The sequence below is a fragment of the Halorubrum sp. AS12 genome (genome assembly GCF_051122765.1).
GTDB lineage: Archaea > Halobacteriota > Halobacteria > Halobacteriales > Haloferacaceae > Halorubrum > Halorubrum trapanicum.
Genome location: NZ_CP185385.1, coordinates 731,239 through 846,581, shown reverse-complemented (window position 1 = coordinate 846,581; position 115,343 = coordinate 731,239). Strand labels below are relative to the sequence as shown.

At 67.9% G+C, this 115,343-nt stretch carries 89 protein-coding genes, 2 tRNA genes, 1 other RNA gene and 13 pseudogenes (2 of these 105 only partly in view); 55 read left to right on the top strand and 50 right to left on the bottom strand.

The window, feature by feature from the left end:
- From ACODNG_RS04260 to ACODNG_RS04235, 6 genes and pseudogenes are all read left to right on the top strand, one after another.
- Nucleotides 1-52, top strand: the final stretch of a protein-coding gene (locus ACODNG_RS04260) for a hypothetical protein (protein ID WP_434522561.1). Its footprint begins 296 nt before the window's first position; the window shows 52 of its 348 coding nt (coding positions 297-348); its start codon lies beyond the left edge, outside the window; the stop codon is at nt 50-52.
- The gene (gene nuoK, locus ACODNG_RS04255) at nt 49-369 is read left to right on the top strand and encodes an NADH-quinone oxidoreductase subunit NuoK (RefSeq protein WP_210113244.1); all 321 of its coding nucleotides are present in this window, start codon (nt 49-51) and stop codon (nt 367-369) included. The genes ACODNG_RS04260 and nuoK overlap by 4 nt, the downstream gene beginning before the upstream one ends.
- A gap of 1 nt (nt 370) precedes the next feature.
- Nucleotides 371-2,417: pseudogene (gene nuoL, locus ACODNG_RS04250) on the top strand (NADH-quinone oxidoreductase subunit L).
- Nucleotides 2,417-3,950 (top strand): annotated as a pseudogene (locus tag ACODNG_RS04245) (complex I subunit 4 family protein). Before nuoL ends, ACODNG_RS04245 begins: the two co-directional pseudogenes overlap by 1 nt.
- Nucleotides 3,943-5,445: an NADH-quinone oxidoreductase subunit N gene (locus ACODNG_RS04240; protein ID WP_434522560.1), complete on the top strand. Its 1,503-nt coding sequence runs from the start codon at nt 3,943-3,945 to the stop codon at nt 5,443-5,445. The pseudogene ACODNG_RS04245 and the gene ACODNG_RS04240 overlap by 8 nt, the downstream one beginning before the upstream one ends.
- A 136-nt stretch (nt 5,446-5,581) precedes the next feature.
- Nucleotides 5,582-5,899 (top strand): hypothetical protein, encoded by a 318-nt coding sequence (locus ACODNG_RS04235; protein WP_434522559.1) that lies wholly within the window; start codon nt 5,582-5,584, stop codon nt 5,897-5,899.
- A 12-nt stretch (nt 5,900-5,911) separates the two neighbouring features.
- Here the strand turns inward: ACODNG_RS04235 and ACODNG_RS04230 are convergent, their stop codons facing one another.
- The 3 genes from ACODNG_RS04230 to ACODNG_RS04220 are packed head-to-tail and all read right to left on the bottom strand — an operon-like array spanning nt 5,912 to nt 8,362.
- The gene (locus tag ACODNG_RS04230) at nt 5,912-6,142 is read right to left on the bottom strand and encodes an H/ACA ribonucleoprotein complex subunit GAR1 (protein ID WP_434522558.1); all 231 of its coding nucleotides are present in this window, start codon (nt 6,140-6,142) and stop codon (nt 5,912-5,914) included.
- 2 nt (nt 6,143-6,144) lie between these two features.
- Entirely contained in the window at nt 6,145-6,423 is a 279-nt protein-coding gene (srp19, locus tag ACODNG_RS04225) for a signal recognition particle subunit SRP19 (protein ID WP_434522557.1), read from the bottom strand.
- Between the two features lie 58 nt (nt 6,424-6,481).
- Nucleotides 6,482-8,362 (bottom strand): ATP-binding protein, encoded by a 1,881-nt coding sequence (locus tag ACODNG_RS04220; RefSeq protein WP_434522556.1) that lies wholly within the window; start codon nt 8,360-8,362, stop codon nt 6,482-6,484.
- Nucleotides 8,363-8,584: 222 nt separating this feature from the next.
- On the opposite strand from ACODNG_RS04220, the gene alaS reads away from it, so the two are divergent.
- The 5 genes from alaS to citZ all read left to right on the top strand — a co-directional run bounded on the left by alaS (nt 8,585) and on the right by citZ (nt 16,312).
- The gene (gene alaS, locus ACODNG_RS04215) at nt 8,585-11,365 is read left to right on the top strand and encodes an alanine--tRNA ligase (protein ID WP_434522555.1); all 2,781 of its coding nucleotides are present in this window, start codon (nt 8,585-8,587) and stop codon (nt 11,363-11,365) included.
- 21 nt (nt 11,366-11,386) lie between these two features.
- A complete protein-coding gene (locus ACODNG_RS04210) occupies nt 11,387-12,190 on the top strand; it encodes an alpha/beta fold hydrolase (protein ID WP_434522554.1) in 804 nt (267 codons plus the stop codon).
- A gap of 96 nt (nt 12,191-12,286) precedes the next feature.
- Nucleotides 12,287-13,003, top strand: coding sequence for a type 1 glutamine amidotransferase (locus ACODNG_RS04205; RefSeq protein ID WP_434522553.1), 717 nt, complete (start codon nt 12,287-12,289; stop codon nt 13,001-13,003).
- Between the two features lie 125 nt (nt 13,004-13,128).
- The gene (locus tag ACODNG_RS04200) at nt 13,129-15,018 is read left to right on the top strand and encodes a PINc/VapC family ATPase (protein ID WP_434522552.1); all 1,890 of its coding nucleotides are present in this window, start codon (nt 13,129-13,131) and stop codon (nt 15,016-15,018) included.
- Between the two features lie 145 nt (nt 15,019-15,163).
- Nucleotides 15,164-16,312 (top strand): citrate synthase, encoded by a 1,149-nt coding sequence (citZ, locus tag ACODNG_RS04195; RefSeq protein ID WP_434522551.1) that lies wholly within the window; start codon nt 15,164-15,166, stop codon nt 16,310-16,312.
- 60 nt (nt 16,313-16,372) lie between these two features.
- Here citZ and ACODNG_RS04190 read toward each other — a convergent pair whose 3' ends face one another.
- The 4 genes and pseudogenes from ACODNG_RS04190 to ACODNG_RS04175 all read right to left on the bottom strand — a co-directional run bounded on the left by ACODNG_RS04190 (nt 16,373) and on the right by ACODNG_RS04175 (nt 21,637).
- Nucleotides 16,373-17,581 (bottom strand): acyl-CoA dehydrogenase family protein, encoded by a 1,209-nt coding sequence (locus tag ACODNG_RS04190; RefSeq protein ID WP_434522550.1) that lies wholly within the window; start codon nt 17,579-17,581, stop codon nt 16,373-16,375.
- Nucleotides 17,582-17,647: 66 nt separating this feature from the next.
- Nucleotides 17,648-18,884 (bottom strand): annotated as a pseudogene (locus ACODNG_RS04185) (digeranylgeranylglycerophospholipid reductase).
- A gap of 128 nt (nt 18,885-19,012) precedes the next feature.
- Nucleotides 19,013-19,877, bottom strand: a pseudogene (locus tag ACODNG_RS04180) (2-oxoacid:ferredoxin oxidoreductase subunit beta).
- Nucleotides 19,878-19,880: 3 nt separating this feature from the next.
- A pseudogene (locus tag ACODNG_RS04175) lies at nt 19,881-21,637 on the bottom strand (2-oxoacid:acceptor oxidoreductase subunit alpha).
- Nucleotides 21,638-22,005: 368 nt separating this feature from the next.
- Here ACODNG_RS04175 and ACODNG_RS04170 point away from each other — a divergent pair.
- Nucleotides 22,006-22,650, top strand: coding sequence for a ferredoxin--NADP reductase (locus tag ACODNG_RS04170; protein ID WP_434522549.1), 645 nt, complete (start codon nt 22,006-22,008; stop codon nt 22,648-22,650).
- A gap of 105 nt (nt 22,651-22,755) precedes the next feature.
- Nucleotides 22,756-23,781 carry an aldo/keto reductase gene (locus ACODNG_RS04165; protein ID WP_434522548.1) on the top strand — a complete coding sequence of 342 codons (1,026 nt, stop codon included), beginning with the start codon at nt 22,756-22,758 and terminating at the stop codon, nt 23,779-23,781.
- Between the two features lie 59 nt (nt 23,782-23,840).
- Here the strand turns inward: ACODNG_RS04165 and ACODNG_RS04160 are convergent.
- Nucleotides 23,841-24,298: pseudogene (locus tag ACODNG_RS04160) on the bottom strand (hypothetical protein).
- A gap of 114 nt (nt 24,299-24,412) precedes the next feature.
- On the opposite strand from ACODNG_RS04160, the gene ACODNG_RS04155 reads away from it, so the two are divergent.
- Nucleotides 24,413-24,826, top strand: coding sequence for a DUF7548 family protein (locus ACODNG_RS04155; protein WP_434522547.1), 414 nt, complete (start codon nt 24,413-24,415; stop codon nt 24,824-24,826).
- A gap of 71 nt (nt 24,827-24,897) precedes the next feature.
- Nucleotides 24,898-25,209: signal recognition particle sRNA (ffs, locus tag ACODNG_RS04150), an RNA gene on the top strand.
- 493 nt (nt 25,210-25,702) lie between these two features.
- Here the strand turns inward: ffs and ACODNG_RS04145 are convergent.
- Nucleotides 25,703-26,287: a GNAT family N-acetyltransferase gene (locus tag ACODNG_RS04145; RefSeq protein ID WP_434522546.1), complete on the bottom strand. Its 585-nt coding sequence runs from the start codon at nt 26,285-26,287 to the stop codon at nt 25,703-25,705.
- Nucleotides 26,288-26,427: 140 nt separating this feature from the next.
- Here ACODNG_RS04145 and ACODNG_RS04140 point away from each other — a divergent pair, with 140 nt between their 5' ends.
- Both ACODNG_RS04140 and ACODNG_RS04135 read left to right on the top strand, forming a co-directional pair.
- A complete protein-coding gene (locus ACODNG_RS04140; protein WP_434522545.1) occupies nt 26,428-28,338 on the top strand; it encodes an ATP-dependent DNA ligase in 1,911 nt (636 codons plus the stop codon).
- Nucleotides 28,339-28,397: 59 nt separating this feature from the next.
- Nucleotides 28,398-28,829, top strand: a pseudogene (locus ACODNG_RS04135) (hypothetical protein); the annotation flags it as partial.
- A gap of 68 nt (nt 28,830-28,897) precedes the next feature.
- Here ACODNG_RS04135 and ACODNG_RS04130 read toward each other — a convergent pair.
- Nucleotides 28,898-30,538 (bottom strand): cellulase family glycosylhydrolase, encoded by a 1,641-nt coding sequence (locus ACODNG_RS04130; RefSeq protein WP_434522544.1) that lies wholly within the window; start codon nt 30,536-30,538, stop codon nt 28,898-28,900.
- A 93-nt stretch (nt 30,539-30,631) separates the two neighbouring features.
- On the opposite strand from ACODNG_RS04130, the gene ACODNG_RS04125 reads away from it, so the two are divergent.
- From ACODNG_RS04125 to cdd, 3 genes are all read left to right on the top strand, one after another.
- A complete protein-coding gene (locus ACODNG_RS04125; RefSeq protein WP_434523054.1) occupies nt 30,632-31,366 on the top strand; it encodes an MBL fold metallo-hydrolase in 735 nt (244 codons plus the stop codon).
- 102 nt (nt 31,367-31,468) lie between these two features.
- Nucleotides 31,469-33,043 carry a hypothetical protein gene (locus ACODNG_RS04120; protein WP_434522543.1) on the top strand — a complete coding sequence of 525 codons (1,575 nt, stop codon included), beginning with the start codon at nt 31,469-31,471 and terminating at the stop codon, nt 33,041-33,043.
- Nucleotides 33,044-33,110: 67 nt separating this feature from the next.
- Nucleotides 33,111-33,548 (top strand): cytidine deaminase, encoded by a 438-nt coding sequence (gene cdd, locus ACODNG_RS04115; protein ID WP_434522542.1) that lies wholly within the window; start codon nt 33,111-33,113, stop codon nt 33,546-33,548.
- 17 nt (nt 33,549-33,565) lie between these two features.
- Here the strand turns inward: cdd and ACODNG_RS04110 are convergent, their stop codons facing one another.
- The 4 genes from ACODNG_RS04110 to ACODNG_RS04095 are packed head-to-tail and all read right to left on the bottom strand — an operon-like array spanning nt 33,566 to nt 37,674.
- Nucleotides 33,566-34,705 (bottom strand): P-loop NTPase, encoded by a 1,140-nt coding sequence (locus tag ACODNG_RS04110; RefSeq protein WP_434522541.1) that lies wholly within the window; start codon nt 34,703-34,705, stop codon nt 33,566-33,568.
- A 58-nt stretch (nt 34,706-34,763) separates the two neighbouring features.
- Nucleotides 34,764-35,087: a hypothetical protein gene (locus ACODNG_RS04105; protein WP_434522540.1), complete on the bottom strand. Its 324-nt coding sequence runs from the start codon at nt 35,085-35,087 to the stop codon at nt 34,764-34,766.
- Nucleotides 35,084-36,406: an NrfD/PsrC family molybdoenzyme membrane anchor subunit gene (gene nrfD, locus ACODNG_RS04100; protein WP_434522539.1), complete on the bottom strand. Its 1,323-nt coding sequence runs from the start codon at nt 36,404-36,406 to the stop codon at nt 35,084-35,086. The genes ACODNG_RS04105 and nrfD overlap by 4 nt, the downstream gene beginning before the upstream one ends.
- Nucleotides 36,403-37,674 (bottom strand): 4Fe-4S ferredoxin N-terminal domain-containing protein, encoded by a 1,272-nt coding sequence (locus tag ACODNG_RS04095; RefSeq protein ID WP_434522538.1) that lies wholly within the window; start codon nt 37,672-37,674, stop codon nt 36,403-36,405. The genes nrfD and ACODNG_RS04095 overlap by 4 nt, the downstream gene beginning before the upstream one ends.
- 321 nt (nt 37,675-37,995) lie before the next feature.
- On the opposite strand from ACODNG_RS04095, the gene ACODNG_RS04090 reads away from it, so the two are divergent.
- Together ACODNG_RS04090 and ACODNG_RS04085 are read left to right on the top strand one after the other, a co-directional pair.
- The gene (locus ACODNG_RS04090) at nt 37,996-38,862 is read left to right on the top strand and encodes a nucleoside phosphorylase (protein WP_434522537.1); all 867 of its coding nucleotides are present in this window, start codon (nt 37,996-37,998) and stop codon (nt 38,860-38,862) included.
- 83 nt (nt 38,863-38,945) lie between these two features.
- Nucleotides 38,946-40,127 (top strand): NAD(P)/FAD-dependent oxidoreductase, encoded by a 1,182-nt coding sequence (locus ACODNG_RS04085; protein ID WP_434522536.1) that lies wholly within the window; start codon nt 38,946-38,948, stop codon nt 40,125-40,127.
- A gap of 124 nt (nt 40,128-40,251) precedes the next feature.
- Here ACODNG_RS04085 and ACODNG_RS04080 read toward each other — a convergent pair.
- Nucleotides 40,252-40,786 (bottom strand): annotated as a pseudogene (locus ACODNG_RS04080) (HTH domain-containing protein).
- 106 nt (nt 40,787-40,892) lie between these two features.
- Nucleotides 40,893-41,111 carry a hypothetical protein gene (locus ACODNG_RS04075; RefSeq protein WP_434522535.1) on the bottom strand — a complete coding sequence of 73 codons (219 nt, stop codon included), beginning with the start codon at nt 41,109-41,111 and terminating at the stop codon, nt 40,893-40,895.
- Nucleotides 41,112-41,245: 134 nt separating this feature from the next.
- Here ACODNG_RS04075 and rocF point away from each other — a divergent pair, with 134 nt between their 5' ends.
- Complete coding sequence (rocF, locus tag ACODNG_RS04070; RefSeq protein ID WP_434522534.1) at nt 41,246-42,151, top strand: arginase; 906 nt, start codon at nt 41,246-41,248, stop codon at nt 42,149-42,151.
- Nucleotides 42,152-42,177: 26 nt separating this feature from the next.
- Here the strand turns inward: rocF and ACODNG_RS04065 are convergent, their stop codons facing one another.
- Nucleotides 42,178-42,477 (bottom strand): DUF7565 family protein, encoded by a 300-nt coding sequence (locus tag ACODNG_RS04065; protein WP_210113278.1) that lies wholly within the window; start codon nt 42,475-42,477, stop codon nt 42,178-42,180.
- 131 nt (nt 42,478-42,608) lie between these two features.
- On the opposite strand from ACODNG_RS04065, the gene ACODNG_RS04060 reads away from it, so the two are divergent.
- Nucleotides 42,609-43,400: a PHP-associated domain-containing protein gene (locus tag ACODNG_RS04060; RefSeq protein ID WP_434522533.1), complete on the top strand. Its 792-nt coding sequence runs from the start codon at nt 42,609-42,611 to the stop codon at nt 43,398-43,400.
- Nucleotides 43,401-43,683: 283 nt separating this feature from the next.
- Here ACODNG_RS04060 and ACODNG_RS04055 read toward each other — a convergent pair whose 3' ends face one another.
- Complete coding sequence (locus tag ACODNG_RS04055; RefSeq protein WP_434522532.1) at nt 43,684-44,184, bottom strand: metal-dependent hydrolase; 501 nt, start codon at nt 44,182-44,184, stop codon at nt 43,684-43,686.
- Nucleotides 44,185-44,315: 131 nt separating this feature from the next.
- Between ACODNG_RS04055 and ACODNG_RS04050 the strand changes: the two genes are divergently transcribed.
- Nucleotides 44,316-45,437, top strand: coding sequence for a pyridoxal phosphate-dependent aminotransferase (locus tag ACODNG_RS04050; protein WP_434522531.1), 1,122 nt, complete (start codon nt 44,316-44,318; stop codon nt 45,435-45,437).
- Nucleotides 45,438-45,456: 19 nt separating this feature from the next.
- Here the strand turns inward: ACODNG_RS04050 and ACODNG_RS04045 are convergent, their stop codons facing one another.
- The gene (locus ACODNG_RS04045; RefSeq protein WP_434522530.1) at nt 45,457-45,750 is read right to left on the bottom strand and encodes a hypothetical protein; all 294 of its coding nucleotides are present in this window, start codon (nt 45,748-45,750) and stop codon (nt 45,457-45,459) included.
- A 107-nt stretch (nt 45,751-45,857) separates the two neighbouring features.
- Between ACODNG_RS04045 and ileS the strand changes: the two genes are divergently transcribed.
- Nucleotides 45,858-49,010 carry an isoleucine--tRNA ligase gene (ileS, locus tag ACODNG_RS04040; RefSeq protein ID WP_434522529.1) on the top strand — a complete coding sequence of 1,051 codons (3,153 nt, stop codon included), beginning with the start codon at nt 45,858-45,860 and terminating at the stop codon, nt 49,008-49,010.
- A gap of 124 nt (nt 49,011-49,134) precedes the next feature.
- A pseudogene (locus ACODNG_RS04035) lies at nt 49,135-49,607 on the top strand (GNAT family N-acetyltransferase).
- Nucleotides 49,608-49,644: 37 nt separating this feature from the next.
- On the opposite strand, the gene lrpA1 reads toward ACODNG_RS04035, so the two are convergent.
- From lrpA1 to ACODNG_RS04020, 3 genes are all read right to left on the bottom strand, one after another.
- Nucleotides 49,645-50,073, bottom strand: a complete 429-nt coding sequence (lrpA1, locus tag ACODNG_RS04030; RefSeq protein WP_434522528.1) for an HTH-type transcriptional regulator LrpA1 — start codon at nt 50,071-50,073, stop codon at nt 49,645-49,647.
- An 83-nt stretch (nt 50,074-50,156) separates the two neighbouring features.
- Complete coding sequence (locus ACODNG_RS04025; RefSeq protein ID WP_434522527.1) at nt 50,157-51,095, bottom strand: thiamine pyrophosphate-dependent enzyme; 939 nt, start codon at nt 51,093-51,095, stop codon at nt 50,157-50,159.
- Between the two features lie 3 nt (nt 51,096-51,098).
- A complete protein-coding gene (locus ACODNG_RS04020; RefSeq protein ID WP_434522526.1) occupies nt 51,099-52,994 on the bottom strand; it encodes a 2-oxoacid:acceptor oxidoreductase subunit alpha in 1,896 nt (631 codons plus the stop codon).
- A gap of 174 nt (nt 52,995-53,168) precedes the next feature.
- Here ACODNG_RS04020 and dph5 point away from each other — a divergent pair, with 174 nt between their 5' ends.
- From dph5 to ACODNG_RS04005, 3 genes are all read left to right on the top strand, one after another.
- A complete protein-coding gene (dph5, locus tag ACODNG_RS04015) occupies nt 53,169-53,966 on the top strand; it encodes a diphthine synthase (protein ID WP_434522525.1) in 798 nt (265 codons plus the stop codon).
- Nucleotides 53,967-54,087: 121 nt separating this feature from the next.
- On the top strand, nt 54,088-54,474 hold the full coding sequence (locus tag ACODNG_RS04010; RefSeq protein ID WP_434522524.1) for a CBS domain-containing protein: 387 nt from the start codon (nt 54,088-54,090) through the stop codon (nt 54,472-54,474).
- 89 nt (nt 54,475-54,563) lie between these two features.
- On the top strand, nt 54,564-54,938 hold the full coding sequence (locus ACODNG_RS04005) for a CBS domain-containing protein (RefSeq protein WP_434522523.1): 375 nt from the start codon (nt 54,564-54,566) through the stop codon (nt 54,936-54,938).
- 44 nt (nt 54,939-54,982) lie between these two features.
- Here the strand turns inward: ACODNG_RS04005 and ACODNG_RS04000 are convergent, their stop codons facing one another.
- The 10 genes from ACODNG_RS04000 to ACODNG_RS03955 form a co-directional block, all read right to left on the bottom strand.
- The gene (locus ACODNG_RS04000) at nt 54,983-56,230 is read right to left on the bottom strand and encodes an MgtC/SapB family protein (RefSeq protein WP_434522522.1); all 1,248 of its coding nucleotides are present in this window, start codon (nt 56,228-56,230) and stop codon (nt 54,983-54,985) included.
- Nucleotides 56,231-56,386: 156 nt separating this feature from the next.
- Nucleotides 56,387-57,349, bottom strand: coding sequence for an archaeosortase A (gene artA, locus ACODNG_RS03995; RefSeq protein WP_434522521.1), 963 nt, complete (start codon nt 57,347-57,349; stop codon nt 56,387-56,389).
- A gap of 179 nt (nt 57,350-57,528) precedes the next feature.
- Nucleotides 57,529-57,981, bottom strand: a complete 453-nt coding sequence (locus ACODNG_RS03990; RefSeq protein WP_210113291.1) for a transcription elongation factor Spt5 — start codon at nt 57,979-57,981, stop codon at nt 57,529-57,531.
- Nucleotides 57,981-58,157, bottom strand: a complete 177-nt coding sequence (locus ACODNG_RS03985; RefSeq protein ID WP_017342689.1) for a protein translocase SEC61 complex subunit gamma — start codon at nt 58,155-58,157, stop codon at nt 57,981-57,983. Before ACODNG_RS03985 ends, ACODNG_RS03990 begins: the two co-directional genes overlap by 1 nt.
- Nucleotides 58,158-58,218: 61 nt before the next feature.
- Nucleotides 58,219-59,376, bottom strand: a complete 1,158-nt coding sequence (gene ftsZ / locus ACODNG_RS03980) for a cell division protein FtsZ (RefSeq protein WP_434522520.1) — start codon at nt 59,374-59,376, stop codon at nt 58,219-58,221.
- Nucleotides 59,377-59,524: 148 nt separating this feature from the next.
- The gene (locus ACODNG_RS03975; protein ID WP_434523053.1) at nt 59,525-60,994 is read right to left on the bottom strand and encodes a D-aminoacyl-tRNA deacylase; all 1,470 of its coding nucleotides are present in this window, start codon (nt 60,992-60,994) and stop codon (nt 59,525-59,527) included.
- 96 nt (nt 60,995-61,090) lie between these two features.
- A complete protein-coding gene (locus ACODNG_RS03970; protein ID WP_434522519.1) occupies nt 61,091-62,041 on the bottom strand; it encodes a calcium/sodium antiporter in 951 nt (316 codons plus the stop codon).
- A 78-nt stretch (nt 62,042-62,119) separates the two neighbouring features.
- Nucleotides 62,120-62,314: a DUF7333 family protein gene (locus ACODNG_RS03965; protein ID WP_434522518.1), complete on the bottom strand. Its 195-nt coding sequence runs from the start codon at nt 62,312-62,314 to the stop codon at nt 62,120-62,122.
- Nucleotides 62,315-62,371: 57 nt separating this feature from the next.
- Nucleotides 62,372-63,280, bottom strand: a complete 909-nt coding sequence (locus tag ACODNG_RS03960; protein WP_434522517.1) for a PhzF family phenazine biosynthesis protein — start codon at nt 63,278-63,280, stop codon at nt 62,372-62,374.
- Nucleotides 63,281-63,364: 84 nt separating this feature from the next.
- A complete protein-coding gene (locus tag ACODNG_RS03955) occupies nt 63,365-65,467 on the bottom strand; it encodes an ATP-binding protein (RefSeq protein WP_434522516.1) in 2,103 nt (700 codons plus the stop codon).
- A gap of 152 nt (nt 65,468-65,619) precedes the next feature.
- Here ACODNG_RS03955 and ACODNG_RS03950 point away from each other — a divergent pair, with 152 nt between their 5' ends.
- Complete coding sequence (locus ACODNG_RS03950) at nt 65,620-66,966, top strand: alkaline phosphatase family protein (protein WP_434522515.1); 1,347 nt, start codon at nt 65,620-65,622, stop codon at nt 66,964-66,966.
- 89 nt (nt 66,967-67,055) lie between these two features.
- A complete protein-coding gene (locus tag ACODNG_RS03945; protein ID WP_434522514.1) occupies nt 67,056-67,568 on the top strand; it encodes a DUF7097 family protein in 513 nt (170 codons plus the stop codon).
- 34 nt (nt 67,569-67,602) lie between these two features.
- Here the strand turns inward: ACODNG_RS03945 and ACODNG_RS03940 are convergent, their stop codons facing one another.
- Nucleotides 67,603-68,343, bottom strand: a complete 741-nt coding sequence (locus ACODNG_RS03940) for a hypothetical protein (RefSeq protein WP_434523052.1) — start codon at nt 68,341-68,343, stop codon at nt 67,603-67,605.
- Between the two features lie 140 nt (nt 68,344-68,483).
- On the opposite strand from ACODNG_RS03940, the gene ACODNG_RS03935 reads away from it, so the two are divergent.
- On the top strand, nt 68,484-69,149 hold the full coding sequence (locus tag ACODNG_RS03935) for a DUF6517 family protein (RefSeq protein ID WP_434522513.1): 666 nt from the start codon (nt 68,484-68,486) through the stop codon (nt 69,147-69,149).
- A 282-nt stretch (nt 69,150-69,431) separates the two neighbouring features.
- Complete coding sequence (locus tag ACODNG_RS03930) at nt 69,432-70,688, top strand: hypothetical protein (RefSeq protein ID WP_434522512.1); 1,257 nt, start codon at nt 69,432-69,434, stop codon at nt 70,686-70,688.
- 417 nt (nt 70,689-71,105) lie between these two features.
- Here ACODNG_RS03930 and ACODNG_RS03925 read toward each other — a convergent pair whose 3' ends face one another.
- Together ACODNG_RS03925 and ACODNG_RS03920 are read right to left on the bottom strand one after the other, a co-directional pair.
- Nucleotides 71,106-71,522 carry a hypothetical protein gene (locus ACODNG_RS03925; protein WP_434522511.1) on the bottom strand — a complete coding sequence of 139 codons (417 nt, stop codon included), beginning with the start codon at nt 71,520-71,522 and terminating at the stop codon, nt 71,106-71,108.
- A gap of 6 nt (nt 71,523-71,528) precedes the next feature.
- On the bottom strand, nt 71,529-72,122 hold the full coding sequence (locus ACODNG_RS03920; protein ID WP_434522510.1) for a hypothetical protein: 594 nt from the start codon (nt 72,120-72,122) through the stop codon (nt 71,529-71,531).
- Between the two features lie 620 nt (nt 72,123-72,742).
- Here ACODNG_RS03920 and ACODNG_RS03915 point away from each other — a divergent pair.
- The gene (locus ACODNG_RS03915; RefSeq protein ID WP_434522509.1) at nt 72,743-72,910 is read left to right on the top strand and encodes an HEWD family protein; all 168 of its coding nucleotides are present in this window, start codon (nt 72,743-72,745) and stop codon (nt 72,908-72,910) included.
- A gap of 231 nt (nt 72,911-73,141) precedes the next feature.
- Nucleotides 73,142-77,875, top strand: coding sequence for a glutamate synthase large subunit (gltB, locus tag ACODNG_RS03910; RefSeq protein ID WP_434522508.1), 4,734 nt, complete (start codon nt 73,142-73,144; stop codon nt 77,873-77,875).
- Nucleotides 77,876-77,905: 30 nt separating this feature from the next.
- On the opposite strand, the pseudogene ACODNG_RS03905 reads toward gltB, so the two are convergent.
- Nucleotides 77,906-80,042: pseudogene (locus ACODNG_RS03905) on the bottom strand (ABC transporter ATP-binding protein).
- 545 nt (nt 80,043-80,587) lie between these two features.
- Here ACODNG_RS03905 and ACODNG_RS03900 point away from each other — a divergent pair.
- Nucleotides 80,588-81,136: an SRPBCC family protein gene (locus ACODNG_RS03900; protein WP_434522507.1), complete on the top strand. Its 549-nt coding sequence runs from the start codon at nt 80,588-80,590 to the stop codon at nt 81,134-81,136.
- A gap of 80 nt (nt 81,137-81,216) precedes the next feature.
- Nucleotides 81,217-81,288, top strand: a tRNA-Ala gene (locus ACODNG_RS03895).
- 1,042 nt (nt 81,289-82,330) lie between these two features.
- On the opposite strand, the gene ACODNG_RS03890 is transcribed toward ACODNG_RS03895, so the two are convergent.
- On the bottom strand, nt 82,331-83,707 hold the full coding sequence (locus tag ACODNG_RS03890) for a hypothetical protein (RefSeq protein WP_434522506.1): 1,377 nt from the start codon (nt 83,705-83,707) through the stop codon (nt 82,331-82,333).
- Nucleotides 83,708-83,911: 204 nt separating this feature from the next.
- On the opposite strand from ACODNG_RS03890, the pseudogene ACODNG_RS03885 reads away from it, so the two are divergent.
- Nucleotides 83,912-84,040, top strand: a pseudogene (locus ACODNG_RS03885) (Cdc6/Cdc18 family protein); the annotation flags it as partial.
- Nucleotides 84,041-84,111: 71 nt separating this feature from the next.
- Here the strand turns inward: ACODNG_RS03885 and ACODNG_RS03880 are convergent.
- The 7 genes and pseudogenes from ACODNG_RS03880 to purB all read right to left on the bottom strand — a co-directional run bounded on the left by ACODNG_RS03880 (nt 84,112) and on the right by purB (nt 91,122).
- A complete protein-coding gene (locus ACODNG_RS03880) occupies nt 84,112-85,665 on the bottom strand; it encodes an Ig-like domain repeat protein (RefSeq protein ID WP_434522505.1) in 1,554 nt (517 codons plus the stop codon).
- 129 nt (nt 85,666-85,794) lie between these two features.
- Nucleotides 85,795-86,589 (bottom strand): annotated as a pseudogene (locus ACODNG_RS03875) (L-lactate permease); the annotation flags it as partial.
- A 40-nt stretch (nt 86,590-86,629) separates the two neighbouring features.
- Nucleotides 86,630-87,307, bottom strand: a complete 678-nt coding sequence (locus tag ACODNG_RS03870) for a metal-dependent hydrolase (protein ID WP_434522504.1) — start codon at nt 87,305-87,307, stop codon at nt 86,630-86,632.
- The gene (locus ACODNG_RS03865) at nt 87,308-87,970 is read right to left on the bottom strand and encodes a hypothetical protein (RefSeq protein ID WP_434522503.1); all 663 of its coding nucleotides are present in this window, start codon (nt 87,968-87,970) and stop codon (nt 87,308-87,310) included. It abuts the gene before it with no gap.
- A 42-nt stretch (nt 87,971-88,012) separates the two neighbouring features.
- Nucleotides 88,013-89,083 (bottom strand): sensor domain-containing protein, encoded by a 1,071-nt coding sequence (locus tag ACODNG_RS03860; RefSeq protein ID WP_434522502.1) that lies wholly within the window; start codon nt 89,081-89,083, stop codon nt 88,013-88,015.
- 97 nt (nt 89,084-89,180) lie between these two features.
- Nucleotides 89,181-89,540: a zinc ribbon domain-containing protein gene (locus ACODNG_RS03855; RefSeq protein WP_434522501.1), complete on the bottom strand. Its 360-nt coding sequence runs from the start codon at nt 89,538-89,540 to the stop codon at nt 89,181-89,183.
- Between the two features lie 82 nt (nt 89,541-89,622).
- Nucleotides 89,623-91,122, bottom strand: coding sequence for an adenylosuccinate lyase (purB, locus tag ACODNG_RS03850; RefSeq protein WP_434522500.1), 1,500 nt, complete (start codon nt 91,120-91,122; stop codon nt 89,623-89,625).
- A gap of 167 nt (nt 91,123-91,289) precedes the next feature.
- Here purB and purN point away from each other — a divergent pair, with 167 nt between their 5' ends.
- Complete coding sequence (purN, locus tag ACODNG_RS03845) at nt 91,290-92,894, top strand: phosphoribosylglycinamide formyltransferase (protein ID WP_434522499.1); 1,605 nt, start codon at nt 91,290-91,292, stop codon at nt 92,892-92,894.
- A 57-nt stretch (nt 92,895-92,951) separates the two neighbouring features.
- Here the strand turns inward: purN and ACODNG_RS03840 are convergent, their stop codons facing one another.
- Nucleotides 92,952-93,290, bottom strand: a complete 339-nt coding sequence (locus tag ACODNG_RS03840; protein WP_434522498.1) for a hypothetical protein — start codon at nt 93,288-93,290, stop codon at nt 92,952-92,954.
- 93 nt (nt 93,291-93,383) lie between these two features.
- Between ACODNG_RS03840 and ACODNG_RS03835 the strand changes: the two genes are divergently transcribed.
- Both ACODNG_RS03835 and ACODNG_RS03830 read left to right on the top strand, forming a co-directional pair.
- Nucleotides 93,384-93,698 (top strand): hypothetical protein, encoded by a 315-nt coding sequence (locus tag ACODNG_RS03835; RefSeq protein ID WP_434522497.1) that lies wholly within the window; start codon nt 93,384-93,386, stop codon nt 93,696-93,698.
- Between the two features lie 116 nt (nt 93,699-93,814).
- A complete protein-coding gene (locus tag ACODNG_RS03830; protein ID WP_434522496.1) occupies nt 93,815-95,116 on the top strand; it encodes an MFS transporter in 1,302 nt (433 codons plus the stop codon).
- Between the two features lie 30 nt (nt 95,117-95,146).
- Here ACODNG_RS03830 and ACODNG_RS03825 read toward each other — a convergent pair whose 3' ends face one another.
- Both ACODNG_RS03825 and ACODNG_RS03820 read right to left on the bottom strand, forming a co-directional pair.
- Nucleotides 95,147-96,205, bottom strand: a complete 1,059-nt coding sequence (locus ACODNG_RS03825) for a M42 family metallopeptidase (protein ID WP_434522495.1) — start codon at nt 96,203-96,205, stop codon at nt 95,147-95,149.
- 637 nt (nt 96,206-96,842) lie between these two features.
- Nucleotides 96,843-97,550, bottom strand: a complete 708-nt coding sequence (locus ACODNG_RS03820; protein ID WP_434522494.1) for a hypothetical protein — start codon at nt 97,548-97,550, stop codon at nt 96,843-96,845.
- A gap of 1,051 nt (nt 97,551-98,601) precedes the next feature.
- Here ACODNG_RS03820 and ACODNG_RS03815 point away from each other — a divergent pair.
- The 6 genes and pseudogenes from ACODNG_RS03815 to ACODNG_RS03790 form a co-directional block, all read left to right on the top strand.
- Nucleotides 98,602-98,856, top strand: a pseudogene (locus tag ACODNG_RS03815) (MTH865 family protein); the annotation flags it as partial.
- A 140-nt stretch (nt 98,857-98,996) separates the two neighbouring features.
- Nucleotides 98,997-99,755, top strand: coding sequence for a J domain-containing protein (locus ACODNG_RS03810; RefSeq protein ID WP_434522493.1), 759 nt, complete (start codon nt 98,997-98,999; stop codon nt 99,753-99,755).
- A complete protein-coding gene (locus ACODNG_RS03805) occupies nt 99,752-100,528 on the top strand; it encodes a metallophosphoesterase (protein ID WP_434522492.1) in 777 nt (258 codons plus the stop codon). Before ACODNG_RS03810 ends, ACODNG_RS03805 begins: the two co-directional genes overlap by 4 nt.
- Before the next feature lie 129 nt (nt 100,529-100,657).
- Nucleotides 100,658-101,698, top strand: a complete 1,041-nt coding sequence (locus ACODNG_RS03800) for an NAD(P)-dependent alcohol dehydrogenase (RefSeq protein ID WP_434522491.1) — start codon at nt 100,658-100,660, stop codon at nt 101,696-101,698.
- Nucleotides 101,699-101,831: 133 nt separating this feature from the next.
- Nucleotides 101,832-103,247 carry a hypothetical protein gene (locus tag ACODNG_RS03795; protein WP_434522490.1) on the top strand — a complete coding sequence of 472 codons (1,416 nt, stop codon included), beginning with the start codon at nt 101,832-101,834 and terminating at the stop codon, nt 103,245-103,247.
- A gap of 149 nt (nt 103,248-103,396) precedes the next feature.
- Nucleotides 103,397-103,849 carry a hypothetical protein gene (locus ACODNG_RS03790; RefSeq protein ID WP_434522489.1) on the top strand — a complete coding sequence of 151 codons (453 nt, stop codon included), beginning with the start codon at nt 103,397-103,399 and terminating at the stop codon, nt 103,847-103,849.
- 47 nt (nt 103,850-103,896) lie between these two features.
- Here ACODNG_RS03790 and ACODNG_RS03785 read toward each other — a convergent pair whose 3' ends face one another.
- Complete coding sequence (locus ACODNG_RS03785; RefSeq protein ID WP_434522488.1) at nt 103,897-105,219, bottom strand: NAD(P)/FAD-dependent oxidoreductase; 1,323 nt, start codon at nt 105,217-105,219, stop codon at nt 103,897-103,899.
- Nucleotides 105,220-106,267: 1,048 nt separating this feature from the next.
- Between ACODNG_RS03785 and ACODNG_RS03780 the strand changes: the two genes are divergently transcribed.
- Nucleotides 106,268-106,828 carry a hypothetical protein gene (locus ACODNG_RS03780; RefSeq protein WP_434522487.1) on the top strand — a complete coding sequence of 187 codons (561 nt, stop codon included), beginning with the start codon at nt 106,268-106,270 and terminating at the stop codon, nt 106,826-106,828.
- 537 nt (nt 106,829-107,365) lie between these two features.
- Nucleotides 107,366-108,613 (top strand): pyridoxal-phosphate dependent enzyme, encoded by a 1,248-nt coding sequence (locus ACODNG_RS03775; protein ID WP_434522486.1) that lies wholly within the window; start codon nt 107,366-107,368, stop codon nt 108,611-108,613.
- A gap of 54 nt (nt 108,614-108,667) precedes the next feature.
- On the opposite strand, the gene ACODNG_RS03770 is transcribed toward ACODNG_RS03775, so the two are convergent.
- Nucleotides 108,668-109,900: a PGF-CTERM-anchored ABC transporter substrate-binding protein gene (locus tag ACODNG_RS03770; protein WP_434522485.1), complete on the bottom strand. Its 1,233-nt coding sequence runs from the start codon at nt 109,898-109,900 to the stop codon at nt 108,668-108,670.
- A gap of 62 nt (nt 109,901-109,962) precedes the next feature.
- Here ACODNG_RS03770 and btuC point away from each other — a divergent pair, with 62 nt between their 5' ends.
- The 5 genes from btuC to ACODNG_RS03745 all read left to right on the top strand — a co-directional run bounded on the left by btuC (nt 109,963) and on the right by ACODNG_RS03745 (nt 114,370).
- The gene (btuC, locus tag ACODNG_RS03765; protein ID WP_434522484.1) at nt 109,963-111,129 is read left to right on the top strand and encodes a vitamin B12 ABC transporter permease BtuC; all 1,167 of its coding nucleotides are present in this window, start codon (nt 109,963-109,965) and stop codon (nt 111,127-111,129) included.
- Nucleotides 111,126-112,406 (top strand): ATP-binding cassette domain-containing protein, encoded by a 1,281-nt coding sequence (locus tag ACODNG_RS03760; protein ID WP_434522483.1) that lies wholly within the window; start codon nt 111,126-111,128, stop codon nt 112,404-112,406. Before btuC ends, ACODNG_RS03760 begins: the two co-directional genes overlap by 4 nt.
- A gap of 67 nt (nt 112,407-112,473) precedes the next feature.
- Nucleotides 112,474-113,469 carry a class I SAM-dependent methyltransferase gene (locus ACODNG_RS03755; RefSeq protein ID WP_434522482.1) on the top strand — a complete coding sequence of 332 codons (996 nt, stop codon included), beginning with the start codon at nt 112,474-112,476 and terminating at the stop codon, nt 113,467-113,469.
- A 552-nt stretch (nt 113,470-114,021) separates the two neighbouring features.
- Nucleotides 114,022-114,094, top strand: a tRNA-Thr gene (locus tag ACODNG_RS03750).
- A 144-nt stretch (nt 114,095-114,238) separates the two neighbouring features.
- Nucleotides 114,239-114,370: a rubrerythrin-like domain-containing protein gene (locus ACODNG_RS03745; RefSeq protein WP_209546401.1), complete on the top strand. Its 132-nt coding sequence runs from the start codon at nt 114,239-114,241 to the stop codon at nt 114,368-114,370.
- A gap of 42 nt (nt 114,371-114,412) precedes the next feature.
- Here the strand turns inward: ACODNG_RS03745 and ACODNG_RS03740 are convergent, their stop codons facing one another.
- Nucleotides 114,413-115,343, bottom strand: partial view of a helix-turn-helix transcriptional regulator gene (locus ACODNG_RS03740; protein ID WP_434522481.1) — the 3' portion only. The gene runs 389 nt beyond the window's last position; 931 of the gene's 1,320 nt are visible here — the last part of the coding sequence; the start codon falls outside the window, past its right edge — the gene reads right to left on this strand; the stop codon is at nt 114,413-114,415.

Here is a 115,343-nt window from a genome sequence, read left to right as displayed (position 1 = left end):
CATCGTCTCCGCGCTCGGGCAGGCGTTCACCGACGGAGGTGACCGCCGGTGACCGCCATCGCCTCGTCGATCCCGCCGTCGTGGTACCTGCTGTTGGCGTCGGCCGTGTTCTGTATCGGACTGTTCGGCGTCCTGACGCGACGGAATGCGCTGTACTTCCTCATGAGCGTCGAGCTCATGATGAACGCAGCCAACATCAACTTCGTCGCGTTCGCGCTGTACTACGGCGACCTCACGGGGCAGGTGTTCGCGCTGTTCGTCATCGCGCTCGCCGCCGCCGAGGTCGCCATCGGTATCGGCATCATACTCGTGTTATACCGTAACTTCGGCACGACAGACGTGACCGTTCCCGCGGAGATGAGGTGGTAAGATGGTGGACGCATTCGCATACGTTCCGGCGATCGTGCTCCTCCCGTTCTTCTCGTTCCTGGTCGCGCTCGGCGCGGGCAGGTACCTCCCGAAGGGCGGCGCCTTCGGCGGCATCGCGGCGACGGCGGGATCGTTCCTGCTGTCGATCTGGGTCGCGGCGACCGTCGCGAGCGGCCGCGCGTACAACGAGACGCTGTACCACTGGGCGAGCGAGGGCGGTGCGGGGATCGGGCCGACGGAGATCGAACTCACGTTCGGCGTCCTGATCGACCCGCTGTCGGCGCTCATGCTCGTCATCGTGACGCTCGTCGCGCTGCTCGTGCACGTGTTCTCGCTCGGGTACATGAACGACGAGGGCGAGACGGGGCTGCCACGGTACTACGCCGGACTCGGTCTGTTCACGGCGTCGATGCTCGGCTTCGTCGTCGCCGACAACCTGCTGATGGCGTTCATGTTCTTCGAGCTGGTCGGGCTCTGCTCGTACCTGCTCATCGGCTTCCACTTCCGGGAGCCGGGTCCGCCGTCGGCCGCGAAGAAGGCGTTCCTCGTCACCCGCTTCGGTGACTACTTCTTCCTCGTCGGCGTCGTCGCGGTGTTCGCAACCTTCGGCACGGCGCAGTTCGCCGGTCCGGAGTCGTTCCCGGCGCTCGCGGACGCGGCGCTCAACGGCTCCGGGTCGGTCGCATGGACGCCCGGCGGTCTCGAACTACAGACGTGGCTGACCGTCGTCGGCCTGCTCGTCTTGGGCGGCGTCGTCGGCAAGTCCGCGCAGTTCCCGCTTCACACGTGGCTCCCCGACGCGATGGAGGGTCCGACGCCGGTCTCCGCGCTCATCCACGCCGCGACGATGGTCGCGGCCGGCGTCTACCTCGTCGCGCGGATGTACGGCTTCTACGTGCTGACGCCGACGACGATGGCGGTCATCGCCTTCGTCGGCGGCTTCACGGCGCTGTTCGCGGCGACGATGGGGCTGGTGAAAGACGAGCTGAAGCAGGTGCTCGCGTACTCCACCATCTCGCAGTACGGCTACATGATGCTCGCGCTCGGCGCGGGCGGCTACGTGGCCGCGGTCTTCCACCTCACCACCCACGCGTTCTTCAAGGCGCTGCTGTTCCTCGGCGCCGGTGCGGTCATCATCGCGATCGCACCACAACGAGGATATGTGGGACATGGGCGGGCTGAAATCGAAGATGCCGGTCACCTACTACACCTTCCTCGCCGGGTCGCTGGCGCTCGCGGGCATCTTCCCGTTCGCCGGCTTCTGGTCGAAAGACGAGATCCTCTACGAGGCGCTCGTCCACGGACTCAACGACCCGCTGCTGCTCGGCGGCTACCTGATGGGGCTGCTCGCGGTGCCCGTCACCGCCTTCTACACCTTCCGGATGGTGTTCCTGACCTTCCACGGTGAGCCGCGGAGCGACACCGCGCGCGACCCCGAACCCGTTCGCTGGAACGTGAAGGGACCGCTGACGGTGCTCGGGTCGCTCGCGGTCGTCACCGGTCTCATCAACATGGTGCCGGTCCAGAAGGTCCTCGGACTGGAGGGGATCGACCTGCTCCACCGCTGGCTCGACAACGAGTGGGGCGGCATCGAGGGGCTTTCCTCGCACCACTACGCCGACCTGAGTCCGTACAGTAGCGGCACCCTCGTCGGCGGTGAGGTCGGAACCGTCCTCGTCGGCGCGGCCGTCTCGCTCGGCCTCGCGCTGCTCGGACTCGGACTCGCCTGGCGGCTCTACAACGTGGCGTCGCCGACGGAACACACCGCCAAGCTCGGCGGGGTCAAAGACGTGCTGTACAACAACTACTACCTCGACGAACTACAGGTCTGGCTCGCGTATCGAACGGAAGACGTCGCGGGCGGCGCGAACGTCTTCGATCAGGGAATCATCGACGGCGTCGTGAACGGCGTCTCCTCGGTGAGCCTGACCGGCGGCGACCGGGTCCGGAAGCTCCAGTCCGGCGTCGTCTCGCAGTACGCCGCGCTGCTCACCTTCGGACTCGTCGCGCTGTTGCTCGTGCTCGGCGCGACCGGGGGGTGGTTCTGATGCTACTCGAAGCGCTCATGGCGGCCGCCTTCGTCGGCGCGCTGACGGTGTTCCTCGCACCCGACGAGTGGGCGGGGCGACTGGCGTTCGCGATCAGCCTGATCCCGTTCGTCGGGAGCCTCTACCTCTGGTCCGGCTTCGAGGCCGGCGGCAACGCGCTGCTCGGCGGCGAGATCGCGTACGCGACGCAGATCGAGTGGCTCGAAGTCGGGGGTCGCAGCGTCTCGTGGTTCGTCGGACTCGACGGGATCAGCCTCCCGTTGTTCGTGCTCACGACGTTCCTCGTACCGCTGGCGATCCTCAGCGCGTGGACGCCCGTGGACACGCGGCAGAGTCAGTTTTACGGCCTAATGCTGTTCATGGAGGCGAACCTGCTCGGCGTGTTCGCCGCGCTCGACTTCTTCCTGTGGTTCGTCTTCTGGGAGGCGGTGCTGGTCCCGATGTACTTCCTCATCGGGATCTGGGGCGGCCCGCGCCGCAAGTACGCCGCGATCAAGTTCTTCGTGTACACGAACGCGGCGTCGCTGCTGATGTTCCTCGGCTTCATGAGCCTCGTGTTCGCGCTCGGCGACTCGGTGTCGTCGTTCGCGCTGCCCGAGATCGCGCAGGCGATCGCCGCGGGCGACCTTGGCAAGTGGTTCGGCATCCCGCCGGACCGGATCGCGATGGTGGCGTTCCTCGCGATGTTCCTCGGGTTCGCGGTGAAGGTCCCGATCGTGCCGTTCCACACGTGGCTTCCGGACGCTCACGTTCAGGCACCGACGCCCGCGTCGGTGCTTCTGGCGGGCGTCCTCCTGAAGATGGGGACGTACGCGCTGCTCCGGTTCAACTTCACGATGCTTCCCGAGCAGGCGTCGATGCTCGCGGTTCCGATCGCGGCGATCGCGGTCATCAGCGTCATCTACGGCGCGATGCTGGCGCTGGCCCAGAAGGACCTCAAGCGCATCGTCGCCTACTCCTCCGTCTCGTCGATGGGCTACGTCATCCTCGGACTCATCGTCTTCACCGAGTACGGGGTCGGCGGCGCGACGTTCCAGATGGTCGCGCACGGTCTCATCTCGGGGCTGATGTTCATGGCGGTCGGCGTCATCTACAACACGACTCACACCCGGATGGTCGGCGACATGGCCGGGATGGCCGACCGGATGCCGGTCACCGTCGGCATCCTCGTCGCCGGCGCCTTCGGCTACATGGGGCTGCCGCTGATGGCCGGCTTCGCGGGCGAGTTCTTCATCTTCGTCGGCTCGCTGTCCGCTCCGGCGCTCCCGTACGCGCCGGTGTTCACGGCGCTCGCCATGTTCGGTATCGTCATCGTCGCCGGCTACCTGTTGTCGGCGATGCGAGAGTACGCTGTTCGGGCCGTTCGAGCTCGAAACCGACTACGAGGTCGGGCCCGCGGCGTTCCACGACGTCGCCCCGCTCGCGGTGCTTCTGGTGGCGATCATCGTGCTCGGCGTCGCGCCCGACATCTTCTTCGAGATGATCCGTGACGCTGCCGTACCCGTCGTCGAGGGGGTGACGATCGATGGTTAACGGTCTCCCCGGCGTGACGGCACTGTTGCCGGTGCTGCTCTTGGCCGTCACCGGACTCGCGCTACTGCTCGTCGACACGATCCGGCCGGACGCGCGGTCGAACACGTCGATGGCGATCGTCGGCGCGATCGGTTCGCTCGCCGCGCTCGCGGCCACCGTCTGGCTCACCGCGAGCGGCGGGGTCAGCCCGGACGGCGGCGCGGTCTACCTGTTCGCGGACGCGATCAAGGTTGACACATTGGCGTTGTTCTTCACCGCCATCTTCGCGTCGGTGACCGCGCTGGTGCTGGTCGCCGGACACGACTACTTCCACGACCACGCCAACCCGGCGGCGTTCTACTCGCTCGTAACGTTCGCCGCGACCGGGATGGCGCTGCTCGCGGTCGCGAACTCGCTCGCGGTCGTGTTCGTCGCCCTGGAAATGGTGTCGCTGCCGTCGTACGTGCTCGTCGCGTACCTCAAGCACAACCGCGGGAGCGTTGAGGCGGGGCTGAAGTACTTCCTCGTCGGCGCGCTCTCGTCTGCCATCTTCCTGTTCGGCATCTCGCTCGTGTACGCGGCCACCGGGTCGCTCATCCTCGCCGACATCGCGTCGGCGTCCATCGAGGGTCTCACGGGTGTCCTCGGCGTCGGCGTCGTGATGATGATCGGCGGCGTCGCGTTCAAGACCGCCTCCGTCCCGTTCCACTTCTGGGCGCCGGAGGCGTACGAGGGCGCGCCCGCACCGGTGAGCGCGTTCCTCTCGTCGGCCTCGAAGGCCGCCGGATTCGTCGTCGCGTTCCGCGTGTTCACCGAGGCGTTCCCGCTTGAGATGGCGGTCTCGGCGAACATCGACTGGATGCTCGCGTTCGCGATCCTCGCGGCCGTCACGATGACGGTCGGCAACTTCGCGGCCGCGGTCCAAGAGGAGGTCAAGCGGATGCTCGCGTACTCCTCCATCGGGCACGCCGGGTACGCGCTCATCGGCGTCGCCGCGCTCACCGTCGACGGACCCGCGAACGGCACGGTCATGGGCGCCGCGATGGCGCACCTGCTCGTCTACGGGTTCATGAACACCGGCGCGTTCCTCTTCGTCGCGATGGCGGAGCGGTGGGGCGTCGGCCGCACCTTCGAGGACTACGCGGGGCTCTGGCGGCGCGCGCCGGTCGCCTCCGTCGCGATGGCTGTGTTCATGTTCTCGCTGGCCGGGCTGCCGCCGTTCGCCGGGTTCTTCTCGAAGTACTTCCTGTTCCAGGCGGCCATCGACAACGGCTTCCTGTGGCTCGCCGGACTCGGCGCGATAAACAGCGTCGTGTCGCTGTACTACTACAGCCGGGTCGTGAAGGCGCTGTTCCTCGACGACCCCGAGTCGCCGAGCGCGCTCGACGCGATCGACGTGCGGCCGACGGCGCTGTACGCCGCAGTCGTCTTCGCGGCGGTCGCGACGGTGCTACTCCTTCCCGGCTTCGGTCCCGTCATCGAGACGGCCGAGGCGGCGGCGTCCGCGCTGTTCTGACCGGCGCTTCCGTCGGTCGACCTTCGTTTCTGTTCTGCCGTTGTTTACGGCGCCCGCGCCGAGTTCGACGATTTTGATCGGCGAGTCGAACGCCGGCGACCACAGATACTCCTTCCTTCGGTCCCTCAGTAGTTTCGTGTCTCGGACTCACACCTACCGGTGTCTGAACTGTCTCGACGAGGTCCTCACGCGGTCGTTCGACGTGTCGCACCTGTCGCGGACCTGCCCGAACTGCGACTCCTTCGAGCGGTTCGCCAACGAGACCGTGATCGACCGGTTCGAGTCGTTGGAGGCGTCGCCGCCGGCGGAACTCGACTGGGAGCGGCTACAACGCCGGGAGAAGCTGCTCGTCGCGGAACGGCTCGCGCGTACGGAGAAGACGCTCGCGGACTTCGACTTGGGCGGAAACGAGAGCGAGGACGTGGGCGACGGCGTCAGCGCGACCGAGGCGTAGCGCCGCCCCGACTCACCGAGCGTACAGTTTCCCGCCGACGAGGTCGGGGAGTCCGACGCGGTCGTCGGGCGTGACGGCCACGTAGGGGCGGCCGACCGGGCCGAACACGTCGACGACGCGGCCGACCGTCGAGAGCGACTCGTCGACGACGCTCGCGCCGATCCGCGGCGGGTCTTCGCCGGGGTCGCCGCGGGCGATCGCCAGCCCCCCGGCGGTCCGGACGACGGTGCCGACGCGCCGCACGGTTACTTCCGGAGAACGCCGAGATACGCGGCGATCGCCTGAACGAGGTCGTTTTTCGCGGTGTCCTCGGTACCCTTGACCGCCACGGAGCCGCGGGCGTCGAACTCGCGCGGATAGGTGGCGTCGCGCTCGACGACGGCGTCGTAGCCGACCTGCTGGACGGCCTTCGCGATCTCGTCGACGGTCGGCGCTTCGACCGCCAGATCCATCGGGACGCGGCGTCCCTCCGAGCGCGACAGCTCGGCGTCGAAGTAGGCGGGGTAGACGACGTTCTCGACCATATCGGAGAGCCGAGCGCGCGGCGTAAGGTCGTTTCGGACCGGCGCGGCCCGGATTCACTCAGGCCGTCCGGAACTCGAAGCGGGCCCCGCCGTCCTCGGCGGCGCGCGCGGCGACCGTCCACCCGTGCGCCTCGGCGATGCGCTTGCTGATCGCGAGCCCGAGTCCCGTCCCCGACTCGTCGGTCGTGAACCCGCTCTCGAACACCCGATCGATGTCGTCCTCCGGGAGACCGTGGCCGTCGTCTTCGACGTAGAATCCGTCTACGGCGGTATCGTCGTCCTCACGGCGAGTTGTAACCCCCACCCGGACCGAGAGCGGGTCGTCCGGGGAGCTGCGGCCGTGTTCGGCGCTGTTCCGGAAGACGTTCTCGAACAGCTCGCGCAGTCGCGTGCGGTTCGCCTCCAGGGTCGCGTCCGACTCGACGCTCAGGGTCGCGCCGTCGGTGTCGACGCTCTCCCACGCCTCGCGCGCGATATCGGACAGCGAGACCGACTCCGTCTCTCCCACCGACCGCCCCTGCCTGGCCAGCGACAGGAGGTCCGCGACGAGTTCGTCCATCCGGGAAATCGCGTCCGCGGCCCTGTCGAGGTGGTCCATGTCGCCGGTCTCGCGGGCGAGATCGACGTACCCCTCCGCGACCGACAGCGGGTTTCGGAGGTCGTGTGAGACGATGGACGCGAACTCGTCGAGCCGTTCGTTCTGCCGTCTGAGCGTCTCCTCGCGCTCGCGTCGGTCGGTGACGTCGGTGTAGATGGCGTAACCGGCCGCGTTCGCCGCGTCGAGGTGGATCGGGATGACGTGGAGGATGAAGTGGCGCGGCCCGTCCGCGGTGGTCCGCGTCACCTCTCGGCGGACGTTCTCGCCGCGCTGTAACCGTTCGTTGAGGTCGTCGGCCTCCGATTCGGCGTCGGGCGGAACGATGTACTCGTCGATGGACTCGCCGAGCACCGTGTCCGCGTCGTATCCGAACGTGTCTTCGAACGCGTCGTTCACCTGCCGGACGACCGGGTTGCCGTCGGCGTAGTCGTAGGCGATGGCGGGGTCCGGGACGTTCGTGAACAGCGCGAGGAGCCTGTCGCGTTCGGCCCGGAGCGTCTCGTTGACGGCGATCCGGTCGAGCGTCTCCTCGAGGTGGGAGCCGAGCAACTCCGCCAGCCGGCGGTCGGCGTCGTCGAACTCGTCCGTCCCGTCGACTGCGGCGGCGAGCTGAAAGACGACGTCGTCGCCGACCGGGACGGTGAGCAGTGGGTCGAACCGGCTCTCGGGGTTCGGATTCGGCGCGATCGACGTGTCGCCGGTCCGAATGGCTCGTCCGATCACTCCGCTGTCGACGCGGACCCGGTTACAGTCCTCGACCGGCGTCCCGCTGGAAGCGACCACCGGCTCGACCCATTTTCCGTCGCGGACGGCCACCACGCACTGGTACTCCGGGAACACCTGCTCGGCCACCGCGATGGCGGCCCGGTACGCCTCGTCGACCGACCTGACGGCGGCCAGTTCCGTCATTCCGGCGTTGAGCTGTTCGATCCGCGAGGGCGTCCGCGTCGGCTCCGACCGGGTGACGGACCGCCGATCGCGTGTGAGCAGCCACGACACGGTCTCCGAGAGCGCCTCGGGCGTTCCGGCGACGGCGTCCACGACCGAGTCGGTTGCGATCTCGCCCGTCGGATCGTCGACGTACGCGACCACGGAACCGGTGCGGTCGGCGGATCGGACGCGTTCCAGCCCCGCCTCGTCGACGACGACGGCCACGTCGACGTCGGCGATCCGCTCTTCGGTGACTGCGTCGGGCGTAACGGCGTGCGCCTCGACTGTGAACGTTCCGTCGCCGTCGGAGCCGTTCCCGTCGGACTCGACACGTGACCCGATATCTCCGGTGAGTTCGGGGTCGTCGCCGAGCACGAGAACCGACGCGTACTCGCCCAACGCAGAAGTCACGATGGTAAATGGTAGCTCGCGCCGAGAGTATAAGTCTTCTTACCGGTCACGGGACTCGGTCGTCCCGTTCCCACCGGTCGGTCTCTCCCCCGTTGCGGCCGGGGTCGCGTTCCCGTCGTGGACGTGTTCGCGTTCTCGCCGTGGCCGGGGTCGCGTTCCCGCGACGACCGGCGACGAGCGACCCCGGAACCCTTTTGGAGCAACACGGGCCACGTTCGTGTAATGAGCGATCTCGAAGCGGAGTACCGTCTCGACTACTTCGAGGAGGAAGGGTTCGAGCGGAAGGAGTGTTCCTCCTGTGGCGCGCACTTCTGGACCCGCGACGCCGACCGCGAACTGTGCGGTGAGCCGCCGTGTGCGGACTACAGCTTCATCGACAATCCGGGCTTTCCGGAGGCCCACTCGCTGTCGGAAATGCGCGAGGCGTTCCTCTCCTTCTTCGAAGACCACGGCCACGAGCGGATCGACCCGTACCCGGTCGCCGCGAACCGCTGGCGCGACGACGTCCTCCTGACGCAGGCGTCCATCTACGACTTCCAGCCGCTCGTCACCTCCGGGCAGACGCCGCCGCCGGCGAACCCGCTGACGGTCTCCCAGCCCTGTATTCGGATGCAGGACATCGACAATGTCGGCAAGACGGGCCGCCACACGATGGCGTTCGAGATGATGGCCCACCACGCGTTCAACACGCGCGAGGAGGTCGACGAAGACGAGTACGCCTACCACGGCGAGGTGTACTGGAAAGACGAGACGGTCCAGTACTGCGACGAACTGTTCGAGAGCCTCGGGGCAGATTTGGAGGAGATAACCTACATTGAGGACCCGTGGGTCGGCGGCGGAAACGCCGGTCCCGCCATCGAGGTCATCTACAAGGGCGCCGAGCTGGCGACGCTCGTCTTCATGTGCATGGAGCGGGACCCCGACGGCGACTACGAGATGAAAGACGGGCACACGTACTCGTTCATGGACACGTACATCGTCGACACCGGGTACGGGTTAGAGCGGTGGACGTGGATGAGCCAGGGGACCGCGACGGTGTACGAGGCGATCTACCCCGACGCGATCGACTTCCTGAAGGAGAACGCGGGGATCGAACACACGGAGGCGGAACGCGAGATCGTCCACCGCGCCGCGAAGCTCTCCGGCCGACTCGACATCGACGACGTCGACGACGTGGAGGCCGCGCGCGGCGAGATAGCCGACCGGCTCGACGTCGATGTCGACCGGCTCCGAGAGCTGGTGGAGCCGCTCGAATCGATCTACGCGATCGCCGACCACTCGCGGACGCTCGCGTACATGTTCGGCGACGAGATCGTCCCCTCGAACGTCGGGACGGGCTACCTCGCCCGGATGGTGTTGCGCCGGATGAAACGGCTCGTCGACGAGGTGGGCGTCGACGCGCCCCTCGACGAGCTGGTCGACATCCAGGCCGAGCGGCTCGGCTACGAGAACCGCGACACGGTCCGCGAGATCGTCCGCAGTGAGGAGCGGAAGTACGAGGAGACGCTGGAGCGCGGCGCCCGGAAGGTCGAGCAGCTCGCCGACGAGTACGCCGGCACCGGCGAGCCGATCCCGACCGCGGAGCTGCTCGAGCTGTACGACTCCCACGGGATCCAGCCCGACATGGTCGCCGACATCGCCGACGAGCGTGGCGCGACCGTCGACGTGCCCGACGACTTCTACGCGCTCGTCGCCGACAGACACGAGGAGGGCGACGCCGCGGCGGCGGGCGACGAGCGCGACGAGCGGCTCGCCGACCTCCCCGAGACCGAGAAGCTGTTCTACGACGACCAGGGACGCACGGAGTTCGAGGCGGTCGTGCTCGACGTGCTGGACGCCGAGGAGGGGTACGACGTCGTCTTGGACCAGACGATGTTCTACCCCGAGGGCGGCGGACAGCCGGCCGACAGGGGGCAGCTCACGGTGGGCGAGACGACCGTCGATGTCACTGACGTCCAGGAGCGCGACGGCGTCGTGCTCCACCGCACCGACGCGGACCCCGGGAAAGGCGAGTTCGTCAAGGGGCAGGTCGACGGTGACCGACGCGAGCGACTCCGGACGCACCACACCGCGACCCACCTCATCGGCCACGCCGCGCGCGAGGTGCTCGGCGACCACGTCCGGCAGGCGGGCGCACAGAAGAGGACCGACTCCGCCCGGCTCGACGTACGCCACTTCGAGCGTATCACCCGGGAGGACGTCAAGGCGATCGAGCGCGTCGCCAACGAGCTGGTCCGCGACGACGTCCCCGTGCGCCAGGAGTGGCCCGACCGCAACGAGGCGGAGGCGGAACACGGCTTCGACCTGTACCAGGGCGGCGTCCCGCCGGGAACGAACGTCCGGCTGATCCACGTCGGCGACGCCGACGTGCAGGCCTGTGCGGGCACCCACGTCGACCGGACCGGCGAGATCGGCGCCGTGAAGGTGCTGAAGACGGAGCCTGTCCAAGACGGCGTCGAGCGGATCGCCTTCGCGGCGGGCGCCGCGGCGGTCGAGGCGACCCATCGCACGGAGGACGCGCTGTACGACGCCGCTGACGTGCTCGATGTCGACCCGCTCGACGTGCCCGACACCGCCGAGCGCTTCTTCGAGGAATGGAAGGCGCGAGGGAAGGAGATCGAGTCGCTCAAAGAGGAGCTGGCGGCCGCGCGCGCCTCCGGCGGCGCCGACGTCGAGGAGGTCGAGGTCGACGGGACGACCGCGGTGATCCAGCGGCTCGACGGCGACGCCGACGAGCTGCGCGCGACCGCCAACGCCCACGTCGACGACGGGAAGGTCGCGGTGATTGGCAGCGGCGCCGACGGCTCTGCCAGCTTCGTCGTGGGCGTTCCCGACGGCGTCGACGTGAACGCCGGGCAGGTCGTCTCGGAGCTCGCCGGTCGCGTCGGCGGCGGCGGCGGCGGCCCGCCGGACTTCGCGCAGGGCGGCGGTCCGGACGCAGACGCGCTCGACGACGCGCTCGATTCGGCGCCGGATGTCCTTCGCAGCCTCCAGGAGGCCTAGTCCCTTCCCCGCGAGTCCACCATGCCACGCGCGACCAACGCCGGCGTCGAGATCCGGTACGAGGTGGACGCTCCCGACGCCGGCGACCCCGACGAGGCGGTCGTCTTCTGCGGCGACGTGGGGCTGGGCGCGTGGCAGTTCGGCTGGCAACACGCCGCGCTGGCGGGCCCCCACACGGTGATCACGCCGGAGACCCGCGGCGTCGGCCGGTCGGACGCGCCGCCGGGTCCCTACCGGGTCGAGTCGCTCGCGGCCGACGTCGAGGCGGTCTGTGCGGCCGAGGGGGTCCGGAACGCCCACCTCGTCGGCTACGGACTCGGCGGCATGGTCGCCCTGACGGCCGCGACGACCTCCTCGCGGCCGGCGAGCCTCGCGCTGATCGGGACCCCGCCCGCGGGCGACGCGTACAACTCCGACGGCGTCTGGGCCGACCCGAACGACCCGGCCGGGGTGGAGGGGTCGTTGAACGGGCTGCTCTCGGTCGACTTCCGCGAGGCGCACCCGGACGCGCTCTCGCGGATCGCGGAGTGGCGCGTCGCGGAGGACGCCGACCGCGAGGCGTACGAGGCGCACCGCGCCGCGGTCGAGGGGTTCGATCTGGCCGACGCGCTCTTCGAGGTCACGACGCCCGCGCTCGTCGTCCACGGAACCGACGACACGGTCTGTCCGATCACGGCCGGCGAGACGCTCGCGGAGGGGCTTCCTCGCGGCGAGATCACGACCGTCGACGGCGCTCGACACCTCGTCGGCGTCGAGGCGTCGGCCGCGGTCAACGACCTGCTCGTCGGCTGGCTCGCGGAACGCGCGAGCGGGACGTTCGAGTAGGCCCGGCTCTCCGCCGGACGAACGTCGCGTCCGCGTCGTCGGCCGGCTCCTCCGGCGCCGCAACCGTTTTGTGACTATCGTGTCTCCGTTCGGTCGATGACTCGCCTTCGGTTCGCCCTGTTGAACGCCGCCCACGACGGCGCGAACACCCGTCGGAACTTCCGCCGAGAGATCGACGCCGACCTCGTCGAGTTCGACGCCGTCGGGGGAGATCTCCCCGACCACACCGAGTTCGACGGCGTCGTGGTGACGGGGTCGCGCTCCTCGGTCTACTGGGACGAGGCGTGGATCCCGCCGCTCGTCGACTACGTTGCCGAGGCCGCCGAGGCCGGCGTCCCGGTGCTCGGCGTCTGTTACGGCCATCAGGTGCTCGCGGAGGCGCTCGGCGGCCGCGTCGCCGGGATGGACGGCTTCGAGATCGGCTACAACGAGATTCGCCGGCTGCGCGACGACCCGCTGTTCGACGGGATCGACGAGTCGTTCACCGCCTTCACGACCCACGGCGACGCGGTGGTCGAACTCCCGCCGTCCGCGACGCTGCTCGCCGAGAACGACCGCGGCGTCCACGCGTTCCGCGACGGCCACTGCTGGGGCGTCCAGTTCCACCCCGAGTACGACGTCGAGACCGCCCGCGAGGTGACCGACGGCAAGCGCGACCAGATCGGCGACGCCCGCGTCGATACGGTCCTCAACTCGATCACGCCCGACGCCTACGACGCCGCCTGCGAGGCGAAGGCGCTGTTCGAGAACTTTACCGCCTACGCCGAGCGCCTCGCCGCCGCCGAGGCGGAGGCGGCCGCGGCGGACGACTGAGCGGGTCCTGTCGCCCTGACGACCGAGCGGAGCCCGTCTCCGCAGCCGACGCGGTGGCGGCCGCCCCGGACGACCGAGCGCCCCCGGTCGAACACCCTTATACCCCTCCCGGACCGATCTGCGGTATGAACGTAGTACCGGACACGAGCGCGGTCGTCGACGGCCGCGTGTCCGAACGCGTCGCGGACGGGACCTACGAGTCGGTCACCGTGTTCGTCCCCGAGGCGGTCGTGGGCGAACTGGAGTCGCAGGCGAACGACGGTCTCGAATCCGGCTGGGACGGCCTGAGCGAGCTCAAGCGGCTCGCCGACCACGCCGACGACGGGGCGATCGAACTGCGGTACGTCGGCGAGCGAGCGAGCGGCGACGCCCGCTCGAACGCCCACGAGGGCGACGTGGACGCGCTGATCCGCGACCTGGCCGCAGACCACGACGCGACGCTCCTGTCGAGCGACGTGGTCCAGGCCGAGGTCGCCCGCGCGAAGGGACTCGACGTCGAGTACGTCGAACCCGTCGCCCGCGGCGTCGTCGACGACCTCCCGATCCGCGACTTCTTTACCGACGAGACGATGTCGGTCCACCTCAAGACCGACACCGTCCCAAAGGCGAAACGCGGGACGCTCGGCGAGATGCGGTACGTCGAGATCGACGAGGAGCCGACCGACGAGGCGCAGATGCGCGAGTGGGCCAACTCGATCGTCGACCTCGCCCGCCAGTCGAGTGAGGGCTTCATCGAGCTGTCGGACGACGGGATGGACATCGTCCAGTTCCGCGACTACCGGATCGCCGTGGCGCGACCTCCCTTCGCGGACGGGATCGAGATCACCGCGGTCAGACCGATAGCGAAGACGACCCTCGACGACTACGAGTTCGCCGACGAGCTGCGCGACCGGTTCACGGAGCGGAAGCGCGGCGTGCTCATCTCGGGGTCGCCCGGCGCCGGGAAGTCGACGTTCGCGCAGGCGGTCGCGGAGTTCTTGAACGACAGCGACTACGCGGTGAAGACGATGGAGAAGCCGCGGGACCTCCAGGTCGGCCCGGAGATCACCCAGTACGGCGCGCTCGGCGGCGAGATGGAGAACACCGCCGACTCGCTGCTCCTCGTCCGGCCCGACTACACCATCTACGACGAGGTGCGGAAGACGAACGACTTCGAGGTGTTCTCGGACATGCGGATGGCCGGGGTCGGCATGGTCGGCGTCGTCCACGCCTCCCGCGCCATCGATGCGCTCCAGCGGCTCGTCGGCCGCGTCGAGCTCGGGATGATCCCCCAGATTGTCGACACCGTCGTCTACATCGAGGCCGGCGAGGTCCACACGGTGTATGACGTGACCACCGAGGTGAAGGTGCCCGCCGGACTCACCGCCGAGGACCTCGCACGCCCGGTCATTCAGGTGTCGAACTTCGAGACCGGCCGGCCGGAGTACGAGATCTACACGTTCAACCGGCAGGTCGTCACGGTCCCGCTCGACGAGGACGGCGGCGAGGCGGAAACCGAGAGCGGCGTCGGCCGCATCGCCAAAAAGGAGATCGAACGCGAGATCAAGTCGGTCGCGCACGGCCGCGTCGACGTGGAACTCAACGGCGACGACGAGGCGGTCGTCTACGTCACCGAGGGCGACATCGGGACGGTGATCGGGAAGGGCGGCGGCCGCATCGCCGACATCGAGAACCGCCTCGGGATCGACATCGACGTGCGCACCCACGACGAGAAGCCCGGCGGGTCGGGATCGGGTCCGTCGGGCGGCGCCGCCGAGAACGGCCGCGGCGACGGACAGGTCGGCGCTGAGCGCGGGACGGCGGTCGCGCCGGAGATCACCTCGCGGCACGTCGTCATCGACGTCGACGACGGGGTCGGCGAGACGGTCGAGGTGCGCGCCGACGGCGAGTACCTCTTCACCGCCACCGTCGGCCGCGGCGGCGAGGTCCAGGTTTCCCGCGGCTCCGCCATCGCCGAGGAGTTGGAGGACGCGATCGACCGAAACCGGACGGTGACGGTCGTTCCGGCCCGCTGAGGCGACGCGACTCCGGGACGCGCCCGCCCGCAGACGTTTCCGAACCCTGTCACGTCGTCGTTCGACGCGGCGGCGTACCACGATCGACGTATCGTATTCCTCCTGAAAGATAACGCTTTTTTGCCGTTGGTCGGAACGACGTGGTATGGCCGATGAGTTAAAACGCGGGCTTGAAGGCGTCCTCGTCGCGGAGTCGGATCTGAGCTACGTCGACGGCGAGGTCGGGAAGCTCGTGTATCGCGGGTACGACATCGAGGACCTCGCGCGCGGCGCGAGCTACGAGGAGGTGCTGTATCTGCTGTGGCACGGCTCTCTTCCCACCGAAGCCGAGCTCGACGCGTTCGCCGCCGACCTCGCGGCGGAGCGCGAGGTGGACGACGACGTCGTCGAGACGGTCCACGCGCTCGCCGACGCCGGCGAGCGACCGATGGCCGCGCTCCGGACCGCGACGTCGATGCTGTCCGCGTACGACCCGGACGACGACGAGAGCGGCGACGACGGCGAGAGCGCCCTCCGTCAGGGCCGCCGGATCACGGCGAAGATCCCGACGATCCTCGCTGCGTTCGAGCGCGTTCGGCAGGGCGAGGAGCCGGTCGCGCCCGATCCGGACCTCTCGCACGCCGGGAACTTCCTCTACATGCTCACCGGGACCGAGCCGGACGCCGTGAGCGAGGAGACGTTCGACATGGCGCTCACGCTGCACGCCGACCACGGACTCAACGCCTCCACGTTCACCGCGATGGTGATCGGGTCGACGATGGCGGACGTCTACTCCGGCGTCACCGGCGGTATCGGTGCGCTCTCCGGGCCGCTCCACGGCGGCGCTAACCAGGACGTCATGGAGGTGCTTCACGAGGTGGACGCCTCCTCGAAGGACCCGGTCCAGTGGGTAAAAGACGCCCGCGACGAGGGGCGGCGCATCCCCGGGTTCGGCCACCGCGTCTACAAGGTGAAAGATCCGCGCGCGAAGATCCTCGAAGAGAAGCTCCGCGACCTCTCGGAGTCGTCCGGCGACACCAAGTGGCTCGACTACACCACCGCCATCGAGAAGTACCTCACGGATCAGGGGCTCATCGAGAAGGGGATCGCCCCGAACGTCGACTTCTACTCCGGCTCCGTCTACGACTCGCTCGGCATCCCCGTCGACATGTACACGCCCATCTTCGCGATGAGCCGCGTCGGCGGCTGGATCGCCCACGTCGCGGAGTACCAAGAGGACAACCGCCTCATCCGCCCGCGCGCCCGGTACACCGGTCCCGAGGACGCCGAGTTCGTCCCCCTCGACGAGCGATAGGCTCCGCGTTCGACCCGCTTCGCCTCCCTTCGATTCTCGCCCCGCCGTCGGCCGCCCTCCCTACTCGAACGCCGCGATACCGGTCAGATCCTCGCCGAGCACCAGCGTGTGGATGTCGTGGGTCCCCTCGTAGGTGTAGACGGTCTCGAAGTTCGCCATGTGTCGCATCGGCGAGTAGTCGGTCGTGATCCCGTTGCCGCCGAGCATCTCGCGGGCGATCCGCGACTGGTCGCGCGCCATCCGGACGTTGTTCCGCTTCGCCATCGAGACGTGTTGCGGGGTGAGTTCGCCGCGCTCTTTCAGCTCCGCGAGCCGGTGGGCGAGCAGCTGGCTCGTCGTGATCTGGGTGGCCATCTCCGCGAGCTTCTCCTGTTGGAGCTGGAACCCCGCGATCGGGCCGCCGAACTGGTCGCGGTCAAGCGCGTATTCGCGGGCCTGCTCGAAGCAGTCGCGCGCCGCGCCCACCGCGCCCCACGCGATCCCGTAGCGCGCCTGCGTGAGACACGACAGCGGTCCCTTCATTCCGCTCACGCCCGGCAGGACGTTCTCCTCGGGGACGTAGACGTTCCGGAGGCTTATCTCACCGGTGATCGACGCCCGCAACGAGAGCTTGTCGTCGATCTCGTTCGTGGTGACGCCGTCGCGGTCGGTCTCGACGAGGAACCCGCGGACCGGCGTCCCCTCGGCCGAAGCGTCGCGCGCCCAGACGACCGCCACGTCCGCGATGGGAGCGTTCGTGATCCACGTCTTCGAGCCGTTGAGCACGTAGCCGTCGCCGTCGCGCTCTGCGGCCGTGCCGCTCCGGTCCGAGTCGGTCCCCGACTCGCGGTCCGCCCGCGTCTCCATCGCCGAGGGGTCGGAGCCGTGTTCGGGTTCCGTCAGCCCGAAACAGCCGACCGCCTCGCCGGTCCCGAGCGTGGGGAGCCACCGCTCCTTCTGTTCGTCGCTCCCGTACGCGTGGATGGGGTACATCACGAGCGCCCCCTGGACGCTGGCCATCGACCGAATCCCGGAGTCGCCCGCCTCCAGCTCCTGCATCAACAGCCCGTAGGCGGTCTCGGAGACGTTCGGCAGCCCGTAGCCGTCGAGGTTCGAGCCGTAGAAGCCCAGTTCGCCCATCTCGGGGATCAGGTCCGTCGGAAACGTTCCCTCCTGAAAGTGGTCGCCGATCTCCGGGCGGACCTGTTCGTCGACGAATCGGCGGGCGGTGTCGCAGATTAGCCGTGCCTCCTCGTCGAGGTCGTCCTCCAGTCCGACGTAATCGAGCATGATCGTTCGTGCGCGTCGAATCGGCAAAAGCGGTTCGCCCGACGTCGCCGTTCTCTCCCGGCCGCCTCAGACGTCGAACCGCTCGCGAGCGAACTTCGCCAGAAGCGGGAGATCGGAGAGGTGGAGCAGCTTCGCCATCGACGCCTTCTTGCCGCGGTTCGCCTCCTCCAGCGTGTTCTCGTCCGCCTGACGGAGGTCGCGCATGAACCGGTCGTACCGCTCGTTGGGCGCGAGGTACAGCAGCCGCGTGAGCATCAGCCGCGCCTTCATCCGCGGGGCCACGTCGCGGTGCCAGAGCCGCTCGTAGACCGCGAGGCTCTCCGCGTCGAGGCGGCGCTCCGAGTCGGTGAGACAGCGGTCGACGGTGGCCGCCGCGGCGCGGGCCGACTTCATCGCCTTGTGGATCCCCTCGCCCCACAGCGGGTCGATGGAGGGGACCGTGTCGCCGATCGCGAGGAAGCGGTCGGTGTGCGATCTGTCCCGGACGCTGGATGTGTGCGGAGCCGCGGTGGACCTTCCCGTCGATCTGTTCGGCGTCGGCGAATCGGGGGTCGCGGCTCACCCACTCGTCGAGATAGCCGTCGACCGTCTTGCCTGCCTCGGCGAACTCGCGGTGGCGGTCGTTCTGGATGTAACAGAGTCCCACCTTCGCGGTGTCCTCGCCGGTCGCGAAGATCCACGAGTAGCCGCCGGGCGCGATGTTGTGGTCCAGGCGGAGCATCATCGCGCGCCGGAGGTCCGCGTACTCGGGGTGGTTCATCTCGACGCCCTCCATCTCGTACTCGATCCCGATCGCCTGGTTCTCGCGTTCGAGGTCGACGACGTCGAGCGCGCTCGCGAGGGGCGCGGCCGGGCCGGTGGCGTCGATCACGACGTCGGCGTACACCTCATCGTCGCCGTTGTACCGGACGCCCTCGATGACGCCGTCGTCGTCGAGGATCGGCCGCGAAACCCGCGCGTCGAAGCGGTACTCCGCGCCGTTCTCACGGCCGTCGGCGACGAGGAACCGCTTGAACTCCGCGAACTCCAACACCGCCCCCGGCTGGTAGCTCTCGTAGTACTCGTTGGGCGACTCCAACACGACGTCGTCGGTGAACGACATCACGACGTCGTCGGGGATCCCGAAGGAGGACATCATCGACGGGAACGTGCCGGCGGTCGACTTGTTGCTCTGTCGCGGGAACTCGTCTTCCGACTCCGTCTCGAGGACGACGACGTCGTAGTCGCGCGTCGCCAGGTCGCGAGCGCACTGCGCGCCCGCCGGACCCGCGCCGGCGATCGCGACGTCGTAGCGGTCAACCATACACGGGAAATACGGACCCACCTAATTAGGCTTGCTGAAACCCGCCGCAAAATCCGCACGAACACCCTCGTTCGGCCGGTTTTGGCCGTCGCGAGAGGACGGAATCCGCCCGGGACCGTCCGGCGGTCTCAGTAGAACTCGCGGACGAGGTCGGTCGCGCTCTCGGGGGCGCCGTCCGGGAGAACGGACATGTCCTCGTCGACCCCGTGCTGTTCGTGGTACGGCACCGACGACTCGTCTTTGTAGATGACGCCCTGGTGTTCCTTCTCGTTGTCGAGGATCACGTCCTTCGCGTCCTCGCGGGAGGTGGGGTCGTGGTCCTCCTCCTTTAAGTCGACCAGCGAGTCGCGGAAGTAGTCGTACGTGTCGACGTCGTTGAAGGTGACGCACGGCGAGTAGACGTTCACGAAGCCGAAGCCGTCGTGTTCGATGGCTTCCTGGATGATCTCCTGGTGGCGGAGCGCGTCCGAGGAGAACGACTGCGCGATGAACGTCGCGCCCGACGCGAGCGCCAGCGCGTGCGGGTTGACCGGGGGCTGTTTCGGGCCTTCGGGGCTCGTCGAGGTCTCGAAGTCCTCGCGGGAGGTCGGCGAGGCCTGCCCCTTCGTCAGCCCGTAGATTCGGTTGTCCATCACGACGTACGTCATGTCGACGTTTCGCCGGACGGCGTGGACGAAGTGGCCCGCGCCGATGGAGTAGCCGTCGCCGTCGCCGCCGGCGACCATCACTTCGATGTCGGGCCGGGCCATCTTGACGCCGGTTCCGACGGGGAGCGCGCGCCCGTGAACGCCGTGGAGCGCGTAGCTGTCCGATGTACGTGCCGATCTTGCCGGAACAGCCGATGCCGGCGACGACGAAGGTGTTGTCGGGGTCGTTGCCCGTCTCCGCGAGACCCTTCATCATCCCGTTCATCGTGCCGAAGTCGCCGCATCCCGGGCACCAGGTCGGCTGCTTGTCGGACTTGAAGTCGGTGAATCGAATGTCTGAGCTCATTGGTTACGCCTCCACCCCCGCTTCGAGGGTCGATTTGATCTCCGCTGCGAGTTCGTCGGCCTTGAACCGCACGCCGTTGTACTTGTTCACGCGGTCGACTCGTTCGAGCACGTCGTGCTCGACGAGGTCTGCGAACTGTCCCTGCTCGTTACACTCGACGACGACCGTCGTCTCTGCCGCTTCGACGTCCGCCGAGAGGTCCGGCCGCGGGAAGATGTACGGGACCGAGAGCACACGCACGTCCTGTCCCTTGTCGTCGAGCATCTCGACCGCCTCGGCGAGCGCGCCCTCGTTCGACCCCCACGTGATCACGAGGGTGTCGGCGTCCGCGTCGCCGAACTCGCGGGGACTCCAGTCCTCGCGCTCGCGGGCCGTCTCGACCTTCCGGTTGCGCTTGTCGACCTGCTCGACGCGCATCTCCGTGTCCTCGGTCCGGCGGCCCTGCTCGTCGTGTTCGAGACCGGTAGACATGTGCGCGCCGTCGGCCGTGCCGGGGAACGCCCGGGGAGAGACCCCGTCGTCGGTGATCTCGTGGGGCTGGAAGCCGCCGGAGTCGCTCATGTGGTCGTCGATCGTCGTCTCGTCGACGACCTTGCCGCGGTCGATCTCGACCTCGTCCATATCGAACGTCTCGGGGGAGAACGTCTGCTCGGTGACCGCCATCGAGAGGTCGGCGGTGAGGTAGACGGGGAGCTGGTACTTCTCGGCGAGGTTGAACGCCTCGACGGTCTTCCAGAAGCACTCCGCGATGGTGGTCGGCGCGAGCACGAACCGGGGCACCTCGCCGTGGCCGCCGTACAGCATCTGGTTTAAGTCGCCCTGCTCCTGTTTCGTCGGCATCCCGGTCGACGGTCCGGAGCGCATCACGTTACAGATGACGAGCGGCGTCTCCGAGGTGGCGATGAGACCGAACGTCTCGGTCATCAGGTCGATCCCCGGCCCGGAGGTCGCCGTCATCGCGCGGGCGCCGCCGCGGGCCGCGCCCAGCGCCATGTTGATCGCGGACAGTTCGTCTTCCGCCTGAACGACGTGGCCGCCGTACCGCTCGATGCGGCCGGTGAGGTACGTCATCACGTCCGTTGCGGGCGTGATCGGGTAGCCGGCGTAGAAGCGGCAGCCGGCCGCGATGGCGCCCATCCCGATCGCCTCGTCGCCGTTGAGGAGGACGTAGTCCTCGTCGGTGGTCTCGAGGTCGTAGTCGAACTCGTGGTCGTACTCCTCGGCGACGTACGACCGGCCCGCGCGGGCGGCCTCCTTGTTGTTGTCGACCAGCTTCTGTCCCTTGTCCTTGAACCGCTTTTCGAGCGCCGAGTCGAGGTTCTCGATCGGGAACTCGGCCACCTCGCAGGCGGCGCCGAGCGCGACGACGTTCCGCATGATCGCCCCGCCCGCCTCCTCGGCCAGGCTCTTGAGCGGCACGTCGAGACCGATCATCCCTCGGGGATCTCGACGTCTTGCATCGTCGTCCGCTCGCCGTCGTAGATGATCACCGACCCCTCGTGGAGCTCGTCGAGGTTCTCCTCGATGGTCCGGGGCGTCAACGCGATGAGCACGTCGAGTCGGTCAACGACGCTCTGTACCTTGTCGACGGAGGTCCGCACCTTGTAGGCGGTGTACCCGCCTCGGATCCGCGATGCGAAGTCCTTCGACGTGAACACGTGTCGACCCGCGCGGGAAAGCGCCTGTGCGAAGATCTTCCCCGTCGAGTCGATGCCGTCGCCGGCCTCTCCGCCGACAGCCCAGTTGAAATCCGCGGCCATGTGCTATGGGCAAGGTTCCAGCGGACTCATCAAAAGGCTTCTGGAAGGAGACACCGAGGCGTTTCTGAACGAACGTGTTTGTATTCGCGAATATTGTCACTTTCGGCCGCCGTAGCTGCCCTAAATACGAATATAATTAGACATATGTCCACCAAATTCCTCACGATCGACCCCTCGCGTCGGACCGGTTTTCGACGTTCGTCGAATACGTTCGCCCGGAGATCGGCCCGGGAGGTGCGCGCCGGGGACCGGCACACAGGCGGGGCGCGGGTATCGGCCGTGACGGGCGCCCCGACCGAACCGGTTTCGACACGGGCAGGACCGACGCCGACGGGAAGGCGTTTGTGTCTCCCTCGCCGAACCGTGGTATGGACACGACAGCGACGGTCGAGTCGGTCGAGTCGGTCGGTCCCGACACGTACGCCCTTCGGTTCCGCGCGCCCGACGGGTTCGCGGCCGAACCCGGACAGTTCGTGAAGCTCGGCACCGAGATAGACGGCGAGTCGGTCATGCGGTTCTACACCCTCTCCTCGCCCCGCGTCGGCGAGACGTTCGAGGTCACGGTCGGCATCGACCCCGACGAGGGCGGCGACTTCTCGGCGTTCCTCGCCAACGCCGAGGCGGGCACCGAGATGACGCTCGCCGGTCCCTTCGGCGACCAGCACTACGACGGCGAGCCGCGCGCGGTCGTGATCGCTGGCGGTCCCGGGATCGGTCCCGCGGTCGCCATCGCGGAGCGCGCGCTCGACGAGGGCGCCGAGGCCGCGGTCGTCTACCGCGACGACGACGTCTCCCACGCCGACCGGATCGACGCCCTCCGCGAACGGGGCGCCGCGATCCGCCTCGTCGACGCGGACGACCCCCTGACCGACGCCGTCGCCGACGTCCTCACGGGCGCGGACGGAGAGACGGTCTTCGTCTACGGGTTCGCGGACCTCGTCGCCGACGCGGAGGTCGCGGTCGACGCGGCCGGCGGCGACGCGGACGCCGCGAAGGTCGAGAACTTCGGATAGTATCGGTAACTTCGGGTAATCGCGGTCGATGGGAGTACTGCTCCGCTGCCGGTCTCGCCCGCCGGTGCCGCCACGCTTTACGTACCGCGCCCGAGACGTGCCGGTATGGACTACCGACGACTCGGAGACACGGGACTCAGCGTCTCGGAGCTCTGCTTCGGGACGTGGCGCTTCGGCCGCGAGACGAACGGCGTCGTGGAGACGGGCCGCGAGGAGTCGCACGAGCTGCTCGACGCGGCCGCGGACCGCGGGATCAACTTCATCGACACGGCCAACGTGTACGGGACGCCGAACGGCAAAAGCGAGGAGTACATCGGCGAGTGGCTCGCGGACCGCGACCGCGAGGACTACGTGATCGCCTCGAAGGTGTACTTCCCGTTCGACGGGCGCGGCGAGCCGGGACCCAACGACTCCGGGCTGGGCCGCAAACACATCCGCGCACAGATCGAGGGCACCCTCGACCGCCTCGACACCGACTACCTCGACATTTACTACATCCACCGCTGGGACGAGGAGACACCGATCGAGGAGACGATGCGCGCGCTCGACGAGCTGGTCTCGGAGGGGAAAGTCCACCACCTCGGCGCGTCGACGATGGCGGCGTGGCAGCTGACGAAGGCGCAGTGGACCGCCGACGTCAACGACTACGCGGGCTTCGACGTGGTCCAGCCGCTCCACCACGCGGGCTACTACGAGGACGTGAGCGAGTACCTCGACGTCTGTATCGACCAGGACCTGGCGGTCTGTCCGTACTCCCCGCTCGCGGGCGGGTTCCTCACCGGGAAGTACGAGCGCGCCGACCCCGACGACCCGGAACAGGTGATCGCGCCCGACGGCTCGCGCGCGAGCTTCGACGACCGGTTCGAGCGCTTCTACCTCTCCGAGCGCGGCTGGAAGGTGCTCGACGCGGTGCGCGAAGTGGCCGACGAACTCGACGCGACGCCCGCGCAGGTCGCGCTCGCGTGGCTCACCGAGTGGGACGAGTTCACCTGCGTCCCCATCGTGGGCGCGCGGACGGTCGACCAGCTCGACGAGAACGTCGCCGCGGCCGACCTCGCCCTCTCCGACGACCAGTGGGACCGGATCATGGACGCGCGCTACGACCCGGACGGGAACCTCTGGGGCCACTGAGCCGCCGGGGACCGCGGTCCGTACCGGCCCCGCCGGTCGCTGCCTCTTGACGCCCGGAACTACGTCTCGAAGTCGGGCAGGTCGTCCGGCGCGTCGAAGTCGGCCTCCCAGTCGATGTACTCCTCCTTGAGCGTCTCGCAGACGATCTGCCCCAGCTCCGTGAGACCGGCGTTGATCGCGGAGACGGTGCCCCACGAGTCGAGGTCGGGATGGAGGTCGCGCTCCTTCCAGTCCTCGGGGAGTCCCGGCGCGTGGTAGCCGACGCGGTCGGCGAAGTCGTCCCAGAAGAAGTCGAACCGGGAGACCAGACCGAGGTCGAGCGCGATCTCCCAGTCGTCCTCGTCCATGTCGCTGCCGGCGGTCCACTCCGCGAACGCCTCCTCCCACGCGCCCTCACGGAGGAAGGCCTCCAGCTCGTCGCGGCGATACTCCCCGCCGGACACCTCGGCGTCCTCGTACTCGTTCGGGTCGACGGCGGCGAGTTCGGGGGATCCGGCGGGTCGACGTCGAGTGACATGTGCCGAGTTGGGCGCCGGCGGGGCAAAACCCTACGGGAACGGATCGGCCGTGAGGGCGCCGCCGGCGCCGTCCGATCCGGTCCTTTTACCGCGGCGCCGTCCCGAGGGCGGGTATGGACCTCCGCGCCCTCTCGCGTCGGGTGGGAATCGCCGCCGCCGTCGTCACCGTGATCGCGCTCGTCGCACCGTACGCGATCATCTCTGGACCGGCGTACGCGTCGCAGCTGGCGACCTACTACGCCTCCGGGGTCGTCGACTGGAGCGGTATCGCGCTGTTCGCGCTGCTCTCCGCGGTCGTCATCGCCTCCGTCGAGCAGGGGAACGTCGACCCCGGAACGCTCGCGGGCGTCGCGGTCGCCCTCGGGCTGGCGACGACCGCGAGCGCGGCCAGTTGGGCGCTGGCGGTGGAGCCGAGTCCGGTGTTCCGCGACCACCTTTGGCTGGTGTGGCACGCGCGCGCCGTCGTCGCGCTGTCGGTCCCCGTCCCGCTCGCCGCCGCGGCGTACGCCTGGGACCTGCTGTCGTAGGTCGCCGGGGCGGCGCCGCGGCGACAACGGTCGCCGAACGAAAGGCCCTTATGGGACACCCGAGTATCGCCGGACGGACTAGGTCGGGCGGTTAGGCCCCGCTCGTCACCCGTGAGGCAGTCTTTAGCGGGGACCGAACAGCGGGCACGTCCGGTCAGACCGGCACGGGCCCCGAGAGCCAACGTGGAAGCCTCGTCCGCCGGGGACAGCGGTCCGCGACGCCCGCTCGCAGGAGCGGTCCGTCGCGGTTCGTCGGCGACACCGGGTCAGGCGCGGAAGCGAGCAGCCCACCGCCGGACGCCCGTCGCTCGTCGGGTCGCGGGGTGGAGGAGGCAATCGGGATACCCCGTGACGGAACGCCGGGCTACCCCGCCTGTCCGCCATTCATACCGATTCTCGTTCGCTGAGTGGTGACGCTGTGGTGGTGCGGTCGCCGGCGTGAGCGTCGACATCGCGAGTGTTTCTTTATAAATCGACCCCGTCCGCTCGGCGGTCTATTTATAAGTAATCAGGATCGTTACCGCGAACCACACCGAATCTCCAGTCGTTTGCCTATAAGTGACTGCTGGCGGATCGGCGACGAACACCGCCGAAGCCCCAGCCGCGAGGCCGTCGTACGCTCGCTGCGCTCCTCGGTCGCTCACGTCGTTCGCTCCCTGCGGTGCTTGCGTCGCCTACGGCGGCCTCGCGGCTGCCCCTTCGAGTCCCGCCCCGCACCGCTCCGCACAGCACCTCACGCCTCCCCAGCCTCGTCGGTGGTCCTCCGCTTCGCTCCGGACCACCGACTCCCTCGCGCGTGCTCCTCGCGGCCGCCGAGGGCGGCCGCTCGCAGGCACGCGCCGACCGCAACCGCGGAAAGCAGGCGGTTATCGTGGCTCAGCGACCGGTGTCGTACTTGTACGTCGCCGAGTCGGGGTCGATCCCGAAGTCCTCGGCGGATTCCTCCGGCTCGTCGCCGCCGGTCGGCTCGGCGTCTTTGAACGCCTGCCGGAAACGGCTCGGCATCTCGAACTCGTCGACCGCGAGTTGAAGGCCGACGACGCCCCCGCCGAGGAACTCCCGCTTTTCGGTGAGGCGGTCCGAGAGCGCGGGCGGGAGGTCGTCGGTGTCGACGCGCTCGAAGCCGAACTGCGTCAGGTACTCCGGCTGGTCGGTGAGCACGTACACCGTCTCGAACCCGTCCGCGGCCGCGGTGTCGACGAGGCGCTCGACGACGTGCGCCCCGACCCCGCGGTCGCGCCACTCGGGGAGGACGCCGATCCCGGTGAGTTCGATCCGGTTTGCCTCGTCCTCGTCGCCGCGGTGGAGGCGGAGTCGGCCGAAGCCGGCCCGGTCGCCGGACTCCTCGTCGACCGCGATCACGTAGTCCCGCGACCGGAAGGCGACGTCGTCGAGCCCCAGCTGCTCGATCGCGTCCAACAACCACGCCTCGTCACGGTTTTTGGCGTCGCGGACGTACATGAAGAGCCGTATGAGGGCGGGGGTGAAAAGCGGTTCCCCGGCGGATCCCTCACTCCCCCCGCCCGCGAAACCGGCACCAAACGCGGCGAACTCCGTCCGCATCGGGCCGCTTTTGCCCGCCGGTCGCCGACCCGACGCGTATGGACTTCGCCGCGCTGGCGGAACGGGCGGAAGGGGTGGCCGCGAACGACGGCGACATCGAGACGACGCTCGCGGTCGCCGACCTGCTCGCGGACGCCGGGATCGCCCAAGGCACCGAGAACGGCGGTTCGGACGACGACCTCCCCGTCCTCGTCCGCTTTCTTCTCGGACGCGTCTTCCCCGCCCACGACACCCGCACCCTCGACGTCGGACCCGCGCTCTGTCGCGAGGCGATCGCCCGCGCCGCCGGCCCGAACGTCTCCGCGGCCGACGTCGAGGACCGCCTCGCCGAACGCGGCGAGATCGGCGCCGTCGCGGCCGCGTACGACTTCGGCGGACAGCGCGGACTCGCCGCGTTCGGAAGCGACCGCGACGCCCTCACGGTCGCCGGGGTCGACGGGGAACTGCGCGACCTCGCGGCCGAGAGCGGCGACGGGAGCGAGTCGCGAAAGCGCGACGCGCTGTTCGGGCTGTTCACCCGATGCTCGCCGAACGAGGCGGCGTTCCTCGCCCGACTGGTCCTCGGCGAGATGCGGCTCGGCGTCGGCGAGGGGACTGTCCGGGACGCGGTCGGGGAGGCGTTCCTCGTGTCAGAATCGAGTCCCGGATCCGGCGACGCGGACGAGGATGCGGACGGCGACGCTCCCGAACTCCGCGCGCCCGAGGAGGCGGTCGCGGCCGTCGAACGCGCCCTTCAGGTGACCAACGACTACGGTCGGGTCGCGGTCCGCGCCCGCGACCAGGGGATTGACGGACTCCGGGAGGAGTCGCTGCGCGTCGGCCGACCGGTCCAGGCGATGCTCGCGCAGGCGGGCACCGCGACCGACGCGGTCGACTCGTTCGGCGAGGTCGCCGTCGAGACGAAGTTCGACGGCGCACGCGTCCAGGTTCACTACGCGCCGGCCGGGGACGCGGCAGATACTAGCTCGCCGGCCGGGGATGCGGCGGACGCCGGCACGGCAGCCGGGAACGCGGCGGACGGGAACGCCGCAGACGCCGGCACGGCGGACGGAGAGGTGGCGCTCGGCCCGCGGCTCTACTCGCGGAACATGGACGACGTGACCGAGGCGCTCCCAGAGATCGTCGAGTACGTCGCCGAACGTGTCGACGTTCCGGTAATCCTCGACGGCGAGGTCGTCGCGGTCGACGACGACGGTGACCCCCTGCCGTTCCAGGAGGTGCTCCGCCGGTTCCGCCGGAAACACGACGTCGACCGCATGCGCGAGACCGTCTCGCTGCGGCTCCACGCCTTCGACTGCCTCCACGCCGACGGCGACGACCTGCTCGACGAACCGCTCCGCGCCCGCCACGAGCGGCTTCAGGAAGTGCTCCCGGACGCGGCCGCCGAACTCGCGCTCACGGACGACCCGGAGGCGATCGCGGCCGAGGAGCGGGCCGCCCTCGATGCCGGCCACGAGGGCGTCATGCTGAAGAACCCCGAGGCGGCGTACACGCCCGGCAATCGTGGACGCGACTGGCTGAAACGCAAGCCGGACGTGGAGACTCTCGACGCCGTCGTCGTCGGCGCCGAGTGGGGCGAGGGGCGCCGCGCGGAGCTGTTCGGCACGTTCCTGCTCGCGGTTCGCGCTGAGGACACCGACCGCGACGGCGACGACCCCGCGCCGGCGGGCTACGCCACGGTCGGCAAGGTCGCCACGGGGCTCACCGACGAGGCGCTCGCGGACCTCACGGAGCGGCTGGAGCCGCACGTCGTCGACGAGACTGGGACGACGGTCGCGTTCGACCCCGAACTGGTGGTCGAGGTCGGCTACGAGGAGATACAGGGCTCGCCGACGTACTCGGCCGGCTACGCCCTCCGGTTCCCGCGGTTCGTCGGCGTCCGCGAGGACAAGGGCGTCGGCGACGCCGACTCGCTCGCTCGCGTCCGTCGGCTCGCCGGCGACGACTGAGCCGGCGCGGGGAGACGGCCCACGGTGCGGTCGCCGACACACGACGCGGCCGTCGCTCGACGTTCCGCAGGCGCGAGACGGACATGCTCGTCGGCCCGGTGACGGCCCGCTCGGACGTCGACGCCGCCGCGGTCGACGACGAGGGGCGGCCGGTCGTCCCGCGGCTCGTCTGCGAGGTCGACGGGGCGCCCGTCGCGGTCCTTGCGGGCGTTGAGAGCCTCCAGACCCCGCCGGACGCGGCGTTCCCGTTCGCGTACCGCCGCGACCCGACGGACAAGCGGTTCCGGATCCGCCGGGGAGACGACGGGACTGTCGTCGAGACCGTCGGCGGGTTCGCCGCGCTGCGCAAGGCCGGGGACGTCCCGGTCCCGATGCCTTTGGTCCCGGAACACGGACTCGGGTCGGCGTTATCGCAGGATCGAGACGAGCGCGGCGAGAACGGGCGCGGAAAAGCCGACGACGGCGTCGAACTCGCACTCGATGACGCGTGAGACCTGATCCGCATCGACGATGAGGAGCGTTCCTGAGCGACCGTTGGTGTCGGCGTCAGGCGTTCGGGTCACGTGCTCGACTTCTCTCGGACGGTCTCCGAGTACGATCGCATGGTCGACACCGTCGCCTCGTCCCACGGATACACCACGTGGTAGCCGTTGTACTGCTCGCTCAGCGGTTCGTCTCGGTCGGTGAGGACGACGTTCTCCTCGTTGTCGTACGGGTCGAAGAAGGTCCAGTGGATGGCGCCATCGACATTTGTGGCGTCCATGGCGTCGTACCAGTTGTTCAGGATCGTCGCTCGTTCGCCGTCCTTCTGTTCGGCATCCGCGGAGAACCGGTCGATGTCCGTGTGGGGACGGAACTCGCCGAAGTACACGGGTTTCTCGACGACCTCGTGGGCGTCCTCCGTGTGTACCCGGATCGATTCGCGCCCCTTCTCGCTCGCGTTTTGAACCCGATCCTCCTCGCCCTCGTACCAGTGTTTCGGGTACATATGAACGGAACAACAGTCGATGTGTTCGACTCGGTTGTTCGCGATGAAGTCCTCGCCTTTGTCTTGGTGGTACAGCTTGTCCGGGTAGAACCCCTGTCCCCCGGTCCCCAAGAGGTGATTCGAGTCGATCCCTTTGACGAACGCGCTCATCTCCTCGATCCACGACTGTAGTTTCTCAGGGGCCGGGTCCCCTCCGTCCCCGTCCTCGGTGATACCGTGGGCCATCGGCTCGTTCGCGAGCTCCCACATCAGTATCGTCGGATCGTCGCGGTACTCGACGCCCGTGTAGCTGTTCGTCCGGGTGAGAAACCCCTCGACGAACTCCTTGTACATCCGTCGACACTCCGGGTCGGTGTAGAAGTCGTCGTGGCGGCTCGCGTCGTCGCTCCACTCGACGAACTGCGCCATCCCGCTCGGCGCGTAGTTGTCCACGAACGGCAGGACCAGCCTGATACCGTACTGTTTCGCTTTGTATATCACGCGATCCATCTGACGGAATGTCGCGTCGTCGAACTCTCCCGGTTCGGGCATGAACGAATACCGATCCTGCTGACATCGGTTGAAATCGCAGTCCGGCGCGTCCGGTCCGACGCCGATGGTCACCATTCGAATAGCGCTCAGTCCGATGTTCTGCGCCTCCGCGAGCACCTCGTTCAGATACCAGTCCGGCGACCGGTAGAGCAGGTCGTTGCTGGTCCCGTGGAAGAAGTACCGCTCGCCGTCGACCAGGAACTTCGGTCCGTCCTGCGTGACGAACTCCGCCGGATATTGGCTGACCTCGAACGTCGCCGTCCGCTCGCCCAGCTTGACCTCCCGCTCGCCGACCACGCCGGGCCGATACGCGTGCGTCACTTCGGCCGTCTCCCCCGGGTCAAGCGACACGTCGACCGTCGTGAGTTCCGCGTCGTCGACCAGCAGCGACAGCGACTCCGATCCCGCGGCGTTACCCTCGTTGCTGACGGTCACCGTAATCTCGACCTGCCGGGCTTGCTCGACCCGACCCGGGTCGATCTCGATATCGTCGACGAGGAGACGCGCTTCCTCCTCTTCCGCCGAGGAATCCGTCGGGGTCGAGTTCTCCGTGGGCGTCTCCTCGGTCGGCTCGGACGAGTCGTGCTGTGGTCCCCCTTCCCTGTCCGGTGGTTGGGCCGGACACCCGGCGAGACCGGCCATTCCGGCCGCGCTGAACCCGATGAATCGCCGTCGTCTCATTGGCCCCCGATCGGTCGGGTCGGTAATAAAATCCGAGGCCGGTCGGCGTCCGCTATGGCCACCCTCAAGGCGCGCGCGGTCGGAGGCGGTGACATGACTGTCCGCTACGAGGAGCTCGCGGTGGAGTGGCTCGGCTACGCGACGGCGCGGCTGGAGACGGACGAGGGACCGGTCGTCTACACCGATCCCGGGCGGTACGGCGTCCTCGACGACTACTGGGAGCGCGACGGCGACCTCGTCGTCGTCACCCACGACCACCACTACGACACCGACGGGATCCGATCGGTCGCGGGCGAGGACGCGACGCTCGTGATCTACGACGCGGTCGACCCCGCCGGTATAGACCGCGACGTGGAGTCCGTCGACGCGCTCGCGGCCGACTACGACGTGATCCGAGTCGGCGAGGAGGACCGCGTCGACGTCGAGACCCCGGCGGGCGAGGTCCGGGTGTGGTCCGTCCCCGCCCACAACGACCCCGAGGGACCGAACGCCGGTCCCGACGGCTCGGTCGCTCATCCGCCGGGCTTCGGCTGCGGCTTCCTGCTGTCGCTCGGCGGGCGCACCGTCTTCTGGCCCGGCGACTCCGACGCGCTCGACGGGTTCGCCGAGCTGGACGTCTCCGTCTTCCTCGCGAACATCGGCGGAGGCGGCATCGTCGCGGACCGGCACGAGTCGGCCGACCTGGCCGAGACGATGGCCCCCGACCTCGTCGTCCCGATCCACTACGACACCTTCGAACAGCTGGAAGCCGACGGCGAGGCGTTCGCCGGCGACGTGGCGAGCCGGTCGATCCCCGTCGCGCTCGACGCGCGCTCGGCGAATCAGTAGCGGCGTCGGGGCGGTGTCGGGGCGGTGGACGGCTCGGGCCGGACGACGGACCGATATCGCGGTCGGTGGCCTTTTCACTTCGCCGAGTCCTTCCTCGGTCGCATGACCACCGAGTCCGCGCTCGCCGACGGGGTCCGGGAGGCGCTTTCGGTCGACGCCGAGGCGTTCGCCGAGCGCGCGGCCGAGGAGGCCGAGATCGTCAAACAGGAGCTTCGCGACGGCTCCTTCGACAACCACCAGTCGATCGTCGGCTTCGAGTACGAGTTCTACGCGGTCGGCGACGGCCGGTGGAGCGAGGAGTCGCGGGCGGGCGAGTACGCGCTGATGCGCGTGCCGCGCCGCATGCTGGAGCTGATGGGCTTCGAGAAGGAGCTGGGACTCCACAACGCCGAGATGTCGACGAGTCCGCAGCCGCTCTCCGACCACGGCCTCCGCGCGCAGCTCGCCGAGGTCCGCGCGCGGCTGGAGGCCGCGGAGAACACCGCCGGCGTCGAGGGGATGCGGCTCGTCTCCGACGGGCTCTGGACCATCCCGCCGGCGGGCGAGACCGCCCGCGAGTACCTCACCGACAGCGTCGCGGTCGACGGCGTGGTCGTCGCGGTCAACATGAGCGACTCGGTCCGGTACCACGCGATGGCCAACGCGGACCCCGACGGGGCGGACGGGTCGGCGGATGATCGGGTCGAGCTCTCCGCTCCGGGCGTGTCGCTGGCGGCGGACACGGTGATGCCCGAGAGCCTCATCACGTCGATCCAGCCGCACTACCAGGTGGCGCACGCCGAGACGCTGCCGCGGCACTTCCGGTACGCGCTCCGGATCGCCGGGCCGCTGCTGGCGCTCGGCGTCAACTCCCCCTTCTTCCCGCCGGACCTGTACGACGACGACTGGGACGGCGAGCGGGTCCTCGCCGAGGGGGCGACCGAGAACCGCGTCCACGTGTTCGAGTCCGTCCTCAACGCCCGGACCGACGCGGACAAGGTTCGGTTCCCACGCGACTTCCGCGACGTCGAGACCGCGGTCGACCGAATCGCGGGCGACGAGACGCTGATCCCGATGCCCGAGTCGGACGGCAGCGACCGCTTCGACGACGACTTCGCGACGTTCCGGACGAAACACGGCAGCTACTGGCGGTGGGTCCGCCCCGTCTTCGAGGGGGCGAGCCGCTCGGCCGCCAACGCCCGGATCGAGTTCCGCCCGATCCCCGGCCAGCCCACGGTCCGCGACTCCATCGCGTTCCAGGCGGCGTTCGCGGGGCTGATGCAGGCGCTCGCCCAGCGGGAACACCCCGTCATCGGGCTCGACTGGGAGACCGCCCGCGACAACTTCTACGCCGCCGTCGCGGACGGCCTCGACGCCGACATGGAGTGGATCGGCCGAGACGGGGAGCGCACGACCGACGCGGACGCGATGTACGCGGACCTCCTCGACCACGCGGAAGCTGGACTCCGTACCGCCGGCTGCGCCGACGACGAGGCCGCCGAGTGGATCGCGCCGCTCCGCTGGCGCGTCGCGAACCGCACGACGCCGGCGAGCTGGAAGCGGGACCGCGTCCGTGCCCGCCTCGACGACGGCGACGACTTCGCGACCGCCGTCACTGACACCCAGCGCGAGTACATCCGCCAGCAGGCCGAGACCCTCATCGACGGCGGCTTCTCGGCGTGGGTCGACCGCTCCTGACCGGCCGACAGGCCCCCTCGCGACCGCGACACAGTACAGTTATCGGCCCGCCGCGTCACCCGCTTGTATGGATGAGCTGATCGCCGCGGCGCGCGACGCCCTCGACGCTGCCCACGTCCCGTACTCCGAGTACCGCGTCGGCGCCGCGCTCCGGACCGCCGACGGCACCGTCTACACGGGCTGTAACATCGAGAACGCGAACTACTCCAACAGCCTCCACGCCGAGGAGGTCGCGCTCGCCGAGGCGGTGAAGAACGGCCACCGCGAGTTCGACCGGATCGCGGTCTCCTCCGGCGTCCGCGACGGGGTCACCCCCTGCGGGATGTGCCGGCAGTCGCTCGCGGAGTTCGCGGCCGACGACCTCGTCGTCGCCTGCGACGAGGGCGGCGACGCGGTCACGGAGTACACGCTCGGCGAACTGCTTCCGAACACGATCAGCGAGGGAACGCTCGACGAGGCGGAAGCGACCGCCAACGCGGCGGACGCCGAAGAGAGCGGAAACTGACGCGACAGACGGCCCAGTTACTCCGAGGCGGACACCGGGTCGGGGTCCGCCGGCTCGTCGGCGGATTCCCCGCCTTCACCGCTCTCGTCGGCCTCTGCGTCCCACTCGCCGACGCGCTCGGCGACCCGCTTCCGGTTCGCCTCGCCGACGCGGTCCGCGACGGAGTCGACCATCTCGAAGAGGTCCTCGCGGACGGGGCTGTCGGGGTCTCGCACCGAGGGCCCGTCCGAGCCCGCCGAGTCGAAGTCGGGGTGGACCGGGAGCCGCGAGAGGACGGGGACGCCGTAGTCGTCGCGGATCTCGTCGCCGCCGCCCTCGCCGAAGACGGCGTGGGTGTCGCCGCACTCCGGGCAGCGGAACGCGCTCATGTTCTCGACGACGCCGAGGACCGGCGCGTCGTGCTCGTCGAACAGGCGGAGCCCCTTGCGGGCGTCGGCGACCGCCATCTCTTGGGGCGTCGTGACGATGACGACGCCCGCGACGGGCAGCGACTGGAGCAGGTTCAGCGACGCGTCGCCGGTGCCCGGCGGGAGGTCGACGACGAGGTAGTCGAGCTGCCCCCACTCCACCTCGTTGACGAACTTCATCATCACGTTGTTCACCATCGGTCCGCGCAACACCGCCGGCTGGTCGCCGTCGGGCATCAGGTGGTCGGTGCTCATCACGCGGACGCCGTCGGAGGCCGGTGGGACGATCTCCTCGTTCGGCGTGACGCCCGGCTCGTTCTCGGTCGGCAGCAGCCGGGGGACGTTCGGCCCGTGGACGTCGGCGTCGAGGATGCCGACGCGGGCGCCGCGCTCGCGGAGGCCGGCGGCGAGGTTCGCGGCCACGGTCGTCTTGCCGACGCCGCCCTTCCCGGATGCGACGGCGATCACGTTGCGGACGCCGGGGAGGGCGTCGGTCTCGTGGCCGTGTTCCTCGCGGAACTCGGCGCGGAGCTCCGGGTCGAGTCCGGCCGCCTCGATCACCTCGCGGACCGCGTCGCCGATCTCCATCTCCGCCGGCGCGTGCGGGGCGTTGAACGCGAGCGACACCTCGGCGGTGCCGTCGCTGATCGTTACGTCGTCGACGAGACCCATCGCGACGATGTCGTCGTCGTTGAGCGGGTCCTCGACGGCGGCGAGTCGGTCGGTCAGTTCGGCTTCGGTGAGTGTCATTGGTCTGGGTCGGTCGGCGGGTCGTTTTGCGAGCTGTACGAGAGCCACCGGAGCCGAGTCAGAAGAACACGGCTCCGATGATCAGCGTCGCCACGAACAGGCTCCCCCACAGGACGGTGGTGAGTCCGGCGAGGTACCCGACGCCGAGCAGCCCGGCGAACCGGTCGCTCGGGTCGCCGATGAACCACGCCGCGACCATCGCGTACACCGGCGCGAGGACGATCCCGAAAATGAGGTACGTCCCCGGGCCGACGAACGGGAGCGTGTACTCCGCGGACAGCGGGACCGCCGCGGGCGACGCGGCGAGCGCCGCCGGTACGAGGCCCGAGATCGAGGCCGCGAGCGCGGCGAGAAGACCTGTCAGGGGGGCGAGCGCGGTCATGCGTCCACCTCCTCGTGCTCTTCGATCGCGTGAAGCTCCACGACCGGGATCACCTTCGAGACGACGAGGAAGAACAGCACGACGATGCCGACCGTTCCCAGCACCGCCGAGATCTCGACCGGCGAGGGGACGTACTGTCCGGGCACCCCGTCGTACAGGGCGAAGTGCGCGTGCTGGAGTCCCTCGACGACGAACAGCACCTTCTCGGTGAGCGTCCCGATCAGGACCCCGACGGAGATCCCGACCAGCGCGCGGATGTCGAACAGGTCGGGCCGCAGCGCCGTCGCGAACGCGTATAACATCGCGAGGACGACGAGACCGATCGCGACCCAGTATAAGGGGGTCGAGATCTTCACCTCGGTCGCGTGCTGGAGCGTGGTCGGCGCCGCGAAGATCCCCGTGATCACCTGCTGGAGCTGGAGCCACAGGAAGATGAGGCTGAAGAAGCCCAGCCACTTGGCCAGCCCTTGGAAGACGGCGCGGGGGATGAGCTCCTCCCAGCCGTACGCGTGGCGGAACGCGGCCGCGATGATGATGATCCCGCTCACCGCGGAGGTCAGCGCGATGGAGAGGAACGACGGTCCCTGAACGCCTCCGTGCCAGCCCGCCATCGACGGCAGCAGCGAGAACAGCCACGGGATCACCCCCCCGTGAAGCAACAGCGGCGCCATGATGATGATCGCGAACGCGATCCACCAGACCATGCGCTCGACGACCTCATCCTCCGTCTCGGTGTAGCCCACGGTGATCGCGGCGTACAGGGGTTCGAGCCGGTTCGGAAGCCGGTCGCGGAGCCGGTTCACGTCGTAGCGGATCGTCAAGGCGAGGTACGTCGCCGTCAACACGAAGTAGGCCGTGATGACGGTCACGTCCCACATCAGCGGTGACCACTGGACGCGGGTGGGCCACGCCGGCAGCACGCTCGTCACCAGCCGGTCGGGTCGCCCGACGTGGATGAGGATGAAGATGCCCGCGCAGGTCAGCGCGGCGATGGTCAGCAGCTCCGCCAAGCGCGCGACGGGCTGGTAGGTGTCCATCCCGAGCAGCCGCACCGCCGCCGACAGGATGATCCCGCCGTGGGCGATTCCCACCCACCAGATGAACGCGCCGATGTAGAGCCCCCACGGCACGCCGCCGCCGGAGCCCCAGTCGGCGAGGTTGGTGACTATCAGGCCGTTCCGGAGCTGCTGGCTGTAGAAGAACAGCCAGACGCCGATCAGCCCGAGCGCGACCGCGAGCGCCGCGACGTACCGGTTCGAGAACGTCTTGATCGGGCGGACGAGCGTGTCGCGGTCGACGCCGGTCACGTCGACGCTCACGCCTCTTCACCCCCGTTCGCGGCCGCGCCCTGGTCGAGGACTTCCTTGCGGTTGTCGACGAGACCCACGTCCTCGTAGGCGACCGGTCCCTCGACCTGTTCGGCGTGCGGCGACGGCTCGTTGCCGATGAACCGGACGTTCGGCTCGGTGCCGCGCTCCTCCATCAGCTTGAACGTCGACACCGTGTGCCCCTTGCGGTTCTGGTAGGTCGAGGTGTCGTTCTCCTGTCCGTCCCGGTACTCCGCCAGGTGCTGGTTCGGCGGGCTCTCCGGGTCGTTCAGGTCGCCGAAGTGAATCGCGTCCATCGCACACGCCTCCTCGCAGGCGGTGGTGCCGATCAGGTCCTCGCCCATCTGGCCGTCCTGCCGGTCGACGCAGAACGTACACTTGCCCATCACGCCCTCCGGGGGGCGGGAGCCGACCCAGCGCCCGCGGTCGTCGATCTGGTGGTCGTCGTCGACCTCGGACTCGGGCACGTCCGGCTCGCCCCACTGGAAGTAGTTGACCCCGTACGGGCACGACACCTCGCAGTAGCGGCAGCCGATACAGATGTCGTAGTCCGTGAGCACGAGACCGTCCTCCTCGCGGGTGTGGCGGGCGCCGACCGGACACACCTTCGTACACGGCGAGTCCGTGCAGTGCTGGCAGGTCCGGGGGAGGAAGTTCGTCTCGTCGCCCTGTCCCTCGTCCTCGAACGAGAAGACGTACATCCAGTTGGCGCCCCGCGAGAGGTTGTGCTCCTGGTTACACGCGACCATACAGGCGAGACACCCGTCGCAGTTGTTGAGGTTGATCGTCATCCCCCAACGGGTTCCCTCGCCGTCGTCGCCGCCGGCGCTGGCGCCGCCGGTGCCGTTGCCGCCGGTGGTCGCGCCCGCGGTGCCGAGTCCGCTGAGGCCGAGCGCGGCCGCCGCGGCGCCCTTCTTCATCACCGATCGACGCGACTCGGCGTCGTCACCGCCAACGTCCCGCAGGGCCTCCCCGATGCCGCCGAACGCCTCCTCGACGCGGTCGACGGCGTTCACGTCGTCCTCGTCGACCTCGTCGGGGTCGGGGATCTCTATCTCGCGGTCGTCGACGTCGAACTCCTCGAGGATCCGGTCGTGGTACCGGCGGTAGAACTCGACCTCGGAGAGCTCGTCCGCGGCCACGCGCTGGGCGTCGCGGGCCATCTCCGCGCCGAGTTCGGCGTCGAACTCCGTCTCCTCGAGGAGCTGCCTGTCCTCCTCGTCTACGGTCGTGTACATCGATTCGTCGTCGGTGCTCATGGTGGAAGTGGAGTCGGTACCCGCCGCTTTCGGACGGGGGTCGCGGGACCGCTGTCGGACCCGCCGCGGACGTCGACGCGCGACTGACGCCACAGGACCGGGTTCGACATTCCCGGTGATGCTACGCGATCCGGGGGGTCAACCGTGACTCAAATTCCAAGCCCCTGGCAACGCCGCCGAAGATGTTCGATCTGTCGCATAAAAGATCGTGTCACAGCCGAAGGCAGCCCGAAGCGGGTGAGAGGTCGCGTGGTCTGCTCCGCCGAGCCGGCCGCCGCCGAGACGGAACTACTTTTAAAGGTCTCTCCGAACGCTGAGGACATGACCGACGAGACCGACGCAGGCGCTTCCGATGCGGACTCCCCGGCCTCCGACGCCGAAAGCGAGGACCCGAACGACGGGGCCGGCTACCACGTCGAGGCCGCGGCCGAGGACGTTGCGGACGCGGTTCTCCTCCCGGGGAACCCCGAGCGCGTCGACAAGATCACGGCGCTGTGGGACGACCACGAGGAGGTCGCGCGCCACCGCGAGTACCGCACCGCGACCGGCAGCTACGACGGCGCGCCTATCTCCGTCACCTCCACCGGGATCGGCTCTCCCTCGGCCGCCATCGCCGTCGAGGAACTGGCTCGCGTCGGCGTTGACACGTTCATTCGGGTCGGCTCCTGCGGCGCGATCCAGCCCGAGATGGACGTGGGCGACCTGGTGATCACGACCGGGGGGGTCCGCCAGGAGGGGACAAGCGACGAGTACGTCCGCGAGGACTACCCCGCGACCGCCGACGGCGAGGTGGTCTCCGCCCTAGTCGCCGCCGCCGAGCGGCTGGGCCACGAGTATCACACCGGCGTCACGATGAGCGCCGACTCCTTCTACGCCGGACAGGGCCGCCCCGGGTTCGAGGGGTTCGAGGCCGCCGGCTCGGACGAACTCGTCGCGGAGCTCCGCGACGCGAACGTGAAGAACATCGAGATGGAGGCGTCGGCGATCCTCACGATCGCCAACGTGTACGGGCTTCGGGCGGGCGCGGTCTGTTCCGTCTACGCGAACCGCGTGACCGGCGAGTTCCGGACGGAGGGCGAGTCGCGCGCGGCCGAGACCGCGAGCCTCGCCGTGAAGCTGCTCGCGCGCATGGACGAGGCGAAACGCGAGGCGGGCGCCGACCGCTGGCACGCCGGTCTCTCGCTGTAGCGGGCGGCCGCCCCGCCGCGTTGGCGATATCTGTCTGCGAGCGTTCCAAAGCGACTTTATCCGCGGGCCGCGGAGCGACACGCATGAGTACACAGGTCGTCGTCGTCGGCTCCGGGTACGCCGGCGCCGGGGCGGTGAAGGCGTTCGAAGACGAGGTCGGCGAGGGCGAGGCCGAGCTCACGTGGATCTCGGAACACGATTACCACCTCGTCTTACACGAGGTCCACCGCGCGATCCGCAACCCCGCGGTCGAGGACAAGATCACGATCCCCGTCGACGAGATCAAATCGCCCCAGTCCGACTTCGTCCAGGGCCGGGTCGTCGACGTCGACACCGACGACCGCGTCGTCGAGACGGACGACGGGACGACCGTCGACTACGACTACCTCCTCCTCGGCGTCGGCTCGACGACCGCATTCTTCGGTATCGAGGGACTGAAGGAGCACGCCCACCAGCTGAAAGGGCTCGACGACGCGAAGGCGATCCACGAGGATGTCCGCGAGGCGGCGGCCGAGGCGACTCGCTCCGACCCCGTCGAGGTCATCGTCGGCGGCGCCGGTCTCTCCGGCATCCAGACCGCCGGCGAGATCGCCGAGTACCGCGACAAACACCGCGCGCCGATCGAGGTCACGCTGGTCGAGGGGCTCGACGAGGTGTTCCCCGGAAACGACCCGCAGATCCAGGGCGCGCTCCGCCAGCGACTGGAGGACGCCGACGTGGAGATCCTCACCGGTGACTTCATCTCGAAGGCCGACGAGGACGCCGTCTACCTCGGCGGTGGCGACGAAGAGGAGCCAGAGGAGCTCGGCTACGACGTGCTGATCTGGACCGGCGGCATCACGGGCCAGCCGGAGCTGGAGAACGTCGAGGTCGAGAAGGACGAGCGCTCGAACCGCGTCCACGCCGGCTCCGACTTCACCACCAGCGACGACCGCGTGTTCGCCATCGGCGACACTGCGCTCGTCGAGCAGGGCGACGACGACGTGGCGCCGCCGACCGCGCAGGCCGCCTGGCAGGCTGCCGAGGTCGCCGGCGAGAACCTCGCGCGCGCCGCCCGCGGCGCGCCGCTCCGCTCGTGGACCCACGAGGACAAGGGAACCGTCATCTCCGTCGGCGAGGACGCGGTCGCGCACGACGTGATGGGCATGCCGATCAAGACGTTCGGCGGCACGCCCGCGAAGCTGCTGAAGAAGGCCATCGCCACGCGCTGGATCAACAAGGTCTCCTCCGCGAGCCGCGCGTTCGGTGCGTTCGGCGACATGTAGGCGCGGGCGACTCGCGACGGCGACGCGTCTCTCGGCTTCGACTTCCGACTCTTCTCAGCGACGAACGATCGGCGATTTCCTGTAGAACAGCCTTCGAAGCGCTCGAAGAATCTCGATTCCGCAGTCAGTGTTCCGCCGGCTCGTCGGGCGCCCGCATGTCGTCGATCCGCAGGATGAGCACGTTCGCGGTGTCGTCTTTGCCGTCAACGGTGCCGTCGATGACGAGCTTCGAGAGCGGCGTCGGGCCGACGGTGACGCTGTCGCCCTCGTGGAAGTCGCGGACCGAGCCTTGGACGTGGATCTCGGCGCGACACAGCTCGGGGTGGTGGACGCTGGAGAGGTCGATCCCGTCGACGTTGACTCCCTCGATCTCCTCGCCCTCGTGGTAGATCGGGACGTCGGCCGGCTCGTCCATGCGCTGGATGTCGAGCGCCTCGTAGGCGTTCGAGGTGGGCTTGTAGCCGCCCTTCGGACCGGGTACCCCTTCGACCAGCTGGAGGGCCTTGAGGCTCTGCGATCTGGTTGCGGATCGTCCCCGGGTTGCGGTCGACCTCCTCGGCGATCGCCTCGCCTTTCACGGCGTCCTCCTGTTCCCCGTACAGGTTGATCAGGGCCGAGAGGATGCTTTTCTGGCTCGATGTGAGCTCGATCGATGACATGGTCGCGAATACACCATGCCCCCGCTTAAATGCGATGGAACTCGCTTATAAATGATCGTGTGGAATCCGCTCGGTGGCCGGATACAGCCGGTTCCGACCGACCGGTTCACTCCCCGCGAAGCCGCTTCATCCGGACGTACGCGATCGGACTGGAGAGCGCGACGACCACGCCGACGCCGATCAGCGCGACCCCGAGATCCGCCGCGACGAACGAGACCGCGGCGCCGACGAGTCCGACCGCCGCGCCGGTGAACGCGACCGCGATGGTCGCGCCGATCGGCTCGATGTCGCCGGGATCGACCGAGTAGGGATCGGAACTGCTCATGAACGCCCCGTGGCGGGCCGGGCGCAAAACGGTGTCCGATCCGGCGAGGGGGACGGCGGGGTCGCCGGCGAATCCAGGGCGACGCGAGCGCGTCGATCCCCACCATTCAAGCGCCGGCGCGCCGCGTAGCCGGTATGACCACGGTCAGGATCATCGGCGCGCCAACCGACTACGGGGCGAACCGACGCGGGGTCGACATGGGACCGTCGGCGATCCGATACGGCGGACTCGCCGACCAGCTCGCCGGCGCGGGCGTCGAGACGGTCGACGCGGGCGACCTCCTCGTCCCGCGGGCCGAGGAGCGCGATCCGGACGCGGACGCGCCCAGCGAGGGGAAAGCCAAGTTCCTCCGCGAGACGGCGGACGTCTGTCGACGGCTCGGCGACGAGGTCGCCGCGACGCTCGCGGACGGCGAGGTGCCGCTCGCGCTCGGGGGCGACCACTCCATCGCCATCGGGAGCCTCGTCGGGTCCGCGCGCGACGCCGATATCGGCGCGGTGTGGTTCGACGCGCACGCCGACCTCAACACGCCCGCAACGACGCCCTCGGGGAACGTCCACGGGATGCCGCTGGCGGCCGCGCTCGGGGTCGGCGAGTTCGCGGACACCGAGTGGGCGAACGCGTCGGGACTCTCGCCGGAGAACGTCGCGCTCGTCGGGCTTCGGTCGGTCGACGGCGCGGAGGCGGAGCTAATCCGCGACCGCGGCTTCGCGGCGTACACGATGTCCGACATCGACGAGCGGGGGATCACGGACGTCACCGAGGAGGCACTCTCCGTCGCCTCGGCCGGCGTCGACGGGATCCACGTCAGCCTCGATCTGGACTGGCTCGACCCCAACGCGGCGCCCGGGGTCGGCACGCCCGTCCGCGGCGGCGTCACCTACCGGGAGGCGCACAGCGCGATGGAGATCGTCGACCAGACGGACGCGCTCCGGTCGATGGAGCTGGTCGAGGTGAATCCGACGCTCGACCAGCACAACGAGACGGCCGAGCTGGCGACCGAGCTGGCGGCGAGCGCGCTCGGGAAGCGCGTACTATAAATCGAGCCGATCGAGCCGAGAACGCCTCAGACGCCGCGGTCCAGCTCTTCGACGACCTGCTGGAGGTCCGCCGCGGCCTCGACGTCGCCTTTGATCTCCTCCCGGCGGCGGACCGCCGCCGAGTCGGCGTCGTACGCCCGGACGAACTCGGCGCGGGTGTGCTCGTCGAACGCGTGACGGATCGCGAAGTAGCCGTCGGGGACGATGGTGCCGCACACCTTGCACTCGTGGCGCTGGTGGTCGTTCGTCTGGTGGACGATCGCCGCCTCCACGTCGTCGAAGGCGGCGTCGCAGTCGCCGATGCCGCACGTCCAGCGAGGGGCCATATCCGAACACTCGCCCGAGGGGGATTAACGGTTTCCCAAGCCGTCCGGTTCTTCTCCCGGCGTCGACCGGCGCTCGCCGACGGGGCGCCCGGCCCGCGGTCGCGGCACCGTCGTCGTCGAACGATACGCCTTTGCGCGGGCGCGACGACCGTTCGACCGTGACCCGATCGAGAACGCGCGTCGACGCCCACGTCAAGGTGCTCGACGACGAGGTCGTCGCCCGCGCGAAGGCCCGCGGGATCGACGCGCTCGTGTACGCGCCGCATTTCACGCGCCTCCCGACGATCCGCGAGCGCGCCGCTCGGTACTCCGACGACGAGCTGACCGTCGTCCCCGCCCGCGAGGTGTTCACCGGCGACTGGGGAAACCGGCGCCACCTCCTCGTCCTCGGTCTCTCCGACCCGGTCCCCGACTACATCACCTTCGAGGGCGCGATGGCCGAGTTCGAGCGACAGGATGCCGTCGTGCTCGTCCCGCATCCCGGCTTCGCCACCATCTCGCTCACGCGGCCCGAGGTCGACGCCCACGCCGACCGAATCGACGCGGTCGAGACGTACAACACGAAGCTGCTGCCGCACCAGAACGCCCGCGCGCGCCGGACCGCCGAGGCGGCCGGTAGCGTCGGGTTCGGCTCGTCGTACGCGCACCTCCCCGGCACGGTCGGCGAGGCGTGGACCGCCTTCGAGGGCGACCTCGACGACGAGGAAACAATCGTTGACGCCTTCCGCGAACGGCGCCCCCGGAAGGTGATCCATCGCGGCGGGGCCGGCCACCGGCTCCGCGGTCTCGTCGAGTTCGCGCACCTCGCGTACGAGAACACGTGGGTGAAGCTCGACCGGATGTTCCTCTCTGGCAACGAGCCGACGCTCCCGTCGAACGTCGCCTACGAGGGTCGGTTCGACGACGTGAGCGTGTACGAATAGATAGCCGTGTGGTGGCGCGTGCCGACGAGCGCCCGAAGGGCGCGAGTCGCATGCGCGAGGGACGCCGCGAGCGCTTTTAAGCGCGAGCGGCGAGGCTGGGGAGGTGTGAGGTGCGGTCCCGCGAGCGACGAGGAGCGAAGCGAGCGTGCGCCCGCCTCGTGGCTGGGGCTTTGGAGGTGTTCACCGGCAATCTACAGCCGATTATTTATAAATAACCGCCTGGGGCTTTGACGGTGTCCCCGGAACCACCGATCACCACGCGACGGTCACCATTGCTATCTACTTATAAGCCGAATCCGGCCGCGGCTTCCGAGACCGCGGACAGATCCAGATCGAGGGTGAACAGGTAGGTGTGGATCGCCCAGAACGCCGCCAGCTCGATCGCGGTGATGATCACGGTGACGAGGTCGGCGTACTTGCTGCTCGTCGTCACGCCCGTCGGCATCCCGAACTCTCTGTCCGAGAGCGGGTGGAACAGCGCGATTCCCCGCCGGCTCCCGACCACGTCGAGGAGGTAGTGCGTCAACACGCCGATCCACACGTACTGGAGGTTGCCGAAGAAGATCGGGTACGCGAGGAAGATTGCCAGCACGGGGAGGCTATGAAGCGTCTTCCGGTGGCGCCCGAAGGCGGTGTCGACGTCGGGGAACAGCGCCCCCAACACGACCGGGACGGTGATCTCCGCGACGGTCGTCGCGGTCGCCGCGTCGAGACCCGGTTCGACGATGAAGCCGAGTCCCAGGGCGAGCAGCAGGCCGTTGAGGACGTGGCCGCGTTTGTTCATACCGTTCGCTTCGCGCGTCGACAGGTCAAACCACCGGATCGCGGCGACGACTATAGGGCGCGCTTCCCCGATCCACCGCGCCGCCGCCTTCGCGTCGAAAGAGCCACGGCGGGCGAGCTCGACCCGACCGTATGGAGTACGAGGAGCCGAAGTTCTTCCACGTGATGCAGTACGCCGCGGCCGCCGACGGCGACGTCATCGATATGGTGAGCGGCAACCCGGACTGGGAGCCGCCCGCCGCGCTCCGCGAGGCGCTCCGCGAGTACGCCGACCTGCCGTCCGCCGACTTCCAGTACCCGCCGAGCGACGGCCTCCGCGAGCTACGGGAGGCGATCGCGACCCGCGAGAACGTCGCCCCCGAGCGCGTGGTCGTCACCAACGGCACCGGCGAGGCGAACTACCTCGCGATGGCCCGCGCGCTCGACCGCGGCGCCGGCGACGAGGCGCTGCTCACCGACCCGGTGTACCCGTACTACCCCGGGAAGACGCACCTGCTCGGCGGGGAGCCGACGCTCGTCCCGACCGCCCGCGACGGGAGCCTCGACCTCGACGCGGTCCGCGAGGCGGCGAGCGAGGACACCGCGCTCATCCTCCTCAACACGCCGAACAACCCGACCGGCGCCGTCTACGAACTCGACGCGATCCGGGAGGTCGTCGCGGTCGCCGAGGCGGTCGACGCGCTCGTCGTCGTCGACGAGGTATACGACCGGTTCGATCTGTCCGGCTCGTTCGAGTCGGCGCTGACGCTCGGCTCCGACCGCGTCGTCGTCACGAGCGGCTTCTCGAAGTCGATGGCGATCACGGGATTCCGCGTCGGGTACGGGATCTTCCCCGAGGCGCACGTCGCCGACGCCAAGACACGGCACATGCTCGTGAACGTCACCGGGGCGCGCCCCTCTCAGTACGCGGTCTACCACGCGCTCGCGGAGACGCCGCCGGAGTACTACGCCGAGTCGCGCGACCTGCTCGCAGACCGCGTCGAGGCGTTCACCGACGCGCTCGACGCGGCGGGCGCGGAGTACACTCGCCCCGAGGGCGCCTTCTACGTGCTCGCGCGCTTCGAGGGATTCCCCGGAACGATGGCGAACGTCAAACGGCTGGTCGACGAGGCCGGCGTCGCCGGGATGCCGGGCGAGGCGTTCGGCACCGCCCGCGACGAGTGGATCCGGTTCGCGCTGGTGACGCCGCGCGCGACGGAAGCCGCCGAGCGGCTCGCGAACTACTTCGCCGACGGCGCGCCCGAGTCCCCGTGAGCAGGAACGGTCTCGACCGCTACCCGCCGCCGCCCCCGCCGTAGCCGCCCTTCCCCGCCTCGGCCTCTCGCTCGCGGCGCTCGCGATCGTCGTCCGCGTCCGCCGCTGACCGCTCCGCCGCCGATCCTCCCGGCGCCGACTCGGACCGCCGCGCCGAGAGCGCCCAGCCGAGGGCGTACGTCGCGACCGCGACGGCGACGCCCGCGGCGGTGCCGAGGAACTGCGCTCCGGCGACGAACGAGACGGCCGCCAGCGCCGGTCCGCCGAGGAACGCGTATCCGAGGTTCTCGCGCACGACTCGCGGGATCTCCATGCCCGGAGCTTCCGGCTCCCGGCGGAAGTGTCTTGTCCCCTCCCGCTCCGTTCGAACCGTTCCCACGACTCCGCCGTATTCAAATACGCGCGCGAAGACCAACGCGTATGGAGCAGATCGACGACCAGTACGCGCCCGCGGACGTCGAGACCGCGGTCGACGAGTACTGGGACGACCACGACGCCTACGAGGCGGCGAAGGAGGCGCACGCCGACGACCCGCCGTTCTTCTTCGTGGACGGCCCGCCGTACACCTCCGGGCAGATCGACCTCGGCACGGCCTGGAACAAGACGCTGAAAGACGCCGTCATCCGGTACAAGCGGATGACCGGCTACCGCGTCACCGACCGTCCCGGCTACGACATGCACGGGCTCCCGATCGAGGTGAAAGTCGAGGAGGAGCTCGGCTTCGAGAACAAACGCGACATCGAGGAGTACGGGATGGAGGCGTTCATCGAGAAGTGCAAGGAGTTCGCCGTCGAGAACCGGGCGGCGATGGACGAGGACTTCAAGTCCATCGGCGCGTGGATGGACTGGGACGACCCCTACGAGACGATAGACCCCGAGTACATGGAGGCCGCCTGGTGGGCGTTCTCCGAGGTCGCCGACAACGGTCTCGTCGAGCAGGGGAAACGCTCCATCTCGCAGTGTCCGCGCTGTGAGACCGGGCTAGCCAACAACGAGGTCGAGTACGAGGACGTCGAGGACCCCTCGATCTACGTGAAGTTCCCGCTCGCCGACCGCGAGGGGAGCCTCGTCATCTGGACGACGACGCCGTGGACGATCCCCGCGAACACCTTCGTCGCCGTCGACGAGGATCTGACCTACAACGCGGTCCGCGCGGAGAAGGACGGCGAGGAGGAGGTGCTGTACGTCGCGGAGGAGTGCGTCGAGGACGTACTTCAGGAGGGCCGATACGAGAGCTACGAGGTCGAGACCGAGCTGACCGGCGACGAGCTTGTCGGCTGGGCGTACGACCACCCGCTCGCCGACCGCGTCGCCGAGTACGCAGACTTCGAGGGCGCCGGGCAGGTGTACGCCGCTGACTACGTGGAGGCCGACCGCACCGGACTCGTCCACTCCGCGCCGGGCCACGGGGAGGAGGACTTCCACCGCGGCACCGAGCTCGGCCTGGAGATCTACTGCCCCGTCCAGCCGAACGGCGAGTTCACCGAGAGCGCCGGCGAGTACGCCGGGCAGTTCGTCCGCGACGCCAACGACGACATCGTCGACGACCTCGTCGCCGACGGCCACATGCTCGCGCACGGCACCGTCGAGCACAGCTACGGCCACTGCTGGCGCTGTGACACCGGGATCATCCAGCTGGTCACCGACCAGTGGTTCATCTCGATCACGGACGTGAAGGAGGACCTTCTCGACAACATGGAGGAGTCCGAGTGGCACCCGGGGTGGGCGCGGGACAACCGCTTCCGCGACTTCATCGAGGACGCCCCCGACTGGAACGTCTCCCGCCAGCGGTACTGGGGGATCCCGATCCCCATCTGGGTGCCGGAGGACGCCGACTCCGGAAACCTCGACGAGGACATGATCGTGATCGGCACCCGCGAGGAGCTCGCTGAGCGCGTCGAGGAGGACGTCGACCCCGAGTCGATCGACCTCCACCGGCCCTCCGTCGACGACCTCACGGTCGTTGAGGAGGGGACGACCTACCGACGGATCGACGACGTGTTCGACGTGTGGATCGACTCCTCGGTGGCGTCGTGGGCGACGCTCGGCTACCCGAGCGACGAGGCGGCCCACGAGGAGCTGTGGCCCGCGGACCTCATCATCGAGGCGCACGACCAGACGCGCGGCTGGTTCTGGTCGCAGCTCGGGATGGGGACCGCCGCGGTGGACCAGATCCCCTACGAGGAGGTGTTGATGCACGGCTTCGCCAACGACGAAGACGGCCGGAAGATGTCGAAGTCGGTCGGCAACATCGTCACGCCCGAGGAGGCGATCGACCGCGCCGGCCGCGACCCGCTCCGGACCTACCTCCTCAGCCACGACCAGCAGGGGGTCGATCTCGCGTTCGAGTGGGACGGACTCGGCGAGATCCAGGGCAAGCTCAACATCCTCTGGAACGTGTTCCGGTTCCCGCTGGAGTACATGGCCCTCGACGGCTACGACCCGGCCGACGCCGACCTCTCCGACGGCGAGCTCGAACTCGTCGACGAGTGGGTGCTCTCGCGGCTCCAGTCCGTGGAGACCGAGGTCGCGGACGCCTGGGACGACTACCGGGTCAGCGACGCGGTCAACGCCGTCATCGAGTTCGTCACGCAGGACGTCTCGCGGTTCTACGTGAAGGCGGTCCGCGACCGCATGTGGGAGGAGGCCGACTCCGCCTCGAAGCGCGGCGCCTACGCCACGCTCGCGACCGTCCTCGACGAGGTGATCCGGCTGCTCGCGCCGATCGCGCCGTACCTGACCGAGCGGATGTACCAGCGGCTCGACGGCGAGGCGACGACGGTCCACGCGCTGTCGTACCCCGAGCCGGACGCGGCCCTGCGCGACCCCGACCTCGAACGCGACGTGGCGGTCTTCCGCGACGTCGAGGAGGCCGCCGCGAACGCGCGCCAGCAGGCGGGCCGCAAGCTCCGCTGGCCCGTGCCGCGCGTCGTCGTCGAGACCGACGACGAGACGGTCGCCGGAGCGGTCGACCGGCTCGAAGCGCTGATCGCCGACCGCGTCAACGCGCGCGAGGTGGTCGTCACTGACGCGTTCGAGGAGCTGGTCGAGACCGCGGAGCCGCAGATGGCCGCCATCGGACCGGCGTTCGGCGGTGACGCCCAGAAGGTGATGGAGGCCGTTCAGGGCGCGACCCGCGCGGCGGTCGAAGCGGGCGAGGTGACCGTCGACGGCGAGCCGGTCGCCCTCGACGACGAGATGGTCGGGTACGTCGCGGAGCCGCCGGAGCACGTCTCCGGTACCGACTTCGAGGGCGGCACCGTCTACGTCGACACCTCCTTGACCCCCGACATCGAGTCCGAGGGGTACGCCCGCGACGTGATCCGCCGGATTCAGGAGATGCGCAAGGAGCTCGATCTGGACGTGGAGGCAAGGATCCGTGTCGGAGTCGACGTCGACGACGGCCGCGTCGCTGACTTCGTCGACGACCACGCCGACCTGATCGCCGGCGAGGTGCGCGCCGACGCGTGGCTCGACGACCCGAGCGACGCCGCGGCCGCCGAGGGCGGTCTCGTCGAGGAGTGGGAGGTCGAGGGTATCGCGGTCACGATCGGTATCGAACCGGTCGCGTAGCGGTTCCGACGGCTCGGGCGTTCGGTTCGGTTCCCCGTTCGGGACGGATCGAATCAATCCGCCGTCGCCCGCCAATCACGCCGCCGCCGAAACCTATAGGTGCGTTCTTTACTCACGGTCGACCATGTATGTCCGGGCGGCCCGGCCCGACGACGCGGAAGCACTGCGGACCGCGGTCTCGAGAGCGCGCGAGGAGACGGTGTTCGACGACATCGGCGCGCCCTTACTCGACGTGTCCGCCGCGGGCGTCCGCGAGGCCGCCGCCGAGGCCGAGTGGACGTTTCTGATGGAGAGCGACGGGGACGGCCCCGTCGGGCTGGCGATCGCACACCCGGACCCCGGCGGAACGGAGGCCGAGCTGCTGGCGCTGTGGGTTCACCCGAACCGTGTCGGAGAGGGCGTGGCGAACGAACTCCTCGCCCGCGTCGGAAACGCGCTCGCCGACCGCGATATCGAGGTGCTCCGCGCGACGGTTCCCCGGACCGCCCCAGCGCGGAGGAGTTCTTCAGCACGCACGGGTTCGCGCCGCGAGGGACCCGCCGAAGCCCGGCGGGCGACGAATCGGTCGTCGTCGCGGACCCGCGCGAACTCACCTGACGCGGTCGAACCGACCGCCGCCCCGTCGGTCGCTCGCCTACTTCAGGCGCTCCTGGAGGAACGACGGGTGAGCCGCGGTCACGCCCTCGACGCCGAGCAGCTTCTCGGAGATGACGTCGCCGAGTTCGTCGCCGTCGCTGGCTCGCACCTCGGCCATCAGCATGTGGTCGCCCGAAGAGGTGTACAGCGCCTGGACCTCGTCGAGCGACTTCAGCTCCCGTGTGGCCTCCACGTACTGGCCCGAATCCACGTCCATCCCCACCATGGCGATCGACTGCGAGGAGAGCTTCTTCGGGTCGACCTCCGCGGAGTAGCCGACGATCACGCCCCGGTCTTCGAGGCGGTCGATGTACTTTCGCACCGTCGGCTTCGAGACGTCGGCTCGCTCGGCGATCTCTCCGCAGGACGCCTGCGCGTCCTCTTCTAACACGGAGAGGATCCGTTCTTCCGTCGATACCGTACTCATACCACTCCGTTTGTCACCAATGAAAAAATACCTTGCGAATCAAAAAACGAACTCACCGCGCCGTGAACGGCCGTCGACCCCGTTCAGGCGTGTTTGTCGAGGAACATGTCGTGGGAGCGCTCCCACTCGTACTCGTCGTCCCAGTAGCGCTCGGCGAGCGGTTCGTCGGGCATCTCGCCGATCGCCTGCTTCTCCTCGGTGTACGAGGGGCGCTCCTCGTCGACGTAGAAGCGACCGGTGAGCACCTCGCCCTCGTAGAGCGACTCCTCGGTCTCGCGCATCATCTCCTGGGCCTCGACGCGGTCCGTCTTGTCGAACTCGTAGTCGTCGGACTCGTTGACGTCGATGTACGGGACGTACTGGCGCGCGTCCTTGTTCCAGGTCGGACACTGGGTGAGGAAGTCGACGTGCGCGAACCCGTCGTGTTCGATCGCCTCGATGATGATCTCCTTCGCCTGGTTCGGGTTCACCGCGGCCGTACGGGCGACGTAGGAGGCGCCGGCGTTCAGCGACATCGAGAGCGGCTTGATCGGCTCCTTGGCGCTGCCCGAGGGCTGCGTCTTCGACTTGTGGCCCTTCGGGCTGGTCGGGGAGGTCTGCCCCTTCGTGAGCCCGAAGATCTCGTTGTTGAACACGATGTACGTCATGTCGTGGTTCTCCCGGGCCGTGTGGATGAAGTGGTTCCCGCCGATCCCGTAGCCGTCGCCGTCGCCGCCGGCGGCGATCACTTCGAGGTCGGGGTTCGCGAGCTTCGCGGCGCGGGCCACGGGCAGCGAGCGCCCGTGGATCGTGTGGAACCCGTACGTGTCGAGGTAGCTGTTCAGCTTGCCGGAACAACCGATCCCGGTGCAAAGCAGGGTCTCCTCGGGCGTGCGCCCGACCTCCGGTAGCGCCTGCTTGAGCGCCTTCAGGACGCTGAAGTCACCGCAGCCCGGACACCACGTCGGCTGCGGCTCCACGCCGGGGGTGTACTCGTCGCGGTCGATCTCTCGCTCCTCTCCGATTGCTGAAAACGTGCTCATTGGTTAGTCACCTGCGGCTGGGACGAAGGTGGTCTGATGGCCGGACGCGTCGCCGTCGCCCTCGACGACCGCGGCCTCGAACCCGTCGACGATCTCCGCCGGCTCGAACGGGTTCCCGTTGTACTTCAGCAGGCTCGACAGCTTCTCGCCGTAGCGGCCGAGGTTCTTCTGGACGAGCCCGCGGAACTGTCCGGACGCCGTCATCTCGACGACAAGGACCTCGTCGACGCTCTCGACGAACTCCGCGACCTGCTCGGTCGGGAACGGCGCCATGTCGGAGACGCCGTACGACTTCACCGAGACGCCGGCGTCGTTGAGGCGACCGACCGCCTCCTCGACGGTGCCCTGCTGGCTCCCGAACGTGAGGATGCCGTACTGGGCGTCGTCGGGACCGGCGTAGGAGCCGGTGTCCTCGGTGTCGAGGTCGGCGCGGATCGCCTCCAGCTTCTCCGTGCGGCGGTCGATCTGCGCGACGCGGTTGTCGGGCGACTCGGCGATGTGACCGGTCGGGTCGTGCTCGTTGCCGGTCGCGAGGAAGCGACCGCCCTTCTGACCGGGGATCGAGCGCGGCGAGACGCCGTCGCCGACATCGTGCTGGAACCGGTGGAACTTCCCGTCGGCCGAGTGCGGCTCGTCCGCCAGCGCGTCCTCGGAGAGCGTCTTCCCGAGCGTCGGGTTCGGCTCGCGGTCGAAGTGGCTCTTCGGGACGTTGGTCATCTCGCCGCCGAGCTTCTGATCGTACAGGAGGATCGACGGGATCTGGTACTCGTAGGCGATCCGGAAGGCGAGCCGCGACTGCTCGTACGCCTCCTCGACGGTGCCGGGCGCCAGCACGACGCGCTGGGAGTCGCCCTGCGAGGTGTAGAGAACGTGTTCGAGGTCGGACTGCTCCGGCTTCGTCGGCATCCCGGTCGAGGGACCGGCGCGCATGGCCTCGACGAGGACGATCGGCGTCTCCGTCATCTCCGCCAGCCCGAGCGGCTCCGACATCAGCGCGAAGCCGCCGCCGGAGGAGCCGGACATGGCCTTCACGCCGGCGTGGGAGGCCCCGACCGCGAGCGCGGCCGCGGCGATCTCGTCTTCGACCTGCTCGGAGATCCCGCCGAGCTTCGGCAGGTTCTTCGTCATGATGGTGAACACCTCGGTCCACGGCGTCATCGGGTAGCCGGCGATGAACCGGCATCCCTCGTCGATGGCGCCGTAGGAGATGGCGTCCGAACCGGACATGAGAAGCTGCTGTTCGTCGTGTTCGCCGGTCGGGACCGACACGTCCGGGGCGTCCACGTCGTACTCCTCTCGCACCTGGTCGTACGCGATCTGGAGGATCTCGAGGTTCGGCTCGAGGATCTTCTCCGGCATCGCGTCGCGCATGAGGTCCTGGACGTGGTCGAGGTCCATTCCGGTCAGCGCGCAGGTCGCGCCGACGCCGGCGGTGTTCCGCATGACCTCGCGGCCCTGGTCGCGGGCGAGTCCGCGGAGGTCGAGGGGGTACACGTGCCAGTCGTTCTCCTCGGCGCGCTCCTCGAAGTTCGGGATCTCCGAGGCGTCGAGGAGTCCCTCGTCGTACACGATGATCCCGCCCTCGCGGAGCTCGTCGAGGTTCTCGGAGAGGGGTTTGATCTCCTCGTTCCCGTAGACGGCCTCCTCCTGCGGGTTGCGGGCGAACGAGTCGCCGAGCGCGAGCAGGAAGTTGTAGCCGTCTCCGCGGGATTCGACGGGGTCCGCCGACGCGCGGACCTCGGTGTAGGTGTGGCCGCCGCGGATCCGCGACGGGTAGTGCCGATGCGTGAAGACGTTAAGCCCCGATCGCATCAAGGCCTTCGCGAAGTTCTGGCTGGTGGAAGCGATCCCGTCACCGGATCCTCCCGATATCCGCCAGATGAGTTCGTCGTCAGTCATAATGGTGTGTGAGCCCGTACGGGCCTCGTAGGTCGACGTTACATTGGTTCCCTCTTAGGGCTTGCTATGGAATCGCAAGGGACAATCATGAAGGTCTATTAGGGTGCCACAGGTTCGCACAACTCCGGCGGGGTCTTCCGCGCCCTTTTACTTCGGCGGACGCCGAACGCGGGCATGCTCACGTTCATCGGACTCGGTCTCTACGACGAGCGGTCGATCACCGTCGAGGGGCGCGAGGCGCTGCGCGGGACCGACCGGGTCTTCGCGGAGTTCTACACCAGTCGGCTGGTCGGCGCCGATGTCGCCGACCTGGAGGCGTACCACGATGTCGACGTCGAGGTCCGCGACCGCGCCGGCGTCGAGCGGGACCCGGAGCCGATCCTCGAGGCGGCCGAGTCCGGCGACGTGGCGTTCCTCACCGCGGGCGACACCATGATCTCGACCACCCACACCGACCTCCGGCTCCGTGCCGAGGAGCGCGGCATCGACACGCGGGTGATCCACGGCGTGACCGCGCAGTCGGCCGCGTCGAGCCTGACGGGTCTCCAGAACTACCGGTTCGGGAAGGCGACGACGCTGCCGTTCCCGTACGCCCACGGCGGCGACGACGTGCCCGCGAGCGTGGTCGAGACGATCGAGGCGAACCGGGAGCGCGGGCTTCACACCGTCATCTACCTCGACATCAAGGTAGGAACGGGTCCGACCGGACCCGACCCCGACCACGAGGAGTACATGACCGCCGACGTCGCCGCCGACCTGCTCGCCGAGGCGTGGGACGACGAACTTGCCGTCGTCGTCGCGCGCGCCGGATCGCCCGACGCGGTCGTCGCCGCCGACCGGCTGAGCGCCCTCGCCGACCGCGAGTTCGGCGACCCGCTCCACCTGCTCGTGATCCCCGGCGACCTCCACCACGTCGAGGCGGACGCCCTCGTCGGTCTCGCCGGCGCGCCGGAGTCGCTCGTCGAGGAGTGACCGGCTCGCGGAGCGGAGCGCTCGACGCGGTCGAACCGCTCTCCCGCTGCCTGCGGTGGTCTCGCGTCGACCGCCGAACTGACCGCGCATTTGATTACCGTGCTTTTCGTTATCACGAACCATGGACGACGTACCCGTCGACCGACTCATGTCGACCGACCTCACCACGATCGGCCGAGGAGCCGCCGCGGCCGACGCGGCGAAAAAGATGCGTGAGACCGGCGTCAGCTCGATTCTCGTCGTCGAATCCGACGGGACGCTGGCCGGCCTGATCACCGCGACGGACTTCGTCGCGCTCGTCCGCGACAACGACCCGAAGGACCGGACACCGGTCGAGGCGTTCATGACCACCGACGTCGTCACGGTGGGCCGCGAGGACACCGTCGCGGAGCTGGCGGAACCGACCGCACACGGATACACCCATCTCCCGGTGACCGACGGCGACGGCAGACCGATCGGGATGGTGTCGACGACGGACCTCACGGCGTACCTCTCGCAGGCGGGGTGACGAGCCGATCCCCCCGGACGGAACGGAGGCGCGGTCGCCCGGGCTGTGCGTTCCGGAAGAATAATGAGACACGGTAACACACGACGGGCATGGATCTCGACGACAGAACCCGCGTCGCGGACGTGATGTCGGCGCCGCTGGAGACGATCGGCGCGGACGTACCACTCCGAGAGGTCGCCCGACGCATGCGGGATCAGGACATCAGCGCGCTCGTCGTGACGACCGGCGGCGGGTGTATCGTCACGCAGAGCGACGTCGTCGGGGCGGTCGCCGACGAGCGCGACCTCGCGGCGACGACGGTCCGCGACGTGATGACCGAAGACGTCGAAACGGTGACGCCGGACCTCATGATGCAGGAGGTCGCCGCGATGATGACGATGTACGGCGTGAAACACCTCCCGGTCGTCGACGACGACTACGTCGGGATGGTCTCCTCGACGGACATCGCCGAACACCTCTCCTGAGACGGGTTCGGGGCGCGACTCCCGAATCGGCGGCGGATCGCTCCTCAGAACAGCAGCAGCGGCAGCCCGGCGACCACGCCCACGGCGATCAACAGGAGGTTCCAAAGGAACACCGGCCGGACCAGCTCCCGCGCGATGCTCGCGGCGAAGGCGGTCTTGATCAGGATGCTGGCGGCGGTGCCGGCGACCACGCCCGCGACCGCGGTGTCGACGCCGATCTGTCCGGTACCCAGCAGCGAGACCGCTGTGGTTGTCGAAGTCCCCGAGGACACCAGTCCGGCGAGGAAGGAGGTGGCGACGAACCCGCCGGCGCCGAACGTCTCCTCGGCGACCGCGGAGACGAGCAGCACGACGAGGAAGAGGGCGCCGAAGGTGAGCGCATTGCCGAGGCTGAACGGTGAGGTCAGCTCCGCCTCCAGGTTCGTCCGCCAGTCGCTTCGCCACACGGCGACGCCGATTCCCGCGAGGGTGATCGCGCCCAGGGGCGCGCCGACGACGAGCGCCGCCTCCGGGACGAAGACGGCCACCACCGCGGCGTTCCGGAACGCCATCGCCGCGTTCGCGAGGAGGATCGAACCCACCGCTATCTCGCCGAGGTCCGTCCGCCCCTTCGCGCGCTTGGCCATCTCGGCGACGACCGCCGTCGAGTTCACCAGCCCGCCGAAAAAGCCCGTGACGGCGTAGCCGCGCCCCTGATACCGCTTCACCAGCACGTAGTTGACGAATCCGATGGCGCTGACCGCGACCACGAGCGACCAGACGAGCCGCGGCTGGACCGCGTTCCACGGGTCGATGGTCTCGGCGGGCAAAAGCGGGAAGACGACGAACGCGAGGATGGTGAACTCCACCGCGCTGCGGACCTCCTCGCGGGAGAGCCCCCACGCGAACTCGTGGAGTTCGCGCTTCAACACGAGCAGTAGCGACGATAACACCGCCACCGTCACCGACTCGATGAACAGCCCCTCCGCGACGAGGACCCCGACCCCGTAGGCGACGAGCATCGACGCCGACGTCGTCAGCGAGAGACCGTCGACGTCGTCCTCCACGAAGCTCCGGACCGCCAACAGCACCGCGCTGGCGACCACCAGTACGCCGCCCACGACGAGCAGGCCCGGCTCGTCGAGTATCGAAAACACCGCGGCCGCGAGGCTGATCAGCGCGAAGGTCCGGATCCCCGCCGACTTCTGTGACCACTCACGTTCCAGCCCGAGGAACATGCCGAGCGCGGTCGCCAAGACCAGCTTGGCGACGTTCGTCTCCAGGTAGACGAACGGGTCGACCGCGTCCATCACCGCCGACCACCTCGTCGCGACCGTCCTCTCCGACCGGACCCCGGTGATCCGTCTCGTCTCCTCGCCGTCATGGTCGTTCGTACCCGTCGGTCACGTCTATAGCTTGCTATATAGTACTATGTATTTGCGGACGGTTTCAGGGACCCGACGCCGCTCCTACCGGTTCGTCGGCTCCCGCGGGAGGTCGAGCGCCTCCGTCAGGTCGTGTTCCTCGCCGGTGATGAGGTAGAGGACGTCCTCCAGGATGACCGCGAGTTCGGGCAGCTCGCGCACCGCGAGGAAGGTGATCGCGATGAGCGCCACAACCGCCAAAAGCTGGCTCATGATGCGGTCGGAGATGAGGAAGGAGACCCGATACGGGTCGGTCGCCCCGAACATCGTCAACACGAGATCCGGGTACCAGTGGATGTACTGGTTCCCCGCCACCACCGAGATGAACGTCGTCCGGAGGATGTTCAGGACGTAGATGAGCGGAATCGTCACCGCGAGCGCGCGGAGCTTCCGGGAGAGCGGCGCCTCGACGGCGGCCACGAGGCCGCCGAAGATGGCCATGCTCCCCAGTCCGGTACACGCCAGCACGATGTGGATGACGACGGTGTGGCCGTCCGCGAGGGTCCACGAGTACGCCGCCTCGTACCCCTCTCGACTCGTCACCGCCTCCGGCGCGTAGCCGAGCAGATCGATGAGCATCCCCGTCTGCGTCGCGACGACCTCGATGAGGACCCGACGGGGTTCCGGGACCGCGATCCCGGCGAACGTGAACGCCGGGATCGTCTCGAACGGCAGGTAGATGAACAGCATGATCGCGATGGCCCGGGTGAGGGTGAAAAGCGACGCACGACCGTCGTATAAGAGGTACCCGGCGTACACGCTGGCCGGGAAGCCGACGAGCGCGAGGATAGACTCGACGTAGCTCTGGTGTTCGAACGCGAAGTACGGCACCGTCGAGAGCCAGAAGAGGCCGAACAGCGCCCACGTTGCGGCCGCGAGCGTGCGGCCCGCGGAGAGTCCGCGGCTGTCCAGCAGCCACGCCGTCGCGAAGAGGACCGCGACGATCCACGCGAACGTGAACGTGTCGGGGATCACGCTCAACACCGCCGGCACGCCGTGGCCGAACATGTCCGTACGGTCCGTCGTCGTCGAATAAAGCCCTTGTCGTTGCGTGCGACACCGCCGTCAGAGCGTCGGACCGGGACGGCGCTACTCCGCTGCGCGTCGTGCTACCTGCTCGATACGAGAACTTACCGCTCCTCGCTGTCGGCTCGCGGCGTGTCACGCCGCTCGCTCAATATGAGGAGCTACCGCTCCTCACTGTCGAGCACGCGGATCTGGTCGCCGCGGACCGTCACCGGGATCGGGACGGTCGCCTCGTACAGCTCGACGGTCACCTGGTCTTTGCCCTCGTCGATCCGCTGAACGCGCGCCTTCTCGCCTTTGAACGGCCCGGCGATCAGCTCGACGATGTCGCCCTCGGCGATCCCCTCCACGTCCGGGGTCGGCGAGAGGAAGTGCTCGACCTCCGAGAAGGGGCTCTCGGCGGGACCGTCGCCGCCCTGAATGACGCCGTTAGCGTGCGGGATCTCGTCGAGGATCCGGCCGAACGCAGCGCCGTCGGTGGCCTCGACCATCACGTAGCTCGTGAGCTGGTCGGGGGCGATGACGGCCTGGATCTCGGGCGTCTCCTTCTCGGCGAGCATGTCCGCGACGGTGCGCTCCTGGCTCGCCGTCGTCTTGACCGAGTAGATCGGCATTACGCGCCGACCCCCGGGAGCAGGCTCATGATCGCGAAGATCAGGAAGCCGATGAACCCGATGAGCAGGATTCCGGCGCCGGCGATCTTCGACACCTGGAGGAACTCGTCGGTGCTCGGCGTGCTCGCCAGCTTCAGCACCCGAATGTAGCTGTTGAGATCGTACGGAACGTCCATGTTACCAGCGGATTCGAGACGAGACGGTTTTTACCTTTTGATGCGCCCCTGCGCGGTCGGACTACTCCACGTAGTCGATGTCCTCGACGTCGCTGGGGCCGCTCCCCTCCGGCGGCTCGCCGTTGTTGCCGTAGATCTGCGGCGACTCGACGCCGGTCACGACGATCATCGTGCGCATCTCGCCCTCCAGCTCGTCGTCGACCGAGGTCCCCCAGATGATCCGCGCGTCGGGGTCGATCCGGTCGTAGATCTCCTCGACGACGCCCTCGGCCTCCTCGATGGACATGTCGGTGCCGCCGGTGACGTTCACGAGCGCGGAGTTCGCGCCGGAGATGTCGACGTCGAGCAGCGGCGAGCGCAGCGCCGACTTCACCGAGTCCTGCGCCTTCGAGTCGGAGTCGGACTCGCCCAGCCCGATCATCGCGACGCCGCCCTTCTCCATCACGGTCCGGACGTCGGCGAAGTCGAGGTTGACGAGGCCCGGCATCGTGATGAGCTCCGTGATCCCCTTCACCGAGCGCATCAGGACCTCGTCGGACACCTTGAACGCCTGCCGGACCGGGAGCTTCCCGACCGCGTCGAGCAGGCGGTCGTTGGGGACGACGATGACCGTGTCGCTCACGTCGCGGAGCCGCTCTAAGCCGGCTTCCGCGTTCGTCCGTCGGACCTCTCCCTCCGCCGTGAACGGCGTCGTGACGATGGCGATGGTGAGCGCGCCCGACTCGCGGGCGGCCTTCGCGACGACCGGCGCCGAGCCGGTCCCGGTGCCGCCGCCCAGCCCGGCGGTGACGAACACCATGTCCGAGCCGTCGATGGCGTCCTGGATCTCCTCTTGGGACTCGATGGCGGCCTCCTCGCCCACCTGCGGGAGCGAGCCGGCGCCGCGGCCCTGCGTCTTCTGCTGGCCCATGAGGATCTTCGTGTCGGCCTCGATGTTGACGAGGTGCTGGACGTCGGTGTTCGCGGCGACCAGCTTCGCGCCGTGGATCCCCTCCTCGGTCATGCGGTTGACCGTGTTGCCGCCGGCGCCTCCGCAGCCGACGACCGTGATGTTCGTCTGGAGGTCCTGGAGGACGTCCTGTAGCTCGTCGTCAGTCATCGTCCCGGTCTGTGGCGGCGCGCCGGCGCTCCCTCCGGCGGCGCTCTCGCCGGCTCCCCCGGCGTCCTCTGCGGGGGCCTCTTCGGCTTCGTCGATGGCGTCCTCTACGATGGAGTCCATTATATGGTGTCGTTGCGACCCGGACGTATTTATTTTTGCCCGTTCGTCTGACGCGAGTCGGACGCCAAAATCGCCGGTATTCGCGCCCGATCGCCCGAGTACGGCCGCTCGGTCCGGTATCGGACGATCGATGTCATTTATAAATTACTCAGTCCAGCGCGTCGCCGTCGATCGGGAACCGATCCGTCCGCGTCCGCGACACGTCGCCCGGCTCGACGGTCTCCCCGTCGACGTCGACGGTCTCCCCGTCGGCGAGCCGCCCGAACGCCGGTCCCTCCGGGACGCCTCGTTCGGCCGCCAACCCCGGATCGAACGCCGTTTCGCGGGCGACGACCGCACCCTGCTCGGGGAGCGCCTCGACCGCGTCGTAGCCCGTCTCCAGCACCGCCGCCAGTCCCTCGACGAGGTCGGCGTACCCCGGTGTACCCGGGGCCGTCGCGAACGCGACGCTCTCGGCCGCGCGGGTCCCTCCCTGTTCCGTGTCGAACGCGACGGCGACGGACTCGACCGCCTCTCGGGCGGCGTCGGCGTCGAGTCCCTGCGCCCGCGAGAGCAGATCCGTCGGGAGGTCGCGGACGCGGACTGCGTCGCCGATCGCATCGGCGTCGCCGTCGACTCCGGCGGTCGCGTCGCCGTCGCCGTCGACCGCGGCGGCCGCGACCGCCTCGGCCGCCTCGGCTGCCTCGTCGACGACCGCACCGAACCGCAGTCCCTCGTCGACGGGACCGATCGCCGCCTCCAGACGCTCGACGAGCGGGAGCGGCGCGTCGCCGACCTCGCGGACCCACGTCTCGCTCACGACCCGGTGGCCGAGGTCCTCGACGACCGCGGCGAGGTCCGGGTGGTCCCCGTCGATCACGGCGCGCTCGGCGCGGCTCCGCTCGAAGGCGGCCTCGATCACGTCGCGGTTCGCCGCGGGCGCGCCGAGGTCGGCGAGCGCCCAGTCGGCGCCGACGTGCCCCACCGCCCACTCGGTCTCGCGGACGATCCGGGTGAACCGCGGCGCGTAGTGGCCGCCGCCGAAGCCGACGACGTGGCGGGGGCGACCCTCGGAACCATCGGACAGGTCTGCGCCCGTCCCGCGGAGGTCGAGGACCGCCCGCGCGACCGCCGCGGCCGCCTCGGGGTCTTCCCACTGCGGGTCGTCGGAGCCGAGTTCGACGAACAGCGACGGGACGGCGACGTCGGTCGGTCCGTGGTGCGTACACTCGATGCCGACCTCGTACCCGTCGGGCGCGTGTCGCGCGAGCGCCTCGACGACGCGCTTCTCCGCGCCGGGCGCGGCCCGCGCCAGCGACTCCGGCTCGCCGCCGTACTCGGCGCCGCCGAAGTTCCCGGTGACGTGTGCGGTCAGCAGCTCCCCGGTCTCGCCCGAGTGTCTGGAGACGAACGCGAGGAACGCCGGGTCGCAGTCGAACGCGGCGGCCGGGTCCGACAGGCGGATGTGGAGGTCGTCGAACTCGCGGAGCTCGAACCCCGCCGTCCGGTAGTAGGTCCCGCCGCCGTCTGCGTCCGGCAGCGAGTCGTCCTCGCGAGTCTCCCAGTCGCCGACTTCCAAGAGCCGCTCGCCGATGTGCGCCGAGGCGCTGTCGGCCCGGCTGACGACGATCGCTATCACGTCGTCGACTCCGCCGCCCGCGACCGAATACCCGTCGGTTCCGGTCTCCGGGACCGACCCCGCCGCGCCCTCGTCGACCGCCACCGGTCCCCCGCGCTACGGGAGTAACAGGTAGACGAAGACGCCGTAGCCGACCGTGAGAACCGCTCCGTCGACGCGGGTGATCCGCTCGCCGTACGCCATCAGACCGACGGCGCCCGCCGTGAACGTGAGCAGCGCGGGGAACTCGAAGCCGCGGACACCGGGGGCGACGCCGATGGGAGTCACCACCGCGACGATGCCGATGACCGCGAGGACGTTGTAGATGTTCGAGCCGACGACGTTGCCGACGCTGAACTCCGCCTCGCCGCGCACCGCGGCGACGACGCTCGCGGCCAGCTCCGGCAGCGACGTGCCCAGCGCCAGCACCGTGAGTCCGATGAAGATGTCGGAGAAGCCCGCGGCCGACAGCAGCGACTCGCCACCGTCGATCAGCCACCGCGAGCCGAGCACGAGCGCGACGATGCCGCCGACCACCGTCGCGACGTCGCGCGCCTTCGCGTCGGGCATCTCGTCGCGCTGTTCGTCGGAGATGGCCGACTGGTTCCGGTGGACGTTACGGAGGACCACGGCGGTGAACGCGGCGAGCGCCGCGAGCAGCACCGCGCCGTCGACGAGACCGATCCGGCCGTCCCAGCCGAGACCGACGAGCAGCAGCGCGGCCAGCACCATGAACGGGACGTGCCGGCGGAACACGGTGTCGGAGACGTCGAGCGGGCGGATCAGCGCGGAGATCCCCAACACCAGCCCGATGTTGGCGATGTTCGATCCGACGATCGCGCCGAGTCCGATGTCGGTCGACACGGTGACGGCGCCGAGCAGGGAGACGAAAAGCTCCGGGGCGGTCGTCGCGAACGCGACGACGGTGACGCCGACGGTCGACGCCTTCAGCCCCACGGCGAGCGCGAGGTCGCTCGCGCCCGACACGAGGAGTTCGGCGCCGGCGTAGAGGAGGGCGACACCGCCGGCGATCAACAGCAGTTCGACGAGTGGCGACCCGGGCAGCACGGCTCCCGGTTCGGCGGCGCGTTTCAAAAGGCTCGTGATCCCTGGTCGGTCGGGAACGCGCCTGCTACCGCTCCGCGATCAGGCGTGCGCCGACCGGAACTCGCCGTGTTTCACGCCGAGCGCGAACGCGATTCCCCCGAAAACGAGCATCGACGGGACGACCATCATCAGCGTCGTCTGAAGCGCCATCGGCGTGGCGACGATCAGCCCGGCGGCGCCGATCGCGACGATCAGTATGAGCACCGCTACCGCGCGCGGAAGGTCGAACTCCATGGACGCGGTACGTCGCGAGCGATCCTAAACGTTCGGTCCGCGGCTTCGGGGCCGCGCTCACGCCTCGATTATCTCGTCTTCCTCCTCGTCGGGGATCCGGATCTCCCCGTCGAGCGCGACTGTCGCGAGTCCGCCGACGCGGACCCCGTCCGTCTCCACGCGAACGCGGACGTACCCGGGCCGGTCGACGAAGTGTCCCTGTTCGAACCGCAGCTCGTCCGGTTCGTCGCCGTCGAAGGCGTCGACGTGCCGGAGGTACTCCCCGACCGCCCCGCTCGCGGTGCCCGTGACCGGGTCCTCGGAGATGCCGAGGGAGGGGACGAACGCCCGACCGTGGAGCGTCGAGTCCCCTTCGAGCGCGTCGAAGGTGAACGCGTACACGCCAGCGACGTCGAACTCCTCGGAGAGGCGCTCGACCGCCTCGTCGTCCGGGTCGGCCTCCCCGAGCCGCTCCAAGAAGTTCACGGGGACGACGAGGAACGGCAGCCCCGTCGACGCGACCGCGACGGGGAGGTCCGCACCGACGTCGCGCAGCGCGGCGGGGTCGACCCCGAGGGCAGACGCGACGCGATCGAGGTCGACGTCGACGACCTCGACGTCCGGCGCCTGCTGACGCATCCAGACGGTGCCGTCGTCGTCGACCGCGACCGTGAGGTCGCCGACGTTCGTCCGGAGCGTGCGCTCGCCGCCGTCGATCGCCCCCTCGGCGAACAGGGCGCCGTAGGTCGCTATCGTGGCGTGCCCGCAGAGGTCGACCTCCGTGGTCGGCGAGAAGTAGCGGAGACGGTCGTCGGCCGCCCCCTCGCCGTCGGTCAGGAACGCCGTCTCCGAGGCGCCGAGTTCGGCGGCGACGGCGGCCATCCGGTCGTCGCTCAGCCCCTCGGCGTCGGGGACGATGCCGGCGGCGTTCCCGGCCAGCGACTCCGCGGCGAACGCGTCGACGAGCAGCGCGCGTCGGGTCTCCATGTCGACCCCTCCGCGAGTCACGGACAAAAAGCCTCCCGAGCGAGTCGGCGACGCCGGCGCCGCGACCGTCGCGGCCGTTTTCGCTCACTTCGTTCGGCGGCGGACCACGTCGCCGAACTCGAACCGCGCGCCCCCGCCGTCGGCGTCGGTCGCCCGCACGGTCCACCCGTGGGCCTCGGCCACCGCCTTGACGATGCCGAGTCCGAACCCGGTCCCCTCCGGACTCGTGGTGTATCCCGTCTCGAAGACGCGCTCGCGGTCCGATTCGGGGATCCCCGGTCCGTCGTCGGCGACGTAGAGGACGTCGTCGTCCCAGCCAACGGTCACCGTCGGGGCGTCGCCGTCTTTCGAACCGCCGTGTTCGGCGGCGTTGCGGAACAGGTTCTCGAACAGCGTCCGGATCCGCGAGGCGTCCCCGACGACGGCACCGAGCGGCTCGGTCTCCAGCGTCGCGTCGCCCGTCGCTATCGTGTCCCACGCCTCCTCGGCGACGCGGTCGAGGTCGACGGCTTCCGCGTCGACGACCCGCTCGCCGAGCCGAGCGAACGAGAGCGCGTCCGCGATCAGCTCTTCCATGCGATCGAGCGCCTTCGCGGTTCGTTCCAAGCGCTCGTCGTCCCGCGACTCCCGGACCAGGTCGACGTTGCCCGCGGCGATGTTCAGCGGGCTGCGGAGGTCGTGGCTCACGACGCTGGCGAACTGTTCGAGGCGGTCGCGCTCGCGGCGCATCTCTGCCTGGGTCTCCCGGCGCTCCAGCTCGTACCCCACCCAGCGGGCCATCAGGTCGACCAGCGTCGCCTCCCACTCGGAGAACGGGACGGGCCGGTCCTCCCGGTCGTAAAAGCAGAACGTCCCGTACACGTCGCCGTCGACGACCACGGGAGCGCCGACGTAACAGGAGATCCCCTCCTGGACGAACCCGGGACGCGAGGACAGTTCCGGGTCGGACGCGATGTCGCGCACCTGAAGCGAGGCCTCGGCGGTCACGACGCGCTCGCAGTTGGTCTCCTCGAGGTCGACGACCGCGCCCGCCCCGAACGACCCCGTCGAGTCGTCCGCGACCTCGACGACGTACCGACTCCCCTGAACGTGCGAGAGCAGCCCCGACTCCGCGCCGAGGACGTCGCGCCCGAGCGCGAGCAGCTTCTCGACCTTCCGCTCGAACGGGTCGTCCTTCGCGGAGATGATCTCGTAGAGCCGACGCATCACGCGCTCCCGGCGCTCCAGCTCCTCCCGCTCCTCGACCGCCTCGGTGACGTCGCGGAAGTACACAGAGACCCCGCTCGCGGACGGGTAGATCCGCGCCTCGAACCAGCTGTCGGCCGGCTCGTAGTACGTCCGCGCGTCGGTCGGCTCGCCGGTCTCGCGGGCGCGCTCGAAGGCGGTCTCGAACTCCGTTCCGGCCGCGTTCGGGAACGCGTCCCAGATGCTCGTCCCGACGAGTGCGTCCCCGTCGGTCGCGCCGTTGCCCGCTGTCGCGTCGCCGCCCTCTGTCGCGCCGTCATCCGCTGTCGCGTCGCCGCCCGCTGTCGCGCCGTCATCCGCTGTTGCGCTGTCGACGCGCCCCTCCGCTGCGTCCGCTCCGCGCCCGTCGACCGTGTCGGCGAGCGCGGCCGCCTGCGCGTTGAGGTACGTGATCGCGTCTTCGTCGTCGACGGCGACGAAGCCGTCCGCCATCCGATCGAGGACCTCGAATCGGTCCTCGCCGAACGGGAGCGTTTCCGCGTCCGACCGGTTGGCCGTGACCGCTCGACAGATCCGCTCCGCGACCGCTTCGGCGACGCGCTCGGTGGAACCGGCCGATTCGCCCTTTCGGACGTATCCCGTCGCGCCGGCGTCGACGGCCGCGGCGGCGATTCGCTCGCTGCCGGCGTCAGTGACGAGAAACACCGGGATCGTCGAATCTCTGTCGCGGGCGCGACGGAGGACGTCGAGTCCGCTCTCCGCGTCGTCGATCTCGGTCCTGTCCCGGCCGCCTCGGTCCTCCCCGTTCTCCGTTCCGACGATTGCGTACTCGGTGACGACGCAGTCGTACGACTCGCTCTCCACGGCGGTCGCGGCGGCCGCGTGATCGCGGACGCGTCGTATCGTCGCGTTTCCCGGGGACCGATCGAGCGCATCGCCCAGCGCCGCGGCGAAGCGGTCGTCGCCGTCTGCGAGCAGCACGCGCACGGGCTCCGTGGGCATCGTTCACATTTTCTCCCCTACTCACTTGTGTATACGGGTCTTCAGACGGGAACTCAGGTCGGTCGATCGAATCCGGCCGCGACGCGGGCCTCGCCCCCGTCTCCCCGTGCGCCGATGTCAATCCTTTTGCCTTCGACCGCGGATGGGTGTGTATGGGTCTCTTCGACCGGCTGCGAGGGAGCGACACCCCGCGCGTGGCGTTCATCGGGATCGACGGGCTCTCGTACCGGCTCGTCGCCGACAACCCGGAGACGTTCCCGACGCTGTCGGCGATCGCGGACAACGGTGAAGGTGGGGGGATCGACAGCATCGTCCCCGCGGAGTCGAGCGCGTGTTGGCCGAGCCTCACGACGGGCAAGAACCCGGGCGAGACGGGCGTGTACGGGTTCCAGGACCGCGAGGTCGGCTCGTACGACACGTACGTACCGATGGGCCGCGACGTCCAGATCCCGCGGCTGTGGGACCGCGCGACCGACGCGGGGCTCGACGCGACCGTGATGAACGTCCCCGTCACGTTCCCGCCGCAGCGGACGGTCCAGCGGATGGTCTCGGGCTACCTCTCGCCCGACCTCGACGCGGCCGCGCACCCGGAGGAGCTTCGCGAGTATCTCACCGGCAGCGACTACCGGCTGTCGGTCAACGCGAAGCTCGGCCACAAGGCGGACAAGACCGAGTTCCTGACGCACGCCCGCGAGACCCTCGACGCCCGCGCCGCGGCGTTCGAGCGGTACGTCGAGCTGGACGACTGGGACCTCTTCGTCGGCGTCTTCACCGCTCCCGACCGCGTCAACCACTTCCTGTGGGGCGACTACGAGGACGGCGGGACCTACCGCGAGGAGCTGCTCTCGTTCCACGCCGCGCTCGACGAACACATCGGCTCGATCCGCGAGGCGCTCCCGAGCGATGTCACGCTCGTCGTCGGCTCCACGCACGGGTTCACCCGACTGCGGCACGACGTCTACTGCAACGAGTGGCTCGAGCGCGAGGGGTGGCTCTCTTACGAGGGCGACGACCACGACGCGCTCGCCGACATCGACGACGACGCCCGCGCCTACTCGCTCGTTCCCGGCCGCTTCTACCTCAACGTGGAGGGCCGCGAGCCGAACGGCGTCGTTCCCGAAGACGAGTACGAGGAGACGCGCGCCGAACTGCGCGAGGCGCTGGAGTCATGGACCGGGCCCGACGGCGACCCCGTCGCCGACCGCGTCGTCGACCGCGAGACCGTGTTCCGGGGCGACCACGCCGCCATCGCCCCGGACCTCGTCGTCGTCCCGAACGACGGGTTCGACCTCAAGTCCGGGTTCCAGTCGCACGACGACGTGTTCGACGCCGACGGGCCGCGAACCGGGATGCACGCCTTCGACGACGCCGCGCTGTTCGTCGACCATCCGGACGCGACGGTCGGGGACGCGGACCTCCTCGACGTCGCCCCCACCCTCCTCCGCCTGCTCGACGTCGACTACGGCCGCACGGACTTCGACGGCGCCAGCCTGGTCTGAGCCTCCCGCGCCTCTCCATCTCCCCGCACCTCTCGCGCCTCCCCGCTCCGGCCGACCGAATTGAAGTGAGTTCGCCTCCACCGGCCGGTATGGAGCGCACCCCCGACGGGACCCCCGTCGGCGTCGACGACCCGTACGCGGTCGCCGGCGTCTGCGACCACCTCACCGACGACGGTCGCTGCCGCTTCGCGCTGACTCGGGCGGGCGACGACCCCGAGTTCGCGGCCGACCGGCGCGCAGACGGCTACGACTGTCACGTCGGCGCAGACGGCGAGTGGCCCGCGTGCCCGCACTACCGGTCGACGACCGACGCGAAGACCTGCGTCCGGTGCGGGGTGGCGGACGTGCGCCTGGCTCACGACGACTCTCGCCCGCTCGTGGAGGAGCATCACCTCTCGTACGGGGAGGGCAGCGACTCACACGAGATCACGGTCGGGCTGTGCCGCTGGTGTCACGCCAAAGTCCACGAGTCGATCGCCCGGATCGACGACGACGCGAGTCCGGACCCCGAGGCGATCGCGGAGCGCGAGCGACGGCGCGAGGCGCAGCGCTCGGCGTCCGCGTTCGAGACGGCCAGCGAGAAATACGATCCCGAGGAGTGAGTGGCGTGGAGGTCGAACTCGGACGCCGACCGACTCAGGCGTCCGACGCCGGTCGGATCAGGTTCGCCAGCGCGACGAGCAGCCCGAGGAACCACCCGAGCGGTACCGAGATACCGATCCACATCAGGACGTAGCCCAGCCCGGGCAGCCCCCACTGCTCGCCGAACCTCTCCAGGTCGAACGCGCCGCGGAGAATCTCGTTGATCCCCCCGACCGCGAGGAACGTGTCGAGGATCCACTCGGCGAGGTCGTAGCTCGGCGGGAGGATCAGCTCTTCCAGCGTCGGCGTGACGAGCGCGGCGACGACCGGGGGCAAGAACAACGCCGTCATCGCGAACGGGTACGCGAGCAGGACGCTGACGAACCGCCCGCCGACCTTCGAGAAGCCGGCTGCCAACGCGGCCGAGACGACAGCCACCGCGCTGGCCGCGCCGACCGCGATCACCGCGTCGAACGGGAGTTGGAGGTGCGTGATCACCGTCAGCGTCCCCCAGACGACGGCGGCGACGAGCACGGCGCCCGCGACGCCGATGCGGGTGACCGCCGAGTCGAGCTTCGCCGCGTAGTATCGCGTGGCGAACCCGACGAGCAACAGGGGGTACGCGACCGCGACGAGCGGCGCGCCCAGCATCGCCCAGAGGTAGTAGCCGACCGACTGAACGGTCGTCTCGGGCTTCCACTTGCCTAAGACCGCGCTCGGGTCGAGCTGTCGCGGGAAGACGATCTCCATCCACGTCTCGTGGAGGCGAACCACGTCTAAGAAGAGGGCTTCCACCAGCCCGATTTGTCCTCGGCGTTCCATTTGCCTCACGTCGCGTGCGCCACGACGTGAACTTTGTGCCTTCGGCTGCGTCGTTCTCGCGACCGATACCCGCGCCGACAGTCTTAAAGAACCGTACTGGCCTACGTACCCGTATGAAACGACGTGGGCTGCTCGCGGCACTCGCGGCGTCGACCTCGGTCGCCGTCGCCGGGTGTGCCGGCCAGAACCAGAGCTTCGACCTCGACGCGGAACCGGCGCAGATCCCGGAGAGCGCGTACGCTGACGGGTACTCCGGTCAGGAGCCGCAGTCGTTCTCCATCGACCGGGGGTTCAACGCCACGGGCGTGAACGTGGAGGTGTCGGCGACGACGTGGGTCGCCCGATACACCAACGAGACGATCGGATCGGCGCTGTTCGTGGCGAGCACCCCGGACGAGTCGGTCGGCGGACAGTCCGTCAACCCCCTCGTCAGAGCCGACGGTGCGGAGCTCATTCGGCAGCTCCTCAACAAGGTCGATCAGCAGGGGATCGGCGGCAACGGGACCGATATCCAGACGGACGACATCGAAGAGGTGGGCGAGGAGACGCAAACGATCCTCGGCGAAGAGGACGTCACCGTCTCGAAACTCGAGACGACGGTCGACGCGGATGTCGCCGGTTCGAACGGTCAGAACGGCTCCGTCGAAGACGTGCCCGTCCTCGTCTATATCGCCACCGTCCAACACGGCGGCGACGTCATCGTACTGGTGGGTATCCATCCGGAAGAGATCGACCAGTCCGACCAGCTGCTCTCGATGATGGGATCGGTCGAACACTGATCGGTCTCGGCGACGCTCCCAGCGGTCCACTCCTCGTACTCTTGACCCGTTTCGAGGTCAAAAACTGCCCTAACTCTCCTGTGAATTCTCATTCGAATACCGCCGCTGTCTTGCGGTTATTTCTCTGATCGGAAGCTTTCACGTCCGTAAGTCATTTATAAGTGATCGGCCCGACTGAGAGATCCCGCGGTGTGACAAGAGGCGCTTCGCGGGCGCCGCGGTCGACCCTCGATACCGCGCTGCCCCGAGAGCGATCGCTCTGGCATCCGTGGCCCGTTCGCTATGACCCGGATGCGATCACTCCCATGGCTGTCGGTTGGCATTGCCGTCTGCTTCGTGATTGGTACTGTGGTGCTACTATCGGGAGCAAGCGTAGTCGTAGGTCAAAATCCAGATAATACTCCGTATTTAAATAAAACAGGTGATCCAGCTCCGATTCGCATCGGCCAATCCGAGCAAAACATTACTAACATAGAAATTTTGCTCTCAAATCAAACAGACAGGAGTGAAGAACTCAGATTGTATATTGATCTAGATAGTATTGAATCAAGAGGAGTCAATACGTCTTCAGCTTCGATATCAATCAACAATATCCAAAACGGTCATGTAGTTGATACTCAAAGGCTGGAATCACAGAATAGTACACTACTGAGAGCTAGTATCCACCCAGATAGCACTAGCCGTTCAATACAACTTGGTTCTGTTCAAATCTCCGGCATTAATACAAGTAATGCTCAAAAATCAACAAAGATACAGTATGATCTTGGGATAAACACAGGTTCTGGCTCATTTTCTATGGAGGCTACGGAAACCACAAACACCGGTTCGTTCAAAATCATTGACGGAACTATCCAAATTCATGATCAGGCTACTCTCTCACCCCAATTACATCGAGACACATACACTACTCCAGGAATAACAGTTGAAAATCTTAGTGGAAATATAAACTCAACATTATTTATTACTAAGGGGAAAGAAGACAAAATAATTGCGGTTCGAAACATCTCTAAAAATATTCTCAGAACGAAGCAGGCGATCTCCGTTGATACACCCTACCTTGGAGGCGATATTAAGGGAGTTCTTGTTGCTAACTCCACATTTACATTCTCTAATGAGACTATGAAAGGCCCGTTACCCTCCAACGTCACAGAGTCTGCCTTGTCAACGGATGAAGGTCGGATGGTTACTGCCAATATTAATTTAGCTAATACATCGTACAACTCATCACAGACAGACAAGATCTCAATCCCTAATGTTAAAATTTCAGACACACTCAATGACAACACTTCCTTTCTTGTTTCATTACATCCAGTCAACTCTACTGGATATATGTTACAAAACATAACAATAGCCAGTTCACGAGTATTAACGGGATGGAACGAGAATGTAAGCCTCTATTTCAATACCACAACTCATAAGTCTGGTATTTTCCGCAGTAATCGCTATGCTGCGGCTATTCAACTGGCACGTGGCTCCGAGGCTGGTGAGCTAATATCCCCAAAAAATTCTGAGTTACTGCGAAATTCAGAATCTGAATAAGCAGTTTGTTACTGATGGTGTCGCAGATTCTGGCGTGATTTCTATAAAAGACACTATCCAGACAAACATATCTCATTCTGATGCTGGTATCCAAATTAGACGTAATCAATCATTAGGCCGAGTTGTGTATTCTGGACAGCCCCTCTATTTCAATTCTAATCTAGATGAGAACAATGTTGAGCTACACAGAATACGTAATGATAATAAATCTCGTGTGATTTCTGTGGGAACTAGATTGAATAATTCGTCCAAAGTTGGATATAATACGTCAAGGCTTCTATCCGGGACGTATTTTATCCACTCCGATAGAGGAAATTCAGAGCAGTTTAAGATCATCGGAGAAACTAGAAAAAATATTGCTCTGGAAGATATCTCGGATAAGACTAATAATGGAGATCACATCCGAGCTTTAGTATCTCATAGCGTACCAACTCTGAACCTAATCCTGAATAGTACGACTAGTAGTACTACTACCACACTCGAACTCACGACCACAGATACGGGCCCTACGCCAATCTCAATCAACACGTACGCGTCGCCGGACTCTCCATCGGAGTTCGTCACGACCGGTCCCGGCGTCACCGTCGATTCGGTCACCGGGAGTACCGACCCACTCCCGCCCGGGACGTACGACCTCACGCTGCGGTCGGAACACGGTACCGCGGTCGCCAACGACACCGCCACGATTACGGTGGACTCCCGATCGACGACCGACATGACCGCGTACACCACGCGCGAGGCCGCTCCGGGGGACTTCGAGAACGCGACCGCGGTCCGGAACGCGATCGCCGACGAGACGCTCACCGCGGCGGCGACCGCGACCGCGAACGACACGGTGGTCTACGCCGTGAACGCGACCGGACTGACCGGACTCCCGGCGGCCGCGAACGCGTCGCTGGAGCGCGGCGCGGACCTCGACCGCCTCGACGGTCTCTCGTTCGGGGTGACGCGGGCGAGCACGGACGACGCCAACGGCTCCGTCGAGGGCGGTTCGCTCGGGCCGACCCCGAACGAGTCCGCGATCCACCTCGACCGCGACGGCCTGTTCCTCGTCGCCGACGGCGAGACCGCGTTCGGCACCGAGACGCCGCCCGCCGACGGCGAGACGTTCGAAGCCGGGTTCAGGGTCGATGACGACCGACTACGCCGGGCGGACGACGGCGACCACCCGGTGACGACGCGGGTAACGTACGCCGCGGCCGACTCGGTCGACGAGCACGTGGAGAACGGGAGCGAGGGCGGACCCGCTGCGGAACCGCAGTCGGGAGCCGAACCGACCGGTTCGTCCGGCTCGTCCGGGACCGGGACTGAGACGCCTGCCGAGTCGGGGACGTCGGGCGCCTCCGGCGCTCCGGGCGGCACCGATGGCTCGGGCGACCCCAGCGGCTCGGGCGGCACCGATGGCTCGGGCGGCACCGATGGCTCGGGCGGCACCGGCGGTTCTCCCGGTGCCGGTCCCAGCAGTTCGGCCAGCACTGGAAGCGCTCCGAGTGGGGACGGTCAGGGACCGTTCGACGGATCGCGCGGCTCGGACGGTGGCCGCGAGACCCCCGTCCGGGGGTCGGGATCACGGTCGCTCCCGGTGCGTCGGAGATTCCGGCGTCCGCGGGGCCGCCGCAGATTTTCGGTCCCGGGCGGACGGACGACGGTACAGGCGGTCCCTCGGCGCAGGGGTCCAGTCCGGCCGACGAGCGGTCGAGCAGCGGCGGAGCGTCCGCGACCGACTCCGAGGCGGCGACCGGCTCGACCGAGTCGGCCGAGTCGCCCGGTGCGGGTGACTCCTCCTCCGACGAGGGCGCCGCGAGCGATCTCGGGTACGACGACGCGCCGATCCGGTCGACCGCGTACGACCTCCCCGGGTTCGGTCTCGTCGGGTCGCTCGCGGCGGTGGCGTGTGCGTCGCTGCTCGCCCGCTGCCGTGCGCGTAAGCCGTGAAAGTGGAGCCGCCAAGCCGACCTGGAATACCGGAAGACGCTCGCCGGATCGGCCACCGAAGCTCGTTCGCTGCCGCCGATCCCCGATATCCTTTTCTCGGCGCCGCCGTTCGATCAGGTATGAGCGTGACCATCACACCGCCGCAGGAGCGCACGTGCGAGCTGTGCGGGCGCGAGGAGCGGTGGGACGACGAGACCGACGGGTGGCGGATCGCCGACGACCCCGGAAACGTCTACTGTATCCACGAGTGGGACATCAACGGCACGTTCGTCCCCCTCGACGAGTAACTCCTGACTGGACGTTTCACCACTCGTTTCGGAATACGCGAAACGTTCTCAGAGCTGTTTCAGTATCTCCGTTGAGACCGTGCCCAGAAACGCAAATTACTGATCGGTTCTAAGGTGTGTGATTTGTTCACCACCCGTTATGAATAATTACCTTATATTCCCTAATGTGTGTACGATGGATCCTACCCCTATCAGGGTCATACCTTTAACTATTCATCCGTGAGGGGGCGTATGACCAAGTCACGTAGTACCACCCGGGGCGTACGCGACTCGGAGTCCTCGGGTCAGGAGGGGGGACTCGCGGCGCCGACGGACGACCGGTCGAACTGCGGTATCGGTGGCGTCGTCGACCTCGACGCCGCGCCGTCGCACGAGGCCGTCACGGACGCGATCACGCTGCTCGAGAACCTCGAACACCGCGGGACGACCGGCGCCGAGGAGAACACCGGGGACGGTGCGGGGATCATGGTCGCCCGCCCCGACGGGTTCTTCCGCGAGGTCGTCGACGCCGACCTCCCCGAGGAGTACGCCGTCGGCTCCGTGTTCATGCCGCCGGAACCGGGCGTTCAGGCGGAGATCCACGATGTCATCGCCGAGGTGTGCGCCGTCTACGGGCTGGAGGTGCTCACGTGGCGCTCGGTCCCTACCGACAACGCCGACCTCGGCGCCACGGCGCTCGAATCGGAGCCGGAGGTGTCGCAGGTGTTCGTCGCTCCGGTCGAGGGCGCGGGTCTCGCCCAGCGGTTCACGACCGAGGAGACTCGACCCGACGACGCGGACCCCGAACTGCTCGGGTTCGACCGCGCGCTGTACGCGGCCCGCCGCGAGATCGAGAACGCGGTGTCCGACGTCGACGGCGCGGGACGCTTCTACGTCTGCTCGCTCGACCGCCAGCGCGTCGTCTACAAGGGCCTGCTGAAGGGGTCGCAGCTCGCCGACTACTACACGGACCTGACCGACGAGCGGTTCGCGAGCCACGTCGCCCTGGTCCATGCGCGCTTCTCGACGAACACGCTCGGCGCGTGGCACCTCGCGCACCCGTACCGGAACATCGTCCACAACGGGGAGTTCAACACGATCCGCGGCAACGTCAACTGGATGCGGGCCCGCGAGAACGACCTCGAACACCCGGCGTTCGGGGCCGAGCTGGACACGATCAAGCCGGTGATCGACGACCCGAACCAGTCCGACACCGCGAGCGTCGACAACGCGCTCGAACTCCTCCTCCAGACCGACCGCGACCTCCCCCACGCTCTCCGGATGCTGATCCCCGAGGCGTTCCGCGGCGACGACCTGATGGACGACGACCGCGCGGACTTTTATGACTACCACGCCTCGCTCGTCGAGCCGTGGGACGGTCCCGCCCTCGTCATCGGCTTCGACGGCGAGCGCGTCGCCGGCGTCCTGGACCGCAACGGTCTCCGGCCGTGTCGCTACGAGGTGACGACCGACGACCGCCTCGTCGTCGGCAGCGAGGTCGGCGCGCTCCCGACGGACCCCGCCGACGTGCGCCGCCGCGGTCGGCTCCAGCCCGGCGAGATCTTCGTCGCGGACCCGGAGACGGGTCGGATCGTCCCCGACGACGAGGTGTTCGAGGACCTCACCGACGAGAAGTACAGCGAGTGGGTCGACCGCGGCCAGGTCGACCTCGACGAACTCACCGACGAGGACGGGGTCGCGGCCGGAGTCGACGCCCCCGGAGACGACGGGTCGGACGCGATCGACTCGGAGGTAACTGACTCGGAGGCGACCGATCCCGACGACACCGAACCGACCGTCCGCGCCCATCAGGCCGCGTTCGGCTACACGACCGACTCGCTGAACCACCTCGTCGAGCCGATGGCGGAAGACGGGAAGGACCCGGTCGGCTCGATGGGCGACGACACCCCGCTGTCGGTCCTCGCCGACATCGACCGCCCCCTCTTCACCTACTTCAAACAGCTGTTCGCGCAGGTGTCGAACCCGCCGATCGACTACATCCGCGAGGAGCTGGTCACCTCGCTTGAGACCCGGATCGGGAACCAGCGCAACCTCCTCAACGAGACGCCGGAGCACGCGGAGCAGATCGTCGCCGACACGCCGGTCCTGACGGACGCCGAGACGACCGCCCTCCGCGACCTTCCGGGACCGGGAGAACGGACTCCCAGCGACAGCGACGAGAACGCGTCCGACGGCCCCTCGTTCACCTCCGTGACGGTCGACGTCACCTACGACCGCGACAGCTCGCTCGTCGACGCCGTGAGCCGGGTCCGCGAGGACGCGGCGGTCGCGATCGAGGACGGCACCGACGTCGTCGTGCTCTCTGACCGCGCCGTGGGACCGGATCGGCTCGCGGTGCCGAGCCTGCTCGCGACCGGCGCGGTCCACCACCACCTCGTCCGCAAGGGGCTTCGCAACCGCGCGGGCGTCGTCGTCGAGTCCGGCGAGCCGCACGAGGTCCACCACCTCGCGACGCTCGTCGGCTACGGCGCGGACGCGGTCGACCCGTACCTCGCGTACGCCTCCATCGCCGACGTGGTCGCCGGGCCGGACGGGGCCGACGAGGACGAGGCGCTCGCGGCGTACCGCCACGCGCTGGAGGACGGTCTCCTCAAGACGATGGCGAAGATGGGCATCTCGACGATGGAGTCGTACCAGGGCGCCCAGATATTCGAGGCGGTCGGGCTCGACTCCGAGTTCGTCGCCGAATACTTCGAGGGGACGGAGATCCGGACCGAGGGAATCGGGATCGAGCAGATCGAAGACGACCTCCGCACCCGCCACGCGATGGCGTTCGGCGCCGACCCAGAGCTGGAGACCACCGGCGAGTACGAACACCGCTCGACCGGCGTGAAACACGGCTGGAACCCCCAGACCGTCGGCACGCTCCAGCAGGCGGTCCGCGGCGGCGACTACGATCAGTACCGCGAGTTCGCCGAGCTGGTGAACGACCAGACCGAGGAGCTACAGTCGCTTCGCGGCCTCCTCGAGTTCGACTCCGACCGCGACCCGGTTCCGGTCGAACAGGTCGAGTCGGTCGAGTCGATCGTCGAGCGCTTCTCGACCGCCGCGATGAGCCTCGGGAGCATCTCGCCGGAGGCCCACGAGAACAACGCCATCGCGATGAACCGGCTGGGCGCGAAGTCGAACACGGGCGAGGGCGGCGAGCCGCCGGAGCGGTTCGACACCGAGAAGGAGTGTACCGTCAAGCAGGTCGCCTCCGGGCGCTTCGGCGTCACCTCGGAGTACCTCGCGAACGCGGAGGAGCTACAGATCAAGATGGCACAGGGGTCGAAGCCCGGCGAGGGCGGCCACCTCCCGGGCGAGAAGGTCAACGAGATGATCGCGCACGTCCGGTGTTCGACGCCCGGCGTCGGGCTCATCTCGCCGCCGCCCCAACACGACATCTACTCGATCGAGGACCTCAAGCAGCTCATCTTCGACCTGAAGGCCGCGAGTCCCGAGGCCGACGTCAACGTGAAGCTGGTCTCGGAGGCGGGGATCGGCACCATCGCGGCCGGGGTCGCGAAGGCGAACGCCGACGTGGTCCACGTCTCCGGCCACGACGGGGGGACCGGCGCGTCGCCGAAGACGTCGATCAAGAACGCCGGCCTGCCGTGGGAGCTGGGCCTCGCGGAGGCGAACCAGATGCTCCGCGCGACCGGCCTGCGCGACCGTATCCGCGTGTCGGCCGACGGCGGGCTGCGGACCGGCCGCGACGTCGCGGTCGCGGCCGCGCTCGGCGCCGAGGAGTACGTCTTCGGCACCGCGTCGCTCGTCACCTCCGGCTGCGTGATGGCCCGGCAGTGCCACGAGAACACCTGTCCGGTCGGCGTCGCCACCCAGCGCGAGGACCTCCGCCAGCGGTTCCCGGGCCAGCCCGACCACGTGGTCAACTACATGACGTTCATCGCGCAAGAGCTGCGCGAGATCATGGCCGAGCAGGGGTACACGGAGCTGGAGGAGTTCATCGGCCGGCCCGAACTGCTCACGCAGCGGGAGACCGATCACGAGAAGGCGAAACACCTCGACCTGTCGGCCGTGATCGCCGAGCCGGCTGGCGAGTCCCGCACGAAGGTCCGCGAGCAGGCCCACTCCGGCATCGACGATCTGCTCGACTGGGACCTCATCGACGAGGCCGCGCCCGCCATCGAGGACGGCGCGCCGGTCGCGCTCACCCGCGACGTGCGCAACGTCGACCGCGCGGTCGGCGCGACGCTCTCGAACCGCGTCGTCTCCGAACACGGCGGCGAGGGGCTGCCGGACGACACCATCTCCTGCCGGTTCGACGGCGAGGCGGGCCAGAGCTTCGGGGCGTTCCTCGCGCCCGGGATCACGATGGAGCTGTCGGGCGCCGCCAACGACTACGTCGGGAAGGGCCTCTCCGGCGGCCGCCTCGTGATCGACACGCCCGCGGAGGCCAGCTACGACCCGACCGAGAACGTCGTCGCCGGCAACGTCTGTCTGTACGGCGCCACCTCGGGCGAAATGTACGTCAATGGCGTCGCCGGCGAGCGGTTCGGCGTCCGCAACTCGGGCGTCAGCGCGGTCGTCGAAGGCGTCGGCGACCACGGCTGCGAGTACATGACCGGCGGCGTCGTCGCCGTGCTCGGTGAGACGGGCCGCAACTTCGCGGCCGGGATGTCCGGCGGTATCGCGTACGTGTACGACCCCGACGACCGGTTCGACGAGCGCGTGAACCGCGGGATGGTCTCCGTCTCCGAGACGCTGGAGGAGTCCGACGAGCGGATGCTCCGCCGACTCGTCGAGAACCACCGGGCGTACACCGACAGCGAGCGCGCCGCCGACTTACTCGACGACTGGGAGGCCGCGCTCGACGACTTCGTCCGCGTCTTCCCCGACGCGTACGCCGACGTCATCGCCGAGGGCATCGGCGACGACGTGCGCGACGAGCCGCCCGCGCCCGCCGCCGCGGTGCCGGACGCCGGCGCCGACGCGGCCGGGCAGGTCTCGGGCGACGACTGAGGGTCGCGGGAAGGAAACCGGACGAACCCCTTATTCGAGCGTCTCCGAGTCGACCTCGCTCTCGGTCGTCGCGCGCTCGACCGCGCGGTCGACGTGGCGCTCGCGGGCGCGCTCGACGAACTCCTCCGGCAGCTCGTCTATCTCGCCGGCCTGAACGCCCCAGAGCTTCGCGTACAGCCCGTCCTCGGCGAGCAACTCCTCGTGGCTCCCGCGTTCGACGACCTCACCGTCCTCCAGCACGAGCGCGGTGTCGGCGTCGGTCACCGTCGAGAGGCGGTGCGCGATGACGAACGTGGTGCGGTCGGCTGCGAGGCGGTCGAGCGAGCGCTGGATCAGCATCTCCGTCTCCGTGTCGACCGCCGAGGTCGCCTCGTCGAGGATTAAGATTGCGGGGTCCTGAAGGACGACCCGAGCGATGGCGAGCCGCTGGCGCTGGCCGCCGGAGAGCTTCACGCCGCGCTCGCCGATCCGCGTCTCGTAGCCGTTCGGCAGCGACGAGATGAACTCGTGGGCCTCCGCGGCCTTCGCGGCCTCGACCACGCGCTCGCGGATCGCCTCCGCGTCGCCCCGCGCGTTGTCACCCACCCCGTCACCGCCGTCCTCGTCGATCCGCGTGAACCGCCCGTAGCGGATGTTCTCGGCGATCGTGCCGTCGAACAGCGTGGTGTCCTGCGCGACGTAGCCGACCGACGAGCGGAGGCTCTCGACGGTCACGTCGCGGACGTCGTGGCCGTCGACGGAGATGGCGCCGTCGGTGACGTCGTACAGCCGGAGGAGGAGCTTCAGCAGCGTCGACTTCCCGGCGCCGGTCGGTCCCACGAGTGCGACGGTATCGCCCGGGTCGGCGGCAAAGGAGACGCCGCGGAGGACCTCTTCGTCGGCGTCCTCGGGGTCGACGAGGGCGTTCTCGGGGTACGCGAAGGAGACGTTGTCGTACTCGACGGCGCCCGCGACGCCGCCGTGGTCGGCGGTGGTTTCGCCGGAGCCGTCGTCGCTTGTGTCGTCGCCGTCGTCGGTTCCGCGGTCGTCTCGGCTCCCGCCGTCGCCCCGGGCGTCGCCGCCGAGTTCGATCGCGTCGTCGTTGTCCTCGATGCGGACCGGGATGTCGCGGAGGCCGAACACGCGCTCGCAGGAGGCCTTCGCGTTCTCGTACTGGTCGATGATGTTCGACACCTCCGCGAGGGGGGCGACGAACTGTTGGGTGAGGAGGACGAAGGTGACGAACGTTCCGACCGTCAGCTCCGTCGTGAACGGTCCCGGCGGACCGTTCTCCAGCCAGAATCCGCCGACCGAGAAGGTGGCGGCGAACGCCAGCCCGGCGAGTAGCTCCATCCCGGGCCGGTAGACGTAGTTGAGCCGGAGGATCGACATCGTGCGCTGGAAGTACGAGAAGGACGCGTCCTCGACGCGCTCGCTCTCGTGGGACTCCGTGTTGGAGGTCTTCACCAGCTCGACGCCCGACAGCGCGTTTTCGAGGGCGGTGTTGAGGTCGCCGACGACGGAGCGCTGCGCGACGTACCGCGGCTCGACCGCGCGCATGAACCAGAGCGTAAAGAGGACCATCAGCGGAATCGCGGCGAGGGTGACGATCGCCAGCTCGTAGTTGTAGTAGACGAGGACGCCCGCGATCCCCACGAGCATGACGCCGAGCCGCGCGGAGTTCTGGAGGGCGTTGTCTAAGAACACCTCCAGGTTCGAGGCGTCGTTGTTGAGGACGGACATGACCTCGCCGGTCTGTTTGTCGTCGAAGAAGGTCATGTCGAGCCGTTGCGATCTGGTCGAAGGAGTCGGTGCGAACCGCGTGCATCACGCGGTGCGCGAAGTTGTTCGCGGCGATGCCGTAGATGTACGTGAACACGCCTGTCACGATGAACGACCCGAAGATGAGCAGCACCGAGAGCTGGAACTGCGCCTCCCCCTTGGTGGGCAGCCAGGCGTCCGGCACGATCGGGAGCGTGTACGGGCCGGTACCGGTGAAGACGGCGTCGATGGCGACGCCGAGGACGACCGGCGGGATCAGCCCCGCGACCCGGGCGATCACGTTGGCGACCATTCCGATCACGAGCCAGTGGGCCTCCGAGGCCCCGTACTCGCGGAACAGCCGACTCAGGGGTCGGTCGACCCGGTCGCGGTACACTTCGAAGGCGTTGCGCTCGTCGGCAGCCATGGGAGTACGAGCGCCGGAAGCCCCATGTATCCGGCGACCTCGGCGGCCCGTTCCGGGTTCCGGTGATCACGATTCTCGACCCGCCGATCACTTATAAAGAGCCGACCGAGTGCGGTGGCGTCGCCGGCGGCTCTGCCGCCGGCTGCAAGAGGCGCGTCGCGCCTCGCTGCGTGCCTCCGAGTGGCCGCCGGAGGCGGCCGCGAGGAGCACGCGCGAGGGACGCGGCGAACGCGAGCGGCGAAGCCGCGAGCCGTGAGCCGCGAGGCTGGGGAGGCGTGAGGTGCGGGCTGGGCGGTGCGGGGTGGGACTCAAAGGGGCAGCCGCGCTCGACGAACCCCAGCGACGCAAGGACCGCAGGGAGCGTCGCGACCGAGGACCGCAGCGAGCTGTGGGAGTCGAGCGCGGCTGGGGCTTTGGCGGTGTTCACCGCCGATCCACCAGTAGCCATTTATAAATTCCATACGCGTGAAGCGGTGACCGACCCGTCTCAGCGAGAGTGATCTGGTCGCCGGTCGGTTTAATAAGCGTCACTCGAACCCTCGTACGTGGACGAACTCGTCGTGAGTACGGAGGTGTACGCCGACCCGGAAGAGGTGTACGCGTTCCTGCTCGATTTCCCGCGGTACGCGAACTACTCGGAGTACCTCCGGGAGGTCCGAACCGTCACCGGCGACGGTGGTCCCGGAACTCAGTACGCGCTCACGTTCGCGTGGTGGAAGATCTCCTACACCGCCCGCTCGGAGGTGACCGGCGTCGACCCGCCCGAGCGGATCGACTGGGAGATCACGAAGGACATCGACGCCGGCGGCTGCTGGCGGGTGACGCCGCCCGCGACCGACGGCGGTGACGAGAGCGCCGACCAGACCGTCGACGCCCCCTGCGAGGTCGCGCTCGAAGTCGAGTTCGACCCTGGCTCCGCCAGCTCCGACGCGCTCGACCTGCCGCGGCTGGTCTCGTTCGACTGGGTGTTGAAGAAGGCGATCCCGCTGATCAGAAGCGAGGCCGAGCAGGTCGTCGAGCGCGCTGTCCGGGACTTAGAGGGGTCGAAGCGCGACGTCGACCTCGACGTGTACGTGGACTCGAACCGGATCTGAGTGCGGGCAGAGCGCGACCCCGTCGGTCCGCGATTCGAAGCCCTTAAGATATTCACCGCGGAACGAACGAATGCGTTCGCGGGCTCGTAAATCAGTGGTAGATCATCCCCCTGGCACGGGGAAGGCCCGGGGTTCAAATCCCCGCGAGTCCACTCCTTCGCTCACTTCGTTCGCTCAGTCGTTCCCTCGCTTGGTCCCACTCGCTCACTCCGTTCGCTCGCGGGACCCCCGCGAGTCCATGATATTGCGCCGCGAGCAACGTCCCGAGCGGCGCAAATCTGTAACGAGCAGGGTTTGAACCCTACCAGTCGCGCGCAGCGAGCGCAGCGAGCAAGGACGCCCTCCCGGAGCTGGCGCAGTGCGATGTCGTCGGGCGGGGCGTGCCGCAGGCGGACTGACTTCTAATTCAAATCAACAAGTACGTAGTAACCACCGCAGTAAGTATTGAAACGGCGATAGTAGATATAGTGAGTTTGCGATGTAACGACGCTATTTGCTCTCGATGTTCGGTTAAGATATCGTCCATCTGTTCACGGTGTTGTTCGAATATTTCTTCCATCTCATCTGGATCAGTTCCTTTCGGTCTTTTGCTAACAGCCATATCGAATATGTCTGCGGCAGGGGACTTATTTTTGATTGCTTACACACAGATCTAATGCCCACGTGTGGGCCGATTTCCCACGCGTGGGGGGCTGTGTGTACACAATTGGATTTTTACCACCGGGAGAACAACGTGGTTGTATGAGAAATAGCAAGAGATGTGCTGCGAACGGATTCGAAAACGTTCGTTGTAACAATGAGGGTACAGTAAGAGTAACCATTGACGGAAACCGGGGGTACTATTGCTCAGAGTGCGCTGAACAGCTTCGGAGAGCGGGTCGTCGTGAATTTCGTTACTAACTCTGACTTCCCCTCCGCTCCAACTACCCGACTTCGTTGACACCAGAATTGCGTTAATGGCGAGGGATTTTCGGGGGCGAGTCGCTGATCCCTGCGCGGGTTGGAGCCAATCGTAGACGGACTGGACTCATTTAGTCCAAGTCGTACTTCGACACACTTTCTGGACAGTCTCACACTAAAAGTAGCCGACTACTCGCCAGTTGGGCGAGAAAGACCTGTATATTGCCTAGTCGACTCAAATTTATGGGGTCTCTGTTGCTTGGCTCTGTATAACTCTAACCAATAGGGAATAGTTCAGTCTGAAAATAACGTTTCTGATTTATTCACAACCTCTCTGAATGATAGATACTTGATTAACTGATTTTCACGGAGATTCTCATCTATCTGACTCATACAATCCTCCATAGAATTACAGCATATCTTCAGGAGAGTTCGCATTTCCTCTTTGTTAAACTCGGTATAGTGTTCAAAATGAAATTGAAGTAATACATCTAGAATTCTCTTTGTGATTATTTTATGTGACTCCCTAATTCTAGTGTGTGGTCCATCATGAGCAATATCATTCCGTTTGTCGTATAATTCATCTAATTTCTCCTGTTGATGCCAAGGAACGTAGTGATCCGTAGCCTCTAATTTAAAAAGTCCAATCGCACGTTTCGAGACTTGTTGTCGTGGTTGTCCACGTTCCACATGAGTCAGATTTTCGAGCCCTCTCCAAAAACTAAAGAATGATTGCTGAGGGGACGACCTAGTGAGTCCATCTTGATATGCTAACAGAGCATTTATGAGATCATTATCAATTTGTGTATTGTCATCACCATCATGATTAACAGCATTGAGATCTGGCAACTCATCTAGCCAGTTTTCGTATTCAGACATATCCTCGTGAGCTCTTAGTGGTCGTCGTCGATATTCAAAATCCCCTATTTGATATCGGATATGATTTTGATCATCAAGAACTATGTATATAAATGGTTGACGCAGAGGTGACCATCGCTGATAATATGGGCTATTACCACTCGGTTGAGTGGGTGCCCGAGATCGGCGATAATGAACAAAATTTAATTTTGAGATAAACAGCTGTATGATACTCTGAGCGGCATATATTGCGTATTCTGGGTCTCGAGCGAAATATTCTACCTCCCAGAATGTGAATTTATTGTTGTTAAATTTGTCTGGTCCTAATTCATTTGGCGATTCACGATACAAAAACCTCTCAAGAGATTCGTTTTCTCTCGCAGGATCCTCATAATTTTTCTCCCACTCATGTCTAGATATTTTGGTTACATCTCCATCTGGTGTGTGAAATGTATCTCCCGGTTCGCCCATACCAATAATATTGAGTGGAAAAGCTATCGTGTATCTTGTTAATCCGGATCCAAGCATCTCTTTACACATTTCATTTTTTAGGGATTCAAATTCATTTCGAAGGTTTATATTCGAATCATCGTCAAGACGTGCTGCTAATTCAAAAATAATCTCTTTCACCGACTGAATTATGGTATGCTGAGTTACCCTGTGGTGATGATGATCTATTGATAATTCTTCTCCCGCTATTCGTGAAATATATTTATGGAATTCATCTGCTCTGGATGGAGAGACTCCATATCCATCTTGAGTAATCGATCTACGCGTACAGTCAATGGCTTGTTTGATTTTACTGTCTGTCATAGATCTGAATTTCTATTACAGAACCTCAAATGTGGAGACAGAGATATAATTTGTTGGTTAAGAATGTTCTGAGAAGGATAAAGTAGACAGATAGATCCGCTTCCATCCGGAACATCAAGGGTTCGCTTATATCCCGGCACCGTCTCGGGGCGAGACATAATAAGCGACGGAACAGTTTTCGACGACGATCATTTGCCTGCTACGATCGTCGGCCGGAACCGCCACATGAACGAGGTAACCGACGCCCTCGCGCCGATCGAAGACGGGCAGCGCGCCGAGAATCACTTTCTCTTCGGCCCCTCCGACGCTGGGAAGACGACTGTCGCGAGGGCCACCGATCCTCGCCTCGGCGTCGACTCCTCTCCGGTAAAACTACGGGTCCTACCGGCTCCAATATGCGCCGCTCACGCCGGCCACGCCTCCCGCTCCCGCCGGTCCGCCTCGCCCGTGAGTTCCGGCGGCACCTCCTCCAACAACACCGGCGCGAACGAGGCCCCGACGTGCCACGCGACCACCTCGTCGTCTACCCCCTCCAGTCGCACGTCCTCCTGCCCGTAGTACTCGCCGTCGACCGTACAGGAGCCGCCGCCGTCGGTAAAGCAGACCTCCCCGCGGTCGTCGTAGGTGACCTGGACGTGCGCCTCCCGCGCCTCGTCGACAAACTCCCACGCGAACTCGTCGCTCCCGGCGATGTCCTCGCGGTCGGCGAAGTAGTCGAGTCCCGTCGCGACCGCGTCCTCGACGCGCCGCGGGACCTCCCCGCTCTCGGCGCGCAGGTGGACCTTCACCGGGCGATGCGTCGCGAGCGTGCTCGTCTCGGCCATCAGTCCGGTCGGCTCCTCGCCGTGTTCGAGCCCCTGAACGTGGCCGAGCTCGTGGATGATCGTCGCGTTCATCTCCGCGTCGGAGATCCGGGGGTCGACGGTCGCGGTCATCGGCTCCCGCGGCTCGTCGACGAGGAGGTCCGCGCAGCCGAAGTACCGCGTCTCGTTGGTCTCCTCCACGCCGCACCGCTCTACCCGATCGAACCGCAGGACGACGTCGGCGTCCCTCTCGTCTCCCACCCGCTCGTAATCGACCGGGTAGCCGAGGTAGCGCTCGTCGTTGCGCTCCCAGTACCCCGTCGCGGCCGCGACCACCCCGGAGACGTTCCGGTCGACCGCGCCGTCGTCGACGGAGAGCCGGAGCGTCGTCTTCCCGTACGGGCTCGGGTGGACCACCGACACGGTCCGCTCGCGCGTTCGGTTCGCGGTCGTCACGACAGCGGGGTAGTCGCCGCCGTCGAGTCGCACGTCCGCGAACGTGACGGACACCCGCGCCTCCGCGCCGCCGTCGAGCGCGACCGTTCGGTTCGCCGTCGCCCCGGTCCCGTACCGGATCCGGACGGTCTGGCTGCCCGTCAGGTCGCCGACGTTCGCCACGGTCGCGACGACCGACAGGTTCTCGCCGTATTCCACGCGCTCCGGCGCATCGACCTCGGAGACGACGAACGTCGCCGCCCGCGCCTCCGCGACGGCGACCGTCCGCGTCGCGCTCGCCGCGCCGACGCTCACCGATAGCTCGTGCTCGCCCGGGTCGAGCGCCGCGGCGTCGATCTCGGCCGTCACCGTCATCGACCCGTTCGCCGGGACAGACCGGTTCTCGGCGCGCAGCGTCCGGTCGCCAACGCGGACCGTCACCCGAACCGGGTCGAGCGTCGCGTTCGAACTCCCCTCGTCCGCCGATCCGTCGGTGTCGGCCGTCGACCCGTCCGCGTCGCTCGCGAGACCCTCCCACCGGACGGTCGCCTCGACCGTCGCCCGCTCGTCGTGTTCGAGCGACGCCGGCGCGGAGACGGACTCGATCGACGGCGACGGCTCCCCGAGGGGTCCGGCTCCGCCGATGTCGCCGCCGAGTCCGCCACAGCCGGCGAGCGCGACGAGCAGGACGAGGGCGACGGCGGCGGTGATCTCTCGCATCGGTCGTCCGAACCTCGGAGACGGAGACGGATAACGTTCGTTTCAACCGACCGCCACGTGGCGGGACCGAGTCCGGAGTCCGACTCCGGCCGAACCGCCGCCGCTGCGCCGTCTGAGAGCTATTTCCCGTCAGAACACCCCCGGGAACAGCACGTAGACGAACACCGCGGTCAGCAGTCCGCCGACGCCGACGTAGTAGGCGACCGGGATCAGGTTGAGCCGGACGACCCGGCCCGTCTTCCCGACGAGACCGACCGTCGCGAGCGCGGCGATCACGTTGTGGATCGCGATCGTGTTCCCGATCGCGGCGCCGACCGTCTGCGCGCCGACGAGCAGCTGCGTCGAGAGGCCGAGCTCCTGAGCGATCTCGAACTGGAACGCCGCGAACGTCACGTTGATCACGGTGATCGAGCCGGCGATGAACGCGCCGAGGGTGCCGACCACGGGGGCGAACAGCGGGTACGCGGCGCCGAACGTCGAGGCCGTCGCGTCCGCGAGCACGACGATCATGCTGCCGGCGGCGGCCGCGTCCGGGTGCGCCGCGGTCTGGAGCATCACTTCGACCATCGCGATGACGAAGACTAGCGAGACCGCGGGCGAGACGATCTTCCCGGCGGCCTCGCGCCACGCGCTCGTCACCTCGTCGGTCGGCATCCCGAGGACCGGAACCGCGATCAGCGCGCTGGCGAGCAGCCACGTCCCCGGGACGTACGCCCAGCCGATCTCTCCGCCGATCTCCCCGCCGATCTCCGTCCCGAGGACGTTCGAGACGGCGATCGTCATCCCCGGTCCCTCCTGGAGGAACGTCGCGATCGGGTCGATAACGCGGATGCCGATCAGCAGGACGACGAGCGCGGCGTACGGCGACCACGCGCGGAGCAGCGACATCTCGGCGCCGTCGGCACCGCCGGCACCGCCGGCACCGCCGCCCGTTCCCCCGGTCGTCGCTCTCCGTCTCTGCCCGTCACTCTCGGTCCGCGACGCCGTCGCCCTGAAGCCGACGCGCGCCGAGCGCGAACAGCCCCAGTCCGAGCAGGTAGAGCCGCCAGCCGCTGTTCGCGACCGGGAACCGCCGGTCGACCGGCTCCTCGACGTCGAGATCGGGGTCGCGCGGCTGGACCGGGTTGTTGACGTGGACCGACTCGCTCGTTCCGCCGGCGCCGGCGTCGACGGTCCGGGACCCGGTCTCCGGGTCGATTCGGATATCGACGAACGTCTGGACGAACCCGTCGGCCGTCGAGTAGAGTATCTCCCCGTCGAGGCTGAAAAAGCGGTCTCGGAGCGGCCAGAACGCGTTCACGCCGTCGAGGTGGGTCCAGTCGAGCGCGACGTGCGCGAAGACGTGGACGAAGAGGGCGACCCACGCCACCGCGATCCACCGCGGCGAGAGCCGCTCGCGGATCCACGACTCCTCCCGAACGCGCGTGTCGTAGTACAGCGCCAGCGCGGCGATCGCGGGGAGGACGAAGTTGTGCCCGACCGTGCGGTGCGCGCCCGCCATGACCACCCCGAGGAAGCTGTCGGCCTCCGGGAGCACGAGGACGACGAGCAGGACCGCGAGCGCCCGGCGGTCAAGGCGGTCGCGCAGCAGCGCGGCCGCGAGCAGCAGCGCGAACCCGGCGTGGACTACCGTCGAGGGCATTCAGCGGGTCACCCCCGACTCTCGGGTGCCGAACCGGACCGCGAGCGTCGCGGCCGCGGCGGCGACGACGACCAGCTGCCACCCGCCGTCCACGAACCGGAACTCGCGGTCCGCGCCCGGGTCAAGTCCGGGGCGGCCGTCGGGGTTGACCCACGAGCCGACCGGGTCGGCGACCGCACCGCCGACGCTCCGAATCGGCAACGCTCCCGGTCCCTCCGCGCCCAGCGCGACGAACGTCTGGACGATTCCCTCCCGCGTCGAGAACACGAGTCGCCCGCGGAGCACGTAGCGCGCGTCCTCCAGCGGGTAGAGGAGCGCCGCGCCCTCGCCGGCGAACAGCGCCGACCCGATCCCGGCGACGACGAACGACGCGAGCGCGACCCACGCGACCCGCGTCGCGCGGCGGCCGAACCGCTCGCGGAGGGTCGACGCCGCGCGCAGCGTCGTGTCCCAGTAGAGCAGTCCGCCGGCGAGAAGGGGAATCCAGACGGCGTGGAGGAGGGCGTTCGTCGCGCCCGGGACGACGAGGCTCGCGACTGCGTCGAGACCGGGGAGGACCGCGGCCGCGACGACGACCGCGACCGCGCGGCGGTCGAACGCGTCGCCCAGCAGCGCGGCCGCGAGCAGCGCCCCCACGGCCGCGCTCACGAGCGTCGGTGCCATATCCGTCCTGACGCTCGGAGGCGAATAAGCGCTCCGGGCGGGTCAGTCGCGGTCGGTCCGGGGTTCGTCGACCTCCCCGTCGGCGGCCGATCCGGCGCTGTCGGCGCCGAACTCGAATCCGTCGGCGTCGCGGTCGGCCGTCTCCTGGGTTTCGCTGGCCGTCTCTTGGGTTTCGCCGGCCGTCACTCGGGTTTCGTCGGCCGTCTCTTGGGTTTCGCCGGCCGTCTCTCGGGTTTCGTCGGCCGTCTCTTGGGTTTCGCCGGCCGTCTCTCGGGTCTCATCGGTCGAGGCGTCGTCGACCGAGGCGTCGTCGGAACCGGCGCGCTCCTCGCCACCGGTTTCCCCGACGTTGCGGTCGGCCGCGTCGCGGTCGACGGTGACGCCGTCGCCGTCCGTCCCGGTGACGCCGTCGCCGTCCGTCCCGGTGTCTCCGTCGCGGTCTGCCCCGGTGTCGCCGTCCGCCCCGGCGTCGTCGCCGAGCAGCGAGACGGCCATCAGTCGGGCGCCGGACGCGATCAGGTTCGTGAGGTGGAGTCCGATCAGCACGCCGACGATCCCGAGTCCCGTCGCGAGGGCGGCTTCGGGAGCGGTGTCGACGGCCCACACCAGCGGCTCACCGTTCAGTTCGCCGAACTCCGGGGAGTAGGGGTATCGGACCGGCGCGGCGACGAGCGGGAGCGCGCTCGCGAGGACGGCGAGCGGCGCGAACGCCAGCAGCGTGACCCAGAACTTCAGCGAGACGAAGCCGAGTCCCCGCCACGTCGACGGCGCCGCGAGGTACGCGCGAACCGTCGCGACCGCGCCCGCGGAGCCGTCGTCCGCGGCGGCGGGGAGGTCGTCCGGCGCGACAAGATCGGTCCCGAGCAGGCCGTTCGAGAGCCAGCGTTCCAGCCCGGCGACCAGCCGCGATCCGACGACGGCCGCGACCAGAACCCCGATCCCCACGAGGACGACCGAAAAGACGAGTCCGAACACGAGCGTGAACGAGACGAACCCCGAGTAGACGACCCACAGCGGGATCGCGATCAGCAGGTACAGCAGGTGGCGATACGTCCGGCCGTCGGCGATCACGCCGACGACGGGGAGGGCTGCGAGCGGTCGGAGGGAGACCATACCGCGACTGGTTCCGCGTCCGACAAAAATCGATCGCTCTCACGCGGGTGGTGCGCGGCGTCGCCTCGTCCCGGCGTGGCCGGCGGCGGCGACCGATTCAACCGAGGAAGAAGTCGATCGCGTTGCCGGACGACTGGCCCTTGTACAGCTCCGAGTAGCCGCACTCCGCGCAGGAGACGACGAGGAACTTGCGGTTCTGTACGTCGAACATCTTGGTGAGTCCCGTCCCGCTGGTGGCTATCTCGTCGGTCTCCGTCTCGGTGCCGCCGCACTTCGGGCAGCCGTCCCCGCCGTCGCCGCCGAGGGAAGCGGGGCGGTCGTCGTCGCGGGTGTCGGGGTTCGCGCCCGGTTCGTCACCGGCCGGTTCCGCCGCGCGGTCAGCGCTGTCACTCTCGTTTTCGATCAGTTCGTCGTCGTCAAAGACGGAGTACTCCGTCTCGTCGCTTTCGGAGGGCATCGTCCGTAGTTCCCGTACCGAGGACCAAACCTCTTGTGGCGCGCCGCATGTTTCCCTCCGACCGCGACTCCCCGTCCCGACGCTACTCGTCGATATCGTCGACGAGCTCGTCGGCGAAGCCGGTGTAGTCCGCCGGGGTCAGCGCCTTCAGCTCTCCGCGAACCTCCTCGTCGATGTCGAGCTCGTCGAACAGCTCGCGGAAGTCGTCGAGCGTCACCGACCGGCCGCGAGAGAGCGCCTTCACGCGCTCGTAGGCCTCGGTGTCGCCCTCGCGGCGCAGGATCGTCTGGACCGCCTCGCCGATCACCTCGGGGGTCGCGTCCAGCTCCTCGCGCATCACCGTCTCGTTCGGGACGACCTTTCCGAGTCCGTCGGCGGCCTTCGAGTAGCCGATCAGGCAGTGCGCGAGGGCCGCGCCGACGTTGCGCTTGACGGTTGAGTCGGAGAGGTCGCGCTGGAGGCGCGAGGTCGTCACGTAGTCGGCGAGGAAGGTGAGGTCGCTGTTCGCCTTCGAGAGGTTCCCCTCGCTGTTCTCGAAGTCGATCGGGTTCACCTTGTGTGGCATCGTCGACGACCCCGTCTCCCCCTCGACGGTCTCCTGCCCGAGATAGCGGTCGGAGACGTACAGCCACGCGTCGAGGTCCAGGTCGAGGAGGACGTTGTTGACGCCGCGGAGGGCGTCGAACAGTGCCGCGAGGTCGTCGCAGGGGTTCACCTGTGTCGCGAGCGCGGTGTGTTCGAGGTCGAGGTCGCGCACGAACGACTCGGAGAACCCCCGCCAGTCGACATCGGGGTAGGCGGCGCGGTGCGCGGCGTAGGTGCCCGAGGCCCCCGCGAGCTTTCCGGAGAGGTCCTCGTTCGCGACGACGACCCGGCCGAGCGCGCGGCCGAGCCGCGCGGCGTACACGGCCATCTCCTTGCCGAACGTGGTCGGCGTCGCGGGCTGGCCGTGGGTGCGCGCCAGCATCGGCGTGTCGCGGTGTTCGTGTGCCAACTCGACCAAGGCGTCGCGCACCTCGCGGACCGCGGGGACGATCACCTCGCTCACCGCGGGCTTGACGAGGAGCCGGTGCGCGAGGTTGTTCACGTCCTCGCTCGTCAGCCCGAAGTGGATCCACGGGTACAGCGACTCGGCGTCGTCGAGCGCGGCGTCGGCGCCCCCGTCCGTCCCGCTCTCGGCGAGCGCCGCCAGCCGGACGCGGAGGAAGTACTCGACCGCCTTCACGTCGTGGTTGGTCGCCTCGTACCCCGCGGCGCCCTCGGTCTCCAGCGCCTTGATCAGCCGGGCGTCCTCGGCGTCGAACCCCTCGTAGATCCCGCGGAGCGCCGCCTCGGTCCCCTCGTCGAACTGGATCGGCGTCGCGTCGAGTCCCCCCAGCGCGAGCAGGTACTCGACCTCGACGCGGGTCCGGGCGCGCATCAGCGCGGCCTCGCTCGCGTACGGGGACAGCGGCGCGGTCCGGCCGGCGTACCGACCGTCGAGCGGCGAGACGGCGGCGAGCGGGTCCGACCGGGACAGTCCGGCGATGGCGTCGGCCGCCGATCCGGGGCTGTCGGCCGTCGGTTCGGAGTCGTCGGTCATGTCCGCGACTGCCGCCGGAGCCAGCAAAAGCGTGTCGATGGGGCGACGCACGGACGTGGATCCGTTGCGCGCTCTCGGTGTATCGTAACCGCGTTCCGATCCGCAATTGTGGATACACTCGCGGCGCGGACCGCAATCGATATACCCGATCGGTCGGACCGTCAGGTATGAAGATCGCGGGACTCGCGAGCAACCGGGGACGGAACCTCAGACACATCGCCGACGCCGCGCCCGGCGGCGCGGAGCTGTCGGTCGTCCTGACGAACCGCGAGCAGGCGCCCGTGTTGGAGGCCGCGACGGAGCGCCGCGTTCCGACCGAGGTCGTCGAGCGCGACGAGGGGGAGTCGCGCGAGTCGCACGAGCGCCGGATCGTCGAGCGCCTCTCCGACTACGACGTCGACCTCGTCTGCCTGGACGGCTACATGCGCGTGCTGACCGACGCGTTCCTCGACGCCGTCCCGACGACGCTGAACGTCCACCCCTCGCTGCTCCCGTCGTTCCCCGGCACGGACGCTCACGAACAGGTGCTTTCGGCCGGCGTTCGGACGACCGGCTGTACGGTCCACGTCGTCACCGAGGAGGTCGACGCCGGCCCGGTCGTCACCCAGGAGCCGATCCCGGTGTACGAGGACGACGACGCCGACTCGCTGAAGGCGCGCGTCCTCCGCGAGGCCGAGTTCACGGCGTACCCGCGGGCGGTCCGCTGGTTCGCCGAGGACCGCGTGACCGTCGACCGCGACGCCGCCGGCGACCCCGTCGACGTCGCGGTCGAGGGCGACGTGGGAGGCGACTTCCCGGAGCGACGCTTCGTCTCCGAGGAGCGCGCCGCCTCGCTGCGCTACGGCGAGAACCCGCATCAGGACGCCGCGTTGTACGTCGACGACGGCTCCGAGGAGGCGAGCGTCGTCGACGCCGACCAGCTGAACCCCGGCGCGAAGGGGATGGGGTACAACAACTACAACGACGCCGACGCCGCGCTCGACCTCGTCAAGGAGTTCGACGACCCCGCGGCCGCGGTGATCAAACACACGAACCCCGCGGGCTGTGCGGTCGGGTCGGACCTCGCGGACGCGTACGACCGCGCGCTGCGCACCGACGCGAAATCCGCGTTCGGCGGCATCGTCGCCCTGAACCGCGAGTGCGACGCCGACACCGCGACCGCGGTCGCCGACTCCTTCAAGGAGGTCGTCGTCGCGCCCGGCTACACCGACAGCGCGCTCGACGTCCTCCGCGAGAAGAAGAACCTCCGCGTGCTCGACGTCGGCCCGCTCGGCGAGGGCGAGGACCGATTCTCGGAGCGGTTCACCGAGAAGCCGGTGGTCGGCGGCCGCCTCGTCCAGGAGCGTGACCGCCAGTCGCCGACCGCCGACGACCTTGAGTTCGTCACCGAGCGCGAGCCGACCGACGAGCAGGTCGAGACGATGCTGTTCGCGTGGCAGACGCTGAAACACGTGAAATCGAACGGCATCCTCTTCGCGACCGGCACCGAGACGGTCGGCGTCGGGATGGGGCAGGTGTCGCGGGTCGACGCGGTCACGCTCGCGGCGATGAAAGCCGAGAAGGACGCCGAGGGGAAGTCCGCCGAGGGCGCGGTGATGGCCTCGGACGCCTTCTTCCCGTTCCCGGACGCGATCGAGGAGGCGGCCGACGCGGGCATCGAGGCCGTGATCCAGCCCGGCGGCTCCGTCAACGACGAGGACGTGATCGCCGCGGCCGACGAGCGCGACATGGCGATGGCGTTCACCGGGTCGCGCTGCTTCCGGCACGATTAGGGGTCGGATCGGTTCCGGCGGGAATCCGTTTCGTGGTCGTCCTCCCGCGGACGATAGCTACTCGCTGACGCTGTTGAGCGCGCTGTTGAGTTCGAAGAGCTCGCGGACGACACTGCTGTCCGCGACCCGGTACCGACGTGGCGACGTGTTCGGAACCTCCTCGATGAGTTCGACCTCACGCATGAGCTCGGTGTAGTTCCCGACGGTCTGGCGCGTGACCCCGGCGTGTTCCGCGAGTTCGGTCTTGTTGAACTCGCGGTTCGGCGGGAGATCGAGCAACGCGTCTACGAGAATCGGGATCGCATCGTGCTGTGTGAGGTACAGCCACCCGCTGGGGTGTGCTTTCCGGAGGTCCTTCTTTTCCCCGCGGTCGTTCGCGTGTTCCATGCCGCTCATACAGGCAGTCACCGTCTCGCCGTGTATAACTGTTTCCACCACCGGTAACGACAGTTAACAGGATTTATTACCAGATGGCCTCAGTCCCTCGCCATGGAGAAGCCGTCGGTGAAGTGCGCCCTCTTGGCGACGATGATCGCGAAACATAGGTGGGGGACGCCGATCACAGAGGAGGCGCTCCTCGATCTCTCGGCGATCGACGGCGACTACCCGACCGCGCGCGATGTCTACGCCGAACTTCGTAGCCAACCATACATCACGTACCGGGGAAACCGAGGGATCGAACTCGACAAAAGCAACTTCGACGACCTCGCGGACGTCCTCTACCACGAGTGCGGCTGGGAAGCCTGGGAGATAGACAGTCGTCTGAAACACTACGAGGGTATCGAGGACCACGAGTGGACGTGATGGTGACCGGACCGCCGTTTCTAAACCTCGACCACCTGAAACGATAACCCCACGCGGACCGCCGGATCTGAGGCGCTTTTTTCTCCGGGTCTCGTTGCCCCCGATCAGAGACGACCGTGGCGAAGTTCGGCAACTCGGTACGGCTGCTCGGGGACCGGGAGTTCGCGGCGCTCGCCGGGACCGCGTTCGCCCGCAGTCAGGCGTACTCGACGATCCTCATCGCGCTCGCGCTGTACGCGGATCTCTTCGGCACTACCGGGTTCGTCGAGGGCCTCTTCGGCACCGCCTTCGCGATCGTTCAGCTGGTCATCGTCCTCCCGCTGGGGCGGAAGGTCGACACCGGCAACGCGAAACGGTGGCTGCTCGGCGGCTTCCTGATCAACGTCGCCGTCTTCGTCGGGTTCGCCCTCGTCGACACCTCCGTCCACGTCATCCTCGTGCGGATGGTCCAAGGGCTGGGCGCGAGCGTCCTCTGGATCACGGGCGCGACGGTGATCGGCGAGATCAGCCCGGACGACGAGCGGGGGCGCTGGCTCGGCTCGTACAACCAGTTCGCCTCCTTCTCGTCGCTCGCGGGCGACCTGGTCGGCGGCTACCTCCTGTACGCCTACGGCTTCACCGAGACGTACCTCGTCTTGACCGTCGTCACGCTTGCCGCGTTCGCCCTCGTCTTCGCCTTCCTCCGCGACAACCCCGGCGGGCGGAAGGACCCCGAGGACGCGGGCGGAATAGAGACGTTCCGATCGCTGCTGGGTCTGCCAATGTTGCGCGCGCTCGTCTTCTTCCGGTTCACGTTCAGCGTCGGGAAGATGGCGGTGATCATCTTCCTCCCCATCTACGCGCGGACGACGTTCGGCATCTCCGCGTTCGCCATCGGCTGGATCATGGCCGGCGGGAAGCTGACGAAGGCGCTCACGCAGGGGTTCGTCGGCGACCTCACCGACCGCTACGAGCGCACCTATCTGTTCGTCGCGGTCGGCGCGCTCCTCTACGGCGTCGGCACCGCGATCATCCCGCTGGCGGCGTACTTCGAGGGGACCCTCTCGCCGGTCACCGTCTCCTATCTCGGCGACTCGCAGACGCTCGGCGGGGCCTTCTTCGCGCTGTTCGCCGCCTACTCGCTGCTCGGGATCGCCGACTCGATCCGCCTGCCGGCGAGCATGTCGCTGTTCGTCAGCGAGGGCGAGGCGTACGACTCCGTCGCGAGCGCGATGAGCCTGCGCTCCGTCTCGTGGAAGGTCGGGCAGGTCGTCGGGCCGGTGCTGGTCGGTACCACGATGGACTGGACGACCACCGAGACCGGGTTCCTGCTCGCGGCCGCGTTCATCGCGTTCGCGACCACCGGCTTCGCGTGGCAGGCGCGGGCGGCCCACCGCGCCAGCCGGGACCCCGGTCCAGCCGTCCCGAGCGACGACTGACCCCGACCCCGGCGCGGGGGTCGGCTCGGATTACAGCGTGTAGTCGTGATCGCCGGTTTCGGACTCTAAGAAGGCCGTCAGCAGATCGATCGTCGCCTCGACGTCGCCGCCGTCGGCGGTCTCGGTGACGGTGTGGAGGTACCGCGTCGGGATCGATATCGCGCCGACCGGCTTCGCGCCCGCGGTGTTCTGGAATCCCGCGGTGTCGGTGCCGCCCGCGGGCAACACCTCGTGTTGGTGATCGATCCCCTCGTCCTCGGCGACCTCGGTGAGGCGGCTATGGACTTTCGGACTGGTGATTACCGAGGAGTCCTTCAGCTTTACTGCGGTCCCCTCGCCGAGTTCGGTGACGGCGTCGGCCGCGTCGCCGACCTGCGGCACGTCGTTGGCGACGGTAACGTCGAGGGCGACGGCGAGGTCGGGGTCGATGTCGACGCCGAGCGCTTGTGCCCCTCGCAGCCCGACCTCCTCTTGGACCGTCGCCGCGAAGTGGACCGTCACGTTCGGGTCCTCGATCCGGCGGGCGGCCTCCAGGATCGCGAACAGGCAGATCCGGTCGTCGAGCGCCTTCCCCGTGATCCGGTCGCCCATGCGCGTCGTGGTCTGGTCGAGGGTGACGAGGTCGCCGACGCTCACCAGCTCGTCGACCGTCTCGGCGTCGCGCCCGAGGTCGATGTACACGTCTTTCACCTCGTCGTCCTTCTCCTTCTGCTCCTCCGTGAGCGTGTGCGGCGGGACGGAACCGATGACGCCGGTCAGGTCCTCGTCGCCGTGGACGGTGACGCGCTGCGCGCGCAGCACGCGGGCGTCGAACCCGCCCAGCGGGTCGACCTGGACGAACCCCTCGTCGGTGACGTGGCGGACCATGAAGCCGATCTCGTCCATGTGGGCGGCGACCGCGACCGAGTAGTCCGAGTCGCCCTCGATCGTCCCGACGACGTTCCCCATCGCGTCGCTCCGGACGCGGTCGACGCTCTCGGCGAACTCGCGGCGCACGACCTCGCGAACGTCGTCCTCGTAGCCGGGGACGCCGCGGGCCTCGGTCAGCTCTCGGAGCAGGTCGAAATCGAAGTCGAACTCGCGTGGCATACCGCGGACTGACCGCGCCAGCGACAAAGTTCCGCAGGATCCGGCACGGGCGTCGGGGTTCGGCGAAAGTCGAGTTGTCGACTCTGTCGAGGTCCCGTTCTTCAGATCTGTCGCGGTGATGAGATATTTAAATAACCGTGAACGACGCCGAGAATTGCTTATAAATCTCAGCGGTGGCGCGTGCCTGCGAGCGGCCGCCCTCGGCGGCCGCGAAGCAGCACGCGCGAGGGAGTCGGTCGCCCGAAGCGAAGCGAGGGCGACCGACGAGGCTGGGGAGGTGTGAGGTGCGGTGCCGTGGGGGGTGGGACTCAAAGGGGCAGTCGCGAGGGGTGCGCAGACGACGGAAGCACCGCAGCGAGGGAGCGAACGAGGTGAGTGACCGAGCGAGGAGCGCACCGAGTGTGCGCACCCCTCGCGGCTGGGGCTTTGGCGGTGTTCGCTGTCGATCCGACGGCAACTACTTATATGCGGGCGGACGGAGGATTTGGTGATGTTCCCCTTCGTCGCCGATCGTTTATAACTAGCCGGTGGGGTCTGTTGGAATCCTCAGAAAGCGACAGATGCTACCCTAATGCGGTCAGTACAGGGACTCACTGATTGCTCACCACAGTTATTGTATTTAAAAGTAAAACAGAGGTTATCCTTGTTGTATGAGTTCTTCTTTGAGTGCAGTTACCTTCTCCCCTTGAGTTGTGAATTCGCGGACATCAATCGTTGTCTTTCCAGAATGATACAGATATTCGAGAAAGGCATCACAGAACTTTCCCGGATGCTCAAAGTCATCTTGCTGGCCGAGGTGGTGTAGCTGCTGACCAATTGAAAGCTGATCTACCAAGCCTGCTTTCAGATATACCGCAAGAACAAGAATCGCATCATCATGTAGGACCTCCCGAGCTTTCTCAAATTGCTGTTCAAGTTTATTAGCGATAGATGCCCATGTCCGGTCACCAGCAATCCAACCACCACCCGCGTTCTCCATCTCTCCAAAAGCACCCTCGGGCGTACGTACATCAATCCAATATTCTTTATTATTCCATTCAACAAGTAGATCAAAATCCTTTCCAGAGTTGGTGTATTCTGCGTTCAGTGTTACTGTATCGTAGCTGAATACACGTCGAAAGTGCCACATGAGAAAAATTTCGGCAGTTGCTCTTGTGATATTTCCTTCCCGTATCTCACTTCCCCACTCTGCCACTGGATCATTAGCTCCTACATAGTCTAAGGAATTGTTTAGGTCCGCTAGCTCCTGTTCAGTAAGGATGTTTAATTCCCCAAGAACAGCATCTGTTTTGGCAACTGATTGTGCGAATTCGCGAATATGCTCATATGATTTAGCTTTTGACATGCTAGCACTTCATTATCCAGACATAAACACCTGAGGTCGTAATAAATCAACTAGGAACAACTCGCGCGTGTAGTGTACCGTAGATTCATGTGAACAATTCTCTAAAGAAGAGAATTTCAACAGAGCCCTAATTATGTATAACTCCTCATTCATTTTAAAACTCGAAGTAGAGTGGATATTCTCTTTCAGGATTCGTGTCAACAGACCATCGCAAATAGTGTGATGAGGAGGGCAATTGTGGAACGTCGAAAGGTAGTGTCAGAAATGAACGGGAATTAGAACGGATTGGGGTCGATCCGGGCGAGCGTAATTGGCTGTCATCCGTGAGTTGACTCCAGTCTACTTGATTTGGGAGGGAGCGAATATACGAATAGTTCTGGTCTGGTGTCCAGTAACTAAATTCACTCAAAGCAGGTTCTTCTTTATTTGTACCAACAAGACTCTCCCCCTCTAGCCTAATTTGAACAAATCGATCGTTTTCGGGTTCCAGCGATCTCAATTCTTCGGAGCGCGGATCATAATATCTTATTTCTTCTTCAACAGAGATACTTCCAGCCGTATACAGGATCTCTCTTGAAGATAGGAATTCTGTAACGATTTCACCGTCTGGTTCGACATCTTCTCCACCTCGATCTGACCTATCAGATCTAGTACAGCCAGAAATAACAGCGACTCCCATAGTTGCCAGATACCCTCGACGGTCCATATACTCATCACACAGGTAGAGTGATTATAATTTGATGGGATCGATCCAGACATGACGACAATATTCTGTTAAAAAGAGTTTCAACCGATGGTGTTGCTGAATAGAGACAGGAAATCTTCTGAAGATTAGGATTTCAGCAGAATTGTTCAGCCCTCACTCTCTAGTGACCGGATGTTCAATCCGGTTTTATATCCAAAACCGAAATTTAACGGGACCAGCCGCCGGAAACACCCGAAGACACGGACTCGATCCGGCTTCCAAGCAACGTCGCAACAGCAGACAACCCTAAATAAGTTTATCGTTGTTCCGCAACCCTTTTGCGGGCGCTCGCGGGATGGAGTGTGTATGAGCGACGTGAAAGCGGAACTCCGAGAACAGTTCTTAGACGCGTTCGGCGGCGCAGATTTCCCCGTCGAGAACCAGATGGACCTCGTCCCGGCGCTGCCGGACGGCCCGGCGACGAAGTTCGAGGCCGGCGACGTGAGCTTCACCGCCATGGAGATGGCAGCGAAGCTCGGCAGCGAACAGGAGTTCCCCTACGACAACGCCGAGGCGCTCGTCGACGACATCCTCGACGGGCTGGAAAAGAAAGGGATGATCTCGAGTCGGCCGGTTCGAAGCAAACTTCTCTGCCCGCGATCCGCAGTCCGCCGATCCGCGTCCGCCGAACCGAAGCGCTCCGCGTCTCGTAGCCGACGGGCCGGCGGGAGGTTGATTACCGCGGAGCCGTTACGGCGGGTGTGCTCGCCGACCTCACGAGTCTCTTTCCGCGGTGGGTCCTCTGGGGGATCGGTCTCGGGGCTGTCGCCACCGCGCTCGTCGCGCTCGCCTTTTACCTCGGGGACCGGTTCGTTCCGCCTCGCGCCGCGGCGGCCGGTCACCGCGGCGTCGCCGGCGACGAGCGCCGCCGCCGCGAGATCCGGACGTACCTGAACGCGGCCGGCGAGCGCTTCGACGAGGACCACGCGTTCGACGGCGTGGGGGTCCCCTTCTACCTCCCCGACCGCGGCGTCGCCATCACGTTCGACGCGCACGACTACTTCCGGCTGGAGGGCGAGGGCGTCTACACAGTCCTCTGTGAACACGAGATGCCGGGCCGCGGGCTGGGTCGTCGGCTCCCGTTCGACGTTGACGAACCCGACTGGGCGTCCGCGAACGACTCGGATAGGGGTCGTTCCGGCTCCGGCCGCTTCGGCGGCGACCGATTCGGGACCGACCGATCCGCCGGGCGGTCGACCGCGCGCGGTCCCGCCGGCCGAGCCGACCCCGTCGGCGACGCGTTCGACGAACTCGGCGTCTCCCGCGATGCCGACCTCGACGCGGTGAAGGGCGCGTACCGCGAGCGCGTCAAGGAGACGCACCCGGACCAGGGCGGCGACGAGGAGTCGTTCCGGCGCGTCCGCGAGGCGTACGCGACCGCCCGCAACCACGTCGACGGCGGTCCGGCCGACCGCGACGCGGAGCGCCGCCGCGAGCGCTCGACCGGGTACGGCCGGTGACGGGACCGGAGGCCGACGCCGGGGACGGAGCCGAAATCGGGGCCGCGACCCCCTTCTCTGACGTCGCCTACGCGGAGCGCGCGGTCTACCTCCCCGCGCACGACGCGCTCGTCGTCGCCGACCTCCACGTCGGGCGCGGCGAGGCCTCCGCCGTCTCGCTCCCGCTGGGCGAGCGCGCGGACCTCGCCGACCGCCTCGGCGCCCTCCTCGACCGGTTCGACCCCGAGACGGTCGTCGTCGCCGGCGACGCCGTCCACACGTTTGAGCGGGTCACCGACCGCGCCGCCGAAACACTTCGCGCGCTCCGCGAGGCGTGCTCGGCTCGGGGCGCGGCCCTCGAACTCGTCGCCGGCAACCACGACGCCGCGCTCGCGACCGCGTGGGACGGCCCGGTTCGGGAGGCGCTCGCCATGGAGGACGGGGGCGATTCTACCGAGTTGCCGCGAACCACGATCGTCTGTCACGGTCACGAACCGCCGTCGACCCCGGCCGACCGGTACGTGATCGGCCACGTCCACCCGACGATCGAGATCGAGGGGGACCGCCGGCCCTGCTTCCTCTCCGGCGCCGGAACGTACCGCGGGTCCGACCTCCTCGTGTTACCCGCGTTCACCCGCCTCGCCGCCGGCGTTCCGGTCAACGACGCGGCGACGGCGGGGCTGGAGTCGCCGCTCGTCGGGGACGCGGCCGCGCTCGCTCCGGTCGTGTACGACTCAGACCGGGCGGAGCCGCTCCGGTTCCCGCCGCTCGGGGAGTTCGACCGCCTGCTGTGAGGGCGGCGCGGACGATGCCCTGAGCGGGGGTGCGTCGCTGCCATCAGGGACCGGGAGGTGCGCCGCCGCCTCCCCGGACGAGGGCGCCGTGACGAACGTTTATGTGAATTCCGCGTGATCTTTTCACGCATGGAAGCAGCCAGGCTCCACGAGTACACGGACGACATGAGCGAGGGACTCGCGATCGACGAGGTCGACCGGCCGGCGGCGACGGGACCGGACGACGTGATCGTCGAGGTCGAGGGGGCGGGGTGGTGCCAGACGGACAACCACATCATCGAGGGGATGTGGGCCGAGTACGTCCCCCAGGAGCTGCCGATGACGCTCGGCCACGAGAACGCCGGAACCGTCGTCGAGACGGGCGACAACGTCGACCTGGTCTCCCCGGGCGATCCGGTGATCTGTCACCCGGTCCAGACCTGCGGGACGTGTCGCCCGTGTCGGCTCGGCGAGACGATGTACTGCGAGAACGACGCGTTCAACGGGCTCACCACCGACGGCGGCTTCGCCGAGTATCTCCACACCAGCGAGCGCTCGGTGATCCCGCTGCCGGACGGCGTCGACCCGGTCGACATCGCGCCTCACGCCGACGCCGGCATCACCGCGTACCACGCCGTCAAGAAGGCGGTCGCGGAGCTGAACCCCGGCGACCACGCGGTCGTCGTCGGTGTCGGCGGGCTGGGGCATATCGGACTTCAGTGCCTCGACGCGATGAGCGCGGCGCAGATCACGGCGGTCGACCTGAAGGAGTCGGCGCTCGATCTGGCCGACGGGTACGGCGCCGACCACCTGGTGAACCCGAGCGAGGAAGACGTTCCCGCCGAGATCGAGGCGATCACGGACGGCACGGGGGCGACGCAGGTGCTCGACTTCGTCGGCGAGGACGTGACGACCTCCTACGCGCCCGATATCACCGCCGCCGGCGGCGACCACCACATCATCGGCTACGGCGGGCACGTCCACGAGCCGTCGCAGGCGCTGGTGGACGGCGAGTTCTCCTTCGTCGGGAACATCGTCGGCCGGTACGCGGAGCTGCAGGAGCTCGTCGCGCTCGTCGAACAGGGCGATGTCGACCTCCACACCAGCCGGTACGAACTCGGCGAGATCAACACGGTGGCCGAGAAGCTCGAACACCGCGAGATCGACGGGCGCGCCGTCATCACGCCCTGAGCGGGTCGCCATCGCCCTGAGCGGACCTCGACCGTCCTGAGCGGATCCCCACCGTCCTGAGCGGATCCCCGACCGGCGAACCGCGCCGCGGGCCCACGGAAGACTTTTACCGATCGTTTCGAACTTCCACGTTATGGACCGCAGAGCCCTCCTCACAGCGATCGGCGGATCCGTCGCCGGCGGAACCGGCGTCGCGATCTCCGGGTGCGTCGGCGAGACCGGTACGGACCCGGCGACGAACGGGACCGACGACGCGTCGAACGGGACCGACGACGAGCGATCGGACGAGGCCGACGGACCGACCGCGTCGCTCGACGTCGAGATCCGGACGGTGCCCCACGTCGTTACCGCCTACGAGCCGTCGCCAAGCCGCGGGATCGACCCGGACCACGTCGTCCCCGAATCGGATATTCCGGACGCGCTGCGCGACCCGCTCGCCGCGGCGCGCGACGGCGGGTTCGAGACCGACGACCCGAGCGACGCGCTGCTGGCCGCGGTCGACGAGTTCCGCGTCTACGACCGCGGCGAGCTGAAGCCGTACGTCGAGATCGACGGGACGCGCTACGCGTTCGACCCGACCCTCCCGACGTTCACCGCGGAACTCCTCGACGAGGAGGCCGACGACTACGACGAGGACCGCGTCCTCCGCGAGGCGGGACAGCGCGACGACCTCCGCTCCGACGCGGTCGAGACGTTCGTACACGCGCTGACGGCGTACGGAACGAACGTTGCCCGCGGGGAGTACCGTCGGTGCGTCCGCCCGGAGTCGGTCGCGGCGTTCCTCGATGAGTACGACTACCTGGAGGACCAGTTCGGAATCTGCCGGATCCGCACGGGCGTCGAGAACGACGACCCGCCGTACGGGATCGCGGCGCGCGAACTGACCGAGGGCGACATGTGGGATCGTCAAGTGGTCGACGAGTCGGAACTCGACGCGGAGCTGGTCACCTTCTTCGAGCGCACGCTGGCGTCAGAACACCGGGTACCCGCGCTGCCGGGCGACGACCGCAGCCAGCTCTTCGCCGACGACGTGCCGGACGCCTACGAGGCGTTCGCCGCGGAACGCGACGAGCAGGTCTACTATCGGATCGACGGGACTGTGTACGACGTCGCCGTCGGCGAGTCGATGTACGACCGCCTCCCGGTGTCGGTCTCGGTCGCGCCGAGCGAGGACGCGCCCCGCGAGTTCACGCTCACCGTTGCGCCGGCCCCCGAGAACGCCGACGGCGACGCCGAGGGACCGTACACGTTCACGAGCCGCGGCGCGCTGCCGAGCGCCCTCTGGACCTTCCACGACGTCGAGCGGCGCTCGCTGGAGATTGTCGAGACCGCGGGGGTCGAGGGACCACAGCCGACCCGCAGCGACGGCGAGGCGTTGGAGTCGCTCGACGCGGGCGACGAGATGGTCGCGACGTACGCGGTCTCGGAGTCGCTTCCCGCGGGGATGTACGTGAGCCGCGGCCTGTTCGGGGTCTCCTGGGGTGTCCCGGAGCAGACGCCGGACGAACACGGGGCGTACCCGTTCGAGCTGCGGATCGCGGTCGAGTGAGCGAGACCGGTTCTCCGCGGTCGACCGGGCGGGATAGACCGTCACGTCGACCGAGACGATCCAGCGAGGTGGACGCGGTCGCGGAGGAGACACAAGTCGACGCTTCACCCACGGGAAGGGCTTTAGCAGGTGTTCGCCAACTTCCGGGTATGGTTTCGGTTCTTCGCCCCGACTCCGACGCCTCGAACCCACGGCGGTGGTCGCTTCTCGCCGGCGGCTACGCGTTCGCCTGCGGGGCGATCACCGCTGGTCTGCTGTCGACCCTCCTCAGCCTCTTCGCAGAAGTCGTCGGCCTCCCGCCGTCGTTCCCGGTGCCCCTCCTCGCGGCGCCGGCGCTCCTCGTCGGCACCGCGGTCTGGTGGCTGCTCGTCGAACGCCGGGCGACGTACACCTATCCGGCCGGGATCGCGTTCGGGGCGCTCACGGCCCTCGTCACCGGACTCTGCTGGACCGCGTGGTTCCTCGTCGTCTGGAGCGTCGACCTGCTCGCCGCGGGTCCGACCCCGCTCCTCGTCGGTCTCGTGTTCGCGCTGACGACGGCCGCCGGAGCGCTGATCGGTCCCCCGATTGTCTTCGCTCGCCGGCGGTACGGGGCGCGTTGAGTTGAGACGCGTTCGCGACGCGCGAGGCGGCGAACACGACTCCCCCGCTACAGGTACTCTCCAGCCGTCTCGGCCCCCTTCCGACCGCTCTCAAGCGCGCCCTGTATCGACGACCACTCCGTGTAGTCGCCGGCGAGGACGATCGGTCCCTCCGGGTCGTCGGGAGCCGGGAGTGTCTCGTGAACCCCGGGCGGCTGCGCGAACTGCGCGAACCGGATCCGGTGGACGTCGAGGGTCTCCAGCCCCGCGAACTCGCGCTCGGGGAACCACGCCGCCAGCGCGTCGCGCACGTCGCCGCGGAGCGCGTCGGCGTCGCGGTCGAGCGCGTCCTCGCCGAGGAACGTCGCCGCGAGCAGCGCGCGGTCGTCGGGCGCGTACTCGGGCGCGACCTCCGACATCGGGACCACGGCGTTGGGTGATTCGTCGGCGGCGTTGAGCAGGATCCGCCCACCCGTCTCGAACGACTCACCGGCGGGGAGCGCGTACCACCCCGTGACGTTCGGCACGCCCTCGGTCGGAACCGACTCGACGCCGGTGAGTCGCCGGGACTCCGGCGGCGAGGTCGCGACGACGACCGCGTCCGTCTCGCGGCTCGAGCCGTCCGCGAGTTCGACGGTCGCGCCCTCCGCTTCGGCCTTGCCGGTCCGGAACGGGATCCGGCCTTCCCCCGCGATCCGAATCGACTCCACGTCCTCGCCGGTCCGGATCTCGACGCCGGCGTCGCGGGCGCGGTCGGCGAGCGCGGCGGGGAGCGCGGCCATCCCGTCGGCGGGGACGCCGATCGACCCGCGGCCCATCGCGCGGAACGTGTACTCGAAGACGTGCTTCGAGGTCGACAGCGACCGGTCGAGGGTGATCCCGCCGTAGAACGGCTCCACGAAGTTCGTTACGTAGTCGTCTGCGAACCCCCAGTCGCGGAGGTACTCGCGGATCGGCGCGTCCGGCCCGGCGAAGAGCTCCTCCTCGTCGCGGTTCTCGAGGTCGTACCGGAGCGCGAGCGTCCGGAGCTTGTCGGAGAAGGAAACCTCGTCGTTCAAAAGCGACGGGACCGCGGAGCGCGGGTCGCGGAGGGGGTCCCCGAGGACCGAGCGCGATCCGGGTCGACAGATCGTCGCGCCCGGGGCGAACGTCCGGAGGTCGAGTTCGTCCAGCCCGTCGGGTCCCAGTTCGCGCTCGACGGCGGGGTAGCTCGAAAACAGCACCTGAAAGCCGCGGTCGAGGGTGAAGCCGTCGACCGTCTCGGTTCGCACGCGCCCGCCGACCTCGGGCCGTCGTTCGAGAAGCGTCGCGTCCGCGCCCGCCTCGGCCAGCCGCGTCGCGGCGACCAGCCCCGCCAGCCCGCCGCCGACGACCGTGGCGTCTCCGTTCATACGTGAGGTATCGGGTCGCGGGTTTATAAGCGGCGGCGGGACTCGCTCGCGGGCAGCCGAGCGGACTGACCGTGGGGTAGAGACCAACGCGACGCGCCGATAAACCCGCTACGACGATACGAAACGCTCGGGCGTGACGATCAGCAATTTCACGAGACGGAGAGTAAAACGTCCAATACAGCAGTTTTCTAACGCCAACTATTGGGTGAAATCCACGTGACGTATACCAGGTAGGCTGCTCCGAGCACAAGCCCGTACCAACCCAGATTCGAGGTGAGATGCGCGGGGCTATCGTGAACTGCCGCCGCCGTCCACGCAGTCACCACATTAGGTGCGCCGTACGTGAAGACGAACTCCGATAGCAGCGGGTCCGGGCACCACAAGTGAACACCGAGAAGCGCACCAGCAACCTGAGGAGTGCGGCTCCATCACGGTAGTGGGTCTGGTTTCGTGAGGTTGGTAACCGTCTGTCCATGACGGTCATCGCTGTTGAACGCTTGATTCACAGTAGTCCCCTCAAAACACTATTGTCTCCGACTCAATCGGCGGCGGCGGGGGTTCCTCAGTAAAGGCGTAATAAATTAGTGGCTCTGATGAAACTCTATCCTTCGTATATATAATCAAATAAAAAAACTCGTCGTTGAAAGGTACAAACGGAACACCAGCATCCTGTCAATAATATTATTTGGGACCACAAAAAACTTGTATCAATAAAAAATATATCGAATATGAACGGAATACATCTCGGTCTTGTTGGGTTAAATACCTCAATAGTTGGTGGGTTCTGGATCATTAGTACAGAATTCACAACTGCTTCTGTTACAAATCTTCATCACATCTTACTCTGGGGTGGATTGATACTTACACTCGTAAGCCTATTTCTCCCCTCCCAAAGTGGAATCGGTGAGTAATTCGGAAGGTGAGCTCGGGCGACTCCCCCGAAGGGGCGGACAGATCGGACCCCTGACGCTCTGAGTAGTCGCGAACGGCGGCGGGACGAGTCCGTCGCGGTGACCACGCTTTTGTTCGGACCGGTCGCATTCGGTCTGTGGATCGAGTCGAACTCGGCCGGTGGCTCTCCCTCGCCCTCGTCCCGCTCGGCGTCTGGCTGTTCGTCGGCGGTCCGATCGCGAGCGCCGCGCTCGGCGTGCCGGTCGTCCTGCTCGGGCTGACCGGATTCGGGCTGTCGGATCGACTGTTCGACCCGGACGCCGCCTCGTCGGAGGGTGGCGTCGACGCGCGGGCCGCGGATCTCGTTCAACTCGGCGCGGCGCTCCTCGTCTTCGGGCTTCTCACCGTCGCCTCGGGTCGGTTCGAGTCCGTCTCGGTCGTCATCGCTTCGCTCCGGTCGCCGGGGGCTTCCGCCTTCGTCGCCGTCCTCGCCGGAGCGTTTCTCGGCGGCGGAATGGCGGTTCTCACGTACCGATGGGGTCGGCTCCGCGCCGTGAGTCAGACGATTTGGTTCCGAGCGGTCGGCGGCGCCGCCACGTTCGGGACGCACCTCGCGCTCCTCGTTGCGGCGCCCTCGTCGGCGTTCCTGTACGCCGCCGTGTACGCGACCGGTCGGCTGATCGCGCTCTTCCGACTGCCACCCTCCTCGCGGTGGTGAGGCCCCGGAACCGGTGAGAGGTCCGGATGCGGCATTGTCGCGGTCTCGGACTCCGGCATTTATATACCGAGGATCGACGCGAACGCTCCCGAAACCCCAGCCGTTCGCTTATAAATACTCGACGACGGATCAGCGGTGACCACTTCCAAAGCCCCAGCCGCGAGAAGGCCGTACGCTCGCTGTCGTTCGAAAGGCGCTTCGCGCCTTTCGTGATGATGAGACGCCAAAGGCGTCTCGAACCATGCTCCTCGCTCAGTCACTCCGTTCCTTCGCTGCGGTGCTTACGTCGCCTACGGCCTCCTCGCGGCTGCCCCTTTGAGTCCCGCCCCGCACAGCACCGCAGCCTCACGCCTCCCCAGCCTCGCGGCTCGTTCGGGGCTCCCTGCGGTCGCCCCTCACTCACCGCGTCCCTCGCGCGTGCTGCTCGCGGCCAAGGGCCGCTCGCAGGCACGCGCCACCGCGTTGTTGTGGTGTCAGTCTGCCGGCGGTCCAGTTCCGAGTGCGAAGCGATTAGTCGCCGCCGCCGCAAGGTTCGGTATGGAGACGACCGAGACCACGCCGGCGTTTCGCGGTTTAAAGAGTCGGGCGTCGGGACGCGTTCACGAGACCGCCGACGCGGCGGAAATCGACGGCGACGAGCGGGCGCGGGGACTCGACCCCGTCTACGACTACGACGCGGTCGACCCGGACGCGCTGTTCGACCCCGCTGCCCGCGGCGCGAGCGGCGACGCGCGGACCGCGCCCGCGACCGCCCGCGGCCACTGGCGGTTCGACGCGCTCCTCCCTTTCCCGGCCGCGGACGCGCTCACCGCGGGCGAGGGCGGCACGCCGCTCGTCGCCACCGAACGGCTCGCGGACGAGTTGGACGTCGATGCCGTGTACGTCAAAGACGAGGGGCGGAACCCGACGGGGACCGTCCTCGACCGCGGCCTCTCGCTGGCCGTGACCGCGGTGGCGGGGCGGGCGGCCGACGGCGCGGACGTCGAGCCGCTCGTCTGCGCGAGCCCGGGCAACGCCGGGCAGTCGATGGCGGCGTACGCGGGCCGGGCGGACCTGCGCTCGTACTCCTTCGTCCCCTCGCGGTGCGCGTTCTCGAACAAGTCGATGACGAACGTCCACGGCGGCGAGATGCGCGTGGTCGGCGGGCGCTTCCCGGACGCCGCCGCGGCGGTCGACGAGCAGCTGGAGACCGAGTACACCGACCTCGCGGAGTTCGTCACGCCGTACCGCCACGAGGGCGCGAAGACGGTCGCCTTCGAACTCGTCGCGGACCTCGGAGACGCCCCCGACGTCGTCGTCGTCCCGACCGGCTCCGGCGAGGTTGTCGCCGGCGTTTATAAGGGATTCGACGAACTCGACCGGATCGGCGCGATCGACGGGACTCCGAAGATCGTCGCCGCGCAGGCGTCGGGCTGCGCCCCGATCGCGGCCGCGGTCGAGCGCGGCCTCGACGGCCCGGAGCCGTGGGGCACGCCGGACACCATCTGCGGCGAACTGGAGATCCCGGACCCCGCGGGCGGCGCCGCGGCCGTCGAGGCGGTCACGGAGAGCGGCGGGACCGCGGTCGGCGTCGACGACGACGAGGTCCTCGCGAGCGCGGTCGCCGTCGCGCAGAACGAGGTCGTCGAGATGGGCGCGGCGGGCGGCGCGGCCCCCGCCGGCGCGTGGGCGCTCGCCGAGGCGGACTTCTTCGACGGCGACGAGACCGTCGTGCTGCTCAACAGCGACGCCGGGCTGAAGACGCCCGACATCCTCCGCAGCCACCTGATGGGGCAGGGAATTTAAAAGGAAGCGCCGATCCGCGGCGGAATCGGAGAGGGATCGAGGGCGGAATCGAGGTTAGTCGCGCCGCGCGAGCAGGCCGGTCGCGAGCAGCGCGAGGGCGGCCGCGACGACACCGAATCCGGGCGACTCCGCGCCTGTGTCGCCGGTGCTTTCGTCTTCGTCGCTTTCGTTCCCGTCCGCGGACGTGAGATCCGTCGAGTTGCCGTCTTCGCTGTCGGTCCCGCTGTCGTCGCCCGAGGAGTCGCCGTCTGACGAACTGTCGTCGGCCGAGCCGTCGTCGCCGCCGTCGGTCGACTCAGCGCCATCGTCTTGAAGCTCCACCACCGCGTTCGAGAGCGTCGCCGTCGAGTCGATCACGCTGCGCGGCGCCGGCTGGTTGAGGTAGTTCTCGTTCATCACGATGTAGTTGCCCTCGGTCCCCGCGGTCGTGCTGGCGTACGGTTCCGAGTCGAGGATGGCGGCCTCGGAGTCGGTGACGAGGATCACTTCCGGGTTCGTTTCGAGGATAACCTCGTCGGAGAGCTGCGGGTACTCCTCGTACTCGGCGGCGACGTTGTCCGTCCCGCCGGCGTTCATGATCGCGTCGATGAACGTGTTGTTCGCGGCGACGTAGCCGCCGCCGAGCGGGTAGAGCGCGGCGGGGCGGTCGACGTCGGCCGTCCGCTCCTCGGCGGCGTCGACCGCGTCGTACATCTCCGCGTTGGTCTCGTTAGCGGCGTCGCACGCGCCGACGAGCCGGCCGATCGTCTCCGTCTTCTCGGCGATGTCGTCGACGGACGTCGCCGCCTTGAAGTGGTAGACAGTCAGCCCCTGCTCGCGGAGCGGCTCGACGTCGGCCGCCGAGGAGTTCGGCGCCAACACCAGGTCGGGGTCGGTGTCGACGACGCGCTCGACGCTCGCGCCGAACTCGGCGGAGACGTTGGCGCGCTCCTCGGCGCCGTCGAGGTAGAGCGCGAACCGGCTCACGCCGACGACGCGGTCCTGCTCGCCGAGTTCCCACAGTGTCTGCGCGGCCGACGGATTGATCGTCGTGATCCGGTCGGGACGCTCCTCCAGCGTTACCGTCTCCCCGGTCGCGTCGGTCAGCTCGACCGGGAACCCGCAGGCGTCGTCGGTCTGCGCCGGACCGGTCCCCGTCGCGCCCGCGGTTCCGACCGCCGGCTGCGCGCCCGCGGTCGGTCCGTCGGTCGATATCGTCGGCTGTGCGCCCGCGGCGGTCCCGGCCACGCCGCCCAGCAGGGCGGTCGTCACCAGCACGGCCATCGCGATCGCGAAGCTGTTTCGCATCGCATCGACGACCGGCCTCGTCCAATAAGTATTTACCTACTACAAGTTGTGTTGGAGAACGTATGCGACCCTGGGTCCGATCGTCGCTCTGGTCGGGGGCGATAGCCGCGGTTCTGGCCGCCGTCGTCGTCGTTAGCGCTGCGATCGGTCCCGTCCGGATTCCGCCCGAGACCGTCGTCAAATCGGTGCTGAACGCGCTCTCTGTGCCGGCCGGAATCGAGACGAGCGCGAGCGGCGTCGGCCCGCTGCCGGTGCCCGGCGTCGGGCCGCTCACGCTCCCGGGGATCGACCTCGCGTTCGCGTCGCCGTTCGCGTTCCCCGTCGACTCCGTTCACCAGCAGATCGTCGTGGGCGTGCGGCTCCCGCGGATCCTGTTGGCCGCGCTCGTCGGCTTCGCGCTCGCGGCCGCGGGAACGGTGATCCAGGGGTTCTTCCGCAACCCGATGGCCGACCCCTCGATCATCGGCGTCTCCTCCGGGGCGGCGGTCGGCGCGGTCGCGTTCATCGTCTTCCCCGCTGCGCTCTCGGCGACGGTCGCGCTCCCGCTCGTCGGGTCCGTCGACCTCGCGCTCTCGCGCGGCGCGGGGACCAGCCTCTTCGCGTTCGTCGGGGCGCTCGTCGCCGCCTTCGGCGTGTACGCCATCGCGACCCGGGGCGGTCGGACGCCCGTCGCCACCCTCCTCCTGGCGGGCGTCGCGGTCCAGACGTTCCTCGGCGCGGTCGTCTCGTACCTCCAGCTACAGGCCGGCGAGTCGCTCCGCCAGATCGTCGCGTGGCTGATGGGTCACCTGTCGGGCGCCGCGTGGAGCGAGGTCGCCGTCACCGCGCTCGTCGTGCCGCCGCTTTTCGTCGTGTTGCTCGCGTACGCCCGCGACCTCAACGTCCTCCTGCTCGGCGAGGAGGAGGCCCGCGGGCTGGGCATCGCGGTGGAGCGCACGAAGCGCGTGCTGCTCGCGGCCTCGGCGCTTATCACGGCCGCCGGCGTCGCGTTCGCCGGCGTGATCGGGTTCGTGGGTCTCATCGTCCCGCACATGCTCCGGCTCGTCGTCGGTCCCGACCACCGTGTGCTGCTCCCGACCACGGCGCTCGCGGGCGGCACGTTCCTCGTCGCGGCCGACACGCTCGCGCGCTCGGCGGCCGCGGAGTACCCGGTCGGCATCATCACCGCCGCGGTCGGCGCGCCTTTCTTCATCTACCTGCTCGTGACCCGGGAGGTGTCGGAGCTGTGAGCGCGGACCGTCCCCCGGACGCCGAGGCGGCGGACGCGGCTGACGCGGCGGAGTCAGCCGCCGCGCGCGACGACCCGGCCTCGCTCCCAGACACGGCGCGGTCGTTCGGCGACACGCCGCTCTTGTCGGCGTCGGGCGTGGCCGTCTCGTTCGGCGACCTCGACGTCGTCTCCGGCGTCGACCTCCGGGTCGAGCCGGGGTCGCTCGTCGGTCTCGTCGGGCCGAACGGCGCCGGCAAGACCACGGTGTTGCGCGCGGTGACCGGCGCGGTCGAACCGGACGCCGGGACCGTCGAAATCGGCGGCGACCCGGCCGCGTCGCTGTCGGCCAAGGAGGTCGGGCGCCGCGTCGCGAGCGTCCCGCAGGCGACGAACCTCGCGTTCGACTTCCGCGTGCGCCACGTCGTCGAGATGGGGCGGACGCCGCACCTCGGCCGGTTCGACGGCCACGGCGTTGAGGACGACGCCGCGGTCGACGCCGCGATGGCCGCGGCCGACGTGGAGCGCTTCGCCGACCGGTCGATCACCGAGGTCTCCGGCGGGGAGCGCCAGCGTGTGCTGCTCGCGCGGGCCTTGGCGCAGGCGGCCCCGCTCCTCCTGCTGGACGAGCCAACCGCCAGCCTCGACGTGAACCACGCGGTCGAGACGCTCGAACTGGTGCGCTCGTTCGTCGACGACGGCGACCGGGGGGCGATCGCCGCCATCCACGACCTGGACGCGGCCGCCCGGTACTGCGACGAGGTCGTCGTCCTCGCGAACGGCGGGGTCCGGGCCGCCGGTCCGCCGGAGTCGGTGCTCTCCGCCGCCGCCGTCGGCGCCGCCTTCGACGCGGAGGCGTTCGTCGGTCGCAACCCGGCGACCGGGACGCCCGCGGTCACGGCGTTCCCGCACAGCGACGTCGAGGGGCGGCGCGTTCACGTGATCGGCACGGGTCGGCCGGCCGCGCGCGCCGTCGCTCGGCTGGCCGCCGCCGGCCACGAGCCGTCGGTCGGCGTGGTCCCGGCGGGCGACGCGGCCGCCGGCGCCGCCGCGGACGCTGGCGCGACCGCGGTGACGGCGCCGCCCTTCGAGGGACCGTCCGCGGAGACGGTCGGGGCTGCGTGCGACCTCGCCGCCACCGCGGACGCGACGCTCGCGGTCGGCTTCGAGGGTTCCGGCGACGCGGTCGGCCCGAACGGCGAGGTGGCCGCGGCCGCTGACCGCCTCGTCACCGTTTCCGCCGGCGTCGGCGACGCGGAACTGCTCGACGCGGTCGCGACCGCGACCGCCGAGGAGTGACGGGTCTGCCGCCGGCCGCCACCCGCGAAGCGTCACCGTTTATTCGTTCGCCCGCTTCTCCCCGACGATGAGCGTTCCCTGCGTCGCCGTCGCCCGCGAGCGCGGCGAGACCGTCCGGAGCCGGCTCGCCGACGCGGACGCCCTCGACGGCGACCACCAGATCGCCGTCGACGGCGACACGATCTACATCCCCGTCGCGGGCCGCGACCGGGTCCCGGCCGACCTCACGGACCGGGTCGTCGAGCGCGACGCGGAGGCACGCGATCGCCCCACGACGCCCGCGGAGATCCTCGGCTACGAGCCCTCCTTGGAGCGGCTGGGCGACATCGTCATCGTCGACGAGGACGACGACGAGCGAGCGAATGCGATCGCCGACGCCGTGATGGCGGCCGACCTCCCCTGCGAGACCGTCCTCAACCGCGCGTCGCCGATCGAGGGGGAGCTTCGGGTCCGTCAGTGGGACGTACTGGCCGGGAACGGCACCGAGACGGTCCACCGCGAGTACGGCCACGAGTTCCTCCTGGACGTCGCCGAGGTGTACTTCTCCCCGCGGCTCGCGACCGAGCGCCACCGCGTCGTCGAGCAGGTCGAATCCGGGGAGTCGGCGATCGACATGTTCGCCGGCGTGGGACCGTACGCGGTGCCGATGGCGGCCCGCGGCGCCGACGTGGTCGCGTGCGACCTCAACGAGCGCGCCGTGGAGTACCTCCGCGAGAACGCCGCGCGAAACGGCGTCGCGGACCGCGTGACCGCGATCGCGGGCGACGTGCGCGACCTCGCGGACTCGCACGCCGGGACCGCCGACCGCCTCGTGATGAACCTCCCGCACTCCGCCGACGAGTTCTTAGAGACCGCGGTCGCGCTCGCCGGCGACGACTGCGTGGTCCACTACTACGACATCCAACACGAGGACGACCCGTTCGGGCCGGGTCGCCGCGCGATCGAGACCGCCGCGGGCGACGCCTACGCGGTCGAGGTCGAGACTGAGCGCGTCGTCCGGTCGTACGCCCCCCACGAGTACAACGTCTGTCTCGACGTTCGGCTGACGCGACTTGACGGCTAATCCGCTCGCGTCGCTCGCGGGTCGAGGTCGAGACAGCGAAAACGCCGCGCCGTCCCGAGGGGGGTCGGGGCGGAGCGGCTGGGGGCCCGTCACATGACAAGCTGTCGCGGCACGAGTCGTCGGACCAGAGGCGATTTTGCGCTTGGCGCGTCGGAGACGCGTTTCACACGGTTGCCGCGACGGAACGCTGCTGGGGATGACGGCCGCGTCGAGTCGCCGTGGGGGTGACGACCGACGGAACCCTCGCCGCCCGGTACGGGCTTCGACCGGGCACGCACCGCCGGGGGAGTCGATCCCCGCCGTCTCGGCACGCGGGCGGTGTCATCACGATTAGATGGAGGTCCGAACACGTATTTAGTCTTTTTCCTTATATTCCTCTATTGTATTCGCATTTCTCTTGCGTGTTGGTGTAGAATATCTCGACTACCGTGACGAACGTGTGCTTACTACCGGTGGAATTCGCCGATTCCTCGCTCCGGAAGGGACAGGGCGGATCGCCGCTCCGTCCCCGTTTCGGAACCCTTATTTTTCCCTCCGGGAATTATTGAGTGCGCCGGGGTAGCTCAGCTGGCAGAGCGATTCCTTCGTAAGGAATAGGTCGAGGGTTCAAATCCCTCCTCCGGCTTTTCTGCCGACTCGACGCCGACTCGGAGAGTCTCGACCCCCTACGGAGTTCTGATCGTTCGGTCACCGCCACTCGCTGTTTGATTTATATTCTCGAAACAATATTAGGTGTGTGATTATCTACCAAGGAGGCGTACACCGTGATATGCGACCAGAATACGACTGCGACAGCGAGGAAGTGTACGAGTGTTTCAAATGCGGTCGGCGAACGGAATCGCCCGGCCAGTGCGAGTGCGGCGGCGAACTGCGTCACATCGGACGCTCGCGGGACCTGTGACCGGCGTCGCACCCGATCGTTCTCGGTTCGTCGCCGGTCCGATCAGTCGCTCCCGGTAGCGTCGGCTCCGTCACTTCCGTTGGCGTCGTCACTCCCGTCGGCGTCGTCGCTCTCTTCGGCCGTCTCGGTCTTCCCGTCCTCGCCGTCCCCACTCGAATCGTTTTCCGGATCGTAGTCGGGGAGCGAGAGGACGTTCTCGCGGCCCAGCCGGAAGCCGTCGAGGTCGCCCTCGTCGCGCAGCCCCGTCACCACCTGGCTCGTCTTCGCGGCGGTCCAGTCCAGCTCCTCGGCCACCCGCTTCTGTTTCATCCGTCCGCCCTCCGACTCGATCAGCCGAAGCACCTGCTCTTCGTTGCTCAGCAGGTCGCTGTCGACGGGGGGCGCGCCTTCCGATTCGGTCGCGGAGTCCGCGTCGGCCTCGGCTTCGGCCGCCGGTTCTCCGCTCGCGCTGGCGGCCGCTCCGTCTGCCGTGTCGGTCGGGTCCGCGTCGGCGGTGCTCGCGTTGGCCGCGCTCGCGCCCGCGTCGGCGGTGCTCGCGTCGTCTGCTGCTGCGTCGCCTGCTGCCGCGTCGCTTGCTGCCGCGGTGTCGGTCTCTTCGGGTGAGACGACTCCCGCGCCCTCGCCGTCGGCTCCCCCTCGCCGACGATAGGCGACGGCTCCGCCTGCGACGACGAGGAGACCGAGAAGCGCGACGAGTCCGGCGGTCGGTATCCCCGAGAGCGTTCCCGCGGGGGCGACCGCGATCCGCGGCTGGCCGGCCGAGAAGTCGACGGGACCGTTCCAGACGACGGACCGCTCGCGCACCTCGCTCGGGTCCGGCGTCGTCTCCGCGAGGCGGTACCCCTCCGGCCACGAGACGATGAGCGAGGAGGAGTCGTCGAGGAACAGGCCGTCGACCGCGTCGCCGACGCGCAGCCGGTCCCCGTCGACGGCGGCGAAGTTCGTCCACTCGAACCGGTAGGTCAACACGCCG

What these genes read in the sequence shown, in the direction of transcription:
- ACODNG_RS04240 (WP_434522560.1), top strand. Translation starts at nt 3,943, where the DNA reads ATGGTTAACGGTCTCCCCGGCGTGACGGCACTGTTGCCGGTGCTGCTC.
- srp19 (WP_434522557.1), bottom strand. Translation starts at nt 6,423, where the DNA reads ATGGTCGAGAACGTCGTCTACCCCGCCTACTTCGACGCCGAGCTGTCG.
- alaS (WP_434522555.1), top strand. Translation starts at nt 8,585, where the DNA reads ATGAGCGATCTCGAAGCGGAGTACCGTCTCGACTACTTCGAGGAGGAA.
- ACODNG_RS04210 (WP_434522554.1), top strand. Translation starts at nt 11,387, where the DNA reads ATGCCACGCGCGACCAACGCCGGCGTCGAGATCCGGTACGAGGTGGAC.
- ACODNG_RS04205 (WP_434522553.1), top strand. Translation starts at nt 12,287, where the DNA reads ATGACTCGCCTTCGGTTCGCCCTGTTGAACGCCGCCCACGACGGCGCG.
- ACODNG_RS04200 (WP_434522552.1), top strand. Translation starts at nt 13,129, where the DNA reads ATGAACGTAGTACCGGACACGAGCGCGGTCGTCGACGGCCGCGTGTCC.
- citZ (WP_434522551.1), top strand. Translation starts at nt 15,164, where the DNA reads ATGGCCGATGAGTTAAAACGCGGGCTTGAAGGCGTCCTCGTCGCGGAG.
- ACODNG_RS04190 (WP_434522550.1), bottom strand. Translation starts at nt 17,581, where the DNA reads ATGCTCGATTACGTCGGACTGGAGGACGACCTCGACGAGGAGGCACGG.
- ACODNG_RS04170 (WP_434522549.1), top strand. Translation starts at nt 22,006, where the DNA reads ATGGACACGACAGCGACGGTCGAGTCGGTCGAGTCGGTCGGTCCCGAC.
- ACODNG_RS04165 (WP_434522548.1), top strand. Translation starts at nt 22,756, where the DNA reads ATGGACTACCGACGACTCGGAGACACGGGACTCAGCGTCTCGGAGCTC.
- ACODNG_RS04155 (WP_434522547.1), top strand. Translation starts at nt 24,413, where the DNA reads ATGGACCTCCGCGCCCTCTCGCGTCGGGTGGGAATCGCCGCCGCCGTC.
- ACODNG_RS04145 (WP_434522546.1), bottom strand. Translation starts at nt 26,287, where the DNA reads ATGTACGTCCGCGACGCCAAAAACCGTGACGAGGCGTGGTTGTTGGAC.
- ACODNG_RS04140 (WP_434522545.1), top strand. Translation starts at nt 26,428, where the DNA reads ATGGACTTCGCCGCGCTGGCGGAACGGGCGGAAGGGGTGGCCGCGAAC.
- ACODNG_RS04130 (WP_434522544.1), bottom strand. Translation starts at nt 30,538, where the DNA reads ATGAGACGACGGCGATTCATCGGGTTCAGCGCGGCCGGAATGGCCGGT.
- ACODNG_RS04125 (WP_434523054.1), top strand. Translation starts at nt 30,632, where the DNA reads ATGACTGTCCGCTACGAGGAGCTCGCGGTGGAGTGGCTCGGCTACGCG.
- ACODNG_RS04120 (WP_434522543.1), top strand. Translation starts at nt 31,469, where the DNA reads ATGACCACCGAGTCCGCGCTCGCCGACGGGGTCCGGGAGGCGCTTTCG.
- cdd (WP_434522542.1), top strand. Translation starts at nt 33,111, where the DNA reads ATGGATGAGCTGATCGCCGCGGCGCGCGACGCCCTCGACGCTGCCCAC.
- ACODNG_RS04110 (WP_434522541.1), bottom strand. Translation starts at nt 34,705, where the DNA reads ATGACACTCACCGAAGCCGAACTGACCGACCGACTCGCCGCCGTCGAG.
- ACODNG_RS04105 (WP_434522540.1), bottom strand. Translation starts at nt 35,087, where the DNA reads ATGACCGCGCTCGCCCCCCTGACAGGTCTTCTCGCCGCGCTCGCGGCC.
- ACODNG_RS04095 (WP_434522538.1), bottom strand. Translation starts at nt 37,674, where the DNA reads ATGAGCACCGACGACGAATCGATGTACACGACCGTAGACGAGGAGGAC.
- ACODNG_RS04090 (WP_434522537.1), top strand. Translation starts at nt 37,996, where the DNA reads ATGACCGACGAGACCGACGCAGGCGCTTCCGATGCGGACTCCCCGGCC.
- ACODNG_RS04085 (WP_434522536.1), top strand. Translation starts at nt 38,946, where the DNA reads ATGAGTACACAGGTCGTCGTCGTCGGCTCCGGGTACGCCGGCGCCGGG.
- ACODNG_RS04075 (WP_434522535.1), bottom strand. Translation starts at nt 41,111, where the DNA reads ATGAGCAGTTCCGATCCCTACTCGGTCGATCCCGGCGACATCGAGCCG.
- rocF (WP_434522534.1), top strand. Translation starts at nt 41,246, where the DNA reads ATGACCACGGTCAGGATCATCGGCGCGCCAACCGACTACGGGGCGAAC.
- ACODNG_RS04065 (WP_210113278.1), bottom strand. Translation starts at nt 42,477, where the DNA reads ATGGCCCCTCGCTGGACGTGCGGCATCGGCGACTGCGACGCCGCCTTC.
- ACODNG_RS04055 (WP_434522532.1), bottom strand. Translation starts at nt 44,184, where the DNA reads ATGAACAAACGCGGCCACGTCCTCAACGGCCTGCTGCTCGCCCTGGGA.
- ACODNG_RS04050 (WP_434522531.1), top strand. Translation starts at nt 44,316, where the DNA reads ATGGAGTACGAGGAGCCGAAGTTCTTCCACGTGATGCAGTACGCCGCG.
- ACODNG_RS04045 (WP_434522530.1), bottom strand. Translation starts at nt 45,750, where the DNA reads ATGGAGATCCCGCGAGTCGTGCGCGAGAACCTCGGATACGCGTTCCTC.
- ileS (WP_434522529.1), top strand. Translation starts at nt 45,858, where the DNA reads ATGGAGCAGATCGACGACCAGTACGCGCCCGCGGACGTCGAGACCGCG.
- lrpA1 (WP_434522528.1), bottom strand. Translation starts at nt 50,073, where the DNA reads ATGAGTACGGTATCGACGGAAGAACGGATCCTCTCCGTGTTAGAAGAG.
- ACODNG_RS04025 (WP_434522527.1), bottom strand. Translation starts at nt 51,095, where the DNA reads ATGAGCACGTTTTCAGCAATCGGAGAGGAGCGAGAGATCGACCGCGAC.
- ACODNG_RS04020 (WP_434522526.1), bottom strand. Translation starts at nt 52,994, where the DNA reads ATGACTGACGACGAACTCATCTGGCGGATATCGGGAGGATCCGGTGAC.
- dph5 (WP_434522525.1), top strand. Translation starts at nt 53,169, where the DNA reads ATGCTCACGTTCATCGGACTCGGTCTCTACGACGAGCGGTCGATCACC.
- ACODNG_RS04010 (WP_434522524.1), top strand. Translation starts at nt 54,088, where the DNA reads ATGGACGACGTACCCGTCGACCGACTCATGTCGACCGACCTCACCACG.
- ACODNG_RS04005 (WP_434522523.1), top strand. Translation starts at nt 54,564, where the DNA reads ATGGATCTCGACGACAGAACCCGCGTCGCGGACGTGATGTCGGCGCCG.
- artA (WP_434522521.1), bottom strand. Translation starts at nt 57,349, where the DNA reads ATGTTCGGCCACGGCGTGCCGGCGGTGTTGAGCGTGATCCCCGACACG.
- ACODNG_RS03990 (WP_210113291.1), bottom strand. Translation starts at nt 57,981, where the DNA reads ATGCCGATCTACTCGGTCAAGACGACGGCGAGCCAGGAGCGCACCGTC.
- ACODNG_RS03985 (WP_017342689.1), bottom strand. Translation starts at nt 58,157, where the DNA reads ATGGACGTTCCGTACGATCTCAACAGCTACATTCGGGTGCTGAAGCTG.
- ftsZ (WP_434522520.1), bottom strand. Translation starts at nt 59,376, where the DNA reads ATGGACTCCATCGTAGAGGACGCCATCGACGAAGCCGAAGAGGCCCCC.
- ACODNG_RS03965 (WP_434522518.1), bottom strand. Translation starts at nt 62,314, where the DNA reads ATGGAGTTCGACCTTCCGCGCGCGGTAGCGGTGCTCATACTGATCGTC.
- ACODNG_RS03960 (WP_434522517.1), bottom strand. Translation starts at nt 63,280, where the DNA reads ATGGAGACCCGACGCGCGCTGCTCGTCGACGCGTTCGCCGCGGAGTCG.
- ACODNG_RS03955 (WP_434522516.1), bottom strand. Translation starts at nt 65,467, where the DNA reads ATGCCCACGGAGCCCGTGCGCGTGCTGCTCGCAGACGGCGACGACCGC.
- ACODNG_RS03950 (WP_434522515.1), top strand. Translation starts at nt 65,620, where the DNA reads ATGGGTCTCTTCGACCGGCTGCGAGGGAGCGACACCCCGCGCGTGGCG.
- ACODNG_RS03945 (WP_434522514.1), top strand. Translation starts at nt 67,056, where the DNA reads ATGGAGCGCACCCCCGACGGGACCCCCGTCGGCGTCGACGACCCGTAC.
- ACODNG_RS03935 (WP_434522513.1), top strand. Translation starts at nt 68,484, where the DNA reads ATGAAACGACGTGGGCTGCTCGCGGCACTCGCGGCGTCGACCTCGGTC.
- ACODNG_RS03930 (WP_434522512.1), top strand. Translation starts at nt 69,432, where the DNA reads ATGACCCGGATGCGATCACTCCCATGGCTGTCGGTTGGCATTGCCGTC.
- ACODNG_RS03915 (WP_434522509.1), top strand. Translation starts at nt 72,743, where the DNA reads ATGAGCGTGACCATCACACCGCCGCAGGAGCGCACGTGCGAGCTGTGC.
- gltB (WP_434522508.1), top strand. Translation starts at nt 73,142, where the DNA reads ATGACCAAGTCACGTAGTACCACCCGGGGCGTACGCGACTCGGAGTCC.
- ACODNG_RS03890 (WP_434522506.1), bottom strand. Translation starts at nt 83,707, where the DNA reads ATGACAGACAGTAAAATCAAACAAGCCATTGACTGTACGCGTAGATCG.
- ACODNG_RS03880 (WP_434522505.1), bottom strand. Translation starts at nt 85,665, where the DNA reads ATGCGAGAGATCACCGCCGCCGTCGCCCTCGTCCTGCTCGTCGCGCTC.
- ACODNG_RS03870 (WP_434522504.1), bottom strand. Translation starts at nt 87,307, where the DNA reads ATGCCCTCGACGGTAGTCCACGCCGGGTTCGCGCTGCTGCTCGCGGCC.
- ACODNG_RS03865 (WP_434522503.1), bottom strand. Translation starts at nt 87,970, where the DNA reads ATGGCACCGACGCTCGTGAGCGCGGCCGTGGGGGCGCTGCTCGCGGCC.
- ACODNG_RS03860 (WP_434522502.1), bottom strand. Translation starts at nt 89,083, where the DNA reads ATGGTCTCCCTCCGACCGCTCGCAGCCCTCCCCGTCGTCGGCGTGATC.
- ACODNG_RS03855 (WP_434522501.1), bottom strand. Translation starts at nt 89,540, where the DNA reads ATGCCCTCCGAAAGCGACGAGACGGAGTACTCCGTCTTTGACGACGAC.
- purB (WP_434522500.1), bottom strand. Translation starts at nt 91,122, where the DNA reads ATGACCGACGACTCCGAACCGACGGCCGACAGCCCCGGATCGGCGGCC.
- purN (WP_434522499.1), top strand. Translation starts at nt 91,290, where the DNA reads ATGAAGATCGCGGGACTCGCGAGCAACCGGGGACGGAACCTCAGACAC.
- ACODNG_RS03840 (WP_434522498.1), bottom strand. Translation starts at nt 93,290, where the DNA reads ATGAGCGGCATGGAACACGCGAACGACCGCGGGGAAAAGAAGGACCTC.
- ACODNG_RS03835 (WP_434522497.1), top strand. Translation starts at nt 93,384, where the DNA reads ATGGAGAAGCCGTCGGTGAAGTGCGCCCTCTTGGCGACGATGATCGCG.
- ACODNG_RS03825 (WP_434522495.1), bottom strand. Translation starts at nt 96,205, where the DNA reads ATGCCACGCGAGTTCGACTTCGATTTCGACCTGCTCCGAGAGCTGACC.
- ACODNG_RS03820 (WP_434522494.1), bottom strand. Translation starts at nt 97,550, where the DNA reads ATGTCAAAAGCTAAATCATATGAGCATATTCGCGAATTCGCACAATCA.
- ACODNG_RS03800 (WP_434522491.1), top strand. Translation starts at nt 100,658, where the DNA reads ATGGAAGCAGCCAGGCTCCACGAGTACACGGACGACATGAGCGAGGGA.
- ACODNG_RS03795 (WP_434522490.1), top strand. Translation starts at nt 101,832, where the DNA reads ATGGACCGCAGAGCCCTCCTCACAGCGATCGGCGGATCCGTCGCCGGC.
- ACODNG_RS03790 (WP_434522489.1), top strand. Translation starts at nt 103,397, where the DNA reads ATGGTTTCGGTTCTTCGCCCCGACTCCGACGCCTCGAACCCACGGCGG.
- ACODNG_RS03785 (WP_434522488.1), bottom strand. Translation starts at nt 105,219, where the DNA reads ATGAACGGAGACGCCACGGTCGTCGGCGGCGGGCTGGCGGGGCTGGTC.
- ACODNG_RS03775 (WP_434522486.1), top strand. Translation starts at nt 107,366, where the DNA reads ATGGAGACGACCGAGACCACGCCGGCGTTTCGCGGTTTAAAGAGTCGG.
- ACODNG_RS03770 (WP_434522485.1), bottom strand. Translation starts at nt 109,900, where the DNA reads ATGCGAAACAGCTTCGCGATCGCGATGGCCGTGCTGGTGACGACCGCC.
- btuC (WP_434522484.1), top strand. Translation starts at nt 109,963, where the DNA reads ATGCGACCCTGGGTCCGATCGTCGCTCTGGTCGGGGGCGATAGCCGCG.
- ACODNG_RS03755 (WP_434522482.1), top strand. Translation starts at nt 112,474, where the DNA reads ATGAGCGTTCCCTGCGTCGCCGTCGCCCGCGAGCGCGGCGAGACCGTC.
- ACODNG_RS03745 (WP_209546401.1), top strand. Translation starts at nt 114,239, where the DNA reads ATGCGACCAGAATACGACTGCGACAGCGAGGAAGTGTACGAGTGTTTC.